The 114,588-nt window shown below is 68.2% G+C and carries 106 protein-coding genes, 1 tRNA gene and 2 CRISPR repeat arrays (2 of these 109 running past the window's edge); of the genes, 59 read left to right on the forward strand and 48 right to left on the reverse strand.

Annotated features, from left to right (window positions below):
- Positions 1-4,547, reverse strand: the 5' portion of a protein-coding gene (locus KBO27_RS03560; protein ID WP_210968486.1) for a non-ribosomal peptide synthetase. It extends 4,027 nt beyond the left edge of the window; the window shows 4,547 of its 8,574 coding nt (coding positions 1-4,547); it begins with the start codon at positions 4,545-4,547; its stop codon lies off the left edge, out of view.
- A 662-nt stretch (positions 4,548-5,209) separates the two neighbouring features.
- On the opposite strand from KBO27_RS03560, the gene KBO27_RS03565 reads away from it, so the two are divergent.
- Together KBO27_RS03565 and KBO27_RS03570 are read left to right on the forward strand one after the other, a co-directional pair.
- Positions 5,210-6,484, forward strand: a complete 1,275-nt coding sequence (locus KBO27_RS03565) for a phthiocerol/phthiodiolone dimycocerosyl transferase family protein (protein WP_210968487.1) — start codon at positions 5,210-5,212, stop codon at positions 6,482-6,484.
- Between the two features lie 40 nt (positions 6,485-6,524).
- Entirely contained in the window at positions 6,525-7,046 is a 522-nt protein-coding gene (locus KBO27_RS03570) for an RNA polymerase sigma factor (RefSeq protein WP_246536113.1), read from the forward strand.
- Positions 7,047-7,157: 111 nt separating this feature from the next.
- Here the strand turns inward: KBO27_RS03570 and KBO27_RS33385 are convergent, their stop codons facing one another.
- A complete protein-coding gene (locus KBO27_RS33385) occupies positions 7,158-8,783 on the reverse strand; it encodes a class I SAM-dependent methyltransferase (protein ID WP_307870214.1) in 1,626 nt (541 codons plus the stop codon).
- Positions 8,784-8,891: 108 nt separating this feature from the next.
- Positions 8,892-9,665, reverse strand: a complete 774-nt coding sequence (locus KBO27_RS03585) for a M23 family metallopeptidase (RefSeq protein ID WP_307870215.1) — start codon at positions 9,663-9,665, stop codon at positions 8,892-8,894.
- A gap of 556 nt (positions 9,666-10,221) precedes the next feature.
- Here KBO27_RS03585 and KBO27_RS03590 point away from each other — a divergent pair.
- The 7 genes from KBO27_RS03590 to purH all read left to right on the forward strand — a co-directional run bounded on the left by KBO27_RS03590 (position 10,222) and on the right by purH (position 19,294).
- Positions 10,222-11,943 carry a hypothetical protein gene (locus tag KBO27_RS03590; RefSeq protein ID WP_210968489.1) on the forward strand — a complete coding sequence of 574 codons (1,722 nt, stop codon included), beginning with the start codon at positions 10,222-10,224 and terminating at the stop codon, positions 11,941-11,943.
- Between the two features lie 255 nt (positions 11,944-12,198).
- Positions 12,199-13,365 carry an ADP-forming succinate--CoA ligase subunit beta gene (sucC, locus tag KBO27_RS03595; RefSeq protein ID WP_210968490.1) on the forward strand — a complete coding sequence of 389 codons (1,167 nt, stop codon included), beginning with the start codon at positions 12,199-12,201 and terminating at the stop codon, positions 13,363-13,365.
- Between the two features lie 7 nt (positions 13,366-13,372).
- Complete coding sequence (gene sucD, locus KBO27_RS03600) at positions 13,373-14,257, forward strand: succinate--CoA ligase subunit alpha (protein WP_210968491.1); 885 nt, start codon at positions 13,373-13,375, stop codon at positions 14,255-14,257.
- 242 nt (positions 14,258-14,499) lie between these two features.
- Complete coding sequence (locus KBO27_RS03605) at positions 14,500-15,384, forward strand: DUF5336 domain-containing protein (protein WP_210968492.1); 885 nt, start codon at positions 14,500-14,502, stop codon at positions 15,382-15,384.
- 185 nt (positions 15,385-15,569) lie between these two features.
- A complete protein-coding gene (locus KBO27_RS03610; RefSeq protein WP_210968493.1) occupies positions 15,570-16,967 on the forward strand; it encodes a cell division protein PerM in 1,398 nt (465 codons plus the stop codon).
- A gap of 177 nt (positions 16,968-17,144) precedes the next feature.
- Positions 17,145-17,732: a phosphoribosylglycinamide formyltransferase gene (purN, locus tag KBO27_RS03615; protein ID WP_235877008.1), complete on the forward strand. Its 588-nt coding sequence runs from the start codon at positions 17,145-17,147 to the stop codon at positions 17,730-17,732.
- Complete coding sequence (purH, locus tag KBO27_RS03620) at positions 17,729-19,294, forward strand: bifunctional phosphoribosylaminoimidazolecarboxamide formyltransferase/IMP cyclohydrolase (protein WP_210968494.1); 1,566 nt, start codon at positions 17,729-17,731, stop codon at positions 19,292-19,294. Before purN ends, purH begins: the two co-directional genes overlap by 4 nt.
- Before the next feature lie 66 nt (positions 19,295-19,360).
- Here the strand turns inward: purH and KBO27_RS03625 are convergent, their stop codons facing one another.
- Positions 19,361-20,083, reverse strand: coding sequence for a hypothetical protein (locus KBO27_RS03625; protein WP_210968495.1), 723 nt, complete (start codon positions 20,081-20,083; stop codon positions 19,361-19,363).
- Positions 20,084-20,382: 299 nt separating this feature from the next.
- On the opposite strand from KBO27_RS03625, the gene imuA' reads away from it, so the two are divergent.
- From imuA' to KBO27_RS03640, 3 genes are all read left to right on the forward strand, one after another.
- Positions 20,383-21,090 carry a DnaE2-dependent mutagenesis accessory factor ImuA' gene (imuA', locus tag KBO27_RS03630; protein WP_210968496.1) on the forward strand — a complete coding sequence of 236 codons (708 nt, stop codon included), beginning with the start codon at positions 20,383-20,385 and terminating at the stop codon, positions 21,088-21,090.
- On the forward strand, positions 21,087-22,742 hold the full coding sequence (locus KBO27_RS03635; RefSeq protein ID WP_210968497.1) for a DNA polymerase Y family protein: 1,656 nt from the start codon (positions 21,087-21,089) through the stop codon (positions 22,740-22,742). The genes imuA' and KBO27_RS03635 overlap by 4 nt, the downstream gene beginning before the upstream one ends.
- Before the next feature lie 76 nt (positions 22,743-22,818).
- On the forward strand, positions 22,819-26,091 hold the full coding sequence (locus KBO27_RS03640; RefSeq protein WP_210968498.1) for an error-prone DNA polymerase: 3,273 nt from the start codon (positions 22,819-22,821) through the stop codon (positions 26,089-26,091).
- Between the two features lie 150 nt (positions 26,092-26,241).
- Here KBO27_RS03640 and KBO27_RS03645 read toward each other — a convergent pair whose 3' ends face one another.
- Positions 26,242-27,516, reverse strand: a complete 1,275-nt coding sequence (locus KBO27_RS03645; RefSeq protein ID WP_210968499.1) for an ArgE/DapE family deacylase — start codon at positions 27,514-27,516, stop codon at positions 26,242-26,244.
- 107 nt (positions 27,517-27,623) lie between these two features.
- Between KBO27_RS03645 and KBO27_RS03650 the strand changes: the two genes are divergently transcribed.
- Positions 27,624-28,085 (forward strand): universal stress protein, encoded by a 462-nt coding sequence (locus KBO27_RS03650; RefSeq protein WP_207918820.1) that lies wholly within the window; start codon positions 27,624-27,626, stop codon positions 28,083-28,085.
- A gap of 48 nt (positions 28,086-28,133) precedes the next feature.
- Here KBO27_RS03650 and KBO27_RS03655 read toward each other — a convergent pair whose 3' ends face one another.
- Positions 28,134-28,496 carry a VOC family protein gene (locus tag KBO27_RS03655; RefSeq protein WP_210968500.1) on the reverse strand — a complete coding sequence of 121 codons (363 nt, stop codon included), beginning with the start codon at positions 28,494-28,496 and terminating at the stop codon, positions 28,134-28,136.
- Positions 28,497-28,538: 42 nt separating this feature from the next.
- On the opposite strand from KBO27_RS03655, the gene KBO27_RS03660 reads away from it, so the two are divergent.
- A complete protein-coding gene (locus tag KBO27_RS03660; RefSeq protein ID WP_210968501.1) occupies positions 28,539-29,129 on the forward strand; it encodes a pentapeptide repeat-containing protein in 591 nt (196 codons plus the stop codon).
- An 82-nt stretch (positions 29,130-29,211) separates the two neighbouring features.
- On the opposite strand, the gene KBO27_RS03665 is transcribed toward KBO27_RS03660, so the two are convergent.
- Positions 29,212-31,707 carry a TNT domain-containing protein gene (locus tag KBO27_RS03665; protein ID WP_210968502.1) on the reverse strand — a complete coding sequence of 832 codons (2,496 nt, stop codon included), beginning with the start codon at positions 31,705-31,707 and terminating at the stop codon, positions 29,212-29,214.
- Positions 31,708-32,036: 329 nt separating this feature from the next.
- Here KBO27_RS03665 and KBO27_RS03670 point away from each other — a divergent pair, with 329 nt between their 5' ends.
- From KBO27_RS03670 to KBO27_RS03680, 3 genes are read left to right on the forward strand one after another with little or no spacing between them, the layout of a single operon-like run.
- Positions 32,037-33,266, forward strand: coding sequence for an MFS transporter (locus KBO27_RS03670; protein WP_246536115.1), 1,230 nt, complete (start codon positions 32,037-32,039; stop codon positions 33,264-33,266).
- Positions 33,267-33,272: 6 nt separating this feature from the next.
- Entirely contained in the window at positions 33,273-34,124 is an 852-nt protein-coding gene (locus tag KBO27_RS03675) for a bifunctional methylenetetrahydrofolate dehydrogenase/methenyltetrahydrofolate cyclohydrolase (protein ID WP_210968504.1), read from the forward strand.
- Between the two features lie 24 nt (positions 34,125-34,148).
- Complete coding sequence (locus KBO27_RS03680) at positions 34,149-34,439, forward strand: DUF3017 domain-containing protein (RefSeq protein WP_307870218.1); 291 nt, start codon at positions 34,149-34,151, stop codon at positions 34,437-34,439.
- 251 nt (positions 34,440-34,690) lie between these two features.
- Here KBO27_RS03680 and KBO27_RS03685 read toward each other — a convergent pair whose 3' ends face one another.
- Entirely contained in the window at positions 34,691-35,527 is an 837-nt protein-coding gene (locus KBO27_RS03685; protein ID WP_307870219.1) for a DUF4253 domain-containing protein, read from the reverse strand.
- Between the two features lie 82 nt (positions 35,528-35,609).
- Complete coding sequence (locus tag KBO27_RS03690) at positions 35,610-36,635, reverse strand: medium chain dehydrogenase/reductase family protein (RefSeq protein ID WP_210968505.1); 1,026 nt, start codon at positions 36,633-36,635, stop codon at positions 35,610-35,612.
- A gap of 89 nt (positions 36,636-36,724) precedes the next feature.
- Here KBO27_RS03690 and KBO27_RS03695 point away from each other — a divergent pair, with 89 nt between their 5' ends.
- Entirely contained in the window at positions 36,725-37,399 is a 675-nt protein-coding gene (locus tag KBO27_RS03695; protein ID WP_210968506.1) for a TetR/AcrR family transcriptional regulator, read from the forward strand.
- 28 nt (positions 37,400-37,427) lie between these two features.
- Here the strand turns inward: KBO27_RS03695 and KBO27_RS03700 are convergent, their stop codons facing one another.
- The 3 genes from KBO27_RS03700 to KBO27_RS03710 all read right to left on the reverse strand — a co-directional run bounded on the left by KBO27_RS03700 (position 37,428) and on the right by KBO27_RS03710 (position 39,074).
- Positions 37,428-37,628 carry a DUF1918 domain-containing protein gene (locus KBO27_RS03700; protein ID WP_132677523.1) on the reverse strand — a complete coding sequence of 67 codons (201 nt, stop codon included), beginning with the start codon at positions 37,626-37,628 and terminating at the stop codon, positions 37,428-37,430.
- Between the two features lie 57 nt (positions 37,629-37,685).
- The gene (locus KBO27_RS03705) at positions 37,686-38,102 is read right to left on the reverse strand and encodes a DUF8711 family protein (protein ID WP_210968507.1); all 417 of its coding nucleotides are present in this window, start codon (positions 38,100-38,102) and stop codon (positions 37,686-37,688) included.
- 138 nt (positions 38,103-38,240) lie between these two features.
- Positions 38,241-39,074, reverse strand: coding sequence for a metal-dependent hydrolase (locus KBO27_RS03710; RefSeq protein WP_132684852.1), 834 nt, complete (start codon positions 39,072-39,074; stop codon positions 38,241-38,243).
- A 236-nt stretch (positions 39,075-39,310) separates the two neighbouring features.
- On the opposite strand from KBO27_RS03710, the gene KBO27_RS03715 reads away from it, so the two are divergent.
- The 3 genes from KBO27_RS03715 (at position 39,311) to KBO27_RS03725 (ending at position 41,643) form a co-directional block, all read left to right on the forward strand.
- The gene (locus KBO27_RS03715) at positions 39,311-40,531 is read left to right on the forward strand and encodes an NADP-dependent isocitrate dehydrogenase (RefSeq protein ID WP_210968508.1); all 1,221 of its coding nucleotides are present in this window, start codon (positions 39,311-39,313) and stop codon (positions 40,529-40,531) included.
- 158 nt (positions 40,532-40,689) lie between these two features.
- A tRNA-Val gene (locus KBO27_RS03720) sits at positions 40,690-40,764 on the forward strand.
- A 315-nt stretch (positions 40,765-41,079) separates the two neighbouring features.
- On the forward strand, positions 41,080-41,643 hold the full coding sequence (locus KBO27_RS03725) for an HD domain-containing protein (RefSeq protein WP_210968509.1): 564 nt from the start codon (positions 41,080-41,082) through the stop codon (positions 41,641-41,643).
- A gap of 141 nt (positions 41,644-41,784) precedes the next feature.
- Positions 41,785-42,179: direct repeats of the CRISPR family, unit length 29 nt; unit sequence CGGACCACCTCCACGCGGGTGGAGAGCAC.
- A gap of 65 nt (positions 42,180-42,244) precedes the next feature.
- On the opposite strand, the gene KBO27_RS03730 is transcribed toward KBO27_RS03725, so the two are convergent.
- The 3 genes from KBO27_RS03730 to KBO27_RS03740 form a co-directional block, all read right to left on the reverse strand.
- Positions 42,245-42,703, reverse strand: coding sequence for an NUDIX hydrolase (locus KBO27_RS03730; protein WP_210968510.1), 459 nt, complete (start codon positions 42,701-42,703; stop codon positions 42,245-42,247).
- Positions 42,704-43,100: 397 nt separating this feature from the next.
- Positions 43,101-43,823, reverse strand: coding sequence for a Crp/Fnr family transcriptional regulator (locus tag KBO27_RS03735; RefSeq protein ID WP_210968511.1), 723 nt, complete (start codon positions 43,821-43,823; stop codon positions 43,101-43,103).
- 11 nt (positions 43,824-43,834) lie between these two features.
- Positions 43,835-44,026, reverse strand: a complete 192-nt coding sequence (locus KBO27_RS03740) for a hypothetical protein (protein ID WP_210968512.1) — start codon at positions 44,024-44,026, stop codon at positions 43,835-43,837.
- A 788-nt stretch (positions 44,027-44,814) separates the two neighbouring features.
- Between KBO27_RS03740 and cas3 the strand changes: the two genes are divergently transcribed.
- From cas3 to KBO27_RS33390, 7 genes are all read left to right on the forward strand, one after another.
- Positions 44,815-47,550: a CRISPR-associated helicase Cas3' gene (gene cas3 / locus KBO27_RS03745; protein ID WP_210968513.1), complete on the forward strand. Its 2,736-nt coding sequence runs from the start codon at positions 44,815-44,817 to the stop codon at positions 47,548-47,550.
- Positions 47,551-47,660: 110 nt separating this feature from the next.
- Complete coding sequence (gene casA / locus KBO27_RS03750) at positions 47,661-49,256, forward strand: type I-E CRISPR-associated protein Cse1/CasA (protein ID WP_210968514.1); 1,596 nt, start codon at positions 47,661-47,663, stop codon at positions 49,254-49,256.
- Positions 49,249-49,884: a type I-E CRISPR-associated protein Cse2/CasB gene (casB, locus tag KBO27_RS03755; RefSeq protein WP_210968515.1), complete on the forward strand. Its 636-nt coding sequence runs from the start codon at positions 49,249-49,251 to the stop codon at positions 49,882-49,884. Before casA ends, casB begins: the two co-directional genes overlap by 8 nt.
- The gene (gene cas7e / locus KBO27_RS03760) at positions 49,881-51,047 is read left to right on the forward strand and encodes a type I-E CRISPR-associated protein Cas7/Cse4/CasC (RefSeq protein WP_210968516.1); all 1,167 of its coding nucleotides are present in this window, start codon (positions 49,881-49,883) and stop codon (positions 51,045-51,047) included. The genes casB and cas7e overlap by 4 nt, the downstream gene beginning before the upstream one ends.
- Positions 51,044-51,796, forward strand: coding sequence for a type I-E CRISPR-associated protein Cas5/CasD (gene cas5e / locus KBO27_RS03765; RefSeq protein ID WP_210968517.1), 753 nt, complete (start codon positions 51,044-51,046; stop codon positions 51,794-51,796). Before cas7e ends, cas5e begins: the two co-directional genes overlap by 4 nt.
- A 2-nt stretch (positions 51,797-51,798) precedes the next feature.
- Positions 51,799-52,446, forward strand: a complete 648-nt coding sequence (gene cas6e, locus KBO27_RS03770) for a type I-E CRISPR-associated protein Cas6/Cse3/CasE (protein ID WP_210968518.1) — start codon at positions 51,799-51,801, stop codon at positions 52,444-52,446.
- Positions 52,447-52,457: 11 nt separating this feature from the next.
- Positions 52,458-53,030, forward strand: a complete 573-nt coding sequence (locus KBO27_RS33390; RefSeq protein WP_246536116.1) for a CRISPR-associated endonuclease Cas1 — start codon at positions 52,458-52,460, stop codon at positions 53,028-53,030.
- Positions 53,031-53,998: 968 nt separating this feature from the next.
- Here KBO27_RS33390 and KBO27_RS03780 read toward each other — a convergent pair.
- From KBO27_RS03780 to KBO27_RS03795, 4 genes are all read right to left on the reverse strand, one after another.
- Positions 53,999-54,481 carry a hypothetical protein gene (locus tag KBO27_RS03780; RefSeq protein ID WP_210968519.1) on the reverse strand — a complete coding sequence of 161 codons (483 nt, stop codon included), beginning with the start codon at positions 54,479-54,481 and terminating at the stop codon, positions 53,999-54,001.
- A 294-nt stretch (positions 54,482-54,775) separates the two neighbouring features.
- Complete coding sequence (locus KBO27_RS03785; protein WP_210968520.1) at positions 54,776-55,189, reverse strand: SCO4402 family protein; 414 nt, start codon at positions 55,187-55,189, stop codon at positions 54,776-54,778.
- Positions 55,156-56,376: a putative T7SS-secreted protein gene (locus KBO27_RS03790; protein WP_210968521.1), complete on the reverse strand. Its 1,221-nt coding sequence runs from the start codon at positions 56,374-56,376 to the stop codon at positions 55,156-55,158. Before KBO27_RS03790 ends, KBO27_RS03785 begins: the two co-directional genes overlap by 34 nt.
- Complete coding sequence (locus tag KBO27_RS03795; protein WP_210968522.1) at positions 56,376-56,702, reverse strand: hypothetical protein; 327 nt, start codon at positions 56,700-56,702, stop codon at positions 56,376-56,378. Before KBO27_RS03795 ends, KBO27_RS03790 begins: the two co-directional genes overlap by 1 nt.
- Positions 56,703-56,855: 153 nt before the next feature.
- Positions 56,856-57,128: direct repeats of the CRISPR family, unit length 29 nt; unit sequence GTGCTCTCCACGCACGTGGAGGTGGTCCG.
- Between the two features lie 296 nt (positions 57,129-57,424).
- Here KBO27_RS03795 and KBO27_RS03800 point away from each other — a divergent pair.
- Positions 57,425-57,946 carry a hypothetical protein gene (locus tag KBO27_RS03800; protein WP_210968523.1) on the forward strand — a complete coding sequence of 174 codons (522 nt, stop codon included), beginning with the start codon at positions 57,425-57,427 and terminating at the stop codon, positions 57,944-57,946.
- A gap of 160 nt (positions 57,947-58,106) precedes the next feature.
- Here KBO27_RS03800 and KBO27_RS03805 read toward each other — a convergent pair whose 3' ends face one another.
- The 4 genes from KBO27_RS03805 to KBO27_RS33395 all read right to left on the reverse strand — a co-directional run bounded on the left by KBO27_RS03805 (position 58,107) and on the right by KBO27_RS33395 (position 61,185).
- Positions 58,107-59,216 carry a tyrosine-type recombinase/integrase gene (locus KBO27_RS03805; RefSeq protein WP_210968524.1) on the reverse strand — a complete coding sequence of 370 codons (1,110 nt, stop codon included), beginning with the start codon at positions 59,214-59,216 and terminating at the stop codon, positions 58,107-58,109.
- Positions 59,217-59,349: 133 nt separating this feature from the next.
- Complete coding sequence (locus KBO27_RS03810; RefSeq protein ID WP_210968525.1) at positions 59,350-59,592, reverse strand: helix-turn-helix domain-containing protein; 243 nt, start codon at positions 59,590-59,592, stop codon at positions 59,350-59,352.
- Positions 59,593-59,626: 34 nt separating this feature from the next.
- Positions 59,627-60,472, reverse strand: coding sequence for a TRM11 family SAM-dependent methyltransferase (locus KBO27_RS03815; RefSeq protein ID WP_210968526.1), 846 nt, complete (start codon positions 60,470-60,472; stop codon positions 59,627-59,629).
- Complete coding sequence (locus KBO27_RS33395; RefSeq protein WP_246536117.1) at positions 60,469-61,185, reverse strand: hypothetical protein; 717 nt, start codon at positions 61,183-61,185, stop codon at positions 60,469-60,471. The genes KBO27_RS03815 and KBO27_RS33395 overlap by 4 nt, the downstream gene beginning before the upstream one ends.
- 529 nt (positions 61,186-61,714) lie before the next feature.
- Between KBO27_RS33395 and KBO27_RS03825 the strand changes: the two genes are divergently transcribed.
- Genes KBO27_RS03825 through KBO27_RS03865 form a run of 9 tightly spaced genes read left to right on the forward strand, consistent with a single transcriptional unit; the run spans position 61,715 to position 72,424 of the window.
- Entirely contained in the window at positions 61,715-62,554 is an 840-nt protein-coding gene (locus KBO27_RS03825) for a hypothetical protein (RefSeq protein WP_307870220.1), read from the forward strand.
- Positions 62,545-62,955 (forward strand): pilin, encoded by a 411-nt coding sequence (locus tag KBO27_RS03830; RefSeq protein WP_307870221.1) that lies wholly within the window; start codon positions 62,545-62,547, stop codon positions 62,953-62,955. Before KBO27_RS03825 ends, KBO27_RS03830 begins: the two co-directional genes overlap by 10 nt.
- A 5-nt stretch (positions 62,956-62,960) precedes the next feature.
- Positions 62,961-63,923, forward strand: coding sequence for a TrbL/VirB6 family protein (locus tag KBO27_RS03835; protein WP_246536118.1), 963 nt, complete (start codon positions 62,961-62,963; stop codon positions 63,921-63,923).
- 21 nt (positions 63,924-63,944) lie between these two features.
- On the forward strand, positions 63,945-65,063 hold the full coding sequence (locus tag KBO27_RS03840) for a hypothetical protein (protein ID WP_210968527.1): 1,119 nt from the start codon (positions 63,945-63,947) through the stop codon (positions 65,061-65,063).
- A complete protein-coding gene (locus KBO27_RS03845) occupies positions 65,060-66,115 on the forward strand; it encodes a PrgI family protein (protein WP_210968528.1) in 1,056 nt (351 codons plus the stop codon). Before KBO27_RS03840 ends, KBO27_RS03845 begins: the two co-directional genes overlap by 4 nt.
- Positions 66,112-67,884 (forward strand): VirB4 family type IV secretion system protein, encoded by a 1,773-nt coding sequence (locus tag KBO27_RS03850; protein ID WP_246536119.1) that lies wholly within the window; start codon positions 66,112-66,114, stop codon positions 67,882-67,884. Before KBO27_RS03845 ends, KBO27_RS03850 begins: the two co-directional genes overlap by 4 nt.
- Positions 67,885-67,926: 42 nt before the next feature.
- Positions 67,927-70,374: a DUF8128 domain-containing protein gene (locus KBO27_RS03855; protein ID WP_210968530.1), complete on the forward strand. Its 2,448-nt coding sequence runs from the start codon at positions 67,927-67,929 to the stop codon at positions 70,372-70,374.
- A 52-nt stretch (positions 70,375-70,426) separates the two neighbouring features.
- Positions 70,427-71,446: a replication-relaxation family protein gene (locus KBO27_RS03860; protein ID WP_210968531.1), complete on the forward strand. Its 1,020-nt coding sequence runs from the start codon at positions 70,427-70,429 to the stop codon at positions 71,444-71,446.
- A 6-nt stretch (positions 71,447-71,452) separates the two neighbouring features.
- Positions 71,453-72,424, forward strand: a complete 972-nt coding sequence (locus KBO27_RS03865) for a M23 family metallopeptidase (protein ID WP_281420606.1) — start codon at positions 71,453-71,455, stop codon at positions 72,422-72,424.
- Positions 72,425-72,495: 71 nt separating this feature from the next.
- Here KBO27_RS03865 and KBO27_RS03870 read toward each other — a convergent pair whose 3' ends face one another.
- The 22 genes from KBO27_RS03870 to KBO27_RS03975 all read right to left on the reverse strand — a co-directional run bounded on the left by KBO27_RS03870 (position 72,496) and on the right by KBO27_RS03975 (position 90,914).
- Positions 72,496-72,789 carry a hypothetical protein gene (locus tag KBO27_RS03870; RefSeq protein WP_210968532.1) on the reverse strand — a complete coding sequence of 98 codons (294 nt, stop codon included), beginning with the start codon at positions 72,787-72,789 and terminating at the stop codon, positions 72,496-72,498.
- Positions 72,789-73,037 carry a hypothetical protein gene (locus KBO27_RS03875; RefSeq protein ID WP_210968533.1) on the reverse strand — a complete coding sequence of 83 codons (249 nt, stop codon included), beginning with the start codon at positions 73,035-73,037 and terminating at the stop codon, positions 72,789-72,791. The genes KBO27_RS03870 and KBO27_RS03875 overlap by 1 nt, the downstream gene beginning before the upstream one ends.
- Positions 73,034-73,729, reverse strand: coding sequence for a hypothetical protein (locus KBO27_RS03880; RefSeq protein ID WP_210968534.1), 696 nt, complete (start codon positions 73,727-73,729; stop codon positions 73,034-73,036). Before KBO27_RS03880 ends, KBO27_RS03875 begins: the two co-directional genes overlap by 4 nt.
- A gap of 95 nt (positions 73,730-73,824) precedes the next feature.
- On the reverse strand, positions 73,825-74,451 hold the full coding sequence (locus KBO27_RS03885) for a helix-turn-helix domain-containing protein (RefSeq protein ID WP_210968535.1): 627 nt from the start codon (positions 74,449-74,451) through the stop codon (positions 73,825-73,827).
- A gap of 200 nt (positions 74,452-74,651) precedes the next feature.
- Positions 74,652-74,966, reverse strand: a complete 315-nt coding sequence (locus KBO27_RS03890; RefSeq protein ID WP_210968536.1) for a hypothetical protein — start codon at positions 74,964-74,966, stop codon at positions 74,652-74,654.
- 77 nt (positions 74,967-75,043) lie between these two features.
- Positions 75,044-76,756 (reverse strand): vWA domain-containing protein, encoded by a 1,713-nt coding sequence (locus tag KBO27_RS03895; RefSeq protein WP_210968537.1) that lies wholly within the window; start codon positions 76,754-76,756, stop codon positions 75,044-75,046.
- Between the two features lie 37 nt (positions 76,757-76,793).
- The gene (locus KBO27_RS03900) at positions 76,794-77,918 is read right to left on the reverse strand and encodes an AAA family ATPase (protein ID WP_210968648.1); all 1,125 of its coding nucleotides are present in this window, start codon (positions 77,916-77,918) and stop codon (positions 76,794-76,796) included.
- A gap of 261 nt (positions 77,919-78,179) precedes the next feature.
- Positions 78,180-78,323: a hypothetical protein gene (locus tag KBO27_RS03905; protein ID WP_210968538.1), complete on the reverse strand. Its 144-nt coding sequence runs from the start codon at positions 78,321-78,323 to the stop codon at positions 78,180-78,182.
- Between the two features lie 561 nt (positions 78,324-78,884).
- A complete protein-coding gene (locus KBO27_RS03910) occupies positions 78,885-79,337 on the reverse strand; it encodes a hypothetical protein (RefSeq protein WP_210968539.1) in 453 nt (150 codons plus the stop codon).
- A gap of 66 nt (positions 79,338-79,403) precedes the next feature.
- Positions 79,404-82,133 carry an AfsR/SARP family transcriptional regulator gene (locus KBO27_RS03915; protein WP_210968540.1) on the reverse strand — a complete coding sequence of 910 codons (2,730 nt, stop codon included), beginning with the start codon at positions 82,131-82,133 and terminating at the stop codon, positions 79,404-79,406.
- The gene (locus KBO27_RS03920; RefSeq protein WP_210968541.1) at positions 82,130-82,537 is read right to left on the reverse strand and encodes a hypothetical protein; all 408 of its coding nucleotides are present in this window, start codon (positions 82,535-82,537) and stop codon (positions 82,130-82,132) included. Before KBO27_RS03920 ends, KBO27_RS03915 begins: the two co-directional genes overlap by 4 nt.
- Positions 82,534-82,965, reverse strand: coding sequence for a TadE/TadG family type IV pilus assembly protein (locus tag KBO27_RS03925; protein WP_281420607.1), 432 nt, complete (start codon positions 82,963-82,965; stop codon positions 82,534-82,536). The genes KBO27_RS03920 and KBO27_RS03925 overlap by 4 nt, the downstream gene beginning before the upstream one ends.
- On the reverse strand, positions 82,962-83,375 hold the full coding sequence (locus tag KBO27_RS03930) for a TadE/TadG family type IV pilus assembly protein (RefSeq protein WP_210968543.1): 414 nt from the start codon (positions 83,373-83,375) through the stop codon (positions 82,962-82,964). Before KBO27_RS03930 ends, KBO27_RS03925 begins: the two co-directional genes overlap by 4 nt.
- 22 nt (positions 83,376-83,397) lie before the next feature.
- Positions 83,398-83,604 (reverse strand): hypothetical protein, encoded by a 207-nt coding sequence (locus KBO27_RS03935; RefSeq protein WP_210968651.1) that lies wholly within the window; start codon positions 83,602-83,604, stop codon positions 83,398-83,400.
- A gap of 70 nt (positions 83,605-83,674) precedes the next feature.
- Positions 83,675-84,526, reverse strand: a complete 852-nt coding sequence (locus KBO27_RS03940; protein ID WP_210968544.1) for a type II secretion system F family protein — start codon at positions 84,524-84,526, stop codon at positions 83,675-83,677.
- A gap of 14 nt (positions 84,527-84,540) precedes the next feature.
- Positions 84,541-85,257, reverse strand: coding sequence for a type II secretion system F family protein (locus KBO27_RS03945; protein WP_210968545.1), 717 nt, complete (start codon positions 85,255-85,257; stop codon positions 84,541-84,543).
- Positions 85,258-85,379: 122 nt separating this feature from the next.
- A complete protein-coding gene (locus tag KBO27_RS03950) occupies positions 85,380-86,546 on the reverse strand; it encodes a TadA family conjugal transfer-associated ATPase (protein ID WP_246536120.1) in 1,167 nt (388 codons plus the stop codon).
- A 194-nt stretch (positions 86,547-86,740) separates the two neighbouring features.
- A complete protein-coding gene (locus KBO27_RS03955; protein ID WP_210968547.1) occupies positions 86,741-87,550 on the reverse strand; it encodes a CpaE/TadZ family protein in 810 nt (269 codons plus the stop codon).
- A 38-nt stretch (positions 87,551-87,588) separates the two neighbouring features.
- Positions 87,589-88,128, reverse strand: coding sequence for an SAF domain-containing protein (locus KBO27_RS03960; protein ID WP_210968548.1), 540 nt, complete (start codon positions 88,126-88,128; stop codon positions 87,589-87,591).
- A 1,142-nt stretch (positions 88,129-89,270) separates the two neighbouring features.
- Entirely contained in the window at positions 89,271-89,639 is a 369-nt protein-coding gene (locus KBO27_RS03965) for a hypothetical protein (protein ID WP_210968549.1), read from the reverse strand.
- A gap of 165 nt (positions 89,640-89,804) precedes the next feature.
- Complete coding sequence (locus KBO27_RS03970; protein ID WP_210968550.1) at positions 89,805-90,482, reverse strand: A24 family peptidase; 678 nt, start codon at positions 90,480-90,482, stop codon at positions 89,805-89,807.
- Between the two features lie 12 nt (positions 90,483-90,494).
- Complete coding sequence (locus tag KBO27_RS03975; RefSeq protein WP_210968551.1) at positions 90,495-90,914, reverse strand: WhiB family transcriptional regulator; 420 nt, start codon at positions 90,912-90,914, stop codon at positions 90,495-90,497.
- A gap of 214 nt (positions 90,915-91,128) precedes the next feature.
- On the opposite strand from KBO27_RS03975, the gene KBO27_RS03980 reads away from it, so the two are divergent.
- The 10 genes from KBO27_RS03980 (at position 91,129) to KBO27_RS04025 (ending at position 101,526) form a co-directional block, all read left to right on the forward strand.
- Positions 91,129-91,665 (forward strand): hypothetical protein, encoded by a 537-nt coding sequence (locus tag KBO27_RS03980; protein ID WP_210968552.1) that lies wholly within the window; start codon positions 91,129-91,131, stop codon positions 91,663-91,665.
- Positions 91,658-92,614, forward strand: a complete 957-nt coding sequence (locus tag KBO27_RS03985; RefSeq protein ID WP_210968553.1) for a hypothetical protein — start codon at positions 91,658-91,660, stop codon at positions 92,612-92,614. The genes KBO27_RS03980 and KBO27_RS03985 overlap by 8 nt, the downstream gene beginning before the upstream one ends.
- A 2-nt stretch (positions 92,615-92,616) precedes the next feature.
- A complete protein-coding gene (locus KBO27_RS03990; protein WP_210968554.1) occupies positions 92,617-93,804 on the forward strand; it encodes an MAB_1171c family putative transporter in 1,188 nt (395 codons plus the stop codon).
- Complete coding sequence (locus tag KBO27_RS03995) at positions 93,785-94,801, forward strand: LLM class flavin-dependent oxidoreductase (RefSeq protein ID WP_210968555.1); 1,017 nt, start codon at positions 93,785-93,787, stop codon at positions 94,799-94,801. The genes KBO27_RS03990 and KBO27_RS03995 overlap by 20 nt, the downstream gene beginning before the upstream one ends.
- 416 nt (positions 94,802-95,217) lie before the next feature.
- A complete protein-coding gene (locus KBO27_RS04000) occupies positions 95,218-95,655 on the forward strand; it encodes a hypothetical protein (RefSeq protein WP_210968556.1) in 438 nt (145 codons plus the stop codon).
- Positions 95,656-95,704: 49 nt separating this feature from the next.
- Positions 95,705-96,364 carry a hypothetical protein gene (locus KBO27_RS04005; RefSeq protein ID WP_210968557.1) on the forward strand — a complete coding sequence of 220 codons (660 nt, stop codon included), beginning with the start codon at positions 95,705-95,707 and terminating at the stop codon, positions 96,362-96,364.
- 84 nt (positions 96,365-96,448) lie between these two features.
- The gene (locus KBO27_RS04010; RefSeq protein WP_210968558.1) at positions 96,449-97,150 is read left to right on the forward strand and encodes a hypothetical protein; all 702 of its coding nucleotides are present in this window, start codon (positions 96,449-96,451) and stop codon (positions 97,148-97,150) included.
- A gap of 497 nt (positions 97,151-97,647) precedes the next feature.
- Entirely contained in the window at positions 97,648-99,537 is a 1,890-nt protein-coding gene (locus KBO27_RS04015) for an ABC transporter ATP-binding protein (protein ID WP_307870222.1), read from the forward strand.
- A gap of 219 nt (positions 99,538-99,756) precedes the next feature.
- Positions 99,757-100,614, forward strand: coding sequence for a hypothetical protein (locus KBO27_RS04020; protein ID WP_210968560.1), 858 nt, complete (start codon positions 99,757-99,759; stop codon positions 100,612-100,614).
- A gap of 192 nt (positions 100,615-100,806) precedes the next feature.
- Positions 100,807-101,526 carry an HAD family hydrolase gene (locus KBO27_RS04025; RefSeq protein WP_307870223.1) on the forward strand — a complete coding sequence of 240 codons (720 nt, stop codon included), beginning with the start codon at positions 100,807-100,809 and terminating at the stop codon, positions 101,524-101,526.
- Here KBO27_RS04025 and KBO27_RS04030 read toward each other — a convergent pair.
- Positions 101,485-102,771, reverse strand: coding sequence for a helix-turn-helix domain-containing protein (locus KBO27_RS04030; protein ID WP_210968561.1), 1,287 nt, complete (start codon positions 102,769-102,771; stop codon positions 101,485-101,487). The two genes, KBO27_RS04025 and KBO27_RS04030, sit on opposite strands and share 42 nt — an antisense overlap.
- Before the next feature lie 539 nt (positions 102,772-103,310).
- Between KBO27_RS04030 and KBO27_RS04035 the strand changes: the two genes are divergently transcribed.
- From KBO27_RS04035 to ribD, 11 genes are all read left to right on the forward strand, one after another.
- The gene (locus KBO27_RS04035; RefSeq protein WP_210968562.1) at positions 103,311-105,560 is read left to right on the forward strand and encodes a sensor histidine kinase; all 2,250 of its coding nucleotides are present in this window, start codon (positions 103,311-103,313) and stop codon (positions 105,558-105,560) included.
- Positions 105,561-106,028, forward strand: coding sequence for a roadblock/LC7 domain-containing protein (locus KBO27_RS04040; protein WP_210968563.1), 468 nt, complete (start codon positions 105,561-105,563; stop codon positions 106,026-106,028). It begins immediately after the preceding gene.
- Positions 106,015-106,377, forward strand: coding sequence for a DUF742 domain-containing protein (locus KBO27_RS04045; protein ID WP_210968564.1), 363 nt, complete (start codon positions 106,015-106,017; stop codon positions 106,375-106,377). The genes KBO27_RS04040 and KBO27_RS04045 overlap by 14 nt, the downstream gene beginning before the upstream one ends.
- Positions 106,358-106,966: a GTP-binding protein gene (locus KBO27_RS04050; RefSeq protein ID WP_210968565.1), complete on the forward strand. Its 609-nt coding sequence runs from the start codon at positions 106,358-106,360 to the stop codon at positions 106,964-106,966. Before KBO27_RS04045 ends, KBO27_RS04050 begins: the two co-directional genes overlap by 20 nt.
- 283 nt (positions 106,967-107,249) lie before the next feature.
- Positions 107,250-108,272: a linalool dehydratase/isomerase domain-containing protein gene (locus KBO27_RS34750; protein ID WP_210968566.1), complete on the forward strand. Its 1,023-nt coding sequence runs from the start codon at positions 107,250-107,252 to the stop codon at positions 108,270-108,272.
- Positions 108,247-109,287, forward strand: coding sequence for a linalool dehydratase/isomerase domain-containing protein (locus KBO27_RS04060; RefSeq protein ID WP_372448820.1), 1,041 nt, complete (start codon positions 108,247-108,249; stop codon positions 109,285-109,287). The genes KBO27_RS34750 and KBO27_RS04060 overlap by 26 nt, the downstream gene beginning before the upstream one ends.
- An 80-nt stretch (positions 109,288-109,367) precedes the next feature.
- Positions 109,368-110,159, forward strand: a complete 792-nt coding sequence (locus KBO27_RS04065; RefSeq protein ID WP_210968568.1) for an SAM-dependent methyltransferase — start codon at positions 109,368-109,370, stop codon at positions 110,157-110,159.
- A gap of 37 nt (positions 110,160-110,196) precedes the next feature.
- A complete protein-coding gene (locus tag KBO27_RS34110; RefSeq protein ID WP_281420608.1) occupies positions 110,197-110,319 on the forward strand; it encodes a hypothetical protein in 123 nt (40 codons plus the stop codon).
- Between the two features lie 66 nt (positions 110,320-110,385).
- Positions 110,386-111,261 carry an SAM-dependent methyltransferase gene (locus KBO27_RS04070; protein WP_210968569.1) on the forward strand — a complete coding sequence of 292 codons (876 nt, stop codon included), beginning with the start codon at positions 110,386-110,388 and terminating at the stop codon, positions 111,259-111,261.
- A gap of 414 nt (positions 111,262-111,675) precedes the next feature.
- Entirely contained in the window at positions 111,676-112,863 is a 1,188-nt protein-coding gene (locus KBO27_RS04075) for a helix-turn-helix transcriptional regulator (protein WP_210968570.1), read from the forward strand.
- Positions 112,863-113,747 (forward strand): bifunctional diaminohydroxyphosphoribosylaminopyrimidine deaminase/5-amino-6-(5-phosphoribosylamino)uracil reductase RibD, encoded by an 885-nt coding sequence (ribD, locus tag KBO27_RS04080; protein WP_210968571.1) that lies wholly within the window; start codon positions 112,863-112,865, stop codon positions 113,745-113,747. Before KBO27_RS04075 ends, ribD begins: the two co-directional genes overlap by 1 nt.
- Positions 113,748-113,786: 39 nt before the next feature.
- On the opposite strand, the gene KBO27_RS04085 is transcribed toward ribD, so the two are convergent.
- Together KBO27_RS04085 and KBO27_RS04090 are read right to left on the reverse strand one after the other, a co-directional pair.
- On the reverse strand, positions 113,787-114,089 hold the full coding sequence (locus KBO27_RS04085) for a BRCT domain-containing protein (protein ID WP_210968572.1): 303 nt from the start codon (positions 114,087-114,089) through the stop codon (positions 113,787-113,789).
- 10 nt (positions 114,090-114,099) lie between these two features.
- On the reverse strand, positions 114,100-114,588 hold the 3' portion of the coding sequence (locus tag KBO27_RS04090) for a hypothetical protein (protein ID WP_210968573.1). Its footprint extends 171 nt past the window's final position; only the last 489 of its 660 coding nucleotides appear in the window; its start codon lies off the right edge, out of view — the gene reads right to left on this strand; its stop codon occupies positions 114,100-114,102.

Genomic DNA, 114,588 nt, shown 5'->3' on the forward strand with positions numbered 1-114,588 from the left:
ACGGCCGCCGCGGCGGCGGAGTGCCCGGCCGGGGTCACGGCCGGTCGGTCGCGAGCGGTGAGCGCGCTGATCGGCGCGTCCGGGTCGGCGCAGGCGGATTCCAGGACCTCCCGCAGCGCGCGGGCGAACTCCTCCGCCGTGGCGGGCTCGTAGAGGTCGGTGGCGTACTCGACGTGCAGCTCCAGCCCGTCCGGCACCTGCCGGTCGTCGTAGCGCTCCAGCACGTCGACGAACAGGTCGAACTTGGCGGTGCCGGTCGCGGTGGGCCGCAGCGCCGCGCGGTCCGCGCCGAGATCCAGCACCGCGCTGTCGTTGTTCTGCAGCGCCAGCATCACCTGGAACACCGGGTGCCGGGACGGGTGCCGGGCGGGGTTGAGGTCCTCCACCAGGCGGTCGAACGGCATGTCCTGGTGGTCCAGCGCCTTCAGGTCGAACTCCCGCGCCCGCGCCAGCAGCGCGCGGAACGCCGGGTCGCCGGCGGTGTTCGCCCGCAGCACCAGAGTGTTGGTGAGCAGCCCGATCACGTCGTCGAGCGCCGGGTCGGCGCGACCGGCGACCGGGGTTCCCAGCACCACGTCCTCGCCGGCGCCCCAGCGGGTCAGCAGGGCGCTCACCGCCGCGTGCAGCACCATGAACAGGCTGGTGTCGGTGGATTCGGCCAGCTCCAGCAACCGGCCGTGCAACTCGGAGCCCACCGTCGAGGTCGTGCTCGCGCCCTCGCCCGCGCTGGTGTCGGGACGGGGCCGGTCGGTGGGCGGGGAGCTCTCGGCGGGCAGCCCGGCCAGCGCGGTGCCCCAGAACTGGGTGAGCTGCTCGATCCGGCCCGCGCCGGGGGCGAGCAGCTGCCGCTGCCAGATCGCGTGGTCGGCGTGCTGCACCGGAAGCGCTGCGAACTCCGGCGCCGCGCCCGCCGTCCGAGCCCGGTAGGCCGTGCTCAGGTCGTCGGCCAGCGGCCGCAGCGACCAGCCGTCGGCGGCGCTGTGGTGCAGCAGGATCAGCAGCGTCCGCTCGCTCCCGGTGCCGAACAACCCTGCCCGCAGCGCGCTCTCGCGGGTCAGGTCGAAGCGGTGCCGGGCCGCGGCGGAGACCTGGGCGTCGACCTCGTCGGCCGGGCAGTCCACCACCCGCAGCTCGGGCCGCAGCCCGCCGGGCGCCAGCACCTGCTGGTGCACCCCGGACTCGTCGGGGGCGAAGACCGTGCGCAGGCTCTCGTGCCGGTCGGCGAGGTCGCCGAGCGCGGCCCGCAGGGCGTCGACGTCGACCTCGTGGCGCAGCCGCACCACGAGCGGGATGTTGTAGGTCGCGGCGTCCCCGAGCCGGTCGAGGAACCACATGCGCTCCTGCGCGAACGACAGCGGGATCCGCTCCGGGCGCTCGACGGCCGTCAGCGCGGGCTGCCGCGCCCCGGTCGCTTCCCCGACGCGCGCGGCCAGGGCCGCCGGTCGCGGCGCGTCGAACAGCTCGGAGATCGGCACGTCCGCGCCCGCCTCCGCGCGCAGCCGCGCCAGCAACCGGGTCGCCAGCAGGGAATGCCCGCCCAGGGCGAAGAAGTCGTCCTCCACGCCGACCTCGGGAAGCCCGAGCACCTCCGCGAACAGCCGGCACACCAGTGCCTGCTCGGGAGTGCTCGGCGGGATTCCGCCTGCCGCGGCGGCGAAATCGGGCTCCGGCAGCGCGGCGGTGTCCAGCTTCCCGTTGGCGGTCAACGGGAACTCGTCCACGAGCACGCACGCCGCCGGAACCATGTGCTCGGGCAGCCGGGCTGCCAGGTGCGCCCGCAGCTCGCCCGGGTCGGGCCGCTTCTGGGCGGGAACCGCGTAGCCGACCAGCTGCGGCTGACCGTCGCCACCGCGCCGGACCACCACCGCCGCCCGCGCCACCGCCGGGTGCTCGGCGAGCACCGCCTCGACCTCGCCGGGCTCGATGCGGAAACCGCGGATCTTGACCTGCTGGTCGGCGCGCCCGACGTACTCCAGCACGCCGTCACGGCGTCGCCGCGCCAGATCGCCGGTGCGGTACATGCGGGTTCCCGGCCGCCCGAACGGGTCGGGCACGAACCGCTCCTCGGTCAGCTCCGGCCTGTTCAGGTAGCCCGGCGCCACGCCGGGACCGGACACGTGCATCTCGCCGACCACGCCCGGCGGCACCGGCCGCCCCTCGGCGTCGAGCACGTGCACCCGCAGGTCGGCCAGCGGGCGGCCGATGACGCTGGCCCGCCGCGGGTCGTCCAGCTCGGCCCAGGTCGTGCGGTGGTGCGTGACGTGCACCGTCGTCTCGGTGATGCCGTACATGTTGACCAGCTCGGGGGAGTCGAGGCCGCGGCGCTCGGCCCACGGGCGCAGCCGGTCCGGGTGCAGCGCCTCGCCGCCGAAGACCACGTACCGCAGCGCCAGCGGGCGCCCGTCGTCGGCCTGCACCAGCTGCTCGAACGCCGACGGCGTCTGGTTGAGCACGGTCACGCCCTCGGCGGCCAGCAGGTCCAGGAACTCCCGCGGCGAGCGGCTCACCGCGTGCGGCACCACGACCAGGCGCCCGCCGTGCAGCAGCGGACCCCACAGCTCCCAGACGGCGAAGTCGAAGGCGTAGGAGTGGAACAGCGTCCACACGTCGTCGGCGCCGAAGTCGAAGTGCTCGGCGGCGGCCTCGAACAGCCGCAGCACGTTGGCGTGCGGCACCGGCACGCCCTTGGGACGCCCGGTGGAGCCCGAGGTGTGGATGACGTAGGCGATGTCCTCCGGTCCGGTCGGACCGGTCCGCTCGGCGTCGGTGAGCGCACCGGTCGCGCGCCCGGCGAGGTCGCGTTCGGTGGCGGGGTCGTCGAGCACCACGACCGCGGCCGCGGAGTCCGGCAGCGAACCGGCGTGCGCGGAGTCGGTGACCAGCGCGATCGGCCCCACATCGTCGATGACCAGCCGCAGCCGTTCGGCGGGATGCGCCACGTCGAGCGGGAGGTAGGCCGCGCCCGTCTTGAGCACCGCCAGGAGCGCCGCGACCAGCCGGATCCCGCGCGGCAGCGCCAGCGCCACCGCGCCGCCGGGTCCGGCGCCGCGCTCGACCAGCAGCCTGGCCAGCCGGTTGGCCTCGGCGTCGAGCTCGGCGTAGGTCACCGACTCGTCCACGAAGGACACGGCGGTGCGGTCCGGCACCAGCGCCGCCTGCTCCTCGAAGCGGCGGGCCAGCGTCGTGGTCACCGAGTGCTCCGGCGCGACGGCGTCCTGCGGTTCCTCGCCGGGCAGCAGCAGGTTCGCCGCGCCGAGCGGCAGTTCCGCATCGGCCTCGGTCAACTGCCGCAGCACCAGCAGGAACCGCTCCAGGTGCGCGCCGAGCTCGGCATCGTCGTAGAGCTCGGGGTTGGCGTCGAAGGCGATCCACAACCCTTCCGGATCGGCTCCGGGCCGGATCGAGATCTGCAGGTCCTCGACCGCCCCGCCGGACAGGTGGTGCGAGGTGGACGGGCTGCCCGCGAACACCAGGTCCTCGCTGAACGGGACGACGTTGACCACCGGCCCGTGCAGCCGCCGCCCGCCGCCGAGCAGCCCGAGGTCGCGGCGCAGCGACTCGCCCCGGTACTGCTGGTGCCGCCGCAGCGCCCGCAGCTCGTCGGAGACCGCCCCGGCGAGCTTGCCGACCGGCGTCTCCGGCGCGGTCGCGATCCGCAGCGGCAGGATGTCGGAGGCGGTGCCCGGGGTGCGCAGCGCCGCGCTGCCCAACCGGCTCATCGTGGCCAGCCCGAGCACCAGGTCCTCCGCACCGGTCATCCGGTGCAGGTAGGCGGCGATCGCCGTGACCAGCAGGTCCGTGCGCGCGACCCCGAGCCGGGCGGCCGCCGTGGACAGCACCTCGGCCTCGGCCGGGGACAGGTCGGTGGTGCGACGCAGGAACGGCGCGACCGGTGCGGCGGTGCGGTCGGTCAGACGGGTCGGCTCGGGGAGTCCGGCCAGCTGCTCGGCCCAGTGCGCGCGGTCGCGCGCGCAGCGCTCGGAGGTCAGGTAGGCGGCCTCGTCCTCCTGCAACCGCAGCACGGACTCGAAGCGCCCCGGCGCCGGTTGCTCACCCGCGGCCAGCGCGGTGTAGGTGTCGGCCAGTCGCCGCGCGACCATCTTGTAGCTGTAGCCGTCCAGCAGGACGTGGTGCGCGCGCAGGAACCAGATGTGGTGCTCGGCGCCCAGCGTCAGCAGCGCGTGCGAGAACAGCGGCCCCGCGTCGAAATCCACCGGGGTGGCCAGGTCGCGGTGGATCCACTCTTCGGCCGCGGCCTTCGGATCGTCGGCGTCGCGGAAGTCCAGCCGGTGCAGCGGCCAGTCGTCCCCGGCGCCCAGGTCGCACCGCGGCCCGTCGGGGGTGTCGAGGAAGCGCAGCGCGAAGGTGTCGACCTCGGCGACGGTCCGGCGCAGCGCGGTCTCGAAGAGCTCGGCGTCGACCGGCCCGTGGATCTCCACGTGCTCACCGGTGTTGTAGGCGGCGCTGCCCGGCGCGAGGCGCTGGGCGAACCAGAGACCCTCCTGCGCCCCGGACAGCGGTCGACGATCGTCGCGGCGGACTGACATGGCACCAACCTTCAGCGGCGAGCGGTATTCACACGGACCACGGCGCCCGCTCCCGCGCCCGGTCGACCGGTCGCGGGCGCACTGATTTTTTGCGCGCGCCCGACCACCCCGGACGTGCGACGCGGGACGCGCCGGGAAAGCCGGGGTGAATGATCGGGGAAAAGGCGTTCGCGCGTTCGGCGGGAATCGCGATGGCATTCGCGGGATCCCGTTGCGTCGTGAACCTTGCCCGAGCGCTGCTCGGCGGGTCAAGACCGGAGATACCGGGAGGAATATCCGTTCTAGGAGAACACCTAGAATGGGTCGCAGGCGTGGTGATAGAGCCCATTCCCCTTCCCCGCGCCACCGCCGGAACGCGGGGCGGCCGGAGGCTGACCCGGTGTGCGCCACCGACGTGAAACCCGCTGTGCGCAGCTGTGATGGTGATCTCGCCGTGCGGTCGGGGTGGTCTGCGTCATGGCTCGCGGAGGTGCGGCGCGAGCGCGACCCTGGGGAAATCCCTAGCATCTGCGGTCCGCGTCTTGATTTCTGATCGGCGTCGCGACTTTTCTGGTCCCGGCCCTGCCGGATTTCGGTCGAAGTGCGGGGAAAACGCGTGTTGAGGAACGTTGTTCGCTCTCCCGGAACATTGGGGGCGACGGCGTCCGGAAAGGGCGGTAGCGATGCGACGCGCACTGTGCCCGGTGGAAACCCTCTACGTCGGCCAGCGCAGCAGGGCCGTGCTCTCCTGCTCGGTGCGCGGACGCGTCTACGCGGCGCTGCTGGCGCGGGCGTTCGACGAGGTGATCGCCGAGCACCCGACGCTGCGCGCGCGGATCGTGCCGGACGGTTCCGGTCACGCCTTCGAGCTCCTCGGCCCGCAGGAGCGGCCGCGGCTCATCGTGCGGACCGGGGTGGACACCGCCCACGACGACGAGCTCAACGATCCGCTGCCGGTCGGCGGGCCGCTGGTGCGCGCGACCCTGGCCTCCGACCCGGTGGATTCCGCTCAGCAGAGCCACATCCTCGTGATCTCCGTCGACCACGCGGTCATCGACGGGCACAGCGCGATCGCGCTGCAGAACGCCGTCTGGGACCGCTACCGCGCGCTCGTCGACGGCGAACCGACCGCCGCGCCCGCGCGCGAACCCCGCTGGCCCGCCCCGATCAGCAGCCTGCTGCCGCCCGCCGACGAGGCCACCACCGCCGAGTACCTGCGCTCGCGGCTGGCCGAGGTCCGGCGGAACCCCGTCGAACTCCTCCCGTACGACGGCCCGGGCAGCGGCGGCCGCATCGAGATCCGCAGGCTGCTGCTGGACGCCGAGCGCACCACCGCTCTGCGCGACTCCGCCCGCGCGGCGGGGATTTCGGCGCACGGGCTGATCAGCGCGGCGCTGCTGTCCGTCGCGCGCGCCCGCTTCGGCGGCGACGCCCCGCGCGTGCTCGGCTGCCTCTCGCCGGTCGACCTGCGCTCCCGGCTCGTCCCGTCGGTGCCGCCCACCGAGATGGTCGCCGCGGTGGCCACCCACCTGCACGCGCTGCCGGTCGCGGCGGACCCGGAACCCGTTGCGATGGCGCGGGAACTCACCGCGCACCTGCGCGCCGCGATCGCCCGCGGCGAGCACTTCCACGACATGCGGATCACCCCGGAGGTCCCGCGCAACCCCGCGCTGCAGATGGCCACGGTGATCGCGACGAACATGGGCGCGGTGCCCGGCCCCCGCCTGCCCACCGGGCTGGAGCTGACCGACGTGCGCCTCGTGCCCGGCCGGGAGCACTACTTCCCGCAGGCCGGCCGCAGCCCGCTGATGGCGTGCGTCGTGACCTTCGACGGGCGGCTGGCCGTCGAGCTGCCGCACCACACCGCCTGCTTCAGCGCGGAGTTCATGCGCGCGTTCCGCGACGACCTCCGCTCCGCGCTGCTCTCGCTGTCCGCACCGCACGAACTCCCCGCCTGAGCGCACCCGACCGGTTTCCCCCGAGGAGCGAGCCTCCGAGATGAAGACCGCGCACGAACCGAATCCCGTCCTCGCGCTGCTGCCGCGCGCCCAAGCCGGCGAGTCGCAGGCGATGAACGAGCTGCTCACGCACATCACGCCCTACGTGGCCCGGGTGTGCACCTCGGTCGCCCCGCACCACAGCTCCGATGCGATGCAGGAGGCGCTGCTGGCGATCTACCGGGGCCTGCGGACGTTGCGCGAACCCGCGGCGTTCTTCGGCTGGGTCCGCTCGGTGACCGTCCGCGAGGCCGTCCGCACCGTCAAGCGCCTCAACGACGGCACGACGTACTCGCCGGTGGAAGCCCGCCACGACTCGAACCCGCTGGACCGGGTGCACATCAACGACGTCCTGGAGCGGCTGTCGACACCGCACCGGGAGGTGCTGACCCTGCGGGCGTGGGGCCTCAACGAGGAGGAGATGGCCGAAACCCTGCACCTGCCCCTCGGCACGGTCCGCTCCCGCCTCCACCGAGCCCGCCGCTGCTTCGAGGAGGCCTGGTACCCCTCAGCGGCGGCCTGACGAACCGCCCGCAGCCCGGCGCATTCGAATTTCGCGCGAAATTCGACCCCGAAACTTCGCGGTCGAATTTCGCGCGAAATTCGAAAAACCCTGGTCAGGCGTGCCTGGTGATCAGAAGCGGTAGTGCAGGAGGCGGCCCAGGCGGTTGAAGGTGGGGACCTTGGCCGCTGCGCGGAAGGCGAGCCTGGCGGGCAGCGGGTACCTCGCCAGTTCCGGCGCCTCCAGGAACGAGATCTCCGAAACCAGCCGGAGGGCGGGGATTCCCAGTTCGTTCGGGTCGTCGATCCCCCAGCGCAGCCGGGAACCCGAGCGCGTCACCGCGGGGTTGGCGACGTTGTTGAGGTGGATGCTCGGCGTGTTGAACGCGTCGAAGAGCAGCTCACCGCTGGGGAAGTGCGCGACGATCCGGCGCAGCAGCGACAGGCCGTCCTGCTCGGTCAGGTACATCGTCAGGCCCTCGGCGACCACGAGAACGGGCCGGTCGGAGGGAATCCCGGTCAGCAGGTCCGGATCCGCGACGGAGCGGCCGAGGGCGTGCCGGTTGCTCGACGACGGGAACAGCTGCTCGCGCAGTGCGATGACCTCGGGCTGGTCGACGTCGTACCACTCGACGTCCGCCGGCGGTCCCACCCGCTCGAAGCGGCTGTCCAGCCCGCAGCCCAGGTGCAGCACGGTCATCCCCGGACGCAGCGAGGCACTCACCCGGTCGTCGAGCGCCTTGGCGCGGACGGCCACCGAGATCGCGTTGTTCGCGCGCATCCCCAGCTGGGTGAAGTCGTAGTCGAGGCGCCGCACGGCGTCGTCGGCCCACCGGTCGTGCAGCAGCGGCTCCGCCGACCGGTTGTCCAGGGCGCGCAGGTGCAGCGTGGCGAGCATGGTGGCCGCCGGTCCGGTCAGCTCGACCGGGATGCGGCTCTCGCGCTCGAAGCCGAAGCGCACCACCCGCATCGCGTCGCGCAGCGGCGGCACGGCGTTCATGGCCCGGGCGATCCAGCGGTCGCGCGGCGCGACCTTCGCCACCCCGGGCAGCGTGGTGACCGGCACCGACCCGCGCAGGTGCAGGCCCGGGACCTTGATCTCCAGGTCGTGCGGGTCGCCCACACCCCAGTGGAAGCTCGCCCCGGTGGTGCGCAGGAAACCGGAGAACTTCGCGGCCCGCACGGTCCACGGCGCGACCACGTCGAAGAGCATCTCGCCGTAGCCGAAGCGCTCGACGAGCCTGCGCAGCAACGCGATCCCGTCCGCTTCCGCCAGGTAGGGCGTCAGGCCCTCGGCGATGACCAGCGTCGGCCGCCCGGTCGGGATGTCGTCCAGCCAACCGGTTTCGGTCACCGAGGACGCGATCGTGCGGTGGTTGTCCGGAACCCGCGGGTAGAGCCGGTCGCGCAGCTCGACGACGTCGGGCATGTCCACGTCGAACCACTGCGCCTCGGCGGGCAGGTCGAGCCGGAACGCCCGGGAGTCCAGGCCGCACGCCAGGTGCAGCACGACCGCGTCCGGGTGCGCGGCGAGGAACTCCCTGGCGCGGTCGTCGATCTCCTTGGCGCGCAGGACAACGGCCATCATGTCGCCGGAATCGAGCCGGAGGGCGGAGAAGTCGAAGTCGATGCGCGCCGCCAGCTGCGCGGCGGCGTCGTCGCCCAGCACCGGATCGGTGCGGCGGCTGTCGAGGGCGCGTGCGTGGAGCGGACCGAGGAGCGTCTGCTGCGCTCCGGTCAAGCGGATCTGTTCGGCCACGGGCGCCACGCTACTGCGGGCCGGTGCAGGAAGTGCGCTAACGACGCGTAAAGAAATGGGTTCGGCGACCACGGGATGGTCGCCGAACCCATTGCTGAGAAACCCGGATCAGGTCGGGGAGATGCCGCGCTCGCGCATCCACGGCAGCGGGTTGATCTTCTTGCCGCCGGCGTTCCACACCTCGAAGTGCAGGTGGGTGCCGGTGGAGAAGCCGCGGTTGCCCATGGTCGCGATCTGGTCGCCCGCCTTGACCTTGTCGCCCTCGTCAGCGGTGATGGTGTTGACGTGGCCGTAGACGGTGATGGTGCCGTCCTCGTGCTGGACCCGGACCCACAGGCCGAAACCGCTGGCCGGACCGGCCTCGATGACCACGCCGTCGGCGACCGAGAAGATCGGCGCGCCCTTGGCGTTGGCGATGTCGATGCCGTAGTGGGTGGTGCCCCAGCGGCCACCGAATCCGGAGGTGAAGTTGCCCATCGCCGGAACGTGGAACTTCGGCTGCTTGGCGGCTTCTTCGGCCGCCCGCTGAGCTGCTTCGCGGGCCTCGGTGATCCGCTCGCTCTTGGTCAGCTTCTCCATCTCGGAGCTGACGTCGGAGCTCTTGGCGACCGGGAGCATGGCGGGCGCCGGGGCGCTGCCACCCATGCCGTTGTAGGAGGAGGTGTCTCCGGACATCGCGGTGTTGAACGAACCCGCGGCGTCGGAGGCGTTGAAGTCATCGCTGTCGGGGGAGGCGTTTCCCTCGCCCGCTGCCAGCGACTGACCGGCTGCTGCGAATGCGCCCGCCGCTACCGCTGCGACGACGACGCGGCCGCGCCAGGCCGATGCTGCTGATGCACCCCGGCTCCGATCCCGATTGCTGGAGGAGTCGTCGGGGGACACCTCCGGATAACCGGGAAAGGGTCGTTCGCCGCCGGGGGAGCGGTGGTGAGCCAATGCCTGCCCTTCCGTCTCGGGGAGCCTGATCTCCGCGGGCCCGGAACGGGGATTTCCGGGTGGCCGGTCGGGGAACCGGTCGAAGGTTGTCCTTCGTGATCAGACCGTGACAACGGACCGGGGGACAGTAACCAAGCTGATCCCCTAGGGGCAAATCCCGATCTGTTACGCGTCGGCCACCGCGAGTGGTCGAAACAACCTTCGCCAGGCGGATCGTCGGGCCTTCGCCGATACTGCGCGTGGTCGTCGCACAGCGGAGCCACCTGCGGCTTCGTGATCGGAACCGGTGGTTCCGAACGGCCCAGCACCCCCGGTCTTCGGAACCGATCCGGACACCCCGGGGTGTTGATTTGTGTGGCAAGTCACACCCCAAGAGCGTCTTGTCGGCGCGTCGAAAATGCTCCGTTCGGGCGCTCCTCGGGCGTGTCGGCGCGCGCGGACCCCTGAGCGGTGACCGCCGGTGGTGCCTGGGAGGGGTCACCCGGTTGCTAGCGTCTGCGCCGTGACTGCGCGGCCCGACCTCCCGTCCGGTTCGTCTGCTTCGGCGGCTCCCGCCGAGGCCGCGGACCCGCAGCCGACGCTCGGCACCCCGGCCCGCCTGCGCGCCGCGATCGCGCTCGCCGTCCTCGGCGCCGCGCTCACCGGGGTGGGACCGCTGCTCGGGTTGACCAGCCCGGCCGTTCCCGCCGCGTACCCGGGCTGGCCGCTGCTGCTGGTGCTCGCGCTGCTCGCGCCGGTGGCGGCAGCCCTGTTCGCGCGGGCGGGGAAGCCGATGGCCGCCGCCGCGGTGCTCGTCGGCCCGGCCGCCCTCGCGCCCGGGAGGCTCGGGCAGGACGTCCAGTTCGCCGTCGAAGCGGGCATGGCCGCCCGCCCGGAACTGCTCCGAGCCTCCTCGCTGATCAACTTCGAACCCGCCTTCGGCTGGTGGCTGCTGGCCGCCGGGCACGTGATCGCGCTGGTCGCGGGGTTCCTGGCCGCCTGGGGCATCAGCGAGTCCGGCGCCGGAACGCAACGGCAGGGCCTGCTCACCTCGGCGCTGTGCGCCGGGGTGCTGGGCGGCGTCGCGGTGCTGATGGCGCCGTTCTCCTCCGACGACCCCTACCTGCCCGCCGAAACCGCCCTGGACGGGCCGCTCCCGGTGCTCATCGGCAGCGCGCTGCTGGCCGTCGCGGTGCCCTGCGCCGCCGGCCTGCTCGCCGGTTCGACCGACCTGGAGTTCGCCCGCGGCGGGCTGCTGGGCGTGGCGCTGGCGCTGGTCGCCGTCGTCGTGCCGCCGCTGGTGTCGGTGCTGGTTCTCGACGAGGTGATCTTCGCCTGGGGTCCGCTGCTCGGACTGCTGGCCGCTGCGGTGCTGCTCGTGCTCGCGTCGCGGGCCGGTCGTGGCGAGCAGGCCGAGGACGTCGACGACCTGCGACTTCCCGCGCTGACCAGGCTGCTCGCCCTCGCCGGGGCGTTCGCGCTGCTGGCCGGTGCCGTCGCGGTGCTGGCCGCGCTGACCCCGCACGTGTCGATGCCCTACGGGCTGCGCGACCCGTCGGAGTACCCGGCGCGGATGCTGCTGCCCGCCGGAATCCTGCTGGCCCTGGTCGGTGCGGGCATGCTGCTGCCGAAGCTCGCGCTGCTGCTGCGCCCGGTGCTCACCGTGCTGTGGGCGGTGGTTCCGCTGGCCGCGGCCGGATCGCTGGACGCGGTGTTCACCGCCGTGCAGGCCGCCGGTGCCGGTGCGGGTCTGGGCGCCTGGGCGGCCGGTGCGTCGGTGCTGCTCGCCGCGATCGCGGCGGTGCTCGCGGCGATCGCCGGCGCGGTGGAGCGCGACGACGTCGACCTCACCGAGATGGCGATGCGCCGACTGGTCTTGGTCCCGTCGCTGGTCGCGCTGGTCCTCGGCGCCGGCGCGTTCTCGCTGCCGGTGCTGACCGCCCCCGGCTACAGCGCTCCGGGCGTGTTCACCGACTTCGGCACCACCTCGTGGGGTCTGGTGCTCGCGCTCGCCGCCGTGGTCGGCGCGACCGCGCTGGCCCCGATGTGCCGTCCCGGCCAGGCCGCCGCGCTGCTGTGCGGCGCCGCGCTGCTGGTGGGCGTGCGCGCGCTGGAGTTCCCGCTGACCGCCGAGCGCCTGCCCGGAACCGCTCCCGGGCTCGGCCTGTGGTTCGGGATCGGGTGCGCCGTGGTCCTGCTCGGCACGGCGCTGGCGGCCCGCACCACCGCCGAACCGACCAACTGAGTTCACCCTCCCGGACGTCTTGTGGGAGGCGTTCCGGTGCTCGAACATGGGCGGAACGCCGTCACGGCGCCTGTTCCGTTCGTCACGCGAACGCAGATATCGCTCCTGCCGCACAAGGCGATTCCCCGTGTTGGACGGGTCGACCCAGGCAGACGCCCTACCTCAGGTGAGGCAGTTCACCAGGTGCGCCGCCCCATGCGTCATCGCAGGTCGATATCGTCACCGAGTCCGACACCGACGTCGCAGGAGAGTCGAGTGGACCTGTACGAGTACCAGGCGAAGGAGCTCTTCGCCTCCCACGACGTGCCGACGCTGCCCGGCACCGTGGCGACCGACCCGCAAGGGGCCAAGGCAGCAGCCGAAGAACTCGGCGGGCCCGTAGTCATCAAAGCCCAGGTCATGACCGGTGGCCGGGGCAAGGCCGGCGGCGTGAAGCTGGCTGAGAACCCGGATGAGGCCCAGACCAAGGCCGAGGGCATCCTCGGTCTGGACATCAAGGGCCACATCACCAACAAGGTGCTGGTCACGACCGCCTCCGACATCGCGGAGGAGTACTACTTCTCCTTCCTCCTCGACCGCGCGAATCGCAACTTCCTCGCGATGGCCTCGGTCGAGGGCGGCATGGAGATCGAAGAGGTCGCGGCCACCAAGCCCGAGGCTCTGGCGAAGATCGCGATCGACCCGATCGAGGGCGTCGACCTGGACAAGGCGAAGGAGATCGTTTCCGCCGCCAAGTTCCCGGCCGAGGTCGCCGACCAGGTCGCCGACGTGATCGTCAAGCTGTGGGAGACCTTCGTCGCCGAGGACGCCACCCTGGTGGAGGTCAACCCGCTGGTGAAGGACCCCGAGGGCAAGGTCATCGCCCTCGACGGGAAGGTCACCCTCGACGAGAACGCCGCGTTCCGCCAGGCCAAGCAGGCCGAGCTGGTGGACAAGGACGCGGAGAACCCGCTCGAGGCCAAGGCCAAGGAGAAGGGCCTCAACTACGTCAAGCTGGACGGCGAGGTCGGCATCATCGGTAACGGTGCCGGGCTGGTCATGTCCACGCTGGACGTCGTGGCCTACGCCGGCGAGAAGCACAGCAACGTCAAGCCGGCGAACTTCCTCGACATCGGCGGTGGCGCCTCCGCCGAGGTCATGGCCGCCGGTCTGGACGTCATCCTGGGCGACTCGGACGTCAAGTCGGTGTTCGTCAACGTCTTCGGTGGAATCACCGCCTGCGACGCCGTGGCCAACGGCATCGTGCAGGCGCTGGAGATCCTCGGTGACGAGGCCACCAAGCCGCTGATCGTCCGCCTCGACGGCAACAACGTCGACGAGGGCCGCCGCATCCTGGCCGAGGCCAACCACCCGGTCGTCACCGTGGTGGACACGATGGACGGTGCGGCCGACAAGGCCGCCGAGCTGGCAGCGGGGGCGTGAGGCGATCATGGCTATCTTCCTCAACGAGAACAGCAAGGTGATCGTTCAGGGCATCACCGGCTCTGAAGGCACCAAGCACACCGCTCGCATGCTGCGCTCCGGCACCAACATCGTCGGCGGTGTCAACGCCCGCAAGGCCGGGCAGACCGTCGAGATCGAGGGCAAGGAGCTCACGGTCTACGGCAGCGTTCAGGAGGCGATGAAGGAGACCGGCGCCGACGTGTCGGTCGTCTTCGTGCCGCCGAAGTTCGCCAAGGACGCGGTGATCGAGGCCATCGACGCCGAGATCGGCCTGGCCGTGGTCATCACCGAGGGCATCCCGGTGCACGACTCGGCCTACTTCTGGGCGCACGCGAACGCCACGGGCAACAAGACCCGGATCATCGGGCCGAACTGCCCCGGCATCATCTCGCCCGGCAAGTCCAACGCCGGCATCATCCCGGCCGACATCACCGGCGCGGGCAAGATCGGTCTGGTGTCCAAGTCGGGCACGCTGACCTACCAGATGATGTACGAGCTGCGGGACATCGGTTTCTCCAGCGCCGTCGGCATCGGTGGTGACCCGATCATCGGCACCACCCACATCGACGCGCTGCAGGCCTTCGAAGAGGACCCGGAGACCGAGGCCATCGTGATGATCGGTGAGATCGGTGGCGACGCTGAAGAGCGCGCGGCCGACTTCATCAAGGCCAACATCACCAAGCCGGTGGTCGGCTACGTCGCGGGCTTCACCGCGCCGGAGGGCAAGACCATGGGCCACGCGGGCGCCATCGTCTCCGGTTCGTCGGGCACCGCCTCGGCGAAGAAGGAGGCCCTGGAGGCCGCGGGCGTCAAGGTCGGCAAGACGCCGAGCGAGACCGCCAAGCTGATGCGCGAGATCGTCAAGGGCTGAGACCCGCACCGACCTCGTTCGTTCGGGGCCGGGTTCCCCACGGGGAATCCGGCCCCGACGGCTTTTCGCAGGGCTCTGCCAGGAGGCGGCCCCCAGGTGCGGGACTCGGCCGCCGCGCCCACCGCCGAGCGGAAGTGATCCCGAACAACGCCTTTGCGGGCGGGCCGCCCTGCTGACGGCTGGTATTCGGTACCGTCGATCAGCACGCCCGATCGAGTGCCTTCGAGGAGTCCGATCAAGTCATGTCCGCCCCGTATCCGCAACAGCCGAACACCGACGGGGGTCGTCGGTCGTACGAGCTGAAAGAAGTCCTCGCGATGGTGGCGGCCGGCGCCGGCGTTGTCGGCTACCTGCTCGGGTTCTTCGACGACGGCGTCGGTGCCCTGATGGGCAGCATGGCCGGTTTCGGCCTCGTCGCTTCCGCGGTGCTCGCGGGTCTGCGGTTCCTGCCGAAGACGCCGGACGCGCTGTTCGCAGCCGTCCCGCTGGCGGCCTACTCCGCGCTGGCGCTGCTGCAGGACGTCATCCGCAACACCGCGTCCGGGCTGGTCTCGGTGCTGATGGTGCTGGCGCTCGCGCAGCTGGCCGCGGTGCTGGGCGTGCTGCTGATCGAGGGCGGCGTGATCAAGTCCGGTGGCCCGGCGAGCGGCCCCAAGCCCAAGTCGTACGGGCAGCCGTTCCCGCAGGGACCCGGCCCGCGCGGCCCCGGCCAGGGCGGTCCGGCCGGTCCCGGCGGCGCGCGTCCCGGTCCCGGTGGTCCCTCCGGCCCCGGTTGGAGCCCGCAGGGGCAGCCTTCCCCCGGCGCCCAGTTCGGCGGCCCGCCGCCGTGGAACCCGGCCAGCGGCGGTCAGCCCGTCCAGCAGCAGCCGGGGAGCCGGAACCCGTCCTCCGACGGGTTCGCCACGCCCAACCCGGACTCCAGCGGCCCTCAGCCGAACCGGCCCGCGAACCAGTCCGGCCCGATCTCGCAGCCGGGCCAGCAGCAGGGCGGCCAGGCCGCGCAGCAGTCGCCCGCGCAGTCCGGTCAGCAGCCGCAGTCCCAGCAGTCGAAGTCGGACCAGGACAACGGCGGTCCCCAGGGCACCCGCCAGATGCCCCACCCGGGCGCCAACCCGCCCACCTTCTGAGGCACACCCCCGCGCGTCAGCCGTGACGCGCGGCGTCCGCGGTCCGGACCGTCCACGATCAATGCCGGTTATGTCCGGTCAGTTCGCGCCACGACCGCCCCGGGCCCGCGGCGCGTAGCCCGATGGGCGGAGCCGCTGGCGTGTTCGGGGCCGTTCGGAGCAGCGGTGGTGCGACATTCGGTCGCGTGTCTGCGCTGGATCCGATTCCCCATGCCGTGGCCGCCGGCCATTCCGACCGGAGGCAGGGTCTGCGCCGGTGGTTGTTCATCGCCGTCGTCGGCGCGGTGCCGCTGATCGGGTTCTTCGCCGTCGCGGCCCTGGTCGCGCTGGTCGTGGGCATCGCCAGCGGAGCGAGCCTCAACCCGCTGCTGGTCCTGATGGCCGCCATGCCCGGCTGGCTGGTGCTCTACCAGTCGCCGCTGGTGATCTCGGGCGCCCCGCTCAGCGTGCTGCCGATGTTGCCCACGATCGGCGTGGTGCTGCTGGTGGCCGCGGCGTCGGCGTTCGTCGCCCGCCGCTGCCGGCTGCGCCGTCCCGACCAGGCGTGGCCGGTGATCGCGACGATGGCGCTGGTGCACGCGTTCGTCGGCGCGCTGTTCGCGCTGCTGCTGACCGATCCGTTCAGCGCGATCCCGGTCGAGGCGTTCCTGAGCTGCGGACTGACCGCCGCGATCGCGGCGACCGCCGGGGTCGCCAACCGGTGCGGCCTGTTCTACCTGCTGTGGGAGCGCACCGACGCCTACGTGTGGACGGGTCTGCGGATCGGGTTGCTGACCATCGCCACCGTGATCGCCGTCGGCGCGGGCGTGCTGCTGGTCGCGATCGTGCTCTCCGCGCCGGAGATGGTCACCTCGATGTCGCGGATGGGCGGTGCGGGCGACGCCATCGGTGCCACGGTGTTCTCGCTGCTGTACCTGCCGAACGCGGTGCTGGCCGGCTGGTCCTTCGCCGCGGGCAGCGGGTTCTCCCTCGGTTCCCAGGTCGTCCAGCCGATGCAGCACACGCCGGGGCCGCTGCCGGACCTGCCGCTGCTGGCGGTGCTGCCGAACGACGGCCCGGCCGTGTGGTGGTCGGCGGTGCTGCTGCTCCCGCTGCTGGTGGGAATGGTGATGGGACTGGTCGCCAGGCGCGTTCCCGGTCCGCTCGTCCGCCGCGCGGTGGTCGTGCTGGTCGCGGCCGGGGTGGCGGCGCTGGCGGTGCTGGTGCTGGCGGCGGTCGCCGGGGGCCGGCTCGGCAACGGCCCGATCGGAGCGGTGTCGTTCCACCCGGTCGGCCTCGCGCTGGCGACCTCGTGCTGGCTGGCGATCCCGGCGCTGGTGATGACCTGGCTGGGCGGCGTGGAGGAGGCCGACGACCCGGCGCTGAGCGCCTTCGCCACCGACGAGTTCGACGAGGACATCGATCCAGAGCCGGCCGAGGACGCCGAGCCCGACGAGGACTTCGACTACACCGACCTCGACGACCTGATCGCCGAAATCCCGGCCGCCCGGGCGGAATCCGACGCCGAGGAAGGCGAGGTCACCGCCGAGGAGTTCGACGCCGAGCCGGACGAGGAGGAGCCCGCACCGCGCGACCGGCGGTGAGCGCTGCGCCACTCGCCCGGGCCCTGCCGGAGCCGACCCCGCAACCAGGTCTTACGCTGCGGGGGAGATCGTGCCGAGGCATGTCAGGAGCGAACGCTGAACCCGAGTACGCCCGACCAGCCGAGCACCGCCGCGCACCCGAACCGGATCACGACAGCCGCCCCGGCGCGGGTGGTCGTGCTCGTCTCCGGTTCCGGCACCCTGCTGCAGGCCCTGCTCGACGCCACCAGCGAACCCGACTACCCGGTCCAGGTGGTCGCGGTGGGCGCCGATCGCGACGGCATCGAGGGGCTGGCCCGCGCCGAGCGCGCCGGCATCCCCACGTTCGTCCGCAAGGTCGGTGACCACGCCTCCCGCGAGGAGTGGGACCGCGCGCTGACCGAGGCTTGCGCCGAGCACGAGCCGGATCTGGTGGTCTCCGCCGGGTTCATGAAGCTCGTCGGCGCCGACTTCCTGGCCCGCTTCGACGGCCGATACCTCAACAGCCACCCAGCGCTGCTTCCCTCGTTCCCCGGCATGCACGGGGTGCGGGATGCGCTGGAGTATGGAGTCCGCGTCACCGGTTGCACCCTGTTCGTGGTGGACGCCGGTGTGGACACCGGGCCGATCCTGGCCCAGGAAGCCGTCGAGGTGCTGCCCGATGACGACGAGGCGAGCCTCCACGAGCGGATCAAGGCCGTCGAGCGGCGGCTGCTGGTCGGCACCCTTCAAAAGCTGGCGTTGCACGGGTGGACCGTGCAGGGACGGAAGGTGAGTATCCCGTGACCGCGAACTCCCAGGAGCGGCGCCCGATTCGTCGCGCGCTGATCGGCGTGTCCGACAAGTCCGGCCTGCTGGAGCTGGCCACCGGGCTGCACGCCGCCGGGGTGGAGATCGTTTCCACCGGTGGCACGGCGCGCGCGATCGCCGATGCCGGCGTGCCGGTCACGCCCGTCGAGGAGCTCACCGGGTTCCCGGAGGCGCTGGACGGCCGGGTCAAGACGCTGCACCCGCGGGTGCACGCCGGCCTGCTCGCCGACCTGCGCCGCGAGCAGCACGCCAAGCAGCTCGCGGACCTCGACATCGCCCCGTTCGACCTGCTGGTGGTCAACCTCTACCCGTTCGTGCAGACGGTGGCCTCGGGCGCCGCGCAGGACGAGGTGATCGAGCAGATCGACATCGGCGGTCCGGCGATGGTGCGCGCGTCGGCGAAGAACCACGCCAACGTGGCCGTCGTGGTCGACCCGAGCCGCTACGAGTGGGTCCTCGAAGAGGTCCGCGAGGGCGGCTTCACCATGACCGACCGGGTCGAGCTGGCCGCCGAGGCGTTCCGGCACACCGCGTCCTACGACGTGGCGGTGGCGTCCTGGATGAGCAGGGTTCCCACCGGTGACGACGCCGCGTTCCAGGGCTGGATCGGCGAGACCTGGCAGCGCCGCTCCGCGCTGCGCTACGGCGAGAACCCGCACCAGCCGGCCGCGCTGTACGTCTCGGGCGGGCAGGCCACCGGCCTGGCCGCCGCGGCGCAGCTGCACGGCAAGGAGATGTCCTACAACAACTACGTCGACGCCGACGCCGCGTGGCGTTCCGCGCACGACCACGACCAGCCGTGCGTGGCGATCATCAAGCACGCCAACCCGTGCGGCATCGCGGTCGGCGAGGACATCGCCGCCGCGCACCGCAAGGCGCACGAGTGCGACCCGGTGAGCGCCTTCGGCGGCGTGATCGCCACCAACCGCGAGGTGACGGTGGCGATGGCCGAGCAGGTCGCGGAGATCTTCACCGAGGTCGTGGTGGCCCCCGGCTACGCCGAGGGTGCGGTGGACGTGCTGAACAAGAAGAAGAACATCCGCCTGCTGACCGCTCAGCCGCCGCAGAGCGGCCGGGTCGAGATGCGCGCGATCTCCGGCGGCATGCTGGTGCAGGGTTCGGACGCGATCGACGCCGAGGGCGACGACCCGGCGAACTGGACGCTGGCGACCGGTTCCCCGGTGGACGAGGCGACGCTGGCGGACCTGAAGTTCGCCTGGCGGGCCTGCCGCGCGGTGAAGTCCAACGCGATCCTGCTGGCCGACGGCGGCGCGACCGTGGGCGTGGGCATGGGCCAGGTGAACCGGGTCGACTCGGCGCGCCTGGCGGTCTCCCGCGCCGGTGACCGGGCCAAGGGCTCGGTCGCCGCCTCGGACGCGTTCTTCCCGTTCCCGGACGGCCTGCAGGTCCTGCTGGACGCGGGCGTGCGCGCCGTGGTCCAGCCGGGCGGTTCGGTTCGGGACGGCGAGGTCATCGCCGCCGCCGAGGCCGCGGGCGTTCCGGTGTACCTGACGGGCACGCGCCACTTCGCCCACTGACGACGATCCCCCGACGAGCCCCGGCCCCCAGGTCCGGGGCTCGTCGCGTTCTCGCGGTGCCCGGGCCTACGTGGGGCTGTGCGAATTCGCAGCGGTGAGCAGGTCGTTCACGAGGGCGGCAAAGGCCGGGGCGACGACTGGATCGCCCTGCGACGCAGTGGCAGCGAGCTGCGCGAGCAGCCCTTGCGGAGTCGCCCCGTGGTCGTGGAAGAGGCTGAGCGCCTGGTCGGTCGCGGAGGCGGCGTGGTCGTCTTCCCGGTGCTTCGCGAATCCGCGCACGAGGTCGGGGACCTCAACGGCTTGGAGCACCCGGAACACGTCCAGGGCAACTTTCTCCTTGAGGCGATCAGGTTGCCGGCCCGCTTGCCCCAGCCGCTCCCCGATCTTGATGGCCTTCGCCGTCAGCAGCGCTGCCGGGCCGGCCACTCGGAGATCGCACGTCCTGGTCTCACCGGGTTCGAGTCCGGCGATGGTGACGATCTCGTTGTCGAGCAAGGCGGGTTCGAGGCCAGGAGCGATCCGGGCGGTCAACTTCTCGTGCGGGGCGATCCGCGCTGCCCGCGCCGAGGCTTTGGTCGTGCCCGCCTGGTTCGGCACCACCATCAGATCGACGGAAACGTCGTTCATCGCCAACCAATGCCCAGGGTTCGGACCGGGATTGAACCCGGCGGCCCGCATCAGCCCGCCGATCTCCGGGGCGTCAGCGAGTTCGTGGGTGTTGACGGCCAGATCCGCGTCCGTGGAGAAACGATGCACTTGCAAGCTGTTCGGTCCGGCGGGGTACTGCAACAGGATCAAGGGTATCGATGACCAGCGCGAACACTGAATCTTCGAACGAATGTTCACCCGATCCGGCCACGGTCCTTGACGAGGGGTGGGGGCTGGGGGTTAACTACAGCTATTCGAACTGAGGTTCGAGATCGGAAACGGCCGGTGTCGGGGTCGGCCGCTCCGATGGAGTTCGGCGCTGTGATCCGGGTGCAGGCGCAGTGCTGACTCCACCGCTGCCTTCCCCGCAGCGGCTGTGTTCGTGGGTGCCCGCGCCGGGGTCGGGCACCCACCGCGGTCACGTATGTGGGGAGGCGGCGATGTCCGCGACGGTGTCTTCGGCGGCGTTGAGCGCGCCCACGGCTGACGGGGTGTCCGTGGGTGTGCCGCGCGTCGAGGCGGGCGGTGTCCCGGGTGCGGGCCGGGTGCTGCCGACGCGGGCGGAACTCGCCGCCGTGCTGCCATGGCCAGGTTTGCGCCGTGGCAGCACGGTGGCGGTGCACGGATCGGTGTCGCTGCTCTTCGCGCTGCTGTCCGAGGCGACGGCGAACGGTTCTTGGGCGACCGTGGTGGGCCTGCCCGGGATCAACCTGGTCGCCGCCGCTGAGGCCGGGGTCGCGTTGGAGCGGCTCGCGGTGGTGCCGCGGCCGGGCTCCGACCCGGCGGGCGTGATCGCCGCGCTGCTGGACGGTGTCGACCTGGTCGTGGTCGGCGGAACCGGGCAGGTGCTCGACGCCGATGCCCGCAGGCTCTCCGCGCGGGCCCGCAACCGCGGCTCGGTGCTGCTGCCGTTCGGTCGCTGGCCGGGTGCGGAGGTGCAGCTGCGCTGCTCCGGCGCACGCTGGCGCGGACTGGGGCATGGCCACGGTCACCTGCGGGAACGCGATGTCACGGTGAGCGCGGAAGGGCGTGGCGCGGCGTCGAAACCGCGTTCCTGCCGGTTGCTGCTGCCGTCTCGCGACGGCTCGCTCGCCGGGGTCGAAGAACGTCCCGCCGCGCGGGCGCACCTGCGCGCGGTGGCCGGGTGAGCGACGTGCCCGCCCGCAGAATCGTCGTGTGGTGCCCGGACTGGCCGGTGGTGGCCGCTTCGCGCGCCGCCGAACTCGAATCACTCGTCCCCGCAGCGGTTTTCGTCGCGAACCGGGTCGTCGCCTGCTCGGCGACCGCCCGGGACAGCGGCGTGCGCAGGGGGATGCGCCGCCGCGAGGCGCAGGGTCGCTGCCCGGAACTCGTGGTCTGCGAACACGACCCGGCGCGAGACGTGCGGTTCTTCGAGCCGGTCGTGATCGCCGTCGAGGAGCTGGTGCCCGGCGTCGAGGTCGTCCGGCCCGGGCTGGTCGCCGTTCCCGCCCGAGGTCCCGCCCGCTACTTCGGCGGCGAGGAGGTCGCGGCGGAGAAGCTCGTCGACGAGATCGACGCGCAGACCGGTGTCGAGTGCCGGATCGGTGTCGCCGACGGGCTGTTCGCCGCGATCCTCGCCGCCCGCCACGCGCGGCACGTCGAACCCGGTGGCAGCCGGGAGTTCCTCGCGCCGCTGCCGATCGAGGAGATCGAGCAGCTCGCCGACCGCCTCGGGCAGAAGCAGGCGGCGGCGCAGCCGGAACTCGTGGACCTGTTGCGCCGACTGGGGATCGGCACCCTCGGCGAGTTCGCGGCGCTCGGGTCCTCGGACGTGGCGACCCGGTTCGGCCCTGCCGCCGTGCTGGCCCACCGGGCGGCGGGAGGGCAGGAGGAGCGCCCGGTCAAGCGGCGGCGGCCACCGCCCGAGCTGGTCGTCACCGAGGAGCTCGACCCACCGGTGGACCGGGTCGATCGGGCCGCGTTCGTGGCCAAGGTGCTCGCCGACGAGCTGCACGCCAAGCTGGGCGATCTCGGCCTCGCCTGCACTCGGCTGGGCATCTCGGCGCGCACCGGCAACGGCGAGGAGCTGCACCGGGTCTGGCGCTGCGCGGAACCGCTGACGCCGGCGGCCACCGCCGACCGGGTCCGCTGGCAGCTCGACGGCTGGCTCAACGGACGCAGCCGCAAGGGCAAGCCCACCGCCGGGCTCGACGAGCTGAGCCTGCGCCCCGAAGAGGTGGTCGGCGCGGGAGGGCTGCAGCTGGACCTGCTCAGCGCGGCCACCGGCGAAGCCGCGGCCAGAGCGGGCCGGGCCTTCGCGCGGGTGCAGGGCATGCTCGGCCCGGAGGCCGTGCTGACCGGTGTTCTCGGCGGCGGCCGGGACCCGCGCGACCAGGTGCGATTCGTGCCGTGGGGCGATGAGCGGCGCGCCGCGCTGCCCGTCGAACCGCCGTGGCCGGGCCGGATCCCGGCTCCGTCGCCGACGGTGGTGCCGGGCGATCCGTGGCCGGCCCGGGTGCTCGACGCCTCGGGCGAACCGGTGTGGATCACCGGTCGGTCGGGGCTGTCCGCCGCGCCGCAGACGGTCGAGGTCGGTGGCGGCAGGTCTCGCGCGGTGGCGGGCTGGGCCGGGCCGTGGCCGGTGACCGAGCGGTGGTGGGTGGACCTGCTGGCCGGTGGCTCCGGCCAGACCGCGCCGGATTCGCAGGTCCCGCCGCGCGCGCTGGTCCGGCTCCAGGTCGTGCTGGTCCCGGAGTCCTCGGACGGGGAATCCGACGAGGTGGCGCTGCTCCTGGTGCACGAGCGCGGGGACTGGTGGGTCCAGGGCGCCTACCGCTGAGCCGACGAACACTCGTTCGAGTGGAAGCCCGGCTGTTCGGTAGCACCGATCGTTCGAACAGGAGTTCACTAGGTTCATGAGCTGGTTCAACCCTCCCCAGAGCTGGTCGGAGCTGGAGAAGGCCCTCTCCGGCGAGGCGTTGCCGCCCCGCGACGACGCTCCGCCGTCGCGACCGCGCGCGGAGCATCGCGCGGGCGGACGAGGCCCGGCGCCGCCCGGCGACCGGGTGCCCTACGCCGAGCTGCACGCGCACTCCAACTTCAGCTTCCTCGACGGTGCTGCCCATCCCGAGGAGCTGATCGAGGAGGCCGCGCGGCTCGGCCTGGAGGCGATCGCGCTCACCGACCACGACGGGCTCTACGGCGTGGTGCGGTTCGCCGAGGCGGCCAAGGAGCACGACGTGCGCACGGCGTTCGGCGCCGAGCTGAGCCTGGGGCTCACCCAGCCGCAGAACGGCATCCCCGACCCCGAGGGCGGGCACCTGCTGGTGCTGGCCCGCGACCTCGACGGGTACGCCTCGCTGTGCCGCGCGATCAGCACCGCTCAGCTGCGCGGCGAGGAGAAGGGGCGCCCGGAGTACCGGTTGGAGGAGCTGGCGGCCGAGGCCGCCGGGCACTGGCAGGTGCTCACCGGTTGCCGCAAGGGTGCGGTGCGGTCGGCGCTGGCGACCGGCGGGATGGACGCGGCCGCGGTCGAACTCGACCGGCTGGTCGGGCTCTTCGGCCGCGAGCACGTCACCGTCGAGCTCACCGACCACGGGCTGCCCACCGACTCGGTGCGCAACGACGCGCTCGCGGAGCTCGCCGATCGCGCCGGACTGTCCACAGTGGCCTCCACCGGTGCGCACCTGGCGGCGCCCGACCGGGCGCGGCTGGCGAGCGTCGTCGCGGCCGTCCGCGCGCGGCGCAGCCTGGACGACGTGGACGGGTGGCTGCCGGCCTGGGCGGGCAACCACCTGCGCTCCGGCGCCGAGATGGCCGAGCGCTTCGCCCGCTACCCGGGCGCGGTGCAGCGGGCCGCCGAGCTGGGCAAGTCCTTCGCCTTCGACCTGAGCCTGGTGGTCCCGCAGCTGCCGCCGTTCGACGTGCCGCCCGGCCACACCGAGGTCAGCCACCTGCGGGAACTGGCCTACCTCGGCGCGCTCGACCGCTACGGGCCCCCGCAGGCGGCACCGGAGGCGTACCGGCAGATCGAGCACGAGCTGGCGGTGATCGAGGAGCTCGAGTTCCCCGGTTACTTCCTGGTGGTGCACGACATCGTCGACTTCTGCCGCCGGCAGGACATCCTCTGCCAGGGCAGGGGATCGGCGGCGAACTCGGCGGTGTGCTTCGCGCTGCGCATCACCAACGCCGACCCGGTGCGCTACCAGCTGCTGTTCGAGCGGTTCCTCGCGCCGGAACGCGACGGGCCGCCGGACATCGACATCGACATCGAGTCCGACCGGCGCGAGGAGGTCATCCAGTACGTCTACGCCAAGTACGGCCGCACGCACGCCGCGCAGGTCGCCAACGTCATCGGCTACCGGCCGAAGTCCGCGGTGCGCGACGTCGCCCGCGCGCTCGGCTACTCGCCCGGGCAGCAGGACGCCTGGAGCAAGGAGATCGAGCACTGGGGCCCGCTGCCCGAGGACTCCGAGATCCCCGGGGCGGTGCGCGAACTCGCCGACGAGCTCATGGGGTTCCCGCGCCACCTGGGCATTCACTCCGGCGGCATGGTGATCTGCCACCAGCCGGTCAGCGAGGTGTGCCCGGTGGAGTGGGCCCGGATGCCCGGCCGGACCGTGCTGCAGTGGGACAAGGACGACTGCGCCACCGTCGGGCTGGTCAAGTTCGACCTGCTCGGCCTGGGCATGCTCTCGGCGCTGCACTACGCCATCGACATGACCCGCGAGCACCACGGCCTCGACGTCGACCTCGGCGAGCTGGACCTGTCCGACCCCGAGGTGTACGCGATGCTGTGCGAGGCCGACGCGATCGGGGTGTTCCAGGTGGAGAGCCGCGCTCAGCTGGCCACGCTGCCCCGGCTGAAACCTCGCGAGTTCTACGACCTGGTGGTCGAGGTCGCGCTGATCAGGCCAGGCCCGATCCAGGGCGGATCGGTGCACCCCTACATCCGGCGCCGCAACGACGAGGAGGACTGGGACTACGACCACCCCCTGATGAAGGGCGCGCTGCAGAAGACCCTGGGGGTTCCGCTGTTCCAGGAGCAGCTGATGCAGCTGGCCGTCGACGTCGCCGGGTTCAGCCCGTCCGAAGCCGACCAGCTGCGCCGGGCCATGGGCGCCAAGCGCTCCGCGGAACGCATGGAACGCCTGCGGGACAGGCTCTTCGAGGGCATGGCCGCCAACGGCATCGACGACGAGCTGGCCGAGCACATCTACCGCCGCATGCTGGCCTTCGCCAACTACGGCTTCCCGGAGAGCCACGCGCTGAGCTTCGCGCTGCTGGTGTTCGCCAGCGCCTGGTTCAAGCGCTACTACCCGGCGGCGTTCTGCGCGGCACTGCTCAAGGCGCAGCCGATGGGCTTCTACTCGCCGCAGTCGCTGGTCGCCGACGCGCGCAGGCACGGAGTCGTGGTGCGCGGCCCGGACATCAACGCCAGCCGGGTGCACGCCGACCTGGAACCGGACGCGACCAGCACCGGGCGCCAGGCGGTCCGCATCGGCCTGTCGTCGGTGCGCAAGCTCGGCGAGGACCTCGCCGAGAAGCTGACCGCCGAACGCGCCGCGCACGGACCGTTCGCCGACATGGCCGACGTGGCGCGGCGAGTGCGGCTGAACGCACCGCAGATGGAGGCGCTGGCCACCGGCGGGGCTTTCGACTGCTTCGGCCTGACCCGGCGCGAAGCGCTGTGGAACGCCGCGGCGGCGGCCCGCGAACGACCAGACCGGCTGCCCGGCACCACCGTCTCGTCGGACGCCCCGGCTCTGCCCGGGATGGACGGCGTCGAGAAGGCGGCGGCCGACGTGTGGGCGACGGGGGTGTCGCCGGACAGCTTCCCGCTGCAGTTCGTCCGAGCCCGGCTCGACGAGCTCGGCGCGCTGCCGGCCGCGCGTCTGTCCGAAGTGGAGCACGGCACCCGGGTGCTGGTGGGCGGAGCCGTGACGCACCGGCAACGCCCGTCGACCGCGGGCGGCATCACCTTCTTGAACCTGGAGGACGAGACCGGGACGGTCAACGTCGTCTGCTCACCCGGGCTGTGGGCCCGCTACCGCAAGGTCGGGCGCACCAGTGCCGCGTTGTTGGTGCGCGGCGTGATCGAGCGAACCGAGGAGGTGATCAACCTGCGCGCTGATCGGCTTCAGAAGCTGAACATCCGAGTGCCCTCGGAGTCCCGCGACTTCCACTGAGTCGTTATTACTACTCCGTGGTTATTGTGCGCGGCGCTGCGGCTGTCCTCCCCAGAAGACGTGTCAGAACGCGCGGCGGTGCCGGTTGCTCGGGTGGGGCACTGAGAAAGCACCTTCGGTGCTTGCCTGACGGGGTTTTGGGGTTGGGATTTACGCGATTCCGCACCTGCGGATGGCCAGGAGGGCGAAGGTGCGGGCGCACTGCTCCAGGTCGGCGATGCTGACGTGCTCGTCGTCGGCGTGGGCGTAGCGCACGTCTCCCGGGCCGTACTGCAGCGTCGGCATGCCGGTGGCGGCGTACTGGCGCAGGTCCGAGCCGTAGGGCGCGCCCACGACCTCCGGGACGGGGCCGCCGGCGGCGACGATCGCCTCGCGGGTCTCCTCCAGCAGCGGGTGCCCTTCGGGGAACCGGCCGCTGGCGAAGATGCCGCCCGGCCAGGTGACGCGGACCGGGTGCTCGGCCAGCCACGGGTCGGCCGCGCAGGCTTCGGCGACGGCGGCGGCGAACTCGGTCTTGGCCTGCTCCACGGACTCGCCCAGCCGCACGCCGTAGCGGCCCTCGGCGACCGCGAGGTCCGGGACGGTGCTGGCCCAGTCGCCGACGCGGGCCGTGCCGACCGACAGCGGGTACGGGATCTCCAGGTGCTCCACCAGCGGATCGGGATCGACGTTGCGCCGGGTCTCCAGCTCGCGCAGCACCGGCAGCAGCTCGGCCAGCTTGTCGAGCGCGTTGACACCCCGGTAGCGGGTGGAGCCGTGCGTGCTCTGCCCGGGGATCTCCAGCCGAAACGTCAGCGAACCGCCGTTGGCCGCCACGATGGTGTTCTGGGTCGGTTCGGCGATGACGCACGCCTCACCGCGGTGGCCGCGCTGCAGCGTGGCGAACGCGCCGAGACCGCCGTCCTCCTCGGCGACGACCGCGTGCACCGCGACCGGACGGGCCAGCTCGACCCCGGCGTCGCGCAGCGCCGTCAGGGCGCCGAGGAAGGCGACCACGCCGCCCTTCATGTCGCAGGTGCCGCGACCGGCGGCGATGCCGTCGGCGATGCGCAGCGAGTACGGGTCGCGGTTCGGCCAGCGGTCCAGGTCGCCGGGCGGCACCACGTCGGTGTGCCCGCAGAACACCAGCGCCGGGTCACCTTCGCCGCTGACGCCGACGCAGCCGTAGGCCTCGTCCCGGTGAGCCTCCTGGCCGGGGAAGTCGGGGTGCTCGGCGAGTTCGCGGACGTCGATGCGCCAGTGGTCGACCCGGTGGCCGAGCGCGGAAAGGCGGTCCGCGCACCACTGCTGGCCGTCGTGCTCGGCGGTGCTGCCTCCGACGCTGGGGATGGCCACCAGTTCGCGGAGGTCGTCGACGATGGCGTCGATGTCCACTGCGTCCAGGGCGCGCTGTTCGGCTTCGGTGCGGGGCTCCACTGCGGTCACGCAGCAGAACTTAACGCGGCACCCCCGGCCTGCGGGAGACCCGTCGGCAAATCGCCTCGGACCCGGCGAAGGGACCACGACCCCCGGGCACTGAGTACCATTCCGGCGTGGCCGAAGGCGACAGCACCAAGCGTGAATTCGAGATCGGCAAGGACGGTCTGGGCGGCATCGTCGTCGGCATGGACGGCAGCCCGGCCAGCTTCCACGCCGCGGCGTGGGCGGCGGGTCTCGCCCGGCGGGAGCGCGCGCGTCTCGTGCTGGTCTACGTGGAGGCCGTGGGCGGCGTCGCCTACTGGTCCCCGATGGGCGTCGCGGTGGCCAGCGAAGCCGCTGAGTCCCTGGTGGAGGAGCTCAAGCAGGAGGTCGTCTCGCACCTCAAGTGGGTGGACATCGACTGGGACTTCGTGCACCACCGGGGTGATCCGGCGGTGGGCCTGGAGCAGGTCGCCGAGCAGTACCGCGCGGATCTGATCGTCGTCGGGCGCTCGCGCCGGAGAGGCGGTCTGCTCGGCACGGTCCCGGCGACGCTGGTGGTGGAAGCGGTCCGCCCGGTCGTCGTCGTCCCCTGAGCCGGACCGGCCCCGCCGCGTCCGCGAACCGCTCCCGGCCGCGAACCCTCAGTCGGAACGTTCCTGGTGGGACAGGGTGTTGACGACGGTGCCGCTCGGGTCGCGGTGGAAGAACCTCCGCACGCCCCACGGCTCGTCGGTCAGCGGGTGCACGATCTCGACGCCCCGCTCCACCGCGGCCGCGTGGGCGGCGTCGACGTCGTCGACCTCGACGGAGATGTCCGGGTGCTCGGGAGCGCTGGCGTCCTCGGTGATCAGCGCGAGCTGGCGCTTCCGGTCCTCGGGGGAGCAGAGCGTGACGATCCAGCCCATGTCCATCACCACCTCGAAACCGAGGACGTGAACGTAGTGATCACGCGTGGCGGCGATGTCGGTGGCCCTGATGTTGGGAACGACTCGGTGGATTCGCATGGCGCCTCCGGTGCTGTCGGGCGCTCGTGCCAGGGTGTGGCCATGACGAGCGCGGTCGGCGAGGACTTCCAGGACGCGATCTTGCCGGATCAGGAGTGGTCCGGCCGGGTCTTCGAGCAATGCGTGTTCACCGACGCCGACCTGACCGGTCTGAAGACCCGCAACTGCGTGTTCACCGACTGCGATTTCACCGGCGCGGACCTCAACAACTCCTCGCACGTCGCCAGCGCGTTCCGGTCCTGCAAGTTCAAGCGCACGGTCTTCGGCAAGAGCAGCTTCGACGGGTGCAGCCTGCTGGGGTCCAGCTTCGTCGACTGCCGGTTGCGATCGCTGAAGGTCCGCGAGACCGATCTGACCCTGGTCGCGATGGGTCGCTGCGATCTGCGCGACGTCGATCTGCGCGGGGCCCGCTTCCGGGAGGCCAACCTCACCGAGTGCGATCTGCGCGGCTGCGACCTCGGCGAAGCGGACTTCAGCGGGGCGCGGATGCTCGGCGCGCGCCTCAACAACGCCGACCTCCGGGACGCCCGCCTCGACGCCGACGCCCTGGTCCAGGCGAACCTGCGGGGCGCTCGGGTCGACACCGCCCTGGCCCTGTCCTTCGCCGCGGCCCACGGCCTGCACCTGGACTGACCGGATTCGCCGCGAGCGGAGACCACGAGAGACGAAAGAGGGCCCTCCCCCGAGTTGGGGAAGGGCCCTCTCTCAACCGGTCTCACTCCATGGGCGGACGCTCGCCCGACGGCATCTCGGCGAGGGTGCCGTCGGCGATGAGGTCGCTGACCGCGGCCGGGAGCACGAACGCGGTGCCACCGCCGGGCTGCTCGAACCACGCGACCGCGGTGCCCCGCAGCGCCTGGATCGGGCGCTGCACCCGGTAGGCCGAGTAGGTCCGGTTGGACCACTGCGGCGGCAGCGAGCGGTGCGTGTACGGGGTGTGCACGGTGTACAGCACGTTGCCGTTGGGCTCACCGAAGCGGTCGAGCTCGGTGCCCGGCTGCAGCATGACGATCCGGCGGTCCCGGTACAGCGTCAGCGGCGGTTCGCCGTTGAGCGGCTGGATCTGCTGACCCTGCTGGGCCTGGCCGTTGGGCGCAGCCGGCGGCTGGCCCTGCGGGGGCTGCTGACCCTGCTGCGGACGCGGCGGTCCGGGCGGCGGGCCCTGCCGCTGCGGACCGGCCATGCCGGGGCCACCGGGCCCGGGACGACGCTCGGCACCACCGGCCGGACCCTGCTGCGCGGCGGGGCCGGCGGCCGGGGGAACCGGCGCGTTGCTGTCCCGCCGCGGCTGGCGCTTGGGCAGCGGGTTGGACCCCGGCGCCCCACCGGCCTGCGGCTGCACCGGGTTCCCCGCGGGCGGGGACGGCGGAGCCTGCGGCGGGAGCGGGCGGTCCATCGACGGCGCCGGCTGGAACCGGGTCGGCTCCTCGGCGGGCGGTGCCGGCGGGGCCTGCGGTGCCGGCTCCTGGGACACCTGCGGCGCCTCCTGGTTCGCGGTGAACAGCGGGTTCCCACCGGTGCTCGGGCCCGACTGCTCCGGCTCGCGCGCGGCGCGCTGGGGCAGTTCGGACGCCTGCGGCGTGCGCTGCGGCAGATCGGCCGACGGCTCCGGGGTGCGCTTGGGCAGCTCGGCGGCCGGTTCCGGGGTCCGCTGCGGGAGGTCTGAGGGCTCCTGCTGACCGCGCTGCGGCAGATCGGCCGGTTCCGGCGTGCGCTGCGGGAGCTCGCTGGCGGGCTCCGGCGTGCGCAGCGGGAGGTCGGCCGGTTCCTGCGGCGTGCGCTGCGGCAGTTCGGGTTCCGGCGCGGTGCGCTGCGGCAGGTCGGCGACCTTGGGGGCGACCGGAGCCGGAGCGACCGGTGCCGACGCGGTCGGTTGCTCCATCAGCAGCTTGCCGAGCAGGTACGCGGCGGCGTGGTCGACGCGGGCGAACCGGACGTCCTCGTTGCCGGTGACGACCCAGTCGTCGCCGTCCTGCACCAGGCAGTGGGCGTCCGCGCTGCGGCTGCCCAACCGGTAGGCGTCGCTGTCCACGTGGAAGTCGGACAGCCGATCGTGCAGCTGCGCCAGCACTTCCTGGGCGTCGGGAGCGTCGTCGTCCTCGTCGAGGACGTGCCGCGAACCGGAGGCCGACGGTGCGTCGTCCTCGATGAGCTCGTCGGCGGGCTCGGGAACCTGGTCGACCTCGGGCTCACCGGCGGTGGAAGCGATCGCGGCGGCGCCGACGGCGGCAGCCCCCGCTCCGGCGGCCACCCCGGCACCCACGCCGAGCGCGGAGCCCCCGGAGTTCGACTCGGGTTCGTCGGCCGGCTCGTCGTCGGGCTGGTCCACCAGTTCGCTGATGGCCGCTTCGCGGGTCGCGTCGTCGACGTCGCCGACGGTGAAGCCGCGGCTGCGGACGTGCTCGACCAGCGCCGATTCCGGCGGCATGCCGTACTGAGCGAGGTAGTAGGCCACCGAACCCGGCCACAGCCAGATGCCGTCGGTGTGCCAGGTGCCCGGGACGGTCTGGGAGCGCTCGGGGTCGAAGTGGTCCTCTTCGTTCTCCCGGGAGGCCAGCACGACCGGAGCGTTCTCCAGGTACTGCCGCAGCGCGCCGACCTCGTCGGCGGGCACCGGGCGGCGCTCGGACACCACCGGGCGACCTTCGTCGTCGACGTCGTCGAAGACGTTGGTGATCCGGAAGCGGCCGGAGCCGATGGTGGCGGAGGAGAACTCGTCCTCCAGCCCCGCGACCGTGTCGGGAACCACGGGGGTGTCCTCGGCCTGCGGGGATGCGGTGCCGTCGACCCGTTCCTGCATCCAGTCCGGGATGTTGTCCTCGGACCGCGGGTAGCGGCGAAGTTCGTCGACGTAGGCCGCGCGGGGCAGCGGGCGCTGCCACTGCGGCTCGGTGTCGAAGTTGATATCGATTCGGTAACTGGACGGGCGCTCGACCACGTAGAGCGCGCTCAACCAGGTGCCCACGTCGGGGCGGTACATGCCCTCCCGGAGGCGCTCGAAGATCTCGCGCAGCTCGACCGGCGGCTCAAGCGAGCGTGAACTGCCGTCCTGCGCGGTGAGCTCACCCAGCAGGTCGGTGTATTCGCCGGTGGCGCGGTACTCCACCGTGATCTCCTGCCAGTCCTCAGGAGCGCCTTGTAAAAGCAGAACACCGATCTTGCGGGCGATCTGCTCCTGCTCTTCCGGACTGATCGCTGTCGGACGCGACATGGGTGACATCCTCCCCCTCTCGACGAGGCAACCCGATTCCACCCCGCCGAAACGCTACTCGACGCGGGCCCGGCGTTGTGCGCTGTGTGTGACATCCGCGCCGCCGTTGATCGTCTTGTGGCGGTTTTCAAGATCACCCTGGGTGAGAACGGTGATCTCGCCCCAGAGCTTGCCTGCTGAAAGTTCGAATGAACATCACACCACCAGGTGTATTGGATCAGCGAGGGGGTCCGAAAAACCAGTAGCGGTACGCCCGTGCCGAACGCCACAGTTATCACGTGCTGCGTCCCTACCGGTTACTGGCCGCTGTCCCACACGCTCCGTCACTGATGGGCTTCGGCCTGCTCGCGCGCCTCTACATCCCGGCTCAGGTGATGGTCGTGACGTTCCTGATCGCCGAGTGGACCGGTTCGTACGCGATCGGTGGCGCGGTCTGCACGGCCATGACGATCGGCCAGGCCATCGCCGGGCCGGTGCGCGGCCGTGCGGCCGACCGCACCTCCGTCGCGAAAGTGCTGGTGGTGAGCGGGTTCTTCCAGTCGGCCGGGTTCGCGGCGATGATCGTGACCACGCACCGGCTGGACGGCTCGCACTGGTGGGTGATGCTGCTGGTCGGGCTCGCCACGGGCCTGGCGTCGCCGCCGCTGGGGCAGGTGGCGCGCTCGATGTGGCCGCGGATCACCGCGGGCGAGGCGCGCGAGGCCGCTTACGCGGTCGAGGCGACGCTGCAGGAGCTGCTCTACGTGGTGGCGCCGATGCTGGCGACGTTCGTGGTGGCGGCGTGGAGCCCGTCGGTGGCGCTGGCGGTGCTGGCCGCATGGGCGCTGATCGGTCCCGGTCTGTTCGCCTCGGCGTGGTGGCGTGCGGGGATTCGCGGCGGGCTGGGCGGCGGTGCCCACGGTGGACGCTCGGTCAGCCTGGTGCGGGTGCCGGGTTTCGTGTCGATGATGTGCTTCTTCAGCCTGTCCGTCGGCGCGCTGGTCTCGGTGGACCTGGTGCTGGTCGGATTCGCCCGCGAGCGGGGTGAGCCCGGCTTGGCGGGGGTCATGGCGACGATGTGGGCGCTGGGGTCGCTGGTCGGCGGGCTCGTGATGGGCGGTTTCCCGCGCTACCGCTTGGGGGTTCGCGCGGGGCTGGCCGCGCTCGGCCTGTGCGCGCTGGTCCCGGCGCTGCCGCCGGTGTCCAGCGGATCGCCGTGGGTGATCGGGGCGATCCTGGCGGTCGGCGGTGCGGCGATCGCGCCGCTGCTGGCGGCCTCCAACGGGCGGCTGGCCGATCTGGCGCCGCCGGAACGCCGGGGCGAGGCGTTCGGCTGGACGACCACCGCGAGCACGATGGGCATCGCGATCGCCAACCCGCTGGCGGGCTCGATGATGGACCGCGGTGGCCCGGCCCTGGCCGGGGCGACGTGCGCCGCGCTGGCGGTCGCCGCGTTCGGCGTGGTGCTCGTGCACCTGCGCCGCTCCGGTCCGCTGCGGCCCGCCGCCGAAGTCGTGGGAGAAGTGGCGGAGAAAATTGCGGACCGGCGAGGTCAAGCCGCGACCGATCTGCCACGATGAGCAGCTGTGAGCGCGACGATTCTCGACGGCAAGGCCACCAAGGACGCGATCTTCGAGGAGCTGCGACCCCGCGTCGCCCGGCTCGTCGAGCAAGGGCAGGCCCCGGGCCTGGCAACGGTGCTGGTCGGAGACGACCCGGGTTCGCAGTCCTACGTGCGCGCCAAGCACAACGACTGCGCGAAAGTCGGCATCAAGTCGATCCGCAAGGACCTGCCCGCCGACGTCAGCCAGGCTGACGTGGAGGCGGTGATCGACGAACTCAACGCCGATCCCGAGTGCACCGGCTACATCGTGCAGCTGCCGCTGCCCAAGCACCTCGACGCCGGACCGCTGCTGGAGCGCATGGCCCCGGCCAAGGACGCCGACGGCCTGCACCCGATCAGCCTCGGCCGCCTGGTGCTGGGCGAGGAGGCTCCGCTGCCGTGCACACCGCGCGGCATCATCGAGCTGCTGCGCCGTCACGACGTCGAGCTCAACGGCGCGCGCGTGGCGGTCGTCGGTCGCGGCATCACCGTCGGCCGTCCGATCGGCCTGCTGCTGACCCGCCGCAGCGAGAACTCCACGGTGACCTTGTGCCACACCGGCACCAAGGACCTGGCCTCGGAGATCTCCCGCGCGGACGTGGTGGTCGCGGCCGCCGGCGTGCCGAACCTGATCACCGCGGACATGGTCAAGCCGGGCGCGGCCGTGCTCGACGTGGGCGTCACGCGCACCGACGACGGGCTGGCCGGTGACGTGCACCCGGACGTCTCCGAGGTCGCCGGCTTCCTGTCGCCGAACCCCGGCGGCGTCGGCCCGATGACCCGCGCGATGCTGCTGACCAACGTCGTCGAGGCGGCCGAGCGCAACCTGGGCTGAGTTCGGCGCGGGGACTGGAGGAACGTGAGCGACTGGATCCCGGACAGGTACCGCATGTCCGTCCACGTGCCGTTCGGCCTGGTGTGCGGCATCGGGCTGATCGGTTTTCTGCTGGTGGCCCTGCAGCACTGGCGTCGCGGCACGGTCGTGCTCGGTCTGGCGCTGCTGGTGGCGGCCGGGCTGCGCGCGGTGATCCCGGACGAGCGCGCCGGTCTGCTGGCCATCCGCAGCCGCGTCGTGGACATGCTGCTCTACAGCGGTTTCGGCGTGGTCATCATCTCCATCGCCATGACCATCACAGGCCTGTTCGGCTGACGAGAACCCCAAGAGGCAGGCGCCCCACCCGGGGACGCCTGCCTCTTTCTCGTCCACAGGAGACAGTCCGCGAAAGTTCCCCGAACTCCAAGCGGACGGTTCCCGCCGAAAGCGCGCGTCCCGATTCAGTGGAAGTTGGGGCCCGGATTTCAGTGGAAGTCGGGACCGGGGTTTGAGGAGAGGGATCCGGGTTCCGGGGAGAGGACTCCGATCTCAGTGGAAATCGGGGTTCTGATTTCCGCTGAAACCCTTCAGTCCCACCAGAAGGACCAGGTGCGGCGGCCTCGGATCTCGCCTGCGTAGGCCGAGATCGAGCCGGTCTCCTGCAGGATCCGGTCGGGGCAGAAGGTCCAGTGCTCGGCGGCGACCCGGGCGGCGTGCTCGGCCGTTTGCGGCGGGGCGGCGACGCTCATGTCCAGGCGGTCCGGGCCGAGCCGCAGGATGCGGGCGCCGAAGCGCTCCTCCCAGCTGCGGACCATCGCCGACAGCCCGGCGGTGCGCGAGACGTGGTTGGCCGCACCGGACCAGCCGAGCACCGTCAGCACGTCGGCGCCGCGCTTGACCGGCACCAGGGCCAGCCGGGTGTCGGCGTCGACGAGCTTCGGGAGCTGCTGGTTGGCCAGCACGTCCGGGTCGGCCAGCAGGTTGCCGGCCTTGGCGGGTCCCGGGCAGGCGTAGTCGAAGGGCGCCAGGACGTCGAGGTCGTAGGCGGGGCCGAGTTCGTCGTCGGCCTGCACGAGGCCGTCCCAGATCCGGACCATGACGTCGTAGACGCGCCAGCGGTCGATGTGCTCCAGCGGTTCGGGGGCGGTCACGCCGACGGTGCAGCGCTCGCCGAAGGTCTCGTCGCTGTCGCACAGCAGCAGCGGCCACAGCCCGCTGCGCCGGTGCTCGGCGCGCAGCGCAGCGGCCAGTTGGGGTCTCGGGGTGTCCAGGCTGATCCAGCACAGCGGTGTCGGGTAGGCGGCCATCGACATCCGCTCGGTGAGGATCTCGCCCGGTGGCAGCTCCGTGGAAAGTCCTGAACCGATGCCGAAAACCGCAGGAAGATCGGCCGGTGCCCCCGCGTCCCGGTCGTCTTGCAACACTTCACAGCCTCCTCGCGATTCCCGTTGGAACCACCTTAAGGACGTGGGGCGTTCCGTGGGAGTCCGGGATGGTGCAAACCAGCTAACATTTCGGGTTTCCCGCGTCCGGGTTCGCCGGCAGCAGCACGATGCGGCCGGTCTTCTTCCCGGATAGGTGCAGGTCCAGGGCCTGCTCGGCGTCCTGGAGCGGCATCCGTTCGGCGATGAGCGGGCGCAACCGTCCACTGGTGACCATCCGGAACAGCTCGGCCAGATCGGCTCGGAAGCGCTCCCCGGGTTGCACGTAGTACAGCCGCATGCGGCGTCCTGCCGTCCTGCCGAGCAGCCGGCGGAGCTCCCAGCCGGCCAGCAGCCGGGTGATTCCCAGGTACGGCCGCCACCACGGGCCGGCATCGTCGAGCGTGGTCGCACTGCCGTAGCTGATGAGGGTGCCGCCGGGTGCGAGCAGCCGCCAGGACGTCGGCAGGCTCGACGACCCGAGCGGGTCGAGGGCGGCGTCGACGCCGCCGGGTGCGAGCTCGCGCACGCGCGCCGCGACGTCCTCCGCGCGGTGATCGATCAACTCCGCTCCGAGGTCGGCGAGATCGGCGTGCCGATGCGCGGAAGCCGTTCCGATGACGCGGATCCCGTCGGCGGCGGCCAGTTGCGCGAGCAGCGCCCCGACTCCGCCGCCGATGCCGTGCACCAGGATCGTTCGTCCTCTTCGGACGTTCGCGGCGCGCAGCAGCTGCCGCGCGGTGACGCCGTTGAGCACCAGCGACACCGCTTCGGCCGCGTCGATGTCCGCGGGGACCTCGACGAGGTCGCGGTCGCGGACCTCCACGTGCTCGGCCCACGCGCCGGTGCGCGGCATGGCCGCCACCCGCTGCCCGATCCGCCAGGAGCTCTCGGATCCGACGGCGACGATCTCGCCGACCAGGTCGTACCCGGGCACGAACGGGAACGCGGGTTGGGCCGGGTAGCGGCCGCGCCGCATCTGCACCTCTGCGAAGGAGACCCCGGTGGCCTCGGTGCGGATCACGACGCCGCGCGGTCCCGGTTCGGGTGCGTCGGCCTCGCGGACGGCGACCTCGCCGAGCCCGGTGAACGCGATCTCGGTGCCTGCCATGACGACTCCTAGTGATAACGAATAGCGAACGTTATAACCTCTAACTCCAATATGATCCTGTTACCGTGTGGGTGTCAAGGGAGGCGGACATGTCAGCAGCGCAGCGCAGTCCCCGGGAGCGGTTCCGGGAGCAGACGCGCAACGAGGCGAAGCAGGTCGCGATGGAGCAGCTCGCCGAGTCGGGGCCGTCGGGGATCTCGGTCAACGCGATCGCCAAGCGGATGGGCGTCACCGGGCCCGCGCTCTACCGGTACTTCGCCAATCGCGACGCGCTGCTCACCGACCTGGTCACCGACGGCTACCGCGACCTGGCCGAGACCCTGGAGGGCATCGCGCTCGACCACCGCCGCAAGGCTCCCGAGAACAGGTTCCGCGAGGTCGCGATGGGTTTCCGGGCGTGGGCGCTGGAGGCCCCGCAGCGCTTCCTGCTGCTCTACGGAACGCCGGTGCCCGGCTACGAGGCGCCCGCGGAGACCTTCGGGCTCGCCGACCGCGCGTTCCGGCCGCTCCTGGACGCACTCGCCGAGCTGGCGCCGGAGGCGGCGCCGAGCGGTGCGCTGGACCGGCAGCTGGTGGCCTGGCGCGAGCGGCGCGGCGGGCCGCAGCCGCCGGTGCCGGCGCTGCGCAAGGCGGTCCGCGCCTGGTCGCGCCTGCACGGCGTGCTGAGCCTCGAGATCACCGGTCAGTTCGCCGGGATGGGGGTCGACCCGGAACCGCTGTTCCGGGCCGAGGTGGATTCGGTCCTCGCCGAACCGTGGGGGTGAGGCCGGCCGCTGGGCGCGACCGGCCTCGCTACTCCCCTCGGCGAGGGGATGGGGCTTCGACCACGCAGTCGGAGCCCGGGAACACCAGGCCGACGTGCCCGTCCGTGTAGCGGACCCTGTACGGCGGTTCACCGTCCGGTCCGAGGACCTCCAGGATCTCCCCGTACTTCTCGGCCTCGTCGACGTGCTTGCTGTGCACGTGAAGCTGGTCGCCCACGACTGCTCTCATCGCACATCACCTCCGCCACACCAGGCTAAGTGACGTGCGACACGCTCCGCATGGTCGTCAGCCGGCCAGGCGGGAACAGGTCGTGGTGACGGCCTGGTACTTGTCCAGCTGAGCGGAGGTCCACTCGGCGCTGGCCTCGATGTCGATCTGGCCGTCGGCCACCTGCTGGACCGACTCCTGCACGTCGAGCAGGTTCTGCTTCAGGGTTTCGTCGGCGGTCCGGTCGGCGAGCTGCTGGATCTCGGTGACCTTGGCCTGCGCGTCGGCTTGAGCCTTCTGCGGGTCGGCGAAATTCGGCACGAAGTTCGCCGCGTTGATCGCCTGCAGGCACGCCTGAGCGGTGTCCAGGCTCTGCTGGGCGCCCTGGAGCTGCTGGTTGGCCTGCTGCAGTCCCTCTTGGGCCTCCTGGATCTCGCCGCACGCGGCGAGGCCGGCCAGCAGCGGCAGCGACACGACCGCCGCTGCGATCCGCATTCGAGCTCGCATCTTCCCTCCGGGGACAAGGAGCGGTGCCCACATGGCACCGCAGGTGCACCTTATCGGTCAGACCAGAGGGATTGCGCCCTTTGTCTTGTTTTGCGTGCTAATGGTCTAAACCCTACTCCGGCTGGCTCAAGGACTTGCCTCGATCCAGGCCATCAAGCCAGGTGGCAGGTCCAGTCCGGCCAGCCACGGGGCCACGCCGAGGCGGTAGAGCACCACGCACGTCAGCGCCGCCGCCGCGAGGGTCAGGCCGGGGCCGATGATGGCGAGCTCGACGGCGCCGCCGGTGCGCATGCGCAGCTTCTTCGGCGGCGCGACCGGGTACCAGGTCTTGCCGCCCAGCGGCACCGGCCACAGCATCGGGCAGCCCTGCTCGGTGATCGCGTCGCCGATGAAGTGGGCGACGCAGCCGATCATCACGGCGAGCCCGAACGCGGCGGCGTCGGTCGGCTGATCGCCCGCCCAGGCCCAGCAGGCCACCGTGAGCAGCAACGACGTGACCGCGATGAGCAGCGCGTCCTGCCGCGAGCTCCAGGTGTGCATCAGCCCGCGCACCGCGAGCCCGGCGAAGAAGAACATCAGCACGCCGAGCGCGCTGCCCTCGCTGGTCTGCACGATCGCGGTGGTGATCAGCCCGGCGAGGACGGCGAAGACGACCGTGTGCGTGAAGCCGCGGTGGGTGCCCTCGCGGTCGCTGTCCCTCTTGGTGCGGGTCAGCCGGTACAGGAAGCCGCTGAAGCCGCTGATGCCCGCGGAGAAGCCCTTGGATATGGCGCCGAAGGTGGCCGCGACGGTGGACGACGGGTGATCGATGTCGGGCAGCAGAGCGGCGCCTGCGGAGAGAGTGGCTCCGACCACCCAGGTCTTGGGGGATAATTGCCCTATCGCGTGCGTGTCGGCCAGGGCGGTCACCGCTGCCCATGCGGCCAACCCGCTCATCGCGTGCGTCGGTCCTGTCGCCATGTCTCTCCTGCATCGCCTGCCGCGCCGAACACCTGCTCGACAAGATCACTCGTCTGTGAGTTCGAGAGTAGAAGAAGATCGCGGTGCGGCTCGGCATTGCCCGGGGAGTGGCAGCTGTGAATCTGGCTTCGGATGTGCCGTGACCCTGGTGGCGGCCGACGGGGGCAAGGCACAATCGAAGGCGCTAGCAGTACGCTTGTACCGCTTGCATTCTCGCGAGAGGAGCACCCCGCCACATGAGCAAGATCAAGGTCCAGGGCACGGTCGCCGAACTGGACGGCGACGAGATGACCCGGATCATCTGGTCCTTCATCAAGGACAAGCTGATCCACCCCTACCTGGACATCAACCTCGACTACTACGACCTCGGCATCGAGCACCGGGATGCCACCGACGACCAGGTGACCGTCGACGCGGCGAACGCCATCGCCAAGCACGGCGTAGGCGTCAAGTGCGCCACCATCACGCCTGACGAGGCGCGCGTGGAGGAGTTCGGCCTGAAGAAGATGTGGCGGAGCCCGAACGGGACCGTCCGCAACATCCTCGGTGGCGTCATCTTCCGCGAGCCGATCGTCATCTCCAACATCCCGCGGTACGTGCCGACGTGGACCAAGCCGATCGTCATCGGCCGTCACGCCCACGGCGACCAGTACAAGGCCAGCGACTTCAAGGTCCCGGGCCCGGGCACCGTCACCATCACCTACACCCCCGAAGACGGCTCCGAGCCGATCGAGATGGAGGTGGCGAAGTTCGGTGAAGACGGTGGCGTGGCCATGGCCATGTACAACTACCGCAAGTCGATCGAGGAGTTCGCGCACGCGTCCTTCCGGTACGGCCTGGAGCGCGGCTACCCGGTCTACATGTCGACCAAGAACACGATCCTGAAGGCCTACGACGGCATGTTCAAGGACGTGTTCGAGGAGGTCTTCGAGGCCGAGTACAAGGCTCAGTTCGACGCCAAGGGCATCACCTACGAGCACCGGCTGATCGACGACATGGTCGCCACCGCCCTGAAGTGGGAGGGCGGCTACGTCTGGGCCTGCAAGAACTACGACGGTGACGTGCAGTCGGACACCGTCGCGCAGGGCTTCGGCTCGCTGGGCCTGATGACCTCGGTGCTGATGACCGCTGACGGCAAGGTGGAGGCCGAGGCCGCGCACGGCACGGTGACCCGCCACTACCGCCAGCACCAGCAGGGCAAGCCCACCTCGACCAACCCGATCGCGTCGATCTACGCCTGGACCCGCGGCCTGCAGGCCCGGGGCAAGATGGACTCGACCCCGGAGGTCATCGGCTTCGCCAACGCGCTGGAGCAGGTCATCGTCGAGACCGTCGAGAGCGGCAAGATGACCAAGGACCTGGCCCTGCTGGTCGGCAACGACCAGCCGTTCCAGACCACCGAGGAGTTCCTCGCGACGCTGGACGAGAACCTGCAGAAGAAGATGGCCGACCGCTGATCTTCGGCTGACGCGAAGCGCCGCTACCACCCCGGGTGGAGCGGCGTTTTTGCGTTCCAGGCGCTCGGGCGGCGGCGTACGGCCGAGGCCAGGGGTGGGTGCGAACGGCCGAAACCCGTTGGGCTAAACTCTTCACCGCTGGCGGAGAGATCCGCCGAGCGCGATTAGCTCAGTGGGAGAGCGCTACCTTGACACGGTAGAGGTCACTGGTTCAATCCCAGTATCGCGCACCAACTATATTACCAGCTGAGAGCCCCAACTGATGGTTTCCATTGGTTGGGGCTCCAACTGTTTTGGGAGTAATCTGGGAGCAGTGGATCTTGGCTTACTGTGTTCATCCCATATGTGTTCAGCGGTTCAACGTAATGATGTTGGGACTGTTGTCGCGGTTGCGGGGTGCCTGGCTGCTTGGATCGGTGGCACGGTTTCGTGAGTGGTCCGGTGGTCCGGGGCGGTCGGTCGTGTGACATGTCCTCGTGTAGTTGCGTGATTTCATCAGGGCTGAACCGATCACGGTTCGAAGCCGGTGAAAGGTAGCGTGAGCGCACATGGAGCTGGTCCAGCTAGCCGCCGAGACTGCCGAACGCTTCGTGGCCCCGCTGGGGCGCCGTTGGGAGCATGTTCAGGCAGTCGCAGCACGAGCGTCCGAGCTCAGCGACGCGGTGCGACCGCAGGACCGAGACAGCTTGGTCGCCGCGGCTTGGCTGCACGACATCGGATATGCCCCTGAGATCGGTCACACCAAGTTCCACCCGCTCGACGGTGCCCGGTACCTCAGGGAACAGGGGTGGTCGGAGGTGATCGTGAACCTCGTTGCGCACCACTCCGGGGCGCGGTTCGAGGCAGCTGAGCGCGGGAGGTCCGACGATCTGGCCGAGTTCTCATTCGAGGACTCCGCCCTGTTGGACGCCCTGGTTACGGCTGACCTCACTACGGGGCCGGCTGGGCAACGCCTGGCCTTCGTCGAGCGGATCGAAGAGATCTTCAGCCGTTACGCTCCGGAGGACCCGGTTCACCGCACGTGGGTCAAGGCGCGGCCGGTGCTCGCCGAAGCCGTCTTGCGCACCGAACGGCGCTTGGCCGCTCAGAAGTTGGCGCCTCGTCCCAGGTAGTGCTGCGTGTGTGCGCGCCCAGTGCGTGATTGATGCGCAGGCGTATCGAGGCGCGAACGTCCAGCTGGCCGAGATCTGTTGGGACTATCCGGCGACTTCTTCTGATTTTGTTGCCGCCCTTTGTGCGGCTGACATGGCTTGCGGACCACCTCCACGCAGGTGGAGAGCACGTCCCGGTCCAGGGAGGTCGCCATGGTGACTCCGGACCACCTCCACGCGGGTGGAGAGCACCGTAAACCCAGCGGAAACGGCACCTTTGGCACCGGACCACCTCCACGCGGGTGGAGAGCACCGTAAACCCAGCGGAAACGGCACCTTTGGCACCGGACCACCTCCACGCGGGTGGAGAGCACGAGCTCGCCGGGAGCGGGCGCAGAACTTCGAGCGGACCACCTCCACGCGGGTGGAGAGCACACAACCGACTCGGTGGTCGCGGTCTGCCGGGCCGGACCACCTCCACGCGGGTGGAGAGCACTCGGTGTCCCAGATCGGGACGATCTCCACGCGCGGACCACCTCCACGCGGGTGGAGAGCACACTTCGTGAACTGGGGTTTTGGAGGTTGCCTGTTCGTTTGGTGCTGGCGTTGTTTGGCCTATGGGTCAGCTGGTTACGGCGGTGAAGTGGGTGTCGACGAGGTGCTGGACCTCGCTGCTGACTGAGTGCGCACTGGTGTTGGTCACCCAAGCCTGGTTGTCGTGTTCGGTAAGTACGACATCTTCTCGGGGATCGACGCTTCGCTGAGTTGTTGACCACGTGTGCTGACGTGTGCGTTTGCCAGAACCGGAGGTGTAGTCGAATGCGCCGAGGTACCCGGTGATGTCCGCGATGATCAGGCCGGTTTCCTCACTGACTTCCCGGCGCAGTGCGGCGAAAAGGTCGGCGTCGTGGCGTTCAACCTTGCCTGACGGTAGTTCCCACGTGCCGCCACGGAAGTCATCCATGGGGCGCTTGAGCAGTAGGATCTCGCCTTGGTGGTCGATGATGGCGCCGACGACTTGCTGCTCGATGCCGTCGTTGGCGTCCTGTGTGTTGAGTTCGGTAAGGGTGGGCATGTTCATGCGGTCGGGTCTTCCTTCAGTTCGTGACGGTGTGTCCAGATCTTGGTGAACGCGGTCAGGTAGTCCTCGGTGAGCGCGTCATCGTAGTGGGGCACAGGAAGTTTGAGCGTGTGCCGATGCAGCGCGTCAGCGACGGGGAACTGCCCGGGGCGATTGCGCGGCCAGTCTTTTGGCAGGATCGGAAACGCTGGGTTGGGCGCGTCGAACAGTGGGTGATCGCTCAGTGGTCGTGTGGACCGCTGGTCGATGTTGACTCCCTCGGCTTGGAGTGCGACGACTTGAACCCGCTGGCGACGAGACCGGGTCGCAGTCGAGCAGAGACGCCACGTCGACCAGGTGGCGCCTCTGTCCGCTCGTCACCCCAGCGGAGCGGCCTGCTACCCGCTTGGCAGACCGCTTAGATCAGTGGTTCGTCGGCGGTGTGCGTGGTGTAGGGCAGCAGTAGTTGGGCGTCGAGGATGATGATCTGGCCACGTCCGGTGCCGAGTGCGCCGACACTGCGGAAGGTCTTTAAAGCTTCGACGGTGGTGTTTCGGTGTGTTCCGGCGAGCTCGGAGAGTTCGTCTTGGGTGAGCGGGATGATGACGGGTCCGTTGTCGGCGGTGCTTTGGGTGAAGACATAGCGGAGACTGATCAGGGTCAGTGCGAGGCGTTCCCTTCCGGTCGAGCTTGTCATCGCGGCTCGGCGACGTTCGGCGATGATCCGCCGGTTGACTTCGAGCTGGTGCACTGACCAGATGAGCCGGGGAGTCTCAGCGAGGATGTTCTGAAAATCTCTGGCGTTGATGACGAGCAGGCGTGTTGTGTGCAGGGGCATCGTGGTTTCGGTGTGCGTTGATCCGGTGAACGCCTCGGTGCCGAGCAGATCTCCGAGTCCGTAGAGCACGTTCAGCGCTGAGGTGCCACGAGGCGTGTGAGTGGAGCCTTTGACCCACCCGTTGTAAACGATGGCGACGGTCGATCCGGTACTGCCCTGGCTGGTGATGATCGAACCGGGGCTGTAGGTGGCAAAGTGACTGACCTTGTCGAGCTTGTCCCGCTGGGTGCGTGTCAGAAGCTCGACAACGTCGCTGCGTGGGCGGACTCTCCACAGATCCTTGAGGGGGATTCTCGTTGTCATCGGGACGCCGCTCAGACGCTGTAGAGGGCGGTGATCACGGCCGGGATCGCCGCGATCACTCCGGCCAACGCGGCCAGGGTGCCAATGAGTCTGCCAACGGTGACTTCGTCGCGGGACAGAGTGCGCACGATGTAGGCGATGAGCGCGCAGAAGGTCAGAATGGCGCAGCTCGCGACGGCGAGCTTGAAGCCATCGATCGGCATGACGTCGTCTCCTTCAAATCCGGGCTGGGGACGTGGCGCGCGGCCGGAAGCCAAAGAGGGCGTGGGGCCCTGACTTCGATCAGGGGTAGAAGTCCATGCCATTTCCGGGAACTGGGCCGCGTTGGTCGGTGACACTAACGGGTTCATTCACAGCCCGGAAGAGGGTGATGCGCAAAAGGTGGCGTGGTTCCGGACTTCTACCTCCGGAAGCACGCCACCTTTTGTACGGCGCCACGTCCCCAGCCAGGGACTTTGGAGCGGTGCCGCGTGCCTAACGAGAATGTTCCGTGAGTGGCTCACAGTCTGCACGAAAATGTGCACAGGTCCCAAAAACTACCCTTTACTGTTCCTTCTGCACGAAAATGTGCAAAGCGAACCGCGACTTCAGCCGATATGGCAGCTGGCCGGTGGGGATGTTCATCGAGACGGTTCGCAGTCCTGGTTCAGGTATCCGAAAGCTGGCGCAGGCAGGATCAGCCTGGAAATGCCGACGAGGAGCATCGGCGCGACATCGAGGCTTGCTCTCCACCCGCGCGGACGCCTCCACGCGGGTGGAGAGCAGCATCGGGCTGTGAGGCCCGCGATGACCGCCACCGGGCCACCTCCACGCGGGTGGAGAGCAGACTTCGTGAGCTGGGATTCTAGGTGGTTGCTTGTTCGTTGTGAGTCTTGGGTGCCCGTGGTGACTGGGCCGTTTGGGGGAGAGTTCGGTTGGTTTGGGCGTTGTTGTCGGTGGCGGGCGCTAGCGTCCGGCGCGCATCGTGTTCGTCGGCGTGTGGAGTGTTCGGTTGGATGAGGTTGATCTGCGGTTCTGGGGGAAAGAACGTGGGTTGGGTGTTCGGTATCCGCTGATCTGTCATGGGTTGGATGCTGCGGCGGCGATCCGGGTGTTGTGGCTGGGGTATGTCTCGTCGAACGTGAAGGCGAGGCTGTCTGAGGCGCTGGGGTTGGCGGAGAACGAAACCGGTGCTGTGTTGGAATTCTGGGCGTCTCTGCATGATCTCGGCAAGATCGTGCCCGCGTTCCAGCGCCAGGTCGAAATCCCGGATGGTTTCGCCGATGACGGGAATTCGGTCGCGCACCAGCGGGCTTCGGCGTGGTGTGTCCCCGGCTTGCTGGAGGCCCAAGGCTATTCGGGTGGGAAGACGGGTTGGGCGCGGTTGGCTGCACAGGTCCTGGGTGGCCATCACGGGCGGTTCGAGGAGTTGAAGCCGAGGTTGCAGCTGGGCGATCAGCACCTGCCCTTTCACGGGTTGGGGGCCGCTCAGTGGCAGGAGGAACGTGTCCGGGTCGTAACGGCGTTGCGGGACGTGTTGGCGCCTGGTGTTCCGGTTTCGCGAGGGGATCGCACTGCAGCGGTGCTCGTGACTGGTCTGGTGATCTTGGCGGACTGGCTTGCGAGCCAGGTTGGCTACATCAAGGAGCGGCTTTCCTTCGTGCCGGAACGCGGAGACCCCGCTGGCTTGGAGGCCTTCCACGCCGGTTCGGTGGAGGTGGTCGCCCGGTGGGTGAAGTGGGCGGGCTTGTCTCGGTTGCGCCTCAAACCGGGAAGTTTCAAGGACGATTTCCCGGATTTTGAGCCGAACGAACTGCAAGGTGATCTCGCGGAGAAGTTGCCTGGGCTGGTTACGGGGCCGGGACTGCTGCTGCTCGCGGCGCCGATGGGCATGGGCAAGACCGAGGCCGTGTTGCACGCCGCGCGGCTGATGGGCACGGCGACTGGTTCGTCCGGAGTGTTCGTGGCGCTGCCGACGATGGCGACCTCGGACCAGATGTTTACGCGTGTCGCGGAATACGTCGCTCGGCGAGGAGCGGGGGAGTCGAGCGCAGCGCTGGCTCATGGAATGGCCTGGCTGCGGCCGGTGGATGAGATGCTCGCCGAAGTGGTGACCGCCGCGGCGGAGGTTGCGGGGGCCGAGGACACGGTGGTGCACTCCACGGAGTGGTTGCGAGGAGCGAAACGGCCGATGCTGGCCGGTGTCGGGGTGGGCACGATCGACCAGTTGCTCCTGTCGGTGCTGCACGTGCGGCACAACAGCCTGCGGATGTTCGCTGTGACCAACAAGGTCGTGGTCATCGACGAGGTGCACGCCTTCGATGCCTACATGCGTGGTCTTCTGTCAACGCTGCTGAAGTGGCTCGGCGAATGCCGTGTTCCGGTCGTGCTGATGTCGGCGACCCTGCCGAGCCATGTTGCGCGGGAGTTGTCCGCGGCCTACCTCGGCACCGATGGCGGTCTTGAGGTTCCCTACCCAGGCTGGGTCTACGCCGAGCGCTCAGGCACGTCGCTGGTCTCCGCGGTGACCGTCGAGGCCGAGCAGAAGCGCACGCTCGGGATGGACCTGGTTGAGGTCGGAACCGGAGACGGCGGCGTCGTGAAGCGACTTCCGGTTCTGGAGCGTGAGTTGCGGCCGCTGGCCGAACACGGCGGGTGTGGCCTGGTCATCTGCACCACGGTTCCTGAAGCCCAGCAGACCTACGACTACCTGAAGGAGTGGGCCAGGCAGCATTGTGTCGAGCTCAAACTCCTGCACGCCCGTTTCCCGGTCGGTCAGCGCGAAGCGGAAACGCAACGAGTAATCGATATCTTCGGCAAACCCGTCACCGAGGAGGCATGCGCTCGGCGTGCGACGCGGCGCTGCGTGTTGATCGCGACCAGCATCGTGGAACAGAGCCTCGACATCGACGCCGACCTGGTCGTCAGCGATCTCGCGCCGATCGAGCTGCTTCTGCAGCGCGCGGGCCGACTGCAGCGGCACCGGGTCTGCGACGAACTGCGCCCGCTGTGGGCGCTGCCCGGTGAGGACGGTCGCCGGCGCATGGTGGTGCTCAGCGGGCCGGAACAGGACCCACGCTGGTTGCTGGCCCGGAAGGCATGGCTCGCGATCTACCCGGCGGCCAACCTCGTTCGTGCTCACCGGCTTCTCGTGGCACGTCAGAACGACGGTGTGCGCATCCCCGACGATGTCCAAAACCTGGTGGATCTCGGTAACCCGGGGGTGTTGCCCGCGCTCGATGACGAGTTGCTGGAGGGTTTCACCGACGAGGAACTCACCCGCGCTGCCGAGGCACTGGTCCAGCGCCAGGGCGCCGAAGTCGCTTCCGTGCCAGACCCGCCCATGCAGGACCTGGTCGAATTCTCCGAGCACGAAGTCGACGAGACGCAGGCGCGGACGCGGTTCAACGCCGATTCCGAACGGCTACTGCCGCTGTTCGAGCTCCCGGAAGGCACCGTTCGGGTGGGATCACCTACCGGCGAACCCCTGCCGGAACTCCGGCAGGGACGCCTCGCCCTCGATGAGGCCAAAGCCGTGATGAGCCACGTCGTCCCCGTCCACGGCTCACTCGTGCGCGGCCACGGCCCCCAGGACCGCCTACCGGAACCGTGGGCCTCTGCATGGCCACTCGACGAGCTCATCGCACTACGCCACCTCGTCGATGAACACGGCGTGGTCCATGCAGGGGCGATCGGACAGCGATCACTGCTGCTCGACAAGGAGCTCGGCATCGTAAAACGAGCGTGAACCGTAGGTGCTCTTAGCGGATGGTCGATCGCGTGAGCCGAGCGCAAGCCTCAACACGGGGCGGTCACCAGGAGAAACGGACTGACAGGTGTGTTGTGAGGAGCTGATGGATGTCGTCGTTTGATCTGGCGGTGCGGGGCTTTTGCCCTGTCCGCTGGCGGACCGGGTGCGGCCCGTCCGGTGCTACGACTGGGGTTCTGGGTTTTCGGGATCTGCTGGTCTCTGCGCATGACATTGCGGATGTACAGGTGGCGGATCCCACGGCTTTGGCCGGGCTGCTGCGGGTGCTGTATGTCCTGGCTGCGAGGGTCAGTGGCCTAGATCGTGTCCGGGACCCGGATGAGTTCTACGACTGCCGCAACGAGCTGCTGGATACCGGCTACTTCGATCCGAAGCGGATCGAGTCCTACTTCACGGCGTATGAGGGTCGGTTCGAGTTGTTCCACACCGTCTCGGAGCGTCCGTTTCTGCAGGATCGGCGGTTGATGGAGCAGTGCCGCAGTTCGAAGGGCGTGCCGTCGAGCAGCGGGGTTAACAAGCTCGTGTCGGGGCGTGCGGCGGGGCAGTCGATGGTGTGGCTGAGTCACACCACGGATGCGGACATGCCCGCGGTGACGCCGGAGAACGCGGTGTGGGCGTTGTTGTCGTGGTTGTACTTCGGTGCGCCGGGCCGGTGTACATCCCGTCAGGTGGGTGAGACCAACGAGGCCAACACCAAGGCCGGGCCCTTGCGGGGCACGGTCTCGTTCCACCCGGTCGGAGAATCGCTGTTCGAAACCCTTGTCATGGGAACGCCATTTGAGGTTCCCCAGGGCGATCACAGTGTGGCCCCGTGGGAGTCCGATGAGGAGGACGACCCGCTGGGAGTGCCGCCAGAACCCAAGGGACTGGTGGATCTGCTGACGGGCCGTTTCCAGCACGCGGTGCTGCTGCAGCCGTCCGCGGACGGGACCAGCGTGACCGACGCGTGGATCACCTGGTCACGGAGGCAACCGCAAGGAAACGCTCTGGACCCCTTCGTGATTTACCGGGTGAACAAGGACGGCGAGCCTTACGCGGCCACTGCTGATGCGAACCGGCAGGCGTGGCGGGATCTGGACGCGCTGATCGGGGCCCGGAACGAACACACGATCCGCCCAGCTGTGTTCACTGGCCTCGAGGACCTCATGGACGAACACCGCCGTCCCGTTCGCGTGAAAGCTCTGGGGTTCGACCAGGACCGCGCCCAGGTCAAGGACCGCCAGCACATCGCCGGCGCCACCCCGGCGCTGCGGGAGCAGTGGAAAGCCAAGCACTCCCAAGCTCCGGAAGCGTGGTATCGGCTGCAGCAGGCAGTTGAGCGAGCGGAGCTCACCGGCAGCAACCTCGAGTCGGCGCTGACGAACGTGTGGCACGCGCTGGCCAAGACCAAACCCAACCACAAGGTCCGTGATCACGGTTCGCGCTTGCGGCATCAGGGCATGACCGCCTATTGGGACACCGCCGAAGCCCAGTTCTGGGACATCGTGCTCGCCGACACACCGCCCACTGATGCCACGGCCAATCGCTTCATCCGCTGTGCGCTGACCGCCTACGACGAGGTGACTGCCCAGTTCACCCGAGTGGGCACAGGAGAAGGAGGAAATCAGATCAAGATCGTGGAAAACGCCCGCCGACGGCTGTGGCAGGGCTGGCAGAGCACCCGCGAAGGAGACCCTGATGAGTGAGGCACGAGGCACCGATACTGCCTCGCTGGCGTGGGCATTGGCCAGTCACATCAGCCGGAAGGTGTTGCCTGAAAACGGCCGCCGCGCCGCGGTCGCCGCCGCAGTGCGGCGTGTTCCGGGTGAGCCCCGTACGTTCGGCGCCCTGCGTGAGGTCGCGGAGTTCCTGCCGGAACCGCACGACCCGGCCGCCGAGCGTGCGTTCGTCGCGGTCGCGGCCATGATGTGCGACCAGCCCCGGCGCGGCCGTCTGGCCGAGCTGGCCTTGCAGCGCGAGGGCGCCGACGTTGGCGAGTCAGAGCGCAAGCGAGGCTGGACTGCGGTGACGTCTCTCGGGGACAGCTGCGCCACAGCGGTCAATCTGAAGTTGCAGTCGGCGTCGTCGATGGAGACCCGGCTGCACGCGATCTGCCGTTCCCACGCCGATGGTGCCCACCGGCTCGTCCCGCCCCTGGTCGGTTTCCTGCGCGCTGATGCTGTTGATGTCAACTGGCCGCGCTTGATCGAGGACCTCACCTGGTGGGACCGCAGGCGAGAGACGATCGCAGCCCGCTGGTTGCGGGAGTACTACCGAGGCCTGAACAACAGCGCCGAGCCCTCCAGGAAGACGAAGAAGAAGGAGCAGCAGTGAGCACCCCGAAATTCCTCGACATCCACGCGATCCAGACCCTGCCGTTTTCCAACGTCAATCGCGACGACCTGGGCAGCCCCAAGACGGTGACGTTCGGGGGTGTCGAACGCACGCGCGTTTCGAGTCAGAGCTGGAAACGCCCGATCCGCCTGCACGTCGACAACGCGCTCGACGACAAGATCGTGCGCACCCGCCGCGTGATCGTCGGGGTCGCCGAACGTCTCCAGGCGCAGGGCTGGGATGCCACCGAAGCCGAGTGGGCCGGCATCCAGGTCGCCAAGTCCGCCGGCAAGGAAATCAGCCTCAAGCCCGAGCAGAACGAGAAGGACGAGACCGTCCTGACCACCAACGTGCTGTTGCTGTTGCCCGAAAGCAGCATCGACGACCTCGCGTCCCTGGCCGCCGAGCACCGGGACGGGATCCTGGCCGAAGGCAAGCGCGCCAAGAAGAAGACCGATTTCAAACCGGTGCTGCCGACCGAGACCGTCGGGGAGATCATCAGCCGCCGAAGCGGCACCATCAACCTCTTCGGCCGCATGCTCGCCGAGGTTCCCGGCGCCAACGTCGACGGGGCGGTGCAGATGCTGCACCCGTTCACCACCCACGCCACCACCGTGGAGTACGACTTCTTCACCGCAGTCGACGACATCGAGCAGGACCTCAAACTTCCCGGCAGCGGCCACCTCAACACCGCCATGTACTCGGCGGGAACCTTCTACCGCTACGCCAGCGTCAACATCGCCGACCTGCTGGACAACCTCGACGGCGACGCAGAACTGGCCACCGCGCTCGTCGGTGCGTTCCTGCACGGATTTATCCATACCTTGCCCAGCGGCAAGCAGAACGCCACCGCGCCCATGACCGTCCCGGACATCGTGCACACGGTGGTGCGCGACGACCGGCCGGTCTCTCTGGCCAGCGCGTTCGAGTCTCCCATTCGCGGCACCGCCGGATTCAGCACCGAATCCGTGCTGCGCCTCAACCACCACGCCGGGGCCATCAACGCCCTGCTGGGCGAGGGACACATCGTCTTCGCCGGTCACGCGCCTGGACCCAACGCTGGCACCGACACCGACCTGACCGGCCTGGGCACCCGCAGCGTCGGCTACGACGAGCTGGTCGGCCAGACGGTGACGGCCGGATTCCCGGGAGCCCGACAGTGAGTGGCCTGCTGCTGCGTCTGGCCGGACCGCTGCAGAGCTGGGGTGAACGCAGCAAATTCGATCGACGGGACACCGCCGGGTTCCCCACCCGGTCCGGTCTGCTGGGCCTGATCGCCTGCGCCTTGGGCCGGGCTCGCGGCCAGTCCGTCGACGACCTCGCTGATCTGTCGTTCACCATCCGCGTCGACCGGCCCGGCACCCGGATCGTCGACTACCACACCGTCGGTGGCGGGCTCAGCGGCGGACTGAAAGTCCCCACAGCCGACGGCAAAGGCCGACCACCAGGAAAAGGAATTCTGCAAACGTGGCGGGAATACCTCGCCGACGCCGTCTTCGTCGTCGCCGTCGAAGGTCCCGAACCGCTCCTGGACACCGTCGAAGCCGCGCTGCACAGCCCGCACTGGCAGCCCTATCTCGGCCGCCGGTCCTGCCCACCCGAACAGCCCCTCGTCCTGGGCCGCAGCAACGACCCACAAGGAGAGCTGCGCACCGCTGTCCCCGTGGCCAGGCGCCTCCGAAGCGAGAACAACGACGAGCAACTTGCCGTGGACTTCGTCTGCGACTCCGGCCCAGAAGACCAGGTTCGCAGCGAAATCTTCGACGTCCCCGACCGGTTCGACCGCATCGACCGCACCTACCAGCCCCGCCCGGTGTGGATCGAGACCACAACGCTGCCCACCACGCTGGCCGCTGCGAGCACACGAGAACACTTCCAGCAGCTGGCCGACTATGTCCGAGGAGGACGGTGATCATGTCCGCATGGCTGGCTCAGATCGCGGTGTCCCCGCACTGCACCCGAATCTGGTCCCGAGGCCTGCTTAACGCTCAATCCGTGCACCGCGACCTCATGCGACTCGCCGAAGACAACCTCGGCGAACAGCCTCGCAAGACCGCCGGCATGCTCTGGCGCGCCGAAGACAGCCCCCACGGGCTCCAGCTCCTGGTGCAGATGAGCACACCCCCGAACTTGGAACGCCTCCAGCCCGATCTCGCCATCACCGCACGACAGCGCGACCTCACCCCGCTCCTGGACCGGCTGCACACCGGCATGCACGTGCGCTACCGCATCAGCGCGAACGCCACCAAACGCCACGGCAACAGCGCACCCGACAAGAAGGGCAAGCTGGCCAACCTCAGAGGCGAAGCAGCCGAGGAATGGTGGTTCCGCCGCGCTGAACAGTCCGGGCTCCGGTGCACCACCGTGCACACCACCTCCCTACCCGACGTGTGCGGAACCGCCAACGCGAAACGACAGCACCACGCCGTTCGGCACGCGGTGACCCGCTTCGAGGGAACCGGGATCGTCACCTACCCCGAACTACTGCACACCGCGGTGCGCGAGGGAATCGGCCGAGCCCGCACCTACGGCTGCGGCCTGCTGAGCCTCGGACCGATCTGAACGGAAACCGAGTGATGGAAGACAGCCCGCGCCGACGACTCAGCGCCCCCACTGTCGCGATGTTGCCCCGCGTAGCCGACTCGCTGTCGTTCCTCTACCTCGAACACTGCCGAGTCGTGCAGGACGACACCGGCGTGTGCGCCCAAATCGAGCGCAACAACGGCACCAGCAGCAGGGTCTATCTGCCCATCGCGGCGATCAGCACCCTGCTGCTGGGCCCCGGCACCTCAGCCACCCAACCCGCCATCGCCACCTGCGCCCGCCACAACACCGTCGTGCTGTGGACCGGATCCAACTCATCGCCTTCACCAACCCAGAACAGCACCAAGATCACGAAACCGTGGAAGCCCCATTCTGAAACACCAGGTCACGAAGTGTTCTCTCTACGCACGTGGAGGTGGGCCGCAGGAGAAGCAGGCCAAGCACGACGAAGCCCAGTGCTCTCCACGCACGTGGAGGTGGGCCGACGATCCGGGCTCGACGGCTGGGCCGACAGATGTGCTCTCCACGCACGTGAAGGTGATCCGGACTATGACGCTGGCGTGGTCGAGGCGGTGTTGTGCTCTCAACGCACGTGGAGGTGATCCGCGCTGTTGGACGCGCTGATGTGGCTCGAACTCGTGCTCTCCACGCACGTGGAGGTGATCCGTCGAACTTGCCCGGCCCGTTCTTCGGCGGCTGGTGTTCTCCGCGCACGTGGAGGTAATCCGGACGAGCGCGCGGCGATCGCGGTCTGGCGCGGGTGCTCTTCACGCACGTGGAGGTGGGCCGATCACGGCCCGGCTCATGCGCCGCAACAACGTGTGCTCTCCACGCACGTGGTGGTTGGCCGCACCGGTTGAACGGGCCGCACCAGAGCTCGAAGTGCTCTCCACGGCACGTGGAGGTGGGCCGTTCGCCGAGATGGCGATCAAGGCCGGGCTGGCGTGCTCTCCACGCACGTGGAGGTGCGCCGGGCAAGAAACGGGCCGCGCAGCCGAGCTTGTGGTGCTCTCCACGCACGTGGAGGTGGGCCGGCATGGCAGCGGCCTAACGGATGGCTGCCGATGTGGTCTCCACGCACGTGGAGGTGGGCCGTCCTCCAGGTCGTCCAGGGACTCGACCCGGTTGTGCTCTCCACGCACGTGGAGGTAGGCCGCGGATGCCTACGTCCGGCTGGTGCGGTATCTCGTGCTCTCCACGCATGTGGAGGTGGGCCGTGCAGCGCGGCGGCGACGAGCCGCGGGTAGGCGTGCTCTCCACGCACGTGGAGGTGGGCCGCCGGGCTCGTACCGGATCCGCGAGAGCCGGTTGTGCTATCCACGCACGTGGAGGCGATCCGTACGTCTGGCTGCGCCGCTGTGCGGTCGGATGGTGTTCTCCACGCACGTGGAGGTGAATCCGGCTCGCAGAACGGGCGAACCAACGCGGACAGCAGTGCTCTCCACACACCTGGAGGTGTTCCGCTACATCGGTGACTGGGACAGCCCGGTTGAACGATTTTCGCTGCCCCAGACTGCATCAACGGCGTTACACGTTCTTCCAGCACGTCCAGGAGCGAAACTTCCAACGTTCATTTCGCCAACGTGGTGCCGAGTGGGAATGAGGATTGTCTGGCGGTGTTCCAGGTCATACCTGATCGTGACCACGGGTCCGTCGCGGCAAGCAGAACCTGTGTCACGGGTTCGGTGACTGTGCCACGAAATCCTGCTTGAGTGCCGGGTGTGCGCAGTAGTGCGCTCTGCAAACCGTGGTTGTCGAACTCTTTTCGGCAGTAGGCCAAAGCGGTGTGCGCACGCCACACCTTGTGCGTGGCGTGCTGTGTCTTTGAGTCCTTGTCGAACACCTGGCGATAGGCCTCGTTGACGGCCTCGCGCAGCGCGGTCAAGGCGGCATGTGGCTCGATGTAGAGCTCGATGGCAACGGTGTTGACCACCGCTGGCCCGTACCGCAGCTCGATCGGATTGAAATGTGCGGTATTTCGCGAGAGCGCGGCTCGTAACCGGCGAAGTTGATCAGCCGTGACTTGCGCGGCAGGGGACATCAGCGAGGTCAAGAGTGATATGCCGCCAGCGTCGCTCGATCGGCTCTAGCACGTCCGTGATCTGAGCACTGTGTCCGCTGTCGACCCACCATTGCCGGGCGCTGTCAAGGTAGGCATCCTCGAGATCAGCAGCCGTAGTGCCCAACTGGATCTGTGTGACCCAGCGGGCCCCTGACGGATGCCAGCGTTCATCGTTGAAACTACGCACCCGCATTGTCTACCAGGTCGGCCAGCGCCTCAGGTTCGGCCTGTGCGGCGGGTCCGCCCTGACCGGGAGCGTGAAACGCCTGCGTGGGAGTGGGTGTTTCAGGAGTTGGCTTCGTCGCTGTGCATGAGCGTGTGGCGGGCGTGTTGGGCTGCTGTGACGACGTTGGTCCACTGTGGGTGATTGAGGTATTGGGCGTCGGTGGCGTCGCCGAGTTCGTCGACGAGGGGGTCGAGGACGTCGCCGAGGGCTTTCATGGCGTCAACTTCGCTCGGGTGCAGGACAATGCCGACGCGGGTGCGGGGGTCGGGGAGGACGCAGACATCGTCGAAGAGGATGTTGATGTTGGTGGTGAGGTCGTCGTAGAAGCCCGGTTGCGGGTACTCGCGTCGGATCCAGACTTTCTGCTGGTAGTCGGGGTCGGCGAGGGAGGTGACCGCGTCGATGACCTCGGCCCGCATTTCGGGGTAGCGGAGCGGGGTTACGGCTGGTTCCACGATTTCCACTGCTTCCATTCGCTGAGCGGGATGTGCGCGTTTTCGGGGTCTTGCTTGACCGACCCGGAGATCGGCTCGCCGTCCCGGCCGATGACTTTGCCTTGGTCGCGGACGATGACGTGGTCGACCTGCTGGGTGGGTTGGGAGTTGTTCGGGTTCCCTTGGTCGATTCTAACGCCGCTACCTGGGTCGTTGGGGTCTTGCCAGCGTTGCCCGACGCCCTTCTTGGTGGCGTTGCCGTCTCCCCATTCTTCGGGAAGTTTCTCTTGTACGGCGGGGTCTTCCCACGGCAGCTCCGGCGCAGGGGCGGGCTCGGCGTCGCTCGTGTCGATGGCCTCGATCGAGTCGTCACCTGCTGCTTCGGCCCCAAGCCCGCCGACGGAAGCGGCGACCATCGCCCCGCCGGCGACCATGCCCGCCCCGGCGACGTAGTTCACCGGCGCACCGACGACGGCTCCCGCACCGGTGGCATCGAGTACGACGCCGCCGGCCATCGCGGCTGAGCTGACGGCGGTGAGTGCGGCACCGCCGACCGCGCCGACGACGAGCTCGGGATGGTGCAGGGCAGCGTTGCCGAACGAGGCGAGCCCGTTGACCGCGGTCGCCGCGGCATCCCCGATCGCCTCACCGGCCTCGGCGATCCAGCTTCGCTCGGCCGGTGCCGTGTCGCGTGCTCGGCTGACCACGTCGGCCGCCTGGTCCCCGGCCGTGGACAGCTGGTTGCGGGCCCGGTCCAGCATCGCACGGGCGGCTTGGCGTTTGGCCTCTCCCGGATCATGGAAAGCGATCTGCGGTGCCGGTGCGCCCGGCTGGGCGTGCTGCTGGGCCTGCTCGACGCGCTGGGCGTGGTCGGCTCGTGCCTGCTCGGTTGCGGCTTCGCCTTCGTTCCAGAGCCGGATCGCCTCGCCAGCCTGGCTTTGCGCCCAGGTCAGGGTCTGGCTGTAGTTCTCCAGAGCCCCGGCGGCGTGGTGAAAGCTGTCACCGGCGGTGATCCACTTGGCGGGCTCGCCATCGAAGGCTGTCCGAAATTGCTCGGCTGCCTCGCCTTGCCAGCCTTCGCTGCTGTCGATGCGCTTGAGCCCGTCACCAGCCTCGGCAAGGGAATCGCCGTAGCGCCGCATCGCCTCCGAAGTCGCACGCACTGCCGAGCTGTCCCCGGGAATGAGGGCCTGAGGGTCATCGGTGGAACCGAGTTCTGCGGCCATCACTCGGCCGCCGGGTCCTCGCCGGACACGCGGGCGATGACGCCGGCGAGGTGTGCTCGCGCGGCCTCATCGGTGCGGCGGTAGTCCTGCACGCACTGATTGAGGCGCCCGGAAACCTCCTCGGCATCCTCGGCGAGGTTGCTGACTCCGACATCCCACCGATCGCAGAACTCGCTCGCCGTGGTGGCAAGGCGCTGATGACCGAACGCCTCTGCCGGGCAATCAAGATCCTCTACAGGCTTGCGGTTCATCGCCTCGATCGTTTCGCGTACGCCCCGCGCGGCGTGGTCCAACGCGGTCAGGTCGACTCGAAAGCCGTCCACCACACAAACTCCGTCCCCAGCTATCTGGATTCCAGGCGACACGGTAGAAAACCAGGCAAGCCATCGGGCAGGAAGTACGGATCTTCCCTCGAATGGAGCAGACCTGTCATGACGGGAAACGTGCGACACCACTCCCAAAACTGCAGGTCATGAAGTGTGCTCTCCGCGCACGTGGAGGTGGTCCGGGCACGATCTCGTGGACGGCCAGGGCGGCGAGGTGCTCTCCACGCACGTGGAGGTGGTCCGACCCACTCTCCCCGGGGGTGACGATGAAGTCGTGCTCTCCACGCACGTGGAGGTGGTCCGCCCGCTGAGACCGAATGAAGAGCCTCTTCCGCGTGCTCTCCACGCATGTGGAGGTGGTCCGCTAGGCGTACCCCAACGATCCAAGCAAGGACTGCGCTCTCCACGCACGTGGAGGTGAACCGGCGTGCACTGCGTTGCGCGGATGCCCGAGGAGGTGTTCTCCACGCACCGTGGAGGTGATCCGATGAAGGAACTCTTCCCGACCTGGCAAAACACGTGCTCTTCACGTACGTGGAGGTGGTCCGCGCGGTCAGTTGTTCGCTGCGGCCCGCAACGGGTGCTCTTCACGCATGTGGAGGTGGTCCGGCACTCACGGTCTTCGCTTTGGTTCGCGCAGCGCTCGCGGGGCCGGCGTTGTTTGCCCGCACCCGAGAGACCGGTGAACACGAGGTTATGGTGTCGTTGGCTAGGCTGGCCAGGTGGACAGCCATGATCGCCGTAGAGCGGAACAGATGCTCGTCGGGGTCCTGCACGCCGAATTCGCTGTCGCGCGGCACAACGCTGGTACCCGTGCACACGGACGTCGGTATCTTGGGCGGGCCGACTTGCTCTTGACCGAGGCAGAGCTGTTCTCCCCCGTAATCCAGCTCGATGTGCTTGGTTCTGATCGGCAGTGCTTCGCCACTGCCCAGGCCGTCGCGGCACGTGACAGCACGGTGCTCTATGCCGAAGGCGTCGCGATCGATGAATTGGGGATCGTCATCGAGCATGCGTGGTGCGTGGATGCCACGAGCGGGGAGGTCATCGAAACGACCTGGTCGACGCCGGGCGGCGCCTACCTCGGATTCGCCCTGTCTCCGACCTGGATGCGGCGCCACGATGTCGGTAGGCCGTTGCTTGACGTTGGCTATGGCATCGTGACGAGCTTGTACGACCATGGCGTACCCGACGAGATGTGCATACGTGGGCTAGGCCGTCAGGTGGGGATCACCCAGAGCTGAAAACGGGCTCCCCGGTCGGCTTGGAGCAGCCATGCCCGTGGCCCCGATGACCCGCGCTCTCCACGCGCGTGGAGGTGGCCCGGACGGGTCGTAGTGCCCTGTCAACCGGTGCGGGTGCTCTCCATGCACGTGGAGGTGGTGCCACTCTATGCAGGTATGGCTAGTGTCCAGACTCTCTCTTGATGCTGGATTGTGCCTGCTTCCAGCGGTCTTCGAGTTTGGTCAGCATGTGGTCGATCATGGGTTGGCTGCAGTGCGAGTAGATTCCTTCGACTCCGGGTAGATGGTGGCCGAGTCGTTGGAACTGCAGGGCCTTGTCGACGTGGTCCTCGTTGAGCCACGTCTTGTGGGTGTGGCGGAGACCGTGGAAGGTCAAGTTGGGCTGTAGTGCGGCCCAACCGCGTTGCTTGTGCCCGGCCACTGCTGGACGCCAAAAGCGGCTGCGGAAGTTCGCGCGGCGCAGTAGCCCACCTCGGACACCGGTGAACACGTGATCGCTCGGCTGCTGTGAGCGGTGTTCACGTAGCAGCTCTACGAGGAACGGTGGAAGATGGATCACCCGTGCACTGCATGGTGTCTTAGGCGGTCCGAGTTCGAGCTTGCCGCCATTTTCATGAAGAGCACCGACTTTGTGATCGACAGTAATCGTGTTTTCATCGAGATTGACATTCCGCCATGTTAGGCCGACGATCTCGCCCCAGCGCATGCCGGTAAACGCCGCTGTGAGGACAAGCGTCCTATGCTCGGGTATACGCTCGACAATGCGCAGGAGTGAACGAGCTGTGACCGTCTCCTTCGGAGGTGACGACTCGAGTGTCAACTTGAGTCGTCGGCATGGGTTCTTGGTGATCAGATCTTCCTCGACGGCATCACCAAGGATCATCGATAGAAGCGTGATGATGTCGCGCACCGTAGCATCGGCGAGGCTTCGGCGTAGGTTCTTCGCCCAACCTTTGACTTTGATGTGACTGATTTCGTCCAGGGGCGTATCGCCGAACTTCGCGATCAGATGGTTATTCAGGTGCGAGCGATACTTTAGCCAAGTTCCCTTGCTGACATCGTGCGCCTCTTCCCAGGTCCGCGCCCATTTTTCAAACGTGACGGACTCTTTGCTGCGGGCGACGAAAGTCTTGTTCCGCATCTCGTACTCAACGTCGCTGGCGCGCGTCTGGGCTTCGGTTTTCGATGTGAACCCAGTCTCTGTCTGCAGTTTCCCCTTGTGGTAGTAACGTACGCGCCAGCCGCTTCCGTGCGCCTCATGCCATGCCATAAAAGTGACTCCACCTACGTAAAGTGTTCGCTAATTTCGGGGTGTGAACATTCACGCTCCACTTCGTGGGAATGTCAAGCGGTATGTGTTCGCCGCGCGTTGGCGGTACATGCAAGATGAATGAATGATTCAATCAGCGGCGGTGAGTGCTCCGAGAGCTTTGGTGGACGATGGTTTCGAGGTCGCTCTTGCTGAAGCGAAGATGCTTTCCTAAGAAGGTGCAAGGGATGCTTCTCGAGCTGGCCTTTCGCCGCAACCATGATTCACGAACACGCAAAACCTGTGCGACTTCCGAAGGTGTATAGAGACGGAACGGATCGTTCTCTTCTCTACTATTGTCTATGGCGGGTTCGCGCTCGTCTGGTTGCCTCGACATGATTACTGGGCCTCCTGTGGCGATGCTCTGTCGCTCAGCGCTTGCGAAAGACGAGGACGTCTTCGTGGGTGATGAGGTGGAGGGGGAGTCCGGCCTTGCGTTGTTTTCGCACGAAGTCGCGTTGGAAGAAGCTGCCACGGGCCACGAGCTTGTCGTCGGCGACGCGTCCCAGGAGCGCGACGCAGCGTTCGGTGAGGTTCAGTCCGGCGCGAAGTCCACATTCGTGGATTTGGGATGGAAGGTCGATGAGTTCGGCGTTTTCGCGCCAGGGGCGGAGGGTGATGACGACGTGGCCGCCGGGGCGGAGATAGGGGGCGGTGGCGGTGAGGATGCGGGTGAAGCCGGTGAGGAGTCGGTGGTGGCCGATGTTGGCGAGGTTGCCTCGGTCGAGGGTGTTGCCGTAGCGGTGGAGCCGCTTGTGCACGCCGGCGTCGCCGGTGGTGACTCGGCCGTGGGTGGAGGGGCCGTAGGGCGGCGAGGTGACCACGAGTGCGACCGTGCCGCGAAGCTCGGAAGGCAGAACCGAGTCGAGTTGGCGGGCGTCGCCACGGAGGACGCGCCCGGGTGTGTGGGTGCCGGTGCGGTGGGCGCGGTCAAGGTTGTGCTGGGCGATCTGGGCCCACTGGTGTTCGTATTCGACGCCGATGCCGCGTCGCTGCTGGTGCAGTGCTTCGACCAGGGTGGTGCCGATGCCGCACATGGGGTCGAGCACGGTGTCGCCGGGCTGGGTGTAGTGGGCGATGGCGTGCGCGGCGATGGCGGGCAGCATTTTGGCCGGATGTGCGGTGGACTCCCGGAGATAGCGGCCCTTGCGTTGGGTGACCGGGGCGGCCTGAGCGGTGGCCCACACCGACAGCGGGGGCAGGTGAGTGTCGGTCATCGCTGGGCTCTTTCGGTCCGTGCGGCCGGGTGCGTGTCGGGCTCGGGCTGGCGGGGCTGGGCGAAGACCAGCAGGTCCAGGTGGACACGGCTGTGCACCGAAGGGCGGCCGTCGGGTGCTGGTCGCGCGGATCGCGTGAGCTCCTTCAACGGCGCGAGCAGTGTCACGACGTGCTGGAGGTAGAGCAGATCCTCATCCTGCGAGGCGGTGACCAACGCGCCCGTGGGATCCATCAGTTGTTGGTCGTGGAGCTGGTGGTGGGTGAGAACCACGAGCATCCCACCTGCGCGGAGCGCAGCTGCGGCCTGCTGAGCCAGGTGCTTGCTCTGCTCGGCGTGGCCGGGTTCGGGCGGTACAACGGCGAGCGCCAGATCGACCGTTCCCTGGGCGCCCGGTTCGTCCACGGGTCGCCGCTGGTGTGCGCGGAGCACGCCGTGCAGCGCCGGTAGTTCCGCAGAGGTCGCGTTGAGGAACGCGACTTTCTCGCCGACGCTGCAAAAGGCCTGCATGATCTCGTCGAGTACTGAGCGAGGCCACCGCTGCGGGCCGTGTGCCTCCGTCGCTGTGGTGCAGGGCCACACGGTGGCCGGGGTGGTGTCGCCCGTCTTCGTTGTCGGTTCGCCGGCTGGGCGCGTGGGTGCTGCCTGCGTGCTCGACTTTGCCGGGTCGGTGTCAATTTGGCTCGATGGCGATCGAGATTCCGACGCGCTCATTGCGTTCCTCCGCAAGCCCCTGAACGGCGCGGGCCGTTCGCGGTTGTGACACCTCTGAACTCCGATTCCGGGCACGTTCGGGGACAGGCGAGAAATGAAATTTTGAGGACGTGGTCGGCGTCTGTGATCACGGGGATGTTTTTTATGATTGCTCGCCGCGGGTAAATAATTTCGATCTTGACATCGGGCTCGTAGCAGGTCGGGTGTGGTGGGTCTGCGTCGACTTCAGGCCGCTAACGTTGCAGCTCATCGGCCTGCGGACTGCATACGTGGCTCGCTTGTTCGCGCGTGGGTTCGATCTTGCTGACTCGGGTTCTTCTCGTTCGTAGTTTTTGTGTAGTCGTGCGGAATGAAATTCGTAAGAGGCAAGTAGCAGGTATGTAGTGGTGCGCATGGCGTGATGCAGAGGTCGTTGATTCGACGTTTGCAGAGAGGTCACGTCATGCGATCCAACTCGAACTCGAAGAATGAATCCGGCGGGCGGGAATTGTCACCGCTCGCGGCCGCTCGCCAATCCTTTTCGTGGCTGGTGACCGGGCCCGAGCCGATCACGGTCAACGGCCAGGACTTCCCAGATTTGCCCGCTCGGATGCTGCGGCTCGATGAGCTGAGGGACTGCCTGCTGCGCAGGGCCTGCACGCAGGACACCCGCGATGCGGTGTGGGCGCACCTGGTGTCGGCCTCCCGCGCCGAGGGAGCGGTATGGACCCTGGGGTGTGTCGGTGTGGCGCTGCCGGCGCTGATCCGAGCCAGTGCTGCACTGACCTCGCGGTTCGTGGGCGACACCGCGGATATCGAAGCAGCGGTGCTCGCCGGTTTTATCGCTGAGCTCGCGCAGATCGACTGTTCCCGGATGCAGATCATGGTGCGCCTGCGGTGGGCCGCCTACCGCGCAGGGCACGCCGCGGTCCGCGAAGCCCTGGACACACCCTTGCCAGGGGGGACCACGCCGTCTTCCTCGCCCCCGCCCCGGCCGTGGGGCCACCCCGACATCGTCCTGGCCCGTGCGGTGGCCGACGAGGTCATCACCCCCGACGAAGCCCATCTGATTGGCGCCACCCGCCTGGAACGGATCCCGCTGACCGAGGTCGCCGAGCACTCCGGCGTGAGCTACGAGGCGATCAAGAAGAAGCGGCAGCGCGCCGAACACAAGCTCGTCGACTACCTCCGCGACGACAACGACGCCGGCCACGACGACGAGACCACTGCCCGAACGGCGAGTCCTGCCCAGAGCACGCCCGCCGGTCGGCGTCGGTGCGCTGACGGGTTGTCCCGAACGTGCGGCGAATCCGGAGTTCAGAAGTGCGGGGCTCGCCCCGCTCTGCCGTCGCCGGCGCCCGCGCTCAAGGAGGACACCCCATGCGACTGAACACCGCCACACCCGACCCCGAACACCGCGCCGAACCCGCGCGATCACGCCGTCCACGTCGAGCCGCACGGCACCCACGGTTCGTTCTCGCGGCGGGGCTCGCCCTGGTCGGCATGCTGCTTGGCGCTGCGACCGGTCACTCGGCTCCCGTGATGGTTCTCGCGGAGGCGGCCAACCTCGAAACGGTCATGAACAACGCCCGCAACTGGATCATGGGCATTCTCGCGGTGGTCGCCACGTTGTTCCTGACCATCGGCGGCCTGCGCTATCTACTCGCTGGCGGGGACCCGAGCGAAGTCGAAAAAGCCAAGCAAGCGGTAAAGCACGCCGCCTATGGCTTCGCTGTCTGCGCTCTCGCGCCGATTCTGGTCGGCATCCTCAAGGGAATTCTTGAGGTGTAAAGCCCATGTCCCATCAGGCCGCGCGACGCGGCACCACCCTCGTAGTGGCCGGAACGGTGCTGTGGTTGCTCTGTGGAGTGATGGGCGTAGCCCACGCTCAGGACATTCCCCTGCCATTTCCGGATCCCACCGCACCGCCCTCCTCGGTGCCGGTCGACGCCCCGCCATTGCCGTTGCCCAGCACGGGCCCACCGTCCCCGCCCGCCGCTCCTGCGCCGCCACTGGAGGGGAATGAAGCGCAGGAGCACGGGTGGATTCAGGAATTCCTCACCGGATGGTTCTGGGGATTCTTCGAAAACATCGCCACCTCGGGACTCAACGCAGTGCTGGACTGGCTGGCGCACTCATTGCTGGCGACTCCCGCACTCCATGAGTTGCCGGTCGTCGGCCAAATCTGGGGAGGCTCACAACGCATCATGCTCGCCTGCTCCGGCCTGCTGATCACCCTGGCTGGATTGAGTGCGATGGCCTACCAGACTCTGCACACACGAGCCTCGGTCAAAGAAATCCTGCCCCGTATCGCCGTGGCGTTCACCGCCGCCAACTTGTCCCTGTTCTTTGGAGGGAAAGCCATTGAATTCGCCAACGCGCTCTCGGTCGCAGTTCTGGTGGGAGACCCGGGCAAAGCCGCGGAGACGGCCGCGGAATTCACGAACACTCTTCGCGGGCGCCTCCCGCAGGGAGAAGGTCAGCTCAGCGAACTGTACGTGATCTTCACCGTTCTCGTTCTCGTCGTCATGATCATCGCGGTGCTGCTCACCTATGTCGTCCGAGTCGCACTCACCGTCCTGTTGCTGATCGCGGCGCCCCTGATGCTGATGTGTCACGCCCTGCCTCATACCGAAGCGGTCGCCTACTGGTGGTGGCGCTGTTTCGGCGGAGTGCTGGCCGTGCAAGTCGCTCAATCACTGGCCTTTGTCGCGACCATCCGACTCTTCTTCCTGCCCGGCGGGGTCACGCTCTTCTAAACCTCGATTGTGAGGTGTGTGATGGCGCAGCTTCTGATCGCGATCGCGATGTGCTACATCCTCATCAAAATCCCATTCTGGATCCTCGGGTCACTGCACAACGGCCACCGTTCGTTTCTCGGATCCATGGTGCGCGGTTTGATCGCCTACAAGACCTTCGGCCTCATTCGCGGCGCCTCAGCCGCCTTCGGCCGGCCCGCCGGTGCGGGCGAGAACAAGCCCTCCACCCACGGCGAAACCGCACCCGATCCGTATTCGAACGTGCACACGGGAGCCGGTGGGCAAATGCTTCTGCCACTCGGGCGCCTGGCACGAACCCGCGGACCCGCACGCACCACCCACACCTCCACACCGCCCACTCGCACCTCGGCGGCACGCGGGCGACAGGCCGCGCTGTGGACCCGCGACGGCAAACCCAGCCGCAACGCCCTGCCACCCGCACTTGGCCCCGGCGCGGTGCCGACCAGCACCGCAATCGGGCAACAGCAGATGCTGCCCATCCACACCCGCCACCACCCCGATGCGACCGGCCGCCACACCCTGCACGACAACCCCACCCCGGCCCCCACCGATGCGACGCTGGGACCGGGCCAGGGCGCCTTGTTCACCCGCACCGGCCGCCCCCACCCGACCGCCCGACCCCAGGCACCCGGGCAACCCGGCATGCGCCCCTCCACGGTCCCACCCGGCGGCCAACACCACCTGCCCCTCATCGGAGGCACACCCGTACCCAGCACGCCACCACCGGCCTCAGCACCACGACCAGCGGCGGCCCCGCCCACGCGGGCCAGTGGGCAGCGGCCCTTGTTCACCAACTCCGGCGAGGTCGCCGCGCACGCTCGCCCGCCGCGCCCACGCCGCCGGAAACCACCGGACCTTCCCGCCTACAAGGGGATTCGCCCTGACAAGCACGGCCAGTACGCCCTGCCGCTCGACCTGCCCACGACAGCCAAGAAACCCCGTTCCCAGTCCCGTACCCAGCCGACCTCGAAACCGCCGCACACCACAGCCGCCACACCGCCGAAGTCTCCGTCGACCCCGACCTCCGCAGCGCCGCCTGGCCGCGCGTCCGAGCCCGTTGAGCCCGAACTACCGCTGACCTGGCCCGAAGACGATCGTCCACCGAGGAGCACCCGATGAATGGACCGGCACGCATCCCCGCCGATGTGGACCGCGAAGACCGCCTTCTAGCCGGACTCACCGCCCGCCAACTCACTCTGCTGGCCGCGACCGCCGCCCTGCTCTACGGAGCCTGGGCCGCCACCCGCAGTATCCTGGCGTTGCCAGTCTTCGCGGTCCTGGCAACCCCGATCGCCGCAGCCGCCCTCGTGCTCGCCATGGGCCAGCGGGATGGCATCGCGCTCTACCGACTGGTCGGCGCGGCCGTGCGGCACCGATTCTCCCCGCGCCACCGGGTCGCCGACCCCACTCCGGCCGAACCCGTCCCGGAGTGGCTCGTGCCCGCTGCCACGACCACGAAGGCTCCCCGACTGGGAGCCGTGGCGGCCCCGGCCAGCGGCGTGGAACCCGCCAGCACCGGGGAGGCCGGAGTCGTCGACCTCGCCGGCGAGGGCATCGCCCTGGTCGCCGCGGCCAGCACCGTCAACTTCGCGTTGCGCACCCAGACCGAGCACGAAGCCCTCGTCGGTGCCTTCGCCCGCTACCTGCACTCCCTGACCGCACCCGTGCAAATCCTCATCCGCGCACAGCGCTGCGACCTCACCGACAAGATCACCGCTCTGCGCGAGCAAGCCCCGAGCCTGCCGCATCCGGCCCTGGAAACCGCGGCCGAAGAACACGCCGAGTTCCTCACCCACCTGGCCAGCCACACCGACCTGCTCCGCCGCCAGGTCCTGCTCGTCTTCCGCGAAGCGCCCACCCCCAGCACCACCGACACCGGCCCACGGCGTCCACGACAGCCACGGCGGGGGATGGACGCGGGAACACGCCACGCCGCCGAAGCCCGACTGCTCCGGCGCGTCAACGAGGCGATCGACCTGCTCGCCCCCGCGAGCATCCGTCTCACCGTGCTCGACACCGCCCAGGCCACTCACGTCCTTGCCGGCGCCTGCAACCCCGATCACACCGGCACCACCGAGGCGGGCATGGCCGACCCGTCCGAGGTCATCACCACCCACCACGCCACACCCGACGAACTCGTCGACCCGCACGGATGGGAGGCCACCCCATGACCCCGCAGCCCAGCGTGTTCACGCCCAACTCGATGACCATCGGCGCCCGACACCTCACCGTCGCCGGCGAATGGGTCGCCTCCTTCGCCATCACCGGCTATCCACGCGAGGTCAACGCGGGATGGCTGCAACCCCTGCTGAACTATCCCGGCCGCCTCGACGTCTCCCTGCACATCGACCCCGTCGACCCCGCCCACGCCGCGAAACACCTGAAACAGCAACTGGCGAAACTGGAATCCGGACGTCGCCACACCGCCGAGCACGGCCGTCTCGCCGACCCTCACGTCGAGGCCGCCACCGAGGACGCCTACGACCTGTCGACTCGCATCGCCCGCGGCGAATCGAAAATGTTCCGACTCGGCCTGTACCTGACCGTGCACGCCCACAGTGAGCAACAGCTCGCCGACGAAGTCACCGCCGTGCGCGCGCTGGCATCCTCGATGCTGCTGGACGCCAAACCCACCACCTACCGCAGCGTGCAGGGCTGGGTGGCCACCCTGCCGGTCGGACTCGATCCGCTCGGGATGCAGCGCACCTTCGACACCCACGCCCTAGCCACAGCGTTTCCGTTCACCTCCCCGGATCTCCCCGCCGCCGACCCCGCCGATCTGGAGACCACCACCGACGGCGTGCTGTACGGCTACAACGCCCAGTCCTCAGGCCTGGTGCACTGGGACCGGTTCGCCGCCGACAACCACAACGCCGTGGTCCTCGGACGATCCGGCGCGGGCAAGTCCTATCTGGTCAAACTCGAACTCCTGCGCCACCTCTACCGGGGCGTGCAGGCCAGCATCATCGACCCCGAAGACGAATACACCCGGCTCGCCGAAGCCGTCGGCGGCACCATCCTGCGCCTTGGCGCACCCGGCGTGACGCTCAACCCCTTCGACCTCCCAGTTACCGTCGGCCCGGACGGGCGCCGCAGCGCCCCCAGCGACGCGCTGGCCCGCCGAAGCCTGTTCCTGCACACCGTCCTGGCCTTGATGCTCGGCAGCGACCTCACGAGTGCCGAACGCGGCACCCTGGACGAGGCCATCGCCACCACCTACCGCCACGCGGGCATCACCACTGACCCCCGCACCTGGTCACGCCCCGCACCCCTGCTCGCCGACCTCCGGGACACACTGCACGCCTTCGGCGCGCACGAGCTGGCCGAGCGCCTGCGGCCCTTCGTCGACGGCGCGTTCAACACCCTGTTCAACGGGCCGACCACGACCCGCCCCGACGGGCACCTGGTCGTGTTCTCCCTCAAAGACCTGCCACCGGAGCTGCAGGCGATCGGCACCGCACTCACCCTCGACGCCATCTGGCGCGAGGTCTCCCACCCCGTCGTGCGCCGCCGGCGCCTGGTCGTGGTCGACGAGGCGTGGCTGCTGATGAGCCACACAGCAGGAGCGGAGTTCCTGTTCCGGATGGCCAAAGCCGCACGCAAGCACTGGTGCGGCCTGACCGTGGCCACCCAGGACGTCGGTGACCTGCTGGGCAGCGACCTCGGCAAGGCGATCGTGGGCAACGCGACCACTCAGATCCTGCTGCGCCAGTCACCTCAAGCCATCGACGAGGTCGCCACGCACTTCGGGCTCGCCGCGGGGGCACGGCAGTACCTGCTCACCGCCGACCAGGGCCAAGCCCTGCTCTCCACCGGAACCCAATGGGTTGCCCTGCAAACCGTGGCCTCACCCGTCGAACACGACCTCGTCACCACCGACCCGGAATTCCTCGAGTCCGCCACCACCCACGCGGACAGCGGCGACTGGATCGACCTCTAAACCCGATTAATCAGAGCGCTTTTCGACAAGAACGGGGGACCGATGTCTCTGCGCGTCTTTCCGAACCTGTGGGGCCCGGTCGAACACCTCGGGGACAGCATCGCCGACTACCTCCAGGACCCCGAGACCGCGATCCGCTCCCTCCTGCACCGCCCACTACTGCTTGCGTCGATGCTAGTTGGGCTCGCAACGGTCGCTCTGTTGCGTTTCGCGCTGCGCGTGTATCGGCGAAACAGGCTGAACCACAACGCCAAGGTCGTGACCATCCAGTCGCCGCCCACAGTGGACCCGGATGGTGGGGCCGCGTTGTGGTCGCACCTAGTGGGGTTGCTGCGTCCGGCGTGGAAACGCGCGGTGCTCGGCCAGCCGCACCTGGCGTGCGAGTACGTCATCACCCGCGATGGCATCACCATCCAGATCTGGGTGCCCGGCACCATCCCGCCCGGACTCATCGAGCGCGCCGTCGAAGCCGCCTGGCCCGGCGCCCGCACCCACACCCAGCCGGCCGCCTCACCCATCCCCGAGCCCGACGACGAGCACGCCCTGGTCGTCGGCGGCGAACTCCGCCTGGCCCGACCCGAGACGCTGCCGATTAAGACCGACTTCGACACCGACCCGCTTCGCGCGATCCTGGCCGCACCCAGCGGCCTCGGCCCGGGGGACTACGTCTGCGTGCAAGTACTTGCCCGCCCCGCCGCCGGACGCCGACTCACCGGCGCTGCGACCCTGCGCGGATTCCTCTTCGACCTTCTCACTCCCGCAACGGCGGGCTCGCCACAGGCGAAGTCCACGCGAGGGCACGCAGATGCGCACACGCGGTTGGAGCGCTCCGCGCAGGACAGGGTCCGTGTCACCAAACAACGCGGCAGCCAGTACGAGACCCGCCTGCGCTACGCCGCCAGCACCACGCTTGCCCGTCCGGCCAATCCCGAACAGCGACGCCGAGCCCGACGAGTGCTGCGCGGCCGGGCCCACACGGTGGCCACCTGCTTCGCCGCCTACACCGACCACAACCGCTACCGGCGCCACCGACTGCACCACCCCGCCACAGCACTGCGCCACCGTGGCTTCGGCCGGGGAGACCTGCTCTCGGTCCCCGAGATCGCCGCTCTGGCGCACCTGCCCACGGATGAGGCCATTCCCGGCCTGCACCGCGCGGGCGCCCGCGCCCTGACCCCACCACCCGAGGTCGCCGCACCGGGCCCGGAGGCCAAGCCTCTGGGCTCCACCGACACCGGAGCGACCCGCCGCGTGGGCCTGCGCGCCGCGGATGCACGCCAGCACCTGCACCTCATGGGTGCGACCGGCTCCGGCAAATCCACCCTGCTCGCCCAGATGATCCTCGCCGACGCCGAGGCCGAACGCGGCTGCCTGGTCATCGACCCGAAAGGCGACCTCGTCACCGACGTCCTCTCACGCCTGCCCAAAACGGCCGCGGACCGGCTGGTCCTCTTCGACGCCGACGCCCGCAGCCGCCCACCCTGCCTCAACCCCCTCGACGGCGAGGCCGTGGACGTCACCGTCGACAACCTCGTCTCGGTCTTCCGCCGCGTCTACTCCGCGTTCTGGGGACCACGCACCGACGACGTCTTCCGTGCCGCATGCCTGACCCTGCGCACCCAAGGCGGCGTCGCCACGCTCGCCGACGTCCCCCGCCTGCTCGCCGAACCCGCCTTCCGGGACCGCGTCACCGCCGGTGTCACCGACCCCGTCCTGCGCGGATTCTGGGACTGGTACGCCGAGCTGACCGAGGCCTCCCGCGCCCAAGTCATCGCCCCGTTGATGAACAAACTCCGCAGCTTCCTGCTCCGCCCGTTCGTGCGCGACGCCCTGACCGCCGGTGCCTCCACAGTGGACATGAACGCCGTGCTCGACGGCGGCATCTGCCTCGTGCGCATCCCCAAGGGCTCGCTCGGCGACGAGACCAGCCGACTCTTCGGCTCCCTCGGGGTCGCCCGCGCCTGGCAAGCCACCACCGCCCGCGCCGCGACCCCGCAGCGCGAACGCCGCGACGCGGCGATGTACATCGACGAATGCCACAACTTCCTCAACCTGCCCTACCCGCTGGAGGACATGCTCGCCGAAGCCCGCGGCTTCCGCGTCTCCATGACGCTGGCACACCAGCACCTCGGCCAGCTCCCACGCGATCTCCGCGAAGGCATCTCCACCAACGCCCGCAACAAGGTCCTCTTCGCCGCCAGCCCCGAGGACGCCCGCGCCCTCGCACAGCACACCCACCCGCACCTCACCGACCACGACCTCGCCCACCTCGACGCCTACCACGCCGCCGCCCGCCTCGTCGTTCACGGCCAGCAATCACGACCTTTCACGCTGGTCACCGACCCTCTCCCGGCCGCGATCCCCGGACGTTCGCGCGCGCTGCGCCGCCAGGCCGCCACCCGCACACGCCCCAGCGCCGGGCCACCGTCCGCGTCGGCCGGGACCAGCCAGCCGCCTCCGCCGAGCACCGACCCACGTCTGCAGGAGTGATTTCCCCGCCCGCATGTCTCGAAAAGCCCGTGCCTGATCCACGGAGGTGCTCGTGCTCAACAAACCCATCCGGCAGAAGTCACTGCACGGAGTGCGCCCCACGCGACGACAGACCCGAGTCGCCAACTCCGTGGAACACCAAGCCCGGTTGGCCAAACGGCTGACCAGCCGAGACAAGTGGATCATCCGGATGGTCCACGAGCACCGGGTGCTCACCGCACCCCAGATCACCACCTGCGCCTTCCCATCGCCGCGCTCCGGAAGACAGCGGTTGCGGGAGCTCTACCAGTGGTCGGTACTCGACCGCTTCCAGCCCACCGTGGATTCCGGCAGCGCACCCCAGCACTACGTCCTCGGCCCCGCCGGAGCCAGCGTGCTCGCCGCCGACGCCGGCATCGACCCCAAGACCCTCGGCTACCGGCGCGACCGCGCCACCAGCATCGCCTACAGCCAACGCCTCGCCCACACCGTCGGGGTCGGTGAGTTCTTCACCGCCCTCATCGCCCACGCCCACGAGTCCGAGCAGGTCTCGGCATGGTGGTCGGAGGTCCGCTGCGCACGGCATTTCGGGGACCTCGTCCGGCCCGATGCCTACGGCCGCTGGCGCCACGATGGTCGTGAGTTCGAGTTCTTCCTGGAATACGACCTCGGCACGGAAACCACCGGACGTGTAGCAGCCAAACTCCCCGGCTACGCCCGGCTGGCCGCCAGCACCGGCATCGTCACCCCGCTGCTGCTCTGGGCCCCCACCGCCCGCCGGGAAGCCAACCTCCGCACCCAGCTCGCCACCGCCTGGCGCGGACTCGACCACCCCGAGCACCTGCCCATCGTCACCGCCGCCGCCGACCTTCTCGACCACGATCCCGAGGGACGCCCCAGCCCGGCGGAGGCGATCTGGGCACCGCTGGCCCCACGTGACGACCAGCGCCGAGCGCTGCACGACCTCGCCGCGGCATGGCCGCAACGACCGCGCACCCGGCCGAGTCCGCAGCCAGAGCACCGCTCCAGCGCAGAAATCGTGGCGCCGCACCCGATGCCGCCCGCACCCATCATGTCCTTCACCGGCCGGTGAACCGCGATGAGCAAAGTCCTCCTGCTCCTCGCGGCGGTGGTCATCGGGTTTCCGCTGATGGTGGTCGCGGTGGCGGGCGCGGCGATCACCAGTATCTTCGCTGCGCGCCAGACGAGCTCGTCGACCTGCCTCGTCGCAGGAGCCGATGGGATCACGCTGGTCGGTTACGGGCCGGAGGAGACACGCAACGCAGCCACCATCGTCGCGGTCGGCAAGCAACTCCACGTCCCCGAACAAGGCCAAGTCGTGGCCATCGCGACCGCGCTGCGCGAGTCCTGGCTGCGAAACCTCACCTGGGGCGATCGCGACAGCCTCGGGTTGTTCCAGCAACGCCCCTCCATGGGCTGGGGCACCCGCGAGGAGATCCTGAACCCGGTCTACAGCTCCACCCAGTTCTACACACACCTACTCGCGGTCCCCGGATGGAAGAAAATGCGGGTGACGGATGCGGCCGACGCCGTCCAGAAGTCGGCCCTCCCCGAGGCCTACGCCGAACACGAAGCGGCCGCCCGCGCCATCGTCGCCGCCCTCCACGGCGCTCACTGCCAGCCTGCCCCGGCATCAGGCGGCGGTTGGGTCGTGCCGACCACGGGCACATGCACGTCCGGCTACGGGCCGCGTAACGGCGAGATGCACCGGGGCCAGGACATCGCCGCACCGATTCGCACACCTATCCTCGCTGCCCACACCGGCACCGTGATCGACTCCGGTCCCGCTAGCGGTTACGGCCTCTGGGTCCGCATCGAGCACCCCGGCGGGATCATCACGGTCTACGGCCACAACAACGTCAATCACGTACACGTCGGCGACCGCGTTCAAGCAGGCCAGGCCATCGCTGAGGTTGGCAATCGCGGTGAATCCACGGGAGCCCACTTGCACTTCCAGATCGAGGACAACGGCCAGCCCGTTGATCCCGTCGCCTTCTACCATGACCGCGGCCACCCGTCACTGTGCGGCGAGGCGGAGAAGCGCAACTGATTTCGAGAGCACGCGTCGGCCCCGCCACCCCGAGTTGTCCTCGGGTGACGGGGCCGACGGGCATCTTGGTGCTAGGCGAGCCGGTGCGCGGGCGGGGTGGCCATGTTGGTGAGCGTGTACACCGCCAACGGTTCTGTGAGAGGGCGTCTGGGGTCGGTGCTCTCGTGCTGCTGCCCGTCGGCGGTGACGATGCGGCAGTCATCACGCACGTGGTCGAGGCAGTAGTAGCTGCCCACCAGGCGCCCGCGACGGGTCACGACGCCGTAGATGATTGCTTGCTCGTCGGCGGGGTCACGCACAATCGCGGTGATCAGGCACTCGTTCTCGCGGAATTGCCGCACAACGTATTCGGGTCGAGAAGTCATCATGTACTCCCTGAACGTGACAGGTCAGGCCCTCCCGGAGGGGGCGGGGTGAGTTGCTGCGGCGGCCTGCCGCCCAGATCAAGCCAGTCGAGAAGTTGCGCTGCGTGGGCGGCCAATTCGTTGGCGTACTCGTCGACGTGGTCCCAGTGCGAGGGATCCACCATGTCGGCGTAGTCGATCGCTGCGCGCCACTGATTCACGGCCTCGCGCACGCTCTGCCAAGTGGCATCCGGGTCGTTGAGCGTCATGAGCGCTCCCGCAGATAGCGCTTGAGCCAGCTGTGAACGCGCGGTAGCTGATCCGAGGTGATCTGCCGTCGCAGCCCAGTCAGTTCCTCCTCAGCGTGGAAGCATCCATGACGATCAGCGAGCTGCGCGAACATGGTGAACCAGAGCGCGTCAGTGTCGCGGTCGATCTGCCCGATCACCTCGTCCAGCTCACCGGGCTCCGGAAGGGTGCGGGCGCGGTGCAGGGGGAGCGGAACCGGCGATGCAGCGGCCGGGTCATGCGTCGTCCCACGCGCACCGTCGTCGGGCGCTGCGAGGTTCCTGCGGCACTCCCGGCCCGGGAGTGTTGGCTCCTCGGGATCGACGCGGTACCAGCCCACTCCTCCGCCAACCGTCACGAACACGGCACCGATGCCGGGGTCGAAGGTGATGATCCAGTCGCTGTGATGACTGCTCTCGTACGGCCACGGCCAGCCCACTTGGTTCGGATAGGTGGCGCTCCACTGGTCATGCTCGGGCCACTTGTTGAACAGGACATTGACGCGGCGCCGGTAGGCGCGCTCATACACCGATCGCAGCAGCGCTCGGCCGGATGGAGTGCGCAGCATCTCTTCCGGCTCGCGCGCCGCGCGCACCGAACCGATCCACTCGGCTTGCACGCCCCGCCCTACGTAGAAATCGACCACTACGTAGCGATCGAAGAAGGTCCCCATAGCTCGGTTCCTTTTCATCTCACGTCGTTGTTGATCTCGTGCCGACCCCGCGCCCAGGCCCGCTCGGTGGCGGGCGGGCCTGGGCAGTCACCGGCCTAGGGCTCCTCGCTGCTAGCGGCGAAGCGCTTGGGGGAGGTCTGGGTTTGGTGGGCGTAGCCCTCGTCGGCGAGCTTGTGCAACGCGTTGTTGACCGCTCCGGCCGACCGGTCGAGGGCCTTGGCGATCTGGCCAGGGCTGAACTCCGCGCCGGGGTGGGCGGTCAGATAGTCCTCGACCATCCCGCGCAGTTCGCCCTTGGCCAGGCGCTTGTCGGACGCGACCGGCGTTTCGCTGCCTTCGCCGTCGCCGATGGGGGCCGTTGTGTGCGCGCACGACGAAGGTGTGGCGTCGGTCCGATTCGTCTCGGGCTCGTCCGGATCGCTGGCTGCGTCGGCTTCTGCGGGTGTGTTGGCCCGCGTGGGGGTGTCCGGTTCGGGCGCGGTGGCCGGGGCGAAGCGGTCGGGGAACCGACGAGCGCCGTCCTTGATACCGGGGATGCGGGTGATATCACCGGAGTTCGACCATGCGGCGAGGATCTTGCCTGCGGTGGACCGGCCGATTTTGGCGTGCTGCGCGATTTCGGCGGTCGTGGATTCGGGGTGGGCGTGGAGTGCGGCCCATGCCTTGGATTCGGTGTCGGTGCGAACGGGGGCCGGTGCGTTGTCTTGGGTGGTGCTGGGCATGACGGGCTCCCTGTGTGAGTGGGGTGGTGGGTCATGCCCTCCGGAGGGCGATGTAGCCCGGCGCGCGCTGCCGGTTCGCGGCTACATGGATATGGACGCTCTCCTCTCGTGAGGAGTCAAGCGTTTTCAGTTGTCTCGACCGTCCCGTGTTGCGGCGGGGCCGCTCGTGGAAGCGTTGTCGGTGTGCTGCGCGGGATGGGTTAGAGGTCGAGGATGTTGATGGCCCGGTTGATCAGGTTGCTGACGATGGGGCGCAGTTCGAGGGACGGGTTGAGTCCGGGCCGGTTGGGCTCTGAGGTCTTGGAGAACCAGCTACCGGGGCTCTGCGCGGTGACTTGGGACCAGGTTCGCGGCCTGGCCAGGACTTCCACGGTGGCCTGGCTCCGGCCCACGTCGGGGCCGCGAACGACCCTGGCGCGGATGACGTTCCCGCCCGCTTCGACTGTGGCCTCGTAGCTGTAGCGGTCCGGGTCCTGCCCGATGGTCTCGTCAATCGTCGTGACGTTGTGGTGCATGGCAAAACTCCTTGACGGATCTCATGGTTGTCCATTGCGGGGCAGCCTGGAGCCGCCACCCGCAGCGGCGGCGTTCTCTAACGGGCGGCGCGCAGTGTCTGGGTGGCGCTACGGCCGATGGCCTGCGCGGTCGCCGCTGGGTCGTCCAGCGCGAGGACCGTGACGCCGTCCAGTGGCTTGCTGCTTCGCCTATCCGGCACCAGCCAGAGCACGCCGCACCCGTGAGCGCGTAGGCGATCTATGCGCCGTTGACCCTGCTCACGCAGGTGGTTGCGGTAATCTCCATCGGAGACGATCACCAGAAGTCGGGCAGCACCAGGGGCGGCAAGCTCGAGCGCGCCGTCGAGAGCTTCGACGGCCCCGGAGAGGTCCTCCCAGTCGTCGCGACAGTTGAATTCGGACACGTTCGCCGGGGCAGTGTCGGGGTAGGTGATGGGGTGGACGTGACGGCCGAAGATCACGGTGGCGGTGACGGCATCGACCTGGGTATGCCGTGCGGCATGGGCGAGGATCCAGGCAGCGCTTGCGACCGGCTTGGCGAAGCGGCGCATCGAGCCGGACACGTCGCAGGCGATTCCGAGCCGCAAGGGTGGCGCCGGTGTCATCTGGCGGCTGATCCGGGTGAATGGCTCGGCGGTGGGCATGGCCCCGGCCGCGCGTTGCGCATCGGCGGCCAGCGCACCGCGCATCCGCAACCGGCCGGGCGGGGTCGCCGAGTTGGTCTTGACGGTCGTGCGGTCGCGGATTCCGGCGGTACTCAGCGACCGTGCCAGTCTCCGGGCGGCCTGGCGCTCTTCGGTGGTCGGAGCCCGTGTTCCGGACACCGCTGAACGGGAACTACCCGGCGTATCGGTGGAAAAGATCCGCGCGGCGGTGCGCAAGGCCGTGTGCCGCGCCTTCTCCTCGTCCCGTTTTGCTTGCGCCTTCTCAGCGGTGTGATCGCCGGGCAAGGCGGCGGTGGTGTTCGTGTCGACTTCCGTGAGCGCTGCGGTGACGGCCTTCGCTAGTGGGGTAGGGGTGCCATCGGGTTCCGTGGTGCCCGGTTTCGGCGGCGTGGCGTCGGGATCGGTTCCCAGCGCGGCGCACCAGCGGCGGCCGAGTTCGATCATGGCGTCGGTGTCGTCGTCGGCGGTGCGGTGTGCTTCCTGCCAGATCTCGCGGAGCTGCCGCAACGTGTCGGTACCGAGAAGTTCGCGGACTTTGCTGGTGAGGGAGCCGAGTTCCTCCCAGACGAGAATCCCGGCATCCGCGCGGGCCAGGAGCAAGGCGGCGGTGTGCGCCGCACTGGCGCGGTCCTCGCTCGTGGCCCGGACTTCCTCGAGGATGAGTTTGGTGGAGGCGGCACGCAGCCACGTCCGGTCATCAGGGCGGCGGCGTACGTGGACAGCCTCGATTCGGGATTCTTCCAGGCTCATCGCGGCGTCGATGACGCTTGGAGGCGTGCCTCCGGGTGGTTCCCACCTGCTGTGCGCCGCGTGCGCGCACTCATGCGCGAACACACCCCAGGTCACCGGATACCGCACGCGGTCGGCGTCAATGGCCGGTGCGACGGTCGCGGGGTCCACCTTGCCCAGGTGCGTACCGTCGAGTTCGATGGTGGCCTGATGTGGCAGGAACCGGCCGGGCGCGCCGCCCCCTGCGCCGGGGGTGATCGTGACCACCAGGTCGTCACGCCCGGCAATGTCGGGGGCTTCGTCGGTGAGCGCGGCTGAGAGCTCCTGCCACGCGGTCTCTGCCGTGTCGGTCGGAGTTGGGGTAGCGGCGTCGTCATGGGTTACGTGTACCGTCATGGTTGATTGTCCCTTCTGGACTTGACAGGGGCGGTGGTCAGACCCGGCTGCCGAGTGACAGCGGCTCGGCGCTGACCTTGAACAGGTCACGGACGAGTTTTGCGACGGCCTCGCGATCGTCTTCCGGTGCGATCCCGATCAGGTTTCGGGCGGCGGCATCGGTACCGAGTACTTCGGCGATCTTTTGAAACGCGATCAGTTCGCGTAGTTGTGGTGCCCACGTGACGTCGCCGGTTCGCTGCCGTGTCGCGAGATTGCGAGCCACCCGAACGGCACGGGAGTCAATCTTGAGTTGCGCGGCGAGATCGAAATCAGTGGATACCTGGATTTGCGCGGAGAACCGTGAGGCGAGCGCATCGGTCAGCACCGCCCCGTGAACGCCAGGGTTGTGACCGGCAACAGTGTAGAAACCTGGTGCGGCGGTGACGGTTTCACCACCATTGGCCTTGACGGTGATCTCCCTCCGCCCGTCCATGGCGGGGTAGACCACCGCGAGCACCGTGGGCGGGATCAACGTCGCGTCATCGATGAACAGGCATCGGCCCTCACGCATCGCGGTCACCAGCGGCCCATGCACGAAAACGTAACGACCCTCGGGCGTTTGGGTGTACTCACCGACGAAGTCGGCCACCGTGGTGTCCCCGTCGCCGGGAACGGTGATCAAGTCCGGAAACGCCGCTTCGATCACTGAGGTTTTCCCGGTGCCGGGTGGTCCGTACATCAACGCGGGAATCCCTGCGTCGCGCAGCTTGCGCAACGCGGTCACATCCGGCAGCCCGGCCAGTTTCCGGGGGTGATAGCTCTGCCCATTCGGGCGCGTAACCGGACCGGGATTTTCTTTCTTCGGCGCGGTTTTCGCCTTTGCCGGTTTGGCTGGTGCGGATTTCTTGGGGGTGGTCGCTGGGGCCGGGCGCGCCGTGGGCGCGTCGGTTGATCGGGTGGCGTCATTGGCCCGGAAACGCAGTGGGGCGGTACCAGCTTGTTCGGCCGTGCCCTGATCGACCAATGTCCGCAAGGCGTTTCCCACCGCGCCCGATGACCGCCCCAAATCTGCCGCGATTTCGCGCGCGGTCACGTCGGTACCGGGGTGATCGGCAAGCCAGCCCGCGACCATACGCCGCAATTCGCCGCTGGCCAGGCGTCCACCGGTGGGAGTGGTCATCGTTCGTGTTTCCGTGTCGGTTGTCGGGTTCGGGGTGCTGTCCACGGCAGCGGGCACGGCAGGCTCCTTAAAAACGAACATGGCTCACGCCACGAGTAAATGACTGAAATGGTCCACGTGTGGGCGGGACGTGATTCCGAAATTGCCGGGGTCTGTCCGGGTATGCTGAGAATTCGGCGGAATTCGATGGCATGACCCCGGCGGGTCTGGAAATCGCGCGCGATGATGCGGCGGGGTGCAAACAGCGTGGCTGACTGGTGGTCAGTCCTGGTCGTCCTGGCGGTTCTGGTGCCGTTCGGCGGCCTGTTCGGCGATTTCCATCGTGTCACAGTTTTCTGACCAGCCGCAGTAGCAATACGCGGTGGCGGTGCCGTCGCCGTTCGCGGTGGTGTCGGCGTAGCACATCGTTTCCCCAATCAGTCAGATTTTGACATGGCTCGCGCCAGGGGTGGAATTCGGTGGTGATGCGCCGTTCCTGGCGACACATATAAATTAACTCGATCCCACGCCGCGCGCAACACAAAAACCCGGACTTTCCAGGGAAATTCCGGGGATTTATGGACAGTTTGAGTTGATGCATTTTGAATTCGTCTTGAAAAGCCGTGCAATCGGCGCTCTGTGCGACGAATGGCGAAATACCAATGAATCAATAGTGAATGGGATGGGGGAATTCTAAATAAAAGAATTCAATGGTGATGTGGGTGGTGCGACGCCGCGGGGTCGTGACCTGCTGCCTGGTTCCTGCCGTTGTGCCGTGGCTGTGGCTGGCCGGCCGATGTGCTTTCCGGCTTGCGGGGCAAGCCAGTTGGGGAGAGCAGCGGATCCCCCTGTGCGGGTGCTGACCTGCCTTGGGGGCGGCGCCCCCTGGTGGGGTTCTGAGCGCCACCCCCAACGGATCCATGAGTGGATCCCCCATCGGCACCTCCAATGCTGCCGCTGCCTTGACTTGCCGGATTGCGGGCGCGGTCAGGCGATGCGCCGCATGGTGCCGCTGCTGGAGTGGTGTGCGGCGTGAACGAGCGGTGCGGCCAACATCGGCCACCCGGGTCCGGAGTTCTTCCAGCGTCCGAGGAGAAGGAAGCGCCGGTTCCGGGCGACCCACAGCCACACATCGACGTGGTCGTCATCGTCGGTGGCGGGACAGCGCAATTGGAGCACGAGCGTTGATTCCCGAACCGCACTGGCTTGCAGCTGTCGTTTCCAGACTCCGCTGAAACTGGCGAGTCCCCCGTCGGGGCGTGACTCGACCTGGGTGATGACGATTCCGCCTTCTTCGGCCGGCATCCTCATCGGCGGCTGCGGTCCGAGCGTGTAGGCCACGCGGTGCTGGGCGAAAGAGGCGACCTCGGAGACTGCGGACGACAGCGGCATTCTCGCGGCGGTGTGGGCGTCTCGATTCTTCGGATCTGGTGTCGACATGGTGTGTCTCCTCGGAATGGGCGAACGGGTGGTGCGTATTTATGGACGCTCGCGGGTGTGGAGGTGTCAATGGCTCTTCGGGGCGGAGGGGTGAAGACCGCCCGATCGCGCGGGTTCTCCTTTCGTCGCGGAGGATTCGGAGTCGGGGCGCTGCAGCGCGGTGGCGAGTGCGAGGGTTTCGGGGGCGGGTTCGGTGTCGATATCGCGGAGCCGCTGGACCAGAAGGTCGAGGGTGGCCGGGATCGCGCTGGTGTCACCGAGTCGGGCGTGCAGACGCATGATGTCGCGGTAGAGGTGTTCGTTGGCCGGATCGAATCCGGTCGCTGTTTCCAGCATCCGCAGGGTGCGTTCCGGGTCGGTGGGGGCGTGGTGACGGGCCAGGGCACTGACGGCGTTGATGGCGGTGCGCAGCGCAGCGAAGCGGGGCGCCTGGATCCATTCGCTGTCGATGCCGGCGGCGAGCTCACCCTGATACACCTCCACCACCGTGTGGTGCGCGTGAAGTCGCCGCGGCTCAGCGCTGGTGTCGTGGCTGGTGCGTTCGGCTTCGGTGAAGGAGGCGTAGTCGGTGTTGACCTGGGCGGGGTCCAGGCTCAGGCGCCGCTGGCGGGTGTCGTCGAGGATGTCGGTGACGGTGCCGTGTGTGGCGGACTCCAGCGCTGTACGCAGCCGGGAGAGCGTGGTGTTGAGCGCGTTGGTGGGCCGATTTGAGGGTGCGTGCTGCCACAGGTCGGCGATCGCGGTATCCCGCGTGACGCCAGGATTAACCGCGAGGTAGGCGAGAAGCTCCAGCAACCTCGGTGTGAAGTGCTCGGTGATGTCTTCTCGTTCACCCTCCGGTGATGTCCACAGCAGACGAACCGGTCCGAAAACGCGCAGAGACAACGGCGCACAGTCCTCAGGCGTCTCGGCGCACTCGGGTGATGCCGAAGAAGGAGGTGGTTCGTGGTCTTGTAGGACGGGTTGCACGGGCGGGACGGCGTCGTGCTGTGGGGCGCGGCCGAGAGCGAGGAGATCACGCGCTGCGACCTCGTCCGCGGTGAACAGGCGTGCCCCGATCAGTGAGGACACCTTGTGGCTCGCGCCGCTGACGACTCCGCTGTCCTCCACTGCCAGCTGGGCGCCGGCCGGTGATGGTCCCAAGGCGAGGACGGAGGCGCCCGCGGTCTGCGGCAGTGCGTCGTCGTCGAGGACGGTGGTGTATGCGACGAGCACGTCGCCGAGCTGTCCCGGCGGTGTGGCGTGCAGGTCGGTGATCTGATGCCAATGGCCTAGTTCTGGAGGCGGACCGTCGGGGAACAGCGCGGCGACGGCGGCCGTGTGGAGGCTGAGCCGGGGACGTTCCGGGTGAAGTGCCAGGTTGACGAGGAGCGCCCGAACAACATCGTGGGCGCCTGGCCCGGTGACACCGACCCGGCGGGCGTCGGAGAAGTTGAGGTGTCGGGTCTGGCCGTCGGCGACGCCGATCTCCAACCACAGCTCACGCGCGTCGGTGTCTTGACGTCGTTCGGGCGGTGGCGCGAGTCGAGGCGCTCGTGGTTCGTCATCGGGCGCGTGCGTGGTGCTGGTGGGGTGGGCGCGGTGGAGCGCGTAGACCGCAGGAGCGATGGGGTAGTCGGCCGTGGCGTGGGTGCCGGGACGGTGGTGTCGGCGATGCCGGCGGCGGGCGAGTACGAGCGCGGCGCTGACCGCGGCTGCCGTGGCGGCGCCGAGAAAGGTTCTCGCACCGAGCTGAATCTCCCCGGTATCGGTGATCACCGGTTGCGGTGCCGGTGAGACCCGGGCCGGTGCTACCGCCGGTCCACGCGAGACCGCTTCGGGGGCCGGATCGGGGAGAGGCGGGGCTGGTAGTGCGAGGTGCCATCCGGGGAAGAGGTGGTGGGGGTCGCGCAGCACGCGGCCATCGGGCTGTGGTCGTTCGGCGTTGACGGCGAACAACACCGGCCACTGGTCGGGCGAGCCGAGTTCCCGCGCGGCGAGTGTGGCGAGGGTGTCACCGGGTTTGGTGGTGAGCCACCGTGCGGTCGCGGGAATCCCGGCTGGAGTTGGCAGGGCCGCATCGGTGGGCATGCGCAGCACCCACCCGGTTTCCAGCCGGTCTGTGCCCTGGAGCAGGTCGTGGTTGAGGTCGCGCAGCTGGCCCCAGCGGTGCGGGTTGCCGAGGTAGCGCTCGGCGAGGTCCCACAGCGTGTCGCCGCGGACCACGGTGTAGCGCGGGTGGTTAGGGGCGGTCGTGGTGGGGCCGGGCGGCGGGTCGGCGTACCCGCCCGGCCCCACCGGGGCGTCGCCGTAGACGGGGGTGGCGGCGACACCCTCTGGGAGAGGCATCAGTGCCGTGACGCTTGGCGTCGTGGCGACAGGGGCCGCCGACATCGTCCCCGGGAACAGGGACAGCACAGCCCAGGTGATCACGGCGGTCAGCCAGGCTCGGGGCGTGCCGCGCCGCACCGGACGCGAACGCCCGGGGACCAGGAGGCGGGCAAGGTCGGCCACGGTCCACGCCAGCAGAAGGGCCCAACTCGCCCACCCCGTGAACAGGACGCCGAGCAGCGCACACCGGGAGGGGCTCAGTTCGAACCGCAATGTCTCCGCGAGGCGTCCGGCCCAGTCACCGAGCTGGACCGGCAGCGGCGCTGCCCACGGGGAGAAGTCCGGGACCGGCCACCGCACGGTGGGAAAGGGGGCGATCTCGGCCAGCGCCCACAACACGACCGGCAGCCCGGTCAACAGCGCCACGAGCCCGGTGATCGCGGCACAGGCCAGCAGCCGCGTGCGCACCTCGGCCGCCGGGGTCATGGCCGGGCACCTCCGTCAGTCTGAAGAGTGGCGGTTGCGTGGCCGGTGACCGTGTGGACGTCCCACAGCAGCCCGATCGCAGCAGGTTCGGTGTAGGTCACCGTGACCGCCACACTCGACGGGCCCTGCAGCGAGACGGTCCCGGTGTGGCCGGTGGCCGCGAGATAACGCCGTGCCGCTGCGGTCGCCTCCGATGGTTCGAGGGTGATGGAGGTGTGGCGGGTGTCGAGCGCGGTGAGTGCGCTGCGCGCGGTCTCGGCGGCGACTGCGTCGGCCCGGGCGCGCACTCGAAGCCGGTCGGCACCGTCGACGAGCAACGCGCACAGCAGCAACAGGCAGGGCACCAGGACGGCGACCAGCACACTGACCGACCCGTCGTCACGGCCACGCGCGAAGGAGGTCATGTTCGCCCCCGAAACGGGTCGACCGGGCTGGAAAACTCAGCACGCAACGGAACTTGACCGGGTAGTCCGGCCAGGCCGGTCAAGTCCGCCAGCGACACGCTGCAGCGCAGCCCGACCGTGACCACGCCGGTCGTGCCCGCGCGGGTGGCCAGGCCACTGATATCGAGGTCCTGGGCGAGGTCGGTGCACGCCAGGTGCTGCTCGCCCAGCACCTGCAGGCCGGTCGAGGTGGCTGCGCTGTGGGCACCACTGGGTGTGCGGGCCAGTGACGCGGCGCGTGCGGCCGTGGTCGCTGCGTGCTCCAGGGCGTGGTGGGCGGTGACGACGCGGCCGGCGGCGATGACCACGACGAGCACCGCCAACAGCAACGGAGTCAGCACAGCGACTTCCACACTCGCCGACCCCTCCTCACGCGGGTGGGTGTTCATGGTGTGTCTCCCGGGGTGGTGAAGCGTTCCTTGCTGGCTTCGGCGACCTGCATGACGGTCCCCAGCCCCGGAACAGGGAGAAGGCGGGGCGGGTCACCGCTCACGCGCACGGTGACCCGCGTCCTGGTGACCTGAGCGCTCACCTGGGGTTGGGTCACGAGTCCGGAGCTCCCGGCCAGGAACGACTCCGCGGTGGACTGGGCGTCGGCGGTGGTGCCGTGCAGCGTGCGCGCCACCTGGACGCCCTGCTGCGCGGCAGCCGAGCAGATCGTGCGCGTATGCCACCACAACCCGGCCTGCACCACCGTGAGCAGGACGAGCAGCACCAGGGGCGCCAGCACCGCCAACTCCACGGCAGCCGACCCCGTCTCGAACCGGGCCGCCCGTTTACCTCGGGTGCGAGTCAACATCAGCGATCACCTCGCTCCGGGGTCAGTGGATTTGGGCTTGGTACTTCTGGACCACGGCGGTGATCGCGGCCCCGAGCCCGAGTGCCGCAGCCAACGCAATCGCCGTCAACACGGCCTTTTCGGTGCTCTCCGAACCGCGATCATCGAAACGAACCCTTTCGACGAAACGGGCGAGCGTGGTGGTGCTGGTGGCGAGGCAGGCGGCGACGAGCATCACCGTGACGGTCACCTGCGTACGAAGGATGGGGATCATGACAACCTCTCAGCGATGGGAATCGGCATTGTCGTGTGGTGCGCGGCTATCCGATGAGCAGCCGCGCGACGGTGGGGTAGAGGGCCAGCAGAAGGAACCCGGCCATCAGGGCGGTGACCGGTAGCGTGAGGCGCTCGGTGCGCGCGTTGGCCTCGGCCTTGTCCTCGGTGGTGGTCGTGGCGCGCAGACTCGCGGCCTGCGCGGTGAGGCTGGCGTAGATCGCGGCACCATCTGCAGCGGTCGCGGCCAGATCGGCGACCGTCACGAGCTCGTCCAGCCGGACCTGTTCCCCGAGACCGCGCAGCGCGTCCCAGGGCGAGTACCCGTGGTTCTCGGCCCTGACCAGCGTGCGGTGCAGCCGCTGCAGCAGCGGGTGGTCTGCGAGCGCGGCGGCCTCGTGCAGGGCCGGTCCCGGCGCTTGGCCGGCGGCGCGCTCTTGGGCCACCAGGTCGAGATAGACCGCCAGCACTCGGCGCGCATCGCTGCGTGCGTGGCGCGCGGCATCGCGCGTGCGCCACACCGGCACCCAAGCCCCTGCTACCGCACACCCCAGAACCAGCACCGGTGCGACGAGGAGCGAAACAGTCCCGGCAGCCACGAATCCTGTTGCGAGAACCAGTCCGGTGAGCCCGGAGGCCAGACTCCACGTGATGCGATTGGACATATAGGACTGTGGTGTTTGCTCGAGCAGATCGAGGTCTGCTTCGGGGATCGCCAGCCACGGGTGACCGGCCTGCTGTGCCCTCTGGATGAGCCGGTCCATGCGCTGGTGCTGTGCGGTGGTGGGGTGGGTGAGGTGGTGCAGTGCTGCCTGCAGGTTCATCGGAGCCGGGCCGACCACACCACGAATGCCTGCAGCGAGCCCGATCCCGAGCAGTGTTCCGACGAGGGCGGCCATCGGGATTGTGGGAGTCATGACGCGTCTCCCCGCAGGTAGCGAGCCGCAGCATGGGGCGTGGATAGGCGGTGCATGTGCCAGAGGGCGCCGGCGAAGATCGCCACGACCACCGCGAGGACACCTTGGCCCAGCGCCGTACTGATCGGTGCGAGGTACTCCTGGGCGAACACCACCAGCCCGAGGACCATGACCGCGCTGATGCCGATCAGCGTGCGCACCGTGGTCCGGGGCTTGGCGCGGTCGGCTTCCACCTCGCGCGCACTGGCGGCCCGTGCGGTCAGACTCACCGCCTGCCCTTGCAAGATCTCGACCACGCCGCGTCCCCCCGCGCGCACGCGCAGCAGCAGCGCGAGCACGACCTCATCGACGGCGGGATGGGACAACTCCGCGGCGAAGGCCCGCAGCGCTGGTTCCGTGCCCTCCCGGCGCATCGCCTCGGCCAGCCGGGCAACAGCGGGAGCCAACAGCGCCGGTGCAGTGTCGGCCGAGCGCGTCACGGCCTGGTGCAGGCCACCCGCCCCGGAGGCCAGAAGATCACCCAAACGTCGCGTCCACGTCGCCACCGCCTCGTGCAACGCGATGTCGTCGCGCACCTGCCGGGGCGCCAGCAACGCCGGAACAGCCAGAACCCCGAAAACTGCGGCGGCAGCGGCCACGGGCCAGCCCGTGGCCCACCACGCCACACCAGCGGCCAACGACGCGATCAACCCGCGCCGTCGCCACCGCTCCATCCACGCCACCACCGACCTCGCCCGCGAGGGCATCGTGGGGGGACGCGGAGGCCGGAAGAACAGAACGCTGAAAAGCAGGCCAATCCCCAGGAAGAGCCCGAACACAGCTGCCAAAGCGATGATCATGGTGAAACCCCCGGACGAGGATCCGAAAACTCGTTGCGTTGCAACGCCTGTGCGTCAAGCCCGTGCTGATGGAGCCGGGTGCGTAGCGGCTCGCTGGGCGGGTACACGGGTGCGATGCACCCGCTGCTGGGGTGCGGGCCGAACAGCGGGATCAGATCCGGTGTCCCGGCATCACCGACCGGCCCGACTTCACAAATCTCGGTGACGACCCGCTCGCGTCGGCCCTCGCAGTCCCGACGGGTCACGTGCACGATCAGATCCAGGGCCGAGGCCGTCCAGCGATGAGCCGCAGCGACACTCAGCGGCGGGTGCGCGAGTTGGCCGAGCGCGGCGATGCGGTCGGGCACTGCCCTGGCCGAGGTGGCGTGCAGCGTGCCCATACCCCCGGCGGCCCCGTTGCCCAACGCGCGCAGCAGCGAGGTGATCTCGCCACCCCGAACCTCCCCGACGATCACCCGCGAAGGGGAATGCCGAAGGGTCTGCTTCAGCAGGGCATCCAGGGTGATCTCCCCGACGCCCTCGGCATTGGGTGCACGCGCTTCCAGCGCTGTCACCAGCGGATGCGCGACCGGGTTCAGGTGCAGTCCGAGCTCGTAGTCGTCCTCGACAGTCACCACGTGCTCGTGGTCGGCAATGGCGTGGCACAGCGAACGCAGCAGTGTCGTCTTACCGGCTGCAGGTCCACCGGTGACCAGCAGGTTCAGCCCGGCACGGACAGCGGCCTGCAGGAAATCGTGGATACGGTCGTTGACGGTGCCACGTTGGTGCAGATCATCCAGCGTGGCGTGGGCGAGCCGATGGCGCCGGATCGCGATCCGCGGCCGGTCGGAGACCTCGCGCACCGCGGCCAACCGAGCCCCCAACGGGCCACCAGCCGACAGGCGGAGATTGCCCATCGGGTGGGCCGGCGAGAACTCCCGGCTGGTCTGTCCCAGCCGCGCGAACATCGACTCCAACTGCGCCAACAAGTCCGCGTCCGAGCGGCCGACCGGATGCGGCCACGCCTGCACGCTTCCATCGGAGCGTTCGAGCCACACGCGGTCGTGGCCGTGGATGTGGATGTTCTCGACGTCCTCGCGCTCCAGCAGCGGCTGCAGATCACCCAACCCGGACAGCGCCGCCAGGACGGCATCGGTGAGCCGCTTCTCGGCGATCTCCGACAACGGCTGATCCCCCTGCGCGGCGCGGTGCAGAGTCCACGCGGCGATCTCAGCGGCGACCAGCGACCGGTGCCGGGCAAGATCATCTCCGGGTGCGAGGCGTTCGGCCACCCGCGCCCGCAACTGCGCCACCGTGTCCGCGTCCGGGACGGGGCCGTGCTCGTCGGCGGGATTCATCCGTGAACTGATCTGCGAGGTCATGCCACCTTCTCCTGTCCCTCGTCGCTGGCCGGAGCGGAGGACACCCGGGCGGGTCCGGCGAGTTGGTTGTGCAGGCGGCGCGCTGCTTTACGGCTGGTGCGCAGCAACGCCGAACGGCGCGGTTGCAGGCAGGGCGTACCGCCATCGCAGAGCGCACCTGCTGCGGCCGGGTCATCGGGGAGTTCCATCCCGACCGGGATGGCCAAGGCACGGGCGGCATCGTCGGCCTGGCGGCTGGTGGCCACCGACACCGCCGCGCCCAACCGCTCGGAAGGCACCAGGTCACGCAAGACCGTGACCAGTCGGCCGGCCGCGACGATGTGCCGAAGCGTCGGGCGGACCCCGACCAGGACGAGATCGGACTCGGCCACCAGCGGCCACGGCGTCGCGGGACTCCACCGACCCGCGTCCACGAGCACATCCGGACCACTTTCGCTGAGGTCCCGCAGCGCGCTGGCCAGCCGCTTCCACCCATCGGAGCCGATCGCGCCGGCCTGGACCGGACCGTTGACCCCGACCAGAAGCCGCAATCCGCCGCTGTCGGGGACTTCTTGTGCGTGACCGGCCAAGCCTTCGGCCGGCACGGATTCGAGGTGCCGAGTCGAGGAGGCGAAGCTGAGCACGCTGTGGTCGGAGGTGAGCCGACCATCGACCCACCACTGTCCTGCCCACCCGGGCAGCAGATCGCCTCCCGCCGGATCGGCATCGACCACGAGCAGGGCGTGGGGCCACACCGTCGCCAGCGCTGCGATCCCCGTAGTCACCCCCGGCGACCCCTTCGCCGACAGAACCGTCACCAAAGCCATTGCGCTCACGCTCCTTTCACCGAAATGCGGAATCTTCGCTAGTGATCCGGTCCGAGAACCGTCAGAACCGCGCCGGTCGCGGCGGCCGAGGTGGCTTGATGGGCGGCGTAGTCGGGAAGGAGCAGGTCCACCACGACTGCCCCTTCGGCATCCGGCGGTGCCATCCGAACCACTCGGGCACGAAAAGCCGACGTCGTGGGACTCGCCTCGGCTATGGAACTCGACGCCCCGGACAGCGCTGTGACTTCGACTGGTGTGTTGGGGATCAGTCCTGCTGAAGGGAACCGGCCGGGCTCCAAGCGCAGGCCGACGACGACTTGCCGGGGCCCCGGAACCGCCTGCGTCGTGAGGTCCCGTGGAGCGAGCAGCTCGCCGGCACGCAGATTCGTTGCGGCGACCTTGCCGGTGATCTCACCCAGGCGTGCTTGGGACACGGTGAACCGCGCCGCCTCGGGCGGAAGATCCACAGTCGCCAGGTCCGCCTGCGAGATGGGCTCGGCCCAGGCGAGGTCCCTGGTAAGCACCAGCACGGGCTCGCGGTCATGCGCTCCGGCCACGAGCGCGACAACGCCGGCCACCGACCCTGCGATCAACCCGGCCGACAGACCCAGCAGCCACCAACGCCTGCGCCGAGGGATCCTCGGACCACGGGAACGGTGACCGTTTCCCCGCTCATCAGATGAGGCCGTCAGCTCAGAAAGACCCGGATTAGACATAGACGTCTCCCCACAACGGAATTGAAAGCGAGATCAAAGAGAAAAAGAGAAATGAATCAAGAAACGCGGTTATTGAGCGCGGAGGGCTTGCGCTTCGGCGATCACGAGCTGGGTCTGGGCTCGGGAGGTCATCGGAGGCAGGACACCACCAGTCGGGGAACTTCCAGTCCAGCCGCGCCAGGTCACTTCCCAGGTAATGGACCACTGCGCCGATACCGGACCAGCAGAAGGCCGCTCGTAGACGACATTGCAGTCAGGCGACGGGGAATGCACGCCGAAGGACCTCTCATAAGGTGTCCCGGGTCCCGTGCAGGAGGCGGACGCGGTGCCATTACCCGGTTCCATCGTCAGCCGGACGGGCGTAGCGGTGACTTCGGCCCACACCGGTCCAGCCTCAACTCGCTGGCGTTGCGGGCGCCAGGTGCTGGGATCGGTCCAGAACCAGGTGAACTCGCCGACCATGGTCGCGGCCTGACCGTCCTGCAGGCGCAGGTCAGGAGAGTGCTGTGGCACTGGGAGCGGAAGCCGAAGCTGCTGGAGTGCTTGCTGGACGAGCACCGCGGGATCCGGTGGGCCGGCGGCGCCCGGTGGTGTTTCCCCGGGCTGGGGCTCGCCCGACGGGCACCGTCCTTCGTCTAGCGGGCCGAAGCACCACGACGACAGCGGGCCCGTACTCAGCATCAACGCAGGATCGTCTGAAGCAGGCGAGTCGCACATGATCGTGGGGCACAACGGGACCACCGCAGGACCAGAACCATGCAAGCCCCCCGAGGACCCGCCCGACGCTGAGGCCGACGAGGAATCCCCTGACGAGTCACCCGAGCTGCTGCCGGAGCTGTCTGGGCTGGTGGCTCCCATCTCGATCGAGGGAGAGGAGTACAAGCCACCGAAGTCGCCAGGAGTCACCTCGACCCCACCCTCCTGCGCTGAACCCAACGGACTGAAGCCCATGCACAGCAGCACGGCACCGCCGACGGCTAACGCCGGAACACGACGCGCAGGCATCAGCACTCACCGCCCGGGTACTCGATCTTCGCCACCCGCCAGCCACCCGACTCCCGGGACAGGGTCGCCGAGACGGCATTGCGGGCGGGGCCGACGTTGCGCGGCTGTCCCGTGGCGGCATCCGCCAACCCGGCCTGGCTACCGTCCTGGCAGTCGGTGATCACCGCGCGACCTCCCTCGATGCGTGTACCGGTGATCCGCGGGGTGACGGTGCCGTAGAGCCGAACACCCTGGGTCCGCTGCTGCCGGGCACGAGTGGCCACCTGCTCGGACAACTCAGCCGTCGCCACCGTCCGCAGCCGCTGGTCCCATCCCTGATCCGGCTCCGCACTCGACACCCACGACACCGACCAGAACTCGCGGTACACCCCTTCGATCGCAGCATTCTCCGAAGGCTGAGCCGGGGGAGCCGCGATCTCGTCAGCTGGCGGCGCCGCGGGTGGCGTCGACGAGCACGCACTCGCTACCGCGCCGGCAACACAGGCCGCGATCACCAGAACTTGTGAACTGAATCGGGACATCAGGACCTCTCCTCATGAATAGCTGACGATGGCGATCCAGCCGCCAAGAACAATGCTGGGACCAGCGGCGATGCGACTCTCCTCGCCACGTCGGCCCATCAACCACGCAACGGCCGCCACGGCACCGAGCATGACCAGCGACAGGAACAAGCCCCAGAGCACGGTGCGCCAGCCCAGCCAGCCCCAAAACGCCGCCAAGGCGCTCAGCAAAGTCACGTCACCGAAGCCGAGCCAGGCGGGCGCCGACGCGTAGATCCCAGCTCCCATCGCCAGGACAAGCAGCACCGCACCGAAACTTCGCAGCAACGGCGTGAGACCGCCGGATCCGCTGACCGTAAGACACGCGAAGACCACGACACCGCCCGCTGCCAGAGCAAGCACCCACGTCCGAGGCAGGCGATGACAGTGGAGATCGATCGCACTGAGGCCGACACCGATCACGCCCAACCACCACCACGCCGGCAATGCCGGATCTCCGCCGAAGAAGACACCGACACCAATCGAGACGACTGCACAGGTGACAACGAGGCCAGCGAGCGGAGCGGCCTTAAGCGCGGTCGGAACCCAGCGCCGCATTACCCACGCCGAGCCGACAGCCGCTCCAACTCCTAGCAATGCCCACAGTCCGGTCACCACGAGGACGCCACCGTGGGTCGTTATGGCTTCGACAGTCGCGCGGAGGATCTCCATGACAGTCTCCGGCTACGCAATCCAACGAACGAGCTGCAAGGGGGCCTGTTGCTTTAGCCGAGGCAGTGGAATCACCTGGGCCTGAGTCGCCTCGTAGGGTTCCAGGACGTTCTCGGCGAGCTGATCGAAGTCGACGGCATTTCGTGGGGCGCCGGAGGCGGCAAGCGCCTGCAGTACCTCGCGCCGGTCGCGCGCACTTACTCCACCCCAGATGCCCCATGAATGACCGTCGTCCGCTTCGAATTCCAGCGCCATCGCCAGGCATTGCGGCCGCAGCGGGCATCCCGAACACGCCTGCCGTGCCCGCGACCGTTGCCGCTCCACAGCACGCCCGCCACGAGCGTCGTCGTGAAACCAGTCGGCCGAGAACGGCTGCCGCACGCACTTGCCCTCAGCGAACACTTCCGGATACCGCTTGACCGGATCTTTCATGACAGTGCCCCCTCGTCAAGAAATGATGTTGAATCAGATTTATTGATCTCCAGCTGGAGGTCTCGAACAAATCGAGCGAATTTTGATCTTTTCTAGCTCGATGAGAATTACGCTACTACGAATCGGTGCTCCGTCAATCGATACGCAGGTATCGCTAGCGAGGATTGCTCTGCGGTGTCATGCTGGTCTCGCAACGCTGACCTGGGGAGCTGTGATGCCGAAAGAGTCAGGGCCAACGCCGTCAACAACACCGCCTAAAACTGTGGGCGAGCGGCTCAACCGCTTGTTCGACGTCCAACGCCCTCAAGGCTCACCCGATCGAGTGTTCACGAATCGCGAGGTCGTGAATGCGTGTAAGGAAGCCGGGCGCGAATTGTCCGAGTCGCACTTGTCGGAGCTTCGCCGCGGCGTGAAAACGAACCCGACACTTCGAACACTTGAAGCCATTGCCTGGTTCTTTGATGTCCGAACTGGCTACTTCACCGACCCGGCGGTAGCTGCCGAGGTCGAAGCCGAGCTCGTCGGCCGCGAGCAGGAGCTGTACGCCAAACTGGATGCTGAGCGAGCAGCGCAACAGGAACTCCGAACCGCCTCCGAGGAGCTTCAGCGCGCGATGCGCGAGTCCGGAGTCGCCAAGGTCGGCCACCGCGGCGCCACGAACGTCACCGCGGCACGCGAACGGGCGCGGATGATGCGAGCTCTCGCCGAGGCGTTGCGCTCGGACGACGAGTCGGAGGAAGTCGATGACTAGCGCCGAGAGCGTCGGCTCAGTCACCGACCGCCTGAACTGGCTTTTCGACGTCGTAACGGTTCTCGACCCGGATACCGGACGCCGCCCGTACACCGATGCTGAGGTAGGAGAAGGCGTCGGGGCCAGCCAGATCAAGATCGCCTTGCACCGGCACGGCGAACCCGCGACACCGGATCTGCTCAGCGCCATAGCGAAATTCTTCGGGACCGACCCGGCGTTCTTCGGCTCCGACCCGTCAGCTGTGGCCCGTGCCTACGAACGGGTCGTCCAAAGTGCCTTGCGCGACTGCGGCCTCGACGAACACCGCCTGTGCCGAGTCTTCAGCCCATTGCCGGAACCACGGTGGGATCAGCTCAGGCGAGTCCTCGTTGGACTCCGAGCCCCGTCGTCCTTCGGCGAGGACATGCCGCAGGCTGCGCCGGAGGCCAGGACCCGGCTTCGGATCTGGAGTTCAACGCTCACCGGACCGATGAGCGCGGCTCAACTCGAAGACCTCTGCAGAGACGTGCTGGTCGCGCTGAATACCCGCCCGCCCTGGGAACCAATCGACCTGTGTCAGCGCCTGAGTGCGTACCGAGGCCGGCGCATCAAGGTGAAGGGAGTCGATCTCGGCGCGACCACGTCGATCGGTCACCTGGTCCAGCAAAGCCGAGTTGACTCGATCTTCTACGAACGAACAGCTCCTGCGCCACAGCGCGACCTCGTGATCGCACACGAGCTCATTCACCTGCTTCGCCGGCACTTGGACTTTGGTGACGCACTGACCTGCGGCGCTGACCTCGCCACGGACAATGCCTACTCGGACTGGCGGGAGTGGGAAGCTGAAGTTGGCGCACGAATTCTGGCCGGTTTGGCGCGGGAAAGACCACGCCCCAACGGCTTGCGACCAGGCGTTTCAGCGGAAGAGCGCGGTATCGCAGGCGCGTTCGGTTTCGTCGATCAGGAGTGATCATGGATTTCGAGATGGCGGTGCGCCTGTTCAAAGCGGTCGTGATCCTGGCAGTGACGGTCTGGGAGACCGTCCAGCTCACACGGCGACGGCAGGACCTGGCCCTGCGCGTACTTGTAGTGGGGCTGGGGTTCCTGTCGTTCACGGCTACGTTCGGAATCCAAACTCCCATCCTGGAACCGATCGAAGACTTCTTCGGCCCAGCCTGGGGCGTCATCATCAACGGCTGTTGGATGGTGATGGCCTACTCCTGGGCTACGTTCTTCCTGCTTGCAGACCCACTTAGGTCACTGTCGTCTCGAGTCCGTAGGGCACGGATTGAGCTGGTGGTACTGGTCCTCGCGCTGTTCGTCATGGCCATCGTCTTGCTGGTGTGGCCGGAGCAGCAAGGTCGAGGCCAATACACGTGGCAACGCACAGCGTTCTACCTGTCCTGCGACGGTTACTCCCTCAGTGCGTGGATTCTGGGAATCTGCCGAGCGGGTGCCTACCTCGCGCGCCTGAAACATCGACTCGCGCGAGCCGCATTCGCCCTCGTGATTGTCGGAAGCGCAGGCATGACCTTCGGCGTCAATGTAATCTCACTCATCCGCTACGGGATCAGGCTCCTGATCACACCGCACGCCCAGGTCGGCTTCATGAGCACCCTGTACTCCATCGGACAACTCGGCGGCCAGGTTTTGCTGGCCTTGGGCCTGGCCCTCGCACCACTGGCCGGCGCGGCTGTCGCAGCACGAGCGCGATACGAAACCGCCCGCAGAACCCGTTACACACAACAACTGGCGCCCTTGTGGCGCACCCTGACCTCCGAGTTCCCGCATATCGCGCTCGCCCACCACGGCAACGAGAGAAGCTCCGGGAGACCCGACGACGACTTTGAGCGGACCACGGCGGAAATCACCGACGGCCTGGCCGAGCTCGCACGAGACTGTCCACACCCTGCTGGAGACCCACGCAAGCCACAGAACGCGGCGGACGCGATCGAAGCCGGACTGCACAGACGTATGGCTATCCGCGAGGCCCGTTGGGGACACGAGACTCCAAGCCCAACCGAGCTTCCCTACCCCGTCATCGAGCCCGACTTCGAAGGAAACTGGAGCCACCGGGCTCGTTGGATGGTCCAGCTCAGCAGGGAACTCGCGACACGCGGGATGGTCAGAAAGGAACTCAATGACGCCGTCAAAGACTGACCTCCGACTCTCGGTCCTTGACACCGTGCCGATCCCAGAAGGCTCCACCGCTCGCGCGGCCCTGTACAACACGGTTGACCTGGCGCGTTCCGCGGATGCGTCTGGTTATCACCGATACTGGGTGCCTGAACACCACAGCATGCGCGGTGTCGCGAGCTCCGCTCCGGCTGTGCTGGTATCCCGCCTTGCTGACGCCACAGACAGGATTCGTGTAGGGAGCGGCGGCGTCTTGCTGCCCAACCACGCGCCTCTCGTCGTCGCCGAGCAGTTCGGAACGCTGGAAGCCTTCTACCCCGGTCGAATCGACTTGGGCATCGGCCGGGCATCCGGTGGCCCACCGCACGCAACCCCAGCCATACGTGGTCCAGGCCCGTATCAGGGAGACTTTGCCGAACAGCTAGGTGAACTCCTGAGCTACTTCGATGAACCTGATCCGGGACCGCGAACTGTGCGAGCGGTGCCTGCCATCGGAAATCGCCCAGAGCCTTGGCTTCTGGGAACAACGCCATTTAGCGCCCGGCTTGCTGGCGAGGTGGGACTTCCCTATGCCTTCGCACACCACCTCAACCCGGATGGTATTGAAGCCCTTGAGATATACCGTGATTCGTTCCAGCCATCGGAAACAACGCGAGTCCCGAAGGTCATCGTCAGCGTCTCGCTCATCACTGCGGATACGGATGCGAATGCGGAATGGCTGGCGGGGTCTATCCGGCTGAAGGTGTTGAGTCGGATGAAGGGGAAAAGGATCCGCATGCCCTCCCCGGAAGACGCGGCCAGCGTGCACTACACCCGTGATGATCGCGATGCTATCGGCCGCGCGACCTCCGAACTGATCGTTGGGGCACCGGCCACGGTGAGGCACAAGCTTGAACCCCTCATCGCTGCGACCGCAACAACGGAGCTCATGGTGAAGACGCTGGCCTTCGACCACGCGGACCGCCGCCGTTCGTATGAGCTGTTGGCTGAAAGCAGCCGCCAGGTTTCGTTGGTGAAATAACAGATCGGTACGACCGTAGAAGGATGACGATCGTGTCGCGTCCGGCGGCGCCTACCTCGTTCGCTCGTGCCGGGCGTCGTCCCTGCATCTCCGCTGTTTTTGCAGCGTGGCGGCAGGCTTCTGGTTGACCAAATCACTTTCGACCGCTGCAGCTACCCATCGGCACTGACCCGTCAACGCAGTATCTCCGGCGACCTCCAATACTACGACGGCGTTGGTTCCAACGGGTGATCATGTAACTCGCAACAGCGCTGGTGATCCTGCGGATTGACCTGTGAACCTCCCTGTTTGCTCCCCCTGAGGCGTTGCCGCGGACCGGGGTTAGGACGTGTACTCGATCACCGATCCTGACCTCTGGTCGGGCGGCTGGGGAACGTTTCGAGTTGTTGACCGTGTCTCGGGCTGGGGAGCAACGAATGACTGATGCCCTCACTGACCGTGCGATCCGCGACCGATGTAGTGCTCTGCGGAAGCTGCGTATTGGAGAGTGCCTGCTTGACCTGGAGCGCTTTAACGAGGCCGAGGACATGTTGGTCAGCGCGGCGGGAAAGCTCGACGCGTTGCGGGACGAAGAAGGCCAAGCGCGAGTCCTCACCGTGCTGGCCGACGCACGGTTGACGGCCGGCGATGCCGCTACGGCCTTCGATGAACTTGAGCGGGCGTTGGCGGTTATGCGCAGATCAGGATCTCGCAGGTATATAGCTGACGTCTTGCGGCAGGTCGGCCGCGCGGCGCGCGATCTCGGCCGTCGTGACACGGCAAAGCTCTACTGGACCGAAGCCCACGAGCTGCTCACCGCGCTCAACGCACGCAGCGAAGCACATGCTGTCGCGGAGGCACTGGCTGTCTTGTAGTACGCCGAGTAGAGGGCAGCATCGGTGTCAATAGAAAGAGGGGCTGGCAGTGCGGGATTTTTTCTCGCGGCATGAAGCGGCGACGTGGCCGGAACCGGAACGGCTCCACGTTTACCTGCGTGCCACGGATGAGCTGCGCACCGTCGTGGATCGATATCACGAGGCGCTGCGACGGACCGGAATCGCTGCTGAGCATCAGCTCGGCTTACAGAAACTCGAGTTTGTGCACTTCACGGTGCAGATGCTCAGCGTGTGCCGACGAGAAGTTCCGCAGCCCGTGCTGGACGTGCTCATCACACGGCTGCGATCTGCCCTTACCGGTGTGGGACCGTTTTCTCTACGGGTGGGCCCGCCTCAAGCGTCAGTGCATGCTGTGGAGCTGTGGGTCGATCCTGTGACAGACCCAGCCTGGGAAAGGCTGGTTGGCGTGGTCCGTTCCGGCATAGCCGAGGTGCTGGGGGAGGGTGCGATGCCGCCCGTCGCCTCGAACGGGCGGCCACACACGAGCCTGGGGTATGGCTACGGCGATGGCGACAGCGGCGTGCTCACGGCGGCGTTGAAGGACGTGACGCCGCGCCCCGCACTGGTGGACGTGCCGGTCAGAGAGCTTGAGCTGGTCGCGGTCACACAGCACCCGCGCCGAGGCCAATTCACCTGGGACACGGTGGCGGTCCTACCGGTTGGGAGCGGCACGTGGCCGGATGGCTAGCCGGGGCGTGATCCGGTGCCGGCGTGCGGTGAGGGGTGGGGAAGTGGGGTTGTCGCTGTGTCCAGAGTTGGGAGCCCGGTTACCATGCGCGGCGTGATCGACCGATGGGACCAGGCGCTGGAGTACGGCACCGTCTTGGCTGACCGTGTCTTTGACTTGTCGCAGTCAGAGTCCTGGGACAACCGTGCCACCGCCGGTGTGACCGCGATGGCCACCTTCGCGCTGGCGCAACGGCACGAGGTCGTGCCGCACGCGGTCGGTTTGGACCGGTTGATCTGCCCGCTGATGCACCACACCCGCTATATGGGGTTGGTGCACTCTACTCTCCCTGATAACCACCTCTTTGGCGGTCGTGAGTCCGATGATCCCGTCGCGGCAATGTGGGCGTGGCTGACGCGGAGATGGCCTACCGACGTTCTTCGCTTTCCCGTGGGCACCGGCGTGGAGTACCCGCCGCGGTATTCGATCGCCGGACGCTGTACGCCAAGACCGGCTACGGAGATCTATCTTCTCTGGGCCGCGAACGCCGTGGACCAAGCGCTGCGGGCCGAACGAGGCGCCCTGAGTCACGAGGTCAGGTCTGTCCATGTCACCGGCGGGCCGCACACGGGTAGAACGGGCCGACTGGAAAATCCCGTCTGGCAGATCACAGCGGACCTGCAGCGTGTCGTGCCAGGCCCTCCGTCGGCGTACGTGGTGACACTGGAAGACCTGTCCACCGGCCAGCCCGAACCGATCGGATCCCGGATCAAGGAGGTTCCGGCGGACTACCTCGCGCCGATGTAGACCGGGAACAGCCTGCACGAGGTCCCGCCGAAACATCTCCAGCCTGGTGCCTGCCGCGGCGCGTTGGGATGTGACGACGTGCGACGGACGAGATTGTCAGTGCGGTGCGAGACGATAGCCACTGTCACCAAAGAGAAATCAACCCGCACGGCAAGACCGGTAACCATGGCGCCTGCCGTGCGCTAGACCAAACGTGTTGGCACGACGTCGAGTGATGGTCTGAAATCCAGGGTTGGCGAATCCGCAAGGCAAGCGGGGTCAACGGACCGTGCCCGGCGAGCGTGATGGTAGCGACGCTGATTTCGGCACGGGCGCAGGAATGTCAGTGCAGCCGAACGAGCCTCGGGCCGGTTTGGCCGTAGCAGGTTTCAGGGTGTGGGGACGAGCGGAGACGGAGTCACATGCTGGGGAAGGACAACGGACACCGAGAGAGTGCGCCCTCGTCTGATGGCGCTTTGATCGGTGTTGAGGACTTGGAGCCGCCACGGTGGGCGGATGTGGATCAGAAGGTCGCCGGCGCCAACCTGTGGCAGACCGTGCGGGAGTTGCCGACGGCGGCCAGGCTGGTGATCGGCATGGCCTTCGAAGCGGCACCCGGCCGGACATTGCTGGCAGGCGTGGTCCAATTGGCGTCGGGCTGTGCGTCGGCTTTCGGCCTGTTCGCCACGGCTGGAGTTTTGACTCAGCTGTTGACCGCCGGCCCCACGCCGGAACGGGTCGTGGCCTCCTTGCCCGCGATTGTCGCGGTGGTGGTGGCCTTTGCGCTGCGTGGTCTGCTCGAAAGTGCGGTGTCCGCCGTGCAGGGAGTGCTGATGCCGCTGGTCCGTCGCGCCGCCCAGGATCGGCTCAACGCGGCCGTCGCCGAAGTCGAACTGCTGGCCTGGGACGACCCTGATTTCCAGGAGCTGGCGCGCCAAGGCGGTTATCAAGGCGTCCAGGCGGTCGAATCCAGCGTACGCAGCATCGCCCAAATCTCATCCGCACTGGTCTCGCTAGCTGCCGCGCTGACCACCGCTGCAGTACTCAACCCGTGGCTTCTGCCAGTGCTGCTGGTGCCAACCGCCGCCGAGGCGTGGGCGTCCATGCGCGCGGCAAAGCAGGGCTACATCAGCTTCCTGAGTCTAGTGACCCGGCGCATGCGACTGAGCGTCGTGGAAAACCTCCTCGTCGCACGGGACGTGGGTACCGAGCGAACTGCGCTCACCCTCCAAGAACCTCTGCTGAGCGAACACCGCCGCATCGCCGATCAGGTCACCACTGAAGCGATCCGCGCCGAACACCGCCAAACTTGGACACGACTGATCGGCCGTGCCCTCGCCGGTGTCGGCACCGGCTTGGCCTACTGCGTACTCGGCGTACTTCTCTACACCGCCGCGATGCCCCTGGCCATCGCCGGAGCCGCTGTCATCGCGATGCGTGCCGCGTCGAGCGCGCTGTCGACGACCATGATCTCGATTAACCGACTCTACGAACACTCCTTCTACCTCAGGTTCTACACCCAGTTGCTCGGCGAATCGGCTAACCGCCGCAGGCCCGCCACGGGACGCAAAGCCCCGGACAACCCCCACACGATCCGTCTCGAGAACGTGTCGTTCACCTATCCAGGCGCGGATGCCCCGGCACTGACTGGAATCGACATGACGCTCCGCCGGGGCGAGATCGTGGCGGTCGTCGGACCGAACGGATGCGGCAAAACCACTCTTGGAAAGCTCATCACCGGGTTGGTTCCGCCCACCGAAGGAACAGTGCTGTGGGACGAGGTCGATCTGACCAGTGTGGATGCAACGAGCGTTTACAGCCAAGTGGCGTTGATCGATCAGAATCCCGCACGCTGGCCTATGACCGCGGACACCAACATCCGCATCGGGAATCTCGCTTCGGCCGATCCGTACGGCATCGTCTGGGACACCGCGTTACGCGAGTCCGGTGCTGACGAGGTCCGCGACAAGCTCCCCCACGGCCCGGACACCGTCCTGTCCCGGCAGTTCCGGAGGGGCCACGAGCTTTCCGGTGGCTCGTGGCAGCGGCTCAGCGTCGCGCGAGGGATCTACCGGGATCACGCGGCGGTGTTGATCGCAGATGAACCCACCGCTGCCCTCGACGCGAAAGCCGAAGCACGTGTGTTCGCCGGCCTGCAACGCGCGACCAAGAACGGGCAAGAAGACGACCAGCATCGGACAACGGTCTTGGTAACCCACCGGCTGGCCAACATCCGCCACGCACATCGGATCGTCGTCATGGACCAGGGCCGGGTCACCGAATCCGGCACCCACGAGGAACTGATGGCCGCCGATGGCCTATACCAGGAATTGTTCGAGATTCAGGCCAAGCCCTATGCCACTGAGCCAGGCGAGACCGCATGGAAGACGGTGCAGGTTCTGGACTGACCATCAACACTGATCGGGGAAGAAGCGTGGTGGGTGACGGGGCTCAGGAATAACCACTCGTACGGTGCTGTGTAAGAGCGCTCCTGATAGATGATCAGGACCGACTGGCGTCGACGGACTTGAAACCAGAGGAGCTCAAGATCTTCTCCTCACGAACCGTGCGGTGCTACATCACCAGCCACCCGACCAGCAAAGAGTGGAAACGCTAGAGTGCGTGCCGTGACGTGGGATCAGCAGCACCTGGCGGGATGGCTCGCACTGGTATTGCAGGGTGAAGACGGGCCGCTGACAATGTCCTCGCACGTCAGCTACCGCCTCACGGACGCTGGTGAAGTCATAATCTCCTGGCGAGGCCAACTGTCCGCGACGTTGGCGGCCGACACACTAGTCCGGTCGACCGAACGCGCCGTGGTCCATTCCGCCGACGCGGGCTCTGCCCAGCTCGTCATCGATGACCTCCGCGTGAGCCTTCGAGCGTTACCACCCGCACGGGAGTGGGACGGAGGGCACCAGACTTTGCTCGGTCGCGGTGTCGTTCGCGAGAGCGTGATTTGGACGCTGGCCCCGGAGTCCTCCGGAACCGGCGCTAGCGTGCACGTGCGTATTCCTCCGGACCACTCCTCCTGGAGCGAACTTAGCCACTTGGTTGTGTTGGATGAGGAATCTGTCGCCGCGGGCGCCCATTTTGATCGTCGGGCGTGGCGCCGATGGAACTCGGTCGCCGACGTGCGGATCAAAATCAACGAGACGTGGAGCCACGCTCAAGCCGATCAATGGCTCGCGCACCAGGTTGAGAACCAGCGTCCCGCACCTGTTACCGCGGTCGTGCTGGGTGAACAGTGCCTGATACGTCTCAACGCCGGCTACCGCATCGTCGTGACCGCTCGCGGAAGTACACAACACTATGGTTGGAGTATGGTGCCCGGCGCCGTCCACGCCGCCATGGCACATCCACTGTGCGACCAAGGCCCTCCTTCGCTGATCAAACTTCGAAGCCTCGGTGATGCGGGACCCGAGTTCCAGTACGAGATCGAGGCCGAGCCAGCGCGACCGGACATCTGGCCAGATCGTGTTTAGACGACAAGCGCGAGACCCGGGCATCGGGTTGCGAACCATGCCACCTTCGAACGGGCCGCCATCACAGCGCTGAACAGTGCCAATGCCGTCAGATTACTTGATCTCGACGGGTTCAAACCAATCAACGGCACCCACGGCTATCGGAGCGAGGGCTTTGGGACCCTCGCTGCGGATGAGGTTGACTTCCTGGCGGTGGAACTGGCCGGCGCCGGGCGAGGCGCAGCGTTCTGGCGGATGGAGAAACGAGAGGAGTCCACAGTGCCGGTGAGGGCGGTGGTGTGTGATGTCGGTGAGACCCTCGTCGACGACACCCGGTTCTGGCGCAGGTGGGCGAGGTGGTTCGACATCCCGGAACACACCATGTCCGCACTGGTCGGCGCGATGCTCGGACAGGGGCGCGACAATGCCGAGGCTTTCACCTACGTGCGGGGGCAGGCGATCGACCTGGCCGCCGAGCGTCAACGTCGCGAACACGCGGGCATGGGGGAGTACCTGGACGAGGATGATCTGTACCCCGACGTCCGTGATGCCCTGTCTCAGCTCCGTGACGCCGGGATCTGGATCGGTATCGCTGGCAATCAGACGCGTCGGGCGGGGGAGCTTGTCCGTGCGCTGAACTTGCCCGTCGATGCGATCGCCACGTCGGAGGAATGGGGCGTCACGAAACCCGACCTCGGGTTTTTTGAGCGGATCGTCGCGACAGCACCTTGCGAGGCTGGGGAGATCGTCTACGTCGGTGACCACCCCGATCACGACATTCGACCTGCTGCACGCGCTGGCCTGCGCACCGCGCACGTGCGACGCGGCCCGCTGGGCTATCTCTACGCTGACGCTGCCGAGACCCTCGCTCACGCTGACTGGCGGGTGGATTCACTCACCGCGCTGGCCGACATCCTCGCGCCCGCCAGGTAGCGACGGGGCGGGGACAGCCAATCGCAGAGTTCGGGCGAAGCGCCGCACCTCCTCGGTCATGCCCGGCTCATTTCCGGCGATCGCCGCCAGCAACCGGGGAATCCCGGGGTCGGCCCGGATGTGTTCGGGCGCGATTCGACATGCCTGTTCCAGTGCGTTCAGCGCGGATTCGGGACGTCCCAGCGCGGTCTGGGCTCGTGCGAGGTCGACGTAGAAATGGGATCGCCGTTCCGCGGGCACGTGTTCTCCGGGCTGCCAGCCCGCGGCCGAGGCCAGCGCCGAGGCGGGCTCGCTGAGATCCAGAGCGAGGGTGATTTCGTGAATCCGGACGGTGTCGGGGCCGAACGCGGTCCCGAGAAACACGCCGTCCTCACCGACGTAGCGCGCGGCCTCCCGTGCCTCGCCGAGGTGATCCTCGATCTGGTCGCGTCGCCCGTGCCCGCGCGCCGCCAGGACGGCCGCGCGCATGTGCAGCGCGCCGTAGCATGCCATCGTCTCCGCGGAGGCACCGGCGTTTAACTGTGCCGCGGCACGCGTGAGTTCCCGCCGTCCTTTCGCGTGCTCTCCGTGCACGAAGAACGTTTGTGCACGTACGTAATCTCCGACCGCGATCGCCAGCGGATCCTCAGCCTGATTCGCGGCCTGGCGCATTACCGCGATAATCGCACTACTTAAGGACACCCAGCCGTTCTTGTCCGCGACCGCGTCCGCCGCGCGCCACGCTTGCACTAGCCAACGCCACATGTGCTGTTGATCCTCCGCGCCGCGTGCTTGCCCGACTGCCCGCGTCAGTTCCGGCATGAGGTTGGGCAGCAGCGAGGCGACCAGCTGGTACTTCGAATTCACCCGGGCGTGCACCACACGCCGAACGTCGTGTTCCAGTTCCGGAAGCGGACGCACGGGGCCGTCGTCGGGAATGTCGTGGAAATCCACGAGTCGTCGAAGCCACGCCGACGGGTCAGCCTGACTTTTGGAATAATCCGTCAAGCCGAGTGCTTGTTTGGCTGCGGTGCGTTGCTCCAATAGGGGGACATCGAGAGTTCCGTTGAGGATTCGGCGCAGTTCCTGCTCGCTGATTTCCAGTGCCTCGGCGAGCCGCGGCCACCATTTCCCGCGCGGCCGTGCTTCCCCGGTCTCCCAGCGGTGCACTGTCCACTTTGAGGCCCCACCGACACGCTGGCCGAGTTCACTCAGGGATAGACCTGCGTTCTCGCGTAAGACTCGCAGCTCATCGCGTCTGGCCAAGACCCCTCCCGCTTTCTCCTGTTTGCCCGAGCATCGTTCGACAGCTTGGGCACGCTGTCATTCCTGCGGAGGCCTGTCTATCAGCTGGCCACACATCACAATCAGGATAACGACAACGAAGTGCCAACGAAGTGCCAACGGGTGGTCTTGTCGAATCTGAACCAGGTCCCGTCTAATCGCTGCTGTTCGACAGCGACGTGGACGGATTCAAAGGGGACGCGTTGCTGAGCTGTCGGCCCGTAGTTCAAGAAATTGGTTTCGTCGAGAGAGCGTGAATCTGGATGCGTGCTCGGGCCAGGGGCCGGCGCAGGACAGCGCTGTAGCTGTCTGGTGCGTTCCTGGCGCCGCGGTCGTGCAAGCAGGTTTCGAGTCTCTGTACGGCGTTGCAGTACCCCGTCTGGTGGGGTCACGCCCCGAACACCAGATAGGGACGTCCTCCGGGGCTGGGTATCCCCGGCATTCGTCGCCCAGCCCCGGAGGACCGTCGAAGCGACCCCGCGTCGTCTCGAAGCAGCTACCCAACGACTGATGGATTCCAGGTGAACCTACGAGGTTTTCTCCAGCGAGGTTCCGGTGGCGGCGCACCGGATCCCCCACCCGGCGAGGCGCTGTCGTCTCCTGTCTCCACGGACACCACGGCATCGGAACGCCGCCTGGTGTGGATCCGGCGCGGGCTGATCCTCGTGCTGGTAGCGGTCTTCGTCGCCGGCCCCGTCGTGTCGGCTTTTCAGGCGCTGCGTCTGCGCTATATCGCGGTGTCGGTGCAGGAGTTATCGATTCCGTTCGTCCGGGTGCTCGATCACGCGATGCGCGAACGCACTCTCTCGACGATGCAGGCCGTGCGCCCGAATGAGCAGCAGCGCGAGGAACTCAGCGACGTACGAGCCCGGACCGATTCGGCTTGGCTCGCGATGGTCGACAAGACCCCGCCCATGTGGATGCTGCCTACCGCGATCCAACAACGGGTCGGTGACCTGTCCTTCGCGATGGAGCAGATGCGGTCCACGCGTGCACGCGTCGAGCACGGTGGCATCTCCTCACAAGAGATCTACACCTCCTATAACCGGCCGCTCGAGGCCGGAATCGCGCTGTTTGGTGCGCAGGCTGATCATGCCGAGGATCCTGAAGCCGGGGCGGGAGGCCGCCGCGCGACGGATCTGTACGCCGCCGCGAACCGACTCTCGCGAGCAACAGCCGTCGGCGCTCAGGGCATCGCGGCGGATGAACTCCCCGCCGGGCAATACGCCGAGCTCGTCGGTCAACTTGCGGGCTTCCATCTCGGTTTCGCCGATCTGGTCCCGCGCTCGACTCCTGAGGTCCAGCGCCGCTACGACAAACTGACGAGCTCGCCCGGCTGGAACGAGCTTCTGCGCCTCGAGGAACAGGTCCGCGCCCACGGGATCGGTGACTCCGGGCCACTGCCCGAACAGCAGAACTGGCTGAGGATCACCGACAGCATCACCTACTCGGCCACCGCGATCGCGGTCACCGAGTCGAACTGGGCATCCGAACTGGGGCTGGACCGCGGCAATGCTGCCGTGAGGGACGCCGTCGTGCAGGCACTGGTGCTGTCTCTCGTGCTGGCGTGGTGCATCTGGGCGGTCAACGTCTCCGTGCGCACCGCGCTGGCCGAAGCACGGCGAGCCCAGACCGCAGCCGCGCACACCGAGGAAGTGCGCAGCGGCTTTACCCGGCTGGTCGGGACGTTCTCCGAGGACGTCGAGCGGCTTCTTGCCATGGCCAACCGCAAGATCACCAAGCTGCTCAAGGAGCGCGGTCAAGAACGCGAGCTCGTTGACACGCTGTTCCCGATTCAGCACCTCACGACTCAGGCCCGGACCCGTGCCAGTGACGCGCTGATCCTGTCCGGCGGAAAGCCCAGCCGCCAGCACCGCGACCCGGTCGCCGTGGAGACCATCGCCCACGCCGCCCGCGCGAATCTCGAGCACGGCGACCGCGTCGATATCAAAGCGCTGCCGGATGTCGCACTGCAGCCACGTGTGGTCGACGACGTCATCCGGGCAGTCACTGAACTACTGGACAACGCCACCCGCTACGGCTACACGCAGGACAACCGCAGCGTGGTCCGTGGCCGCCAGGTCGCCAGGGGCTTCGTCATCGAGATCGAGGATTCCGGCGAGGGCATGACCGACGAGCAGCTGGCTTCGTTCAACCACATTCTGGCCGAGCCACCCGAATACGACCTGCACGCCGGGCATGACACCGTGCGACGCGGACTGTTCCTGGTCGCTCGGTCAACAGCCCATCACCACATTCACGTCGCGCTCAACCACGGCAGCGACGGCGGTGTCCGCGCGGTCTTGCGACTGGGTACCGAACACATCGCCCGCAGCGCCACCGGCGAACGCCCGTCTTCGACGCCGTCAGCGCCGGCCGCCACTCCTGAGACGGCACCGAGGTCGCCGCGACGGCGCCACCCGGTCCCTGCCGAGGATCCCCACAGCAACCTCACGCCGACGCCGAACTGGGAGCGCCAGCGCACAGACCAGTGGTGTCCACCGGCGTCGCCCGTCGCCCCGACTCAATGGACCGGGCAACTCCAACCCGATGAGGCCGCCGCGGACACACGGCCACCACTGCAACGTCGTGTCCGCAACGCCAACCTCGATCCTCACTTGCTCCGCTCCGGCGAGGCCAGCAAGTCCTCGTCCTCACCAGGCCCGTCGGCGCCACGTCGCTCACCCGAGGCCACCGGCGCATCCCTGGCAGCCGGATTCCGCGGATCGCGTCACAGCCGTAACACCAACAACCCATACCGAGGAGCCTGAATGAGCACCCCTCTTTCCACCCAGCAGGTTCCGCCGGCCACCCGCGCGTCCTTGCAGCAATGGGCCAGCGACCTCCTGGATCGCATCAATCGCCAGGGCGGTGGTGCCGCCGCCGCGGTGATCTTCTCCAGTGACGGGTTGCTTCTCGCTACCGCGGGGAACCTGTCTCATGACGATGCCGAGGCGATGGCCGCACTCGCCAGCGCCTACAACGGACTGAATCGCTCGGTCGACGAAACCTTCCATGGCGGCGGGGTCATCCAGCTCCTGCTGGGGATGGGAAACCGGGAGTTGCTTCTGGTCGCCGATCCCACCGACCAGGGAAGCCGCCTCGCCGTGCTGACCCACGATCGCACCCGCGATCCACGCGAACCCGACATCGAGGTGATCTCCCGCGAAGCCGGTCGCCTGACCGTCCAGATAGGCGAGCGCATGACCTCACCCGAGCGCGGACATGACCAACGTTGACGATGACGACCCCCTCGTCCCGGCCTACGCGATCGCAGACGGACGTACCCGCGAAGCCGACGGTGACCTCGACATCGCCACGCTCGTGGAGCTCCATCCCGAGGTCTCGACAACGCAGCTCAGCCGTGAATACCGGCTGATCGCCGAGACCCTACGGCGCCACGGGCGGCTCTCCGTGGTCGAGATCGCCGGGCATCTCGGCTGGCCCGTGGTCAGCGTCGTCGCGCTCGTGACCGACCTGCGCCGCTGGAACCGCATCATCTTCCACGCTCCCGAGCTGTTCACCGCGCAGGAGCGGCCCTCCCTGGATCTGTTGGAAAGGGTACGTTTTGGTCTCCTCAAGCTCTAAGCCGTCGCCATTCGCCGTCAAGATTCTCATCGCTGGAGGCTTCGGAGTCGGCAAGACGACCTTCGTCAAGACCGTCTCCGAGACCACCGCGCTTTCCACCGAAGCAACGCTCACGGAGGCGAGTTGCGACGTCGACGATCTCGCCGGGATCGAAGACAAAACCACCACCACGGTGGCATTCGACTTCGGTCGATTCACGGTCGACGACCAGGTGACTGTGTACATGTTCGGGACGCCGGGTCAGGATCGTTTCTGGTTCATGTGGGATGAGATCGCCGAGGGTGCGCTTGGTGCCATTATTCTGGCCGACGCCCGGCGAATCCACGAGAGCTTCGCTGCCATCGACTACTTTGAAAACCGGGAAATCCCGTTCATCATTGCTGTCAACCACTTCGCGGGAGCTGCTGAGTACAAGATCGAGGAGCTCCAGTACGCACTGGACATACCCCCTCGCATCCCCACCATCATTGGAGACGCCCGAGATCGGGAATCGTGCAAGTACATGCTCGTCACGCTGGTTGACTCTCTGATCGACGCCTCAACGAGCAGCGCGACACCGTGGCCCTCACCGCTCACTCACGCCCCATAGGTTCCGCAACTGCACGCCTCCGCCGAAGCGGCCATCAGTCCCTGGCGGAATCCCGCGAAGAGTAGAAGACAGGATCCGGAACAGTCTCGCCGGTGTCCTGGTTGATATGGCGTTTCCGGCGGAATCGACTGATCCATCCTGCCAATGCGGGAAACAAGATCGACAGACCGATCGCGCAACACAGCATGGCGAAAATGAAGCCACGAGAACGCAATTCTGTCAACACCCGAGAACGGGCCGTTGTCCGATTGATCTTGGTAAATGAGGGGCCCAGAAAATGGACATGTCGCTGCAGAACCAACCGCACTCCGGTCAGCCGGAAACCGCCGTACGGCTGCCACGCCCTGCCGGGATTCGTGGACCGCTCACCCGCAAGCGCCTCTACCGGACCATCGCGCTCACAGCGGCATACACCCTGATCGCAGTGCTGCCCAGCATGATCGACGCGCCGGTGTGGCTACGCGCAGCAGCACTGGGGCTCGTACCCGGCGCCGGGATCGCCTACACCGCGCCACACGGCGGACTCGGGGTCACCCTGCATCTCATCGGCGCGGTGATCCTCCTGGGCGGCTCCGTAGCCGCAGCACTGTTCCTGATCACGCAGCGCGGCGACTACTACCTGAGACTGCCCGCGATTCCACTGTTCTCGGCCACTCTCTCGGGATGGATGGCCACCGCACACTCCGGCCACGCCGGGACACAGGAGTGGGTTGCCTACGTGGCCGTGGCGCTGGTCGTCGCGGCCGTGCTGTGGCTGATTCTGCGGGAGGTCCCGAAGGCGCGCGCGGCCCGCCGTGTCGGCGACGAGCGAGAGAACTACCTGACTTCAGTCACCACGACCGAATCACAGTCCGGCTCTGAGCCCACACCCACGACCCAGTTGCTGGCGACGCCCTCCACGCCCGGCGCGCCACCCGACCAGGCCATGCTCGACGACGAAGAAGATGGCAAGAGGCTCTTCGACTACATCCTGGCCCTGGCGCTGCAACCCCGAGACAAGTGGGAAGGGTTCGAACGGCCGCGCAACAGGTTCCTGCTGAAAGCCGAGCGCTACCAGCTCTACGCGCTCTTGCAGGCACTGGCACACGCCCAGAGCATCCACACCCCCGCCTACTCCGGTGCGCACCTGGCCGCCGGCCGCGAACTCGTTGCCCGCTACACCGACCGCATGATCTGGGCCTACTGGAGGCTCGAAAACATCTGGGGCATGGCACGGTTCAGCCCCCATCAAGACCCGCAAGAACATCATGTTCTCCGGGTACCTGTTGCTCGATGTGGCGATGCACGCCAAGGCATTCGGCGATGACCGATTCGACGCCGCGGAATCACTGACGTTCCGCTGGAACGAGCACACCGCGTTCCCCTTCTCGCTCGGAGAGATCGCCGAACAGGTCGCGCGGAACTTCCAGCACGACCCGATGTGCCTGTGGGACTGCGAACCGGGGCTCACCTTCCCGCACTGCAACGCCATCGCCCTCGCCGGCCTGGCCGTGTACGACTCCCGCGCCCGCACCGACTACGCCCAGACCATCGCCCCCACCTTCTTCGAGCGGCTCGACGAGGAATTCACGGCTGGCGATGGCGACCCCTACACGCTGCAAGCGTCCCGGTTCGGGATGGCCGCCAAGGCGATGCGCGGGATCACCAACTCCGCGCCCATCGCCGCCATGCTCGGCCCGCTGGATCCGCAGCGGCAATGGCGCACCTGGCAGCTGCTGGTACGCGAGGAGATCAACACCGAGCGCTACCTCGACACCGACAGGCCGGGCAGCTCCGCCCCGACCGACATCGACTGGAGCGGCGGTACCACCCGGGCACTCGCGCTGGCCTGGACGATGTTCCTCGCGCGCGAACGCGGTGACGACGCCACCTACCGAAAGGTGCGCCATGCCACCAAGAACCTGGAAAACCCCACGGGCCCCGACGTGGTCAAACCGTTCGCCGCGGGTGTCAACGCCAACGGCATCCTCGGGCTCGGCATGACCAACAGCCCGGGAGCCTGGCGATCGATGCTGCTCGATCAGCCCCAGCCCACCAGCGGGCCCCGACTCACCAACGCCCCTCACCCCACGGTCACGGTCGTCACCGCCGTGCACGACTCCACCGGCGCCCTCACCACGGTCCTGTACCCAGGCAGAATCAGCAGTAACACCCCCCAACAGCTGGGCGTCGGCGATTTAGAACCTCACCAGCGCTACGTTGCCGAGCTCCACGGCAGTACCTCCGGTACCCGCCACATCGTCTCTGACCGCCGAGGCGAAGCGACGATCTCGGTATCGATCACCGGGCGTACCCACCTTCGTCTGCGACCGGCGCAATGAAACGAGCCGCTGCGCTCACGGCGCCCTTCCTCGAGCAAGCACGCCCTGACGACCCCGAACCTGGTGATCGGATCCCGTCGATGACTGCCCGACGGCTGAGCTCCACAGCGTTAACCGCGGCGCGGGTCCACCGCGCGTTGCTCGCCGCCGCACCGCACTCGGGCATTGATCCAGATCACGAGGACGCGCTGGCCGATGCCGTGGCGCGCCGCGTGGTCAGGGCCTACCCCGGTGTGAACTGGACTCTGCGCTATCAGCGCGACTTCGGCCTCCGGGTGATCGACTACGCCGTTGCCCACGGCATCCGGCAGATCGTTGACCTCGGGTGCGGCTTCCTCGACCGCCGCTGGGTAGCGGCCTACACCCACCACCGCGAGGCCCAACCAGAACTGCGGGTCGTCCTCGTCGACCACGATCCCATAGTCCTCCGGCACGACCAGAGCGCCCTGCCCACGGCCACGACGATCTACGGGGACTGCACCACGCCCGACCAGTGGGTCAAGACGGCCAGCCGTGACCTCGACTTCGAGCAACCCATCCTGCTGATGCTGCTCGGAGTGCTGCACCACCTACGCAGCGCGACCCAGAGCACCCACGTGGCCGCCCGCTGTCGCGGCCTCTTGCCACCCGGAAGCTTGTTCGCACTGACCCACCTCACCGCCAACCCCTACGAGCGCGGCCCCCGCCAAGCCGAAGAGATCTTCACCGAGCACGAGATCCCGCTTCGGCTGCGCTCGCACGACTGGATCACGCGCAGTTTCGGTGACTGGTCCTCATCCCTTATCCCCTACGCACGACTGGCTCTCGCGGACTCGCGGATCTACGGCCGTGTCGCCCACCACCCGCGTTCTCCCGGAAAGGACCACGCCTGATGACCTCCGCCTACCGCATGAGTAGAGGCGCGAGCGCGTGCGTTCGTCCGCGAGGCCAGCCGACAACGTCGCGATCGACCAGCGGATCGCAGAAGAGACCGACATGCTCGTACCCGGCATGTCGGCACGGCTGCACCGACGGCCCCAGGCCCTGATCTGAGCGCGCCGCAGCGACGGTGCACACGCCGGTTCCAACACCCGACACCACCCTTTAGGGACGAGCAGGATGCCCACCACACCACGGGTCGACGACACCAAAGCCAGCATCGCGCGCGTCTACGACGCGTTCGTCGGAGGCAAGGACAACTTCGAGGTCGACCGCGAGGTCTACAAGCAAGTTGTCCGAGTCGCGCCCGAAGCTCCCAGGCTCGCACTGGACGGCCGCCAGTTCCTCGGGCGGGCGATCACCTATCTCGTGGCCGAATGCGGTATTGACCAGTTCCTGGATCTCGGATGCGGATTTCCCACGGCCGACAACACCCATCAAGTCGCTAACCGTGCCAATCCCGACGCCGTGACGGTCTACGTCGACAACGACGCGACCGTGGCCGCCCACGCTCGCGCGATACTGGAACGCGATCCCAACACGTTTTTCACCGCTGCGGATCTGCGAGATCCGACAGGAGTACTTCAAGACCACATCGTGGCAGGAACGCTGGACATGCGGCGCCCCCTCGGGCTCCTCCAAGCCGGGACCTTGCATCACCTCGACGATGGCGAACGGCCCGGCGAGATCATGCGTGCCTACACCGCCGCCTTGGCGCCAGGCTCAGTCGTGGTGTTCACCCACTTCTGTACGCCTGCGGACGGCTCCCCGTCTGATCATCTGGCCGGTGAGATCGAGCATTGTTTCCGCAGCAGCTCGATGGGCACCAGCCGTTTCCGCACGCGCGAGGACCTCCGGAGCTTCCTGCATGGTCTGGAACTGTTGCCCGCCAGCGCTGCCCCCGATGCACCCACGATCGTGCCGGTTCGCGACTGGTGGCCCTGCGGCCCACCCACCCGTCCCCGGGAACCGATGGACGAGCTGTTCGTCGCCGCGATCGGCCGCAAACCCGACTCACTGATGCCCCAAACCAACTACAGAAACGAAGATCGCTAACACATGTACAGCACCAACACCTCCTGCCTGCGCATCCGTTCGCCGGCACGATGCTCCACGCAGTGCCGAGCACTGGCCGCGGCTGCATCGGAGCCCACGTGCTCGAGCTGAGCATCACCGTTCTTCTCGGAGCTGCGCTCGCCGCCCTCACCGGTGCTCGAGCCGCAGTCCGAATGGTGGCGCAGCGCGACGGTGAATCGGCGGTCCAGGCAAACCCACCTGGTCAGGACCGTCTGACTACGACAAGGCAGGCACGGGCCGCAACCCGGGCCGACACCATGGCGCCCGCCGCTGCACCGCCACCCCTGCCAAAACACCCCAGGCCTGGCGGGTACCGGGTTGGGCGCTGGACCGAACAGGAAGGCAGACCAGCGGCTCTGCGCACCTTCACGGCGCGGTTGCTGTTACAGAGACATGCCCCCTCGTCACGACCTTGTCGAGCGCCGCAAGCAGCTCGGCTATACGCGCGGTTCGCTGGCGGCCGCCCTTGGAGTCAGCCAGGACACGATCCGGAACTGGGAACGCGGGCGGTGGGACCCGACACCACGCCGCCGACCGGCTCTTGCCAGCGCGCTGAACTGGCCTCTGGAACGTCTCAGCGACGCGCTCAAGAGCCAGGCCGTGACCGCGACCCTGCGCACCAATACAGGGGGACAGGACGCACCTGCAGTAGATCACCGCCTTTGGGCTCGCAACGTCGAACCCGAGCAGGCCCTGAGCTATCTCACCGACCAATGGCATGCCTTGGTCCAATCGGACAACGTGATCGGACCGCGCCACGCGTTGCACGGTGTCCAGCAACACATACCCCTGCTGACCGCGCTCATCGACCACGGACCCGACGCCACGCGGCGACGAGCTCTCCGGATGGCCGCACACTACGCGGAATCGGCCTCGTGGCTCCACGAAGACCTCGCCGAGCCGAAAACGGCCCACCACTGGGCCACACAGGCGTTGCGGCTGGCACGCAGCAGCGGGGACGACGATCTGGTCACCTGGACTCACTTCCGCCGTTCCCAGCAAGCCCTCAGCAGTACCCAGCCCGACCCGCATGCCGCCCACCAGGCCCTCGAACACCTCGCGCTGGCGCATGACGAAGGACATCCCACCGCGAGCATGCGGGCGGCACTCGACGCACAGCATGCCCTGACGCTGGCCGCACTGGGTCACGAGTCCTCGGCACACCGCTTGCTCGACCGAGCGGATCACCACACCCAGGACGCCGACGCGGGGGATGCGCGCAACGGCCACGGGAGTTTCGCGACCCCGGAGTGGGTCACCCTGCAGCGCGCCTGGTGCTGGACACTGCTGGGTCGCCCCACCAAAGCAACGAGCCTGTTCCAAGCCGGCCTGCCACGGCTGCCCGCGGTCTATCAGCGCGACCGTGCCGCGCATCTGGTGCGACTGGCCATGACACACAGCGTTGCTGGGCACATCGATGCCGCAGCTCACCACGCACAGCAGGCATGGAACCTCGCACAATCGGTCAGCTCCGGCCGCTGCCTGTCCGACGTGCGTAGCCTGGTCACCTCACTTCGCCGACACCACCGGGTCGCCGAAGTACAGACGCTGTTCACCGCCGTGACCGACACCGGAGACTGATGGCCCTCACCGAACTCGCCGCGATGCGCCACGCCCTCACACTCGCCGCCCTGCGCATCGGCGGCACCAGCCCCAACCCCCCGGTCGGCTGCGTCATCCTCAACCCCCACGGCGAGCTCCTTGGCGCCGGATACCACCAGCGCAAAGGCGAACCCCACGCCGAAGTCAACGCACTACGAGCCGCACACGGCCACACGCACGACGCCACCGCCGTGGTGACACTGGAGCCGTGCTGCCACACCGGCGCCACACCCGCGTGCCACCAGGCACTCCTCGATGCCGGCATCGCCCGTGTCGTCGTGGCATTGGAAGATCCCACCTCACGTGGGCAGGGCGGTATCGCGCTTCTGCGTCAGGCCGGCGTCGACGTTGAAACCGGTGTTGCCGAAACCGAAGCCCGTTCTGTGCTCGGACCGTGGCTGCACAGCATCGATCACCAGCGACCGTACTTGATCGCGGCTACCACGGACTCCGGTGACGACCAGGCCCGACGTTGGCTTCGCTCCCGGTTGGCAGCCGAGGTTGACCTCGTCGTCGACGAGGACGGGAAGGTCACCGAGGCCATCCCCGGTTCCCACGACCCCGTCAGACTCGGGGTTCCGTCACAACCACTGACCGGCGACCTGAGCGAGGTCATTTCCGCATTGAGCAAGACCGGGGCGCGTCGCGTCCTCCTTCTCACCGACTCGGTGCGGGCACCCCTGGCCACCGACGGTCGCATCGACCGGCTGGTCTTCCTGACCCACGAACCCGAGACCCCGTCGTTGCCCCCACACGCTGCTGTGCTACCGCCCAGCCCCTCGGAATGGGCCCTGGAAGCATTCCACCCCTGCCCAGGCGGGGTCATCGCAGACTATCGCCGCAACCAGTGCGTCGAGAGCTGATCGACTACATGGTGACCAGCCTGATCGAGGATGGTTTGGTCAGGGAAGATCGAACCAGCAGATGTCGCCCAGCTCGGGCTCGGTTCCGCTTTCGAGACACTGATTTACCTCGCGCTCGATGCGCTGGGCCGATTCCTCGGGGCTGGTGGTCCATGGCTGGAAGCCGTCCTCGGTACTGATGCTGCCAGCTACGACGACCCGGTCACGGACGAACGCGGCCGCGACGTCACGCGCACTGGTGAGCAGATCGCCGTCAGCCTCGGTGACCTCGCGGATCAAGTCCTTCACTTCGGCGAAGTAGACCCAATCATCGGCGAGTGCATCGAGCAGCGCTGCTTTCACGCGAGCATGATCAAGCACGCTTCCCCCACTGATCGCCGTTGATGTGAATCTTGATTCTACCGCCCTGTGCAGTGCTGATATCCAATGTTGGGTAGGGCGAGGTCTTCGACCGGGTCCGGTAACCGACGGTCGTGTGATCCGAGTGTCTCATCAACGAACCCGGGTAGCCAGGCTTGTCCACAGGTCTCGCCCCCGACGAGAGGGCGCGAAACAGACAAGTGAGTTCCCGTTCGGTTGCGACCTCCCGGACATGGTTGCGTGCCTTTACGATCGGTGTGCGCCCGATCTCGCTTCCACGGTCATCTACGTGTTCGGCGGCGCTCTTATGCAGCCAGGTTCCCGGCTTCTGAGTGGATACCGACGACATGCCCCGCTGCGTATGCGCGGTGGGTGAGTCGAATCCGGTGGCCCCGATACTGTCCAAGTAACCCAGGAGCGAGGTAGTAACCATATCCAGGAGCGTCGCGGATTCAGCAAGCTCTGTGCGGGTCGTCTCGAC

It is taken from the genome of Saccharopolyspora endophytica (genome assembly GCF_018070075.1).
Lineage (GTDB): Bacteria > Actinomycetota > Actinomycetes > Mycobacteriales > Pseudonocardiaceae > Saccharopolyspora > Saccharopolyspora endophytica.

What these genes read in the sequence shown, in the direction of transcription:
- KBO27_RS04060 (WP_372448820.1), top strand. Translation starts at nt 108,247, where the DNA reads ATGCACGCCAAGGCATTCGGCGATGACCGATTCGACGCCGCGGAATCA.
- KBO27_RS03730 (WP_210968510.1), bottom strand. Translation starts at nt 42,703, where the DNA reads ATGAACATGCCCACCCTTACCGAACTCAACACACAGGACGCCAACGAC.
- KBO27_RS03790 (WP_210968521.1), bottom strand. Translation starts at nt 56,376, where the DNA reads ATGGCCGCAGAACTCGGTTCCACCGATGACCCTCAGGCCCTCATTCCC.
- KBO27_RS03640 (WP_210968498.1), top strand. Translation starts at nt 22,819, where the DNA reads ATGAGCTGGTTCAACCCTCCCCAGAGCTGGTCGGAGCTGGAGAAGGCC.
- KBO27_RS03830 (WP_307870221.1), top strand. Translation starts at nt 62,545, where the DNA reads ATGCGACTGAACACCGCCACACCCGACCCCGAACACCGCGCCGAACCC.
- KBO27_RS34750 (WP_210968566.1), top strand. Translation starts at nt 107,250, where the DNA reads ATGTCGCTGCAGAACCAACCGCACTCCGGTCAGCCGGAAACCGCCGTA.
- KBO27_RS03890 (WP_210968536.1), bottom strand. Translation starts at nt 74,966, where the DNA reads ATGCACCACAACGTCACGACGATTGACGAGACCATCGGGCAGGACCCG.
- KBO27_RS33395 (WP_246536117.1), bottom strand. Translation starts at nt 61,185, where the DNA reads ATGAGCGCGTCGGAATCTCGATCGCCATCGAGCCAAATTGACACCGAC.
- KBO27_RS03815 (WP_210968526.1), bottom strand. Translation starts at nt 60,472, where the DNA reads ATGACCGACACTCACCTGCCCCCGCTGTCGGTGTGGGCCACCGCTCAG.
- KBO27_RS03605 (WP_210968492.1), top strand. Translation starts at nt 14,500, where the DNA reads ATGTCCGCCCCGTATCCGCAACAGCCGAACACCGACGGGGGTCGTCGG.
- KBO27_RS03880 (WP_210968534.1), bottom strand. Translation starts at nt 73,729, where the DNA reads ATGGGGACCTTCTTCGATCGCTACGTAGTGGTCGATTTCTACGTAGGG.
- KBO27_RS03945 (WP_210968545.1), bottom strand. Translation starts at nt 85,257, where the DNA reads ATGGAGCGGTGGCGACGGCGCGGGTTGATCGCGTCGTTGGCCGCTGGT.
- casA (WP_210968514.1), top strand. Translation starts at nt 47,661, where the DNA reads ATGTCGTCGTTTGATCTGGCGGTGCGGGGCTTTTGCCCTGTCCGCTGG.
- KBO27_RS03810 (WP_210968525.1), bottom strand. Translation starts at nt 59,592, where the DNA reads ATGTCGAGGCAACCAGACGAGCGCGAACCCGCCATAGACAATAGTAGA.
- KBO27_RS03835 (WP_246536118.1), top strand. Translation starts at nt 62,961, where the DNA reads ATGTCCCATCAGGCCGCGCGACGCGGCACCACCCTCGTAGTGGCCGGA.
- KBO27_RS03660 (WP_210968501.1), top strand. Translation starts at nt 28,539, where the DNA reads ATGACGAGCGCGGTCGGCGAGGACTTCCAGGACGCGATCTTGCCGGAT.
- KBO27_RS03665 (WP_210968502.1), bottom strand. Translation starts at nt 31,707, where the DNA reads ATGTCGCGTCCGACAGCGATCAGTCCGGAAGAGCAGGAGCAGATCGCC.
- KBO27_RS03915 (WP_210968540.1), bottom strand. Translation starts at nt 82,133, where the DNA reads ATGACCCCGGCGGCCGAGGTGCGCACGCGGCTGCTGGCCTGTGCCGCG.
- cas6e (WP_210968518.1), top strand. Translation starts at nt 51,799, where the DNA reads ATGTCCGCATGGCTGGCTCAGATCGCGGTGTCCCCGCACTGCACCCGA.
- KBO27_RS03710 (WP_132684852.1), bottom strand. Translation starts at nt 39,074, where the DNA reads ATGGCGACAGGACCGACGCACGCGATGAGCGGGTTGGCCGCATGGGCA.
- KBO27_RS04075 (WP_210968570.1), top strand. Translation starts at nt 111,676, where the DNA reads ATGCCCCCTCGTCACGACCTTGTCGAGCGCCGCAAGCAGCTCGGCTAT.
- KBO27_RS03690 (WP_210968505.1), bottom strand. Translation starts at nt 36,635, where the DNA reads ATGGCAGGCACCGAGATCGCGTTCACCGGGCTCGGCGAGGTCGCCGTC.
- KBO27_RS03670 (WP_246536115.1), top strand. Translation starts at nt 32,037, where the DNA reads ATGGGCTTCGGCCTGCTCGCGCGCCTCTACATCCCGGCTCAGGTGATG.
- imuA' (WP_210968496.1), top strand. Translation starts at nt 20,383, where the DNA reads ATGTCCGCGACGGTGTCTTCGGCGGCGTTGAGCGCGCCCACGGCTGAC.
- KBO27_RS03740 (WP_210968512.1), bottom strand. Translation starts at nt 44,026, where the DNA reads ATGCCGATCGATGGCTTCAAGCTCGCCGTCGCGAGCTGCGCCATTCTG.
- KBO27_RS03955 (WP_210968547.1), bottom strand. Translation starts at nt 87,550, where the DNA reads ATGGCTTTGGTGACGGTTCTGTCGGCGAAGGGGTCGCCGGGGGTGACT.
- KBO27_RS03910 (WP_210968539.1), bottom strand. Translation starts at nt 79,337, where the DNA reads ATGTCGACACCAGATCCGAAGAATCGAGACGCCCACACCGCCGCGAGA.
- KBO27_RS04065 (WP_210968568.1), top strand. Translation starts at nt 109,368, where the DNA reads ATGACTGCCCGACGGCTGAGCTCCACAGCGTTAACCGCGGCGCGGGTC.
- KBO27_RS04000 (WP_210968556.1), top strand. Translation starts at nt 95,218, where the DNA reads ATGACTGATGCCCTCACTGACCGTGCGATCCGCGACCGATGTAGTGCT.
- KBO27_RS04040 (WP_210968563.1), top strand. Translation starts at nt 105,561, where the DNA reads ATGAGCACCCCTCTTTCCACCCAGCAGGTTCCGCCGGCCACCCGCGCG.
- ribD (WP_210968571.1), top strand. Translation starts at nt 112,863, where the DNA reads ATGGCCCTCACCGAACTCGCCGCGATGCGCCACGCCCTCACACTCGCC.
- KBO27_RS03840 (WP_210968527.1), top strand. Translation starts at nt 63,945, where the DNA reads ATGGCGCAGCTTCTGATCGCGATCGCGATGTGCTACATCCTCATCAAA.
- KBO27_RS03925 (WP_281420607.1), bottom strand. Translation starts at nt 82,965, where the DNA reads ATGAACACCCACCCGCGTGAGGAGGGGTCGGCGAGTGTGGAAGTCGCT.
- KBO27_RS03850 (WP_246536119.1), top strand. Translation starts at nt 66,112, where the DNA reads ATGACCCCGCAGCCCAGCGTGTTCACGCCCAACTCGATGACCATCGGC.
- KBO27_RS03995 (WP_210968555.1), top strand. Translation starts at nt 93,785, where the DNA reads ATGACGCCGTCAAAGACTGACCTCCGACTCTCGGTCCTTGACACCGTG.
- casB (WP_210968515.1), top strand. Translation starts at nt 49,249, where the DNA reads ATGAGTGAGGCACGAGGCACCGATACTGCCTCGCTGGCGTGGGCATTG.
- KBO27_RS03905 (WP_210968538.1), bottom strand. Translation starts at nt 78,323, where the DNA reads ATGTGCTACGCCGACACCACCGCGAACGGCGACGGCACCGCCACCGCG.
- KBO27_RS03570 (WP_246536113.1), top strand. Translation starts at nt 6,525, where the DNA reads ATGAAGACCGCGCACGAACCGAATCCCGTCCTCGCGCTGCTGCCGCGC.
- KBO27_RS03990 (WP_210968554.1), top strand. Translation starts at nt 92,617, where the DNA reads ATGGATTTCGAGATGGCGGTGCGCCTGTTCAAAGCGGTCGTGATCCTG.
- KBO27_RS03695 (WP_210968506.1), top strand. Translation starts at nt 36,725, where the DNA reads ATGTCAGCAGCGCAGCGCAGTCCCCGGGAGCGGTTCCGGGAGCAGACG.
- KBO27_RS03975 (WP_210968551.1), bottom strand. Translation starts at nt 90,914, where the DNA reads ATGAAAGATCCGGTCAAGCGGTATCCGGAAGTGTTCGCTGAGGGCAAG.
- KBO27_RS03865 (WP_281420606.1), top strand. Translation starts at nt 71,453, where the DNA reads ATGAGCAAAGTCCTCCTGCTCCTCGCGGCGGTGGTCATCGGGTTTCCG.
- KBO27_RS03705 (WP_210968507.1), bottom strand. Translation starts at nt 38,102, where the DNA reads ATGCGGATCGCAGCGGCGGTCGTGTCGCTGCCGCTGCTGGCCGGCCTC.
- KBO27_RS03970 (WP_210968550.1), bottom strand. Translation starts at nt 90,482, where the DNA reads ATGGAGATCCTCCGCGCGACTGTCGAAGCCATAACGACCCACGGTGGC.
- KBO27_RS03920 (WP_210968541.1), bottom strand. Translation starts at nt 82,537, where the DNA reads ATGACCTCCTTCGCGCGTGGCCGTGACGACGGGTCGGTCAGTGTGCTG.
- KBO27_RS03785 (WP_210968520.1), bottom strand. Translation starts at nt 55,189, where the DNA reads ATGGAAGCAGTGGAAATCGTGGAACCAGCCGTAACCCCGCTCCGCTAC.
- KBO27_RS03930 (WP_210968543.1), bottom strand. Translation starts at nt 83,375, where the DNA reads ATGTTGACTCGCACCCGAGGTAAACGGGCGGCCCGGTTCGAGACGGGG.
- KBO27_RS03980 (WP_210968552.1), top strand. Translation starts at nt 91,129, where the DNA reads ATGCCGAAAGAGTCAGGGCCAACGCCGTCAACAACACCGCCTAAAACT.
- KBO27_RS03855 (WP_210968530.1), top strand. Translation starts at nt 67,927, where the DNA reads ATGTCTCTGCGCGTCTTTCCGAACCTGTGGGGCCCGGTCGAACACCTC.
- KBO27_RS04010 (WP_210968558.1), top strand. Translation starts at nt 96,449, where the DNA reads ATGCGCGGCGTGATCGACCGATGGGACCAGGCGCTGGAGTACGGCACC.
- KBO27_RS03735 (WP_210968511.1), bottom strand. Translation starts at nt 43,823, where the DNA reads ATGACAACGAGAATCCCCCTCAAGGATCTGTGGAGAGTCCGCCCACGC.
- KBO27_RS03845 (WP_210968528.1), top strand. Translation starts at nt 65,060, where the DNA reads ATGAATGGACCGGCACGCATCCCCGCCGATGTGGACCGCGAAGACCGC.
- KBO27_RS03715 (WP_210968508.1), top strand. Translation starts at nt 39,311, where the DNA reads ATGAGCAAGATCAAGGTCCAGGGCACGGTCGCCGAACTGGACGGCGAC.
- KBO27_RS04070 (WP_210968569.1), top strand. Translation starts at nt 110,386, where the DNA reads ATGCCCACCACACCACGGGTCGACGACACCAAAGCCAGCATCGCGCGC.
- KBO27_RS03655 (WP_210968500.1), bottom strand. Translation starts at nt 28,496, where the DNA reads ATGCGAATCCACCGAGTCGTTCCCAACATCAGGGCCACCGACATCGCC.
- KBO27_RS03805 (WP_210968524.1), bottom strand. Translation starts at nt 59,216, where the DNA reads ATGGCATGGCATGAGGCGCACGGAAGCGGCTGGCGCGTACGTTACTAC.
- KBO27_RS03725 (WP_210968509.1), top strand. Translation starts at nt 41,080, where the DNA reads ATGGAGCTGGTCCAGCTAGCCGCCGAGACTGCCGAACGCTTCGTGGCC.
- sucD (WP_210968491.1), top strand. Translation starts at nt 13,373, where the DNA reads ATGGCTATCTTCCTCAACGAGAACAGCAAGGTGATCGTTCAGGGCATC.
- KBO27_RS03700 (WP_132677523.1), bottom strand. Translation starts at nt 37,628, where the DNA reads ATGAGAGCAGTCGTGGGCGACCAGCTTCACGTGCACAGCAAGCACGTC.
- KBO27_RS03940 (WP_210968544.1), bottom strand. Translation starts at nt 84,526, where the DNA reads ATGGCCGCCCTCGTCGGAACACTGCTCGGGATCGGGCTCGCTGCAGGC.
- KBO27_RS03565 (WP_210968487.1), top strand. Translation starts at nt 5,210, where the DNA reads ATGCGACGCGCACTGTGCCCGGTGGAAACCCTCTACGTCGGCCAGCGC.
- KBO27_RS03870 (WP_210968532.1), bottom strand. Translation starts at nt 72,789, where the DNA reads ATGACTTCTCGACCCGAATACGTTGTGCGGCAATTCCGCGAGAACGAG.
- KBO27_RS04045 (WP_210968564.1), top strand. Translation starts at nt 106,015, where the DNA reads ATGACCAACGTTGACGATGACGACCCCCTCGTCCCGGCCTACGCGATC.
- KBO27_RS03885 (WP_210968535.1), bottom strand. Translation starts at nt 74,451, where the DNA reads ATGCCCAGCACCACCCAAGACAACGCACCGGCCCCCGTTCGCACCGAC.
- KBO27_RS03985 (WP_210968553.1), top strand. Translation starts at nt 91,658, where the DNA reads ATGACTAGCGCCGAGAGCGTCGGCTCAGTCACCGACCGCCTGAACTGG.
- KBO27_RS03895 (WP_210968537.1), bottom strand. Translation starts at nt 76,756, where the DNA reads ATGACGGTACACGTAACCCATGACGACGCCGCTACCCCAACTCCGACC.
- KBO27_RS03900 (WP_210968648.1), bottom strand. Translation starts at nt 77,918, where the DNA reads ATGACCACTCCCACCGGTGGACGCCTGGCCAGCGGCGAATTGCGGCGT.
- KBO27_RS03875 (WP_210968533.1), bottom strand. Translation starts at nt 73,037, where the DNA reads ATGACGCTCAACGACCCGGATGCCACTTGGCAGAGCGTGCGCGAGGCC.